The following is an 88,013-nucleotide window of genomic DNA, read 5'->3' on the forward strand; positions in this document are numbered from 1 at the left end:
CAGGAAGGTCGCCAGGAAGGTCGCCAGGAAGGTCGCCAGGAAGGTCGCCAGGAAGGTCGCCAGGAAGCTAAGTTAGAAGCTATTCCCCGATTGTTGGCATTGGGATTGAGTGTAGAACAAGTGGCGGTGGCTCTTGATTTAACGGTGGCGCAAGTAGAGCAAGCAGCCCAGAATTAGTCTATCTGATAGTGGGCAGTGCTTGCCTCTAATTTAATCCGCAAGTGTAACGCTCAATAGCCTGTTTTAAACATCGCCTCTTTTTGTTTTAGCTAAACCAGAAGCGATGTCTACGACGGGCTTACGCCTACGAACTCAAAACCTGGGTTACATCTTACCGTGTTGCAGCACTTGTTGTAGATGTTGGCGAATCTCTTGTGCGTGTTCAATATCAGATTGCCGCAATTTTTGGAACAACTCTACACAAGGTTGAGAACCTACTTGTTCTGCATCTTTGATGTAGGTATCGTAAGCTTTAACAGCTTCAGCCTTGTTGTGCAAAACGGTGACAAAATCATACTCCAAGTCGCTAATCGCTGTTTGAGATTGTCTGTTACCTCTATTTGTAGTCATAGCTTGAACCTCTTTTAGAATTTCTAATTAACGTTATATTCATCCTTAAAGAGCGATTCATCTTCCAAAAAGAGTATATTTCAATACGTCGGAAGTAACTTGCAAAAATAATTTCCTGATACAGCCTCATACAAAGGAGTGGGGAGTGGGAAAATACTTTTACCCACTCCCCGGTACAGACGTGATTAATCGCATCTCTCCCACTCCCCATTTTCATAACAAATTATCCAAGGGGTTGATTCTCATCACATTGACGTGAATACTGTAATTCCAACTCGTTTTGTCGTTCTCTACCTCCCCTATACACAACCGGACAAAACTTAGTGTTAGCGCTCATACAATCCATGTGTGGTGTCTTAGCGCACACCACGAGTAGTCCACCCAAAACAAATAACAAACCACAAATTGCAAGCGTATTAACCCAAGAAATTTCCAGCGCTCCGTGAACGACTACCTCACGCAGTAAAGATACTATTGTTACCTCAACTGCCACTCCTACAGAGATACTATGTTCTTGCAAATAGACCATTAATAGTCGAAATAACTCGACTAAAATCAACACAAATAGTATTTTTGCAGTCACATGTTTATAGTCTAGTGGCTGCATGAGGGCGATCGCTATCCCCCACAATTGGATTAGCATGACGGCGAACAAACCCAAACACAAAACAATCACAATTAAGTCTTGAAAGGCTTCCATGTTGCGAACAATTGATTGCCGATCGAGCCAGCGATCGCTAAATAAAAATCGGCTTTTCTGGCGCTTTTGCATGTACATTTTTCCAATCGGGACTAGTTCAGACAACACCAGCGAGTCAACCCAATAGTTTTATCTTATGCAATATTAAGTTTTTCTGCCTCAGCGAGGTTGGTAATTGAAATTTTGTGCTTGTTGTAACAATTGCTCGGCATTTTTCGCCCACTGGGGATTTTTTTGAGCATTGTATAAATCTCTAGCAAATTGTAATACTTGTACTGCATCGCCATATTGCTGTAACTGGATAAAAACTAACCCAGCACCATAATAAGCGTTGGGATAGTTAGAGTTAGCTTCAGCTGATTTTCTAAAAGCCTCTAATGCCTCTTGTAATTTACTTTGTTGAAAAAAAATCGAGCCGAGATTGTAGTAAGCTTCTGGATACTTGGGATTAATTTTTAATGCTTGATAAAATGCACTTCTAGCTTGGTCGAGTTTACCTTGTTGGAGATAACACATCCCTATATGGTAAGGAGGTTCTGGTGCATTTTTGCTATATTCTACGGCTTTTTTAAAAGATGCGATCGCTTTCTCACAATCTCGTTGCTGTTCTCGTACTAACCCCAAGTTATAGTGGGCAAATCCGAGTTTGGGATCGAGTTTTAAGGCGTGTTGCAAGTAATCGTTAGCTAACTTGAAATTATTCCCTTCTAACAACGCTCCGCCTAAATTAGCAAAAGCTGGAGCAAATTTTGGATCGGCTTGCGTCGCTCGATAAAATGCATCCGCAGAGGGTTGTAATTGTCCCGTTTGTCGGAATGCTAACCCTAAATTATAGTGCGCTGGTGCCAATGCTGGATCTAATTTAGCTGCTTGTTTAAAGGCGGCGATCGCATCTTGTACCTTTCCCGCCTGAATTGCTTGTAAGCCTTGGTTTAACCAGTCTACAGCAGTTTTAGCATTAGATTGTGCCAGCTTTGAGGCGACAGGAGGAGATAGCGCAAGAGAGGGGAAGGAAATACTCATAATCAGCATCAAACTTACTAACCCTGCTATGCGATATTTCAAGAATGATAATCTCATTGATTTTCTGACTCACAACACTTTCAGTTAAATTTACTTCATAAAAAGTTTTTTACAAAAGTTTTTGATTTGGGATAAAAATTTGTGATATTTAACTTTTCTTAAGCTAAATCTTACGACAGGCTACAATTTTTTTAACTTTCGATTAAAGGGAGGATAATAACGAATTAAAGAAGGGGTAATTTTGACTCCAGAGAACCATTTTGTTCGAATAGAATTCAGGAGTCAGGAGCCAGAATTCAGCTGGGAATTCTGTACGACTGGCAAAGAAATAAATCGGTTTAAGACCCTCGCGGACTTGCTACTGTCAAGATTTATGAATCCTGAATTCAGAATAGCTGGATTCTTCTTTAACCCTTGATATATACAGAATCATGCGGTTATAAAAAACTTACCGCAAGGGGGGTTTTATGAACGAAAAAGTAAAATCGGGTTCGCGGAACGTTGCAATTGTTGGGCCTTATTTAAGTGGAAAAACCACTTTACTAGAAAGCTTGTTATTTGTCACAGGGGCAATTTCCCGCAAAGGCAGTGTTAAGGACAGCAATACAGTAGGAGATAGTGCAGCCGAGTCGCGCGATCGCCACATGAGTGTAGAAGTCAGCGCCGCTAGCACTGAGTATAACGGCATTCGCTTCACATTTATTGACTGTCCGGGAAGCGTAGAATTTGCTCAAGAAACGTACAATGCTTTAATCGGAGTCGATGCAGCAATCGTAGTTTGCGAACCCATCCGCGAACGAGTCCTCACCCTTGCCCCTCTATTTAAATTCCTGGACGATTGGGAAATTCCCCACCTCGTCTTTGTCAACAAAATGGATCGGGCAAATATTCACGTCCTAGAAACGTTGCACGCCCTAAAAGCAGTATCTAGCCGTCCCCTGGTAGCGCATCAATATCCGATCGTGAACGGGGAAGAACTCACCGGCTTTATTGATATGGTGAGCGAACAGGCATATCAGTATCATCCAGGCGCACCTGCCGATCCCATTCCCTTCCCCGAAAGTTTAAAAGAAGAAGAACATACAGCACGGGCAGAAATGCTCGAAGCCTTAGCAAATTTTGACGACCATTTACTCGAAGAACTTTTAGAAGATATCGAACCTCCTCAAGAAGAAATCCTCAAAGATTTAAAAATGGAATTAGGGGCAGATTTAGTAGTGCCCGTTTTCTTTGGTGTAGCAGAACAAGATTATGGTGTTAGACCTCTATTAGAAGCCTTGTTACGGGAAGCCCCCGAACCAGAAACTACAGCAGAACGTCGTTTAAAAAACATCAAAGGTGATACAGCTTTAGCGCAGGTATTAAAAACTTATTACACTCCCCAAGGTGGCAAACTTTCTCTGGTGCGTGTTTGGCGCGGCAAATTAACTGATGGCATCGTCCTCAATGGCATTCGCACTGGTGGAATTTACCGCCTGATGGGACAACAACAGCAGTCAGTTAACCAAGTTAGTGCTGGTGAAATTGTCGCATTGAGCCGTTTAGAAGGAATCAAGACAGGCGATACAATCTCTATAGAACAGCAGTCAGCAATAAAATTACCCAAAGCTGTAGAGTTGGAACCCGTGTATGCTCTGGCTATTACACCAGAAAAACGCAACGATGAAGTTAAACTCAGCAGTGCCATCACCAAGTTATTAGAAGAAGACTGCTCACTTGCTTGGGAACAACACGGCGATACCCACGAAGTTATTCTTTGGGGTCAAGGCGAGATTCATTTACAAGTCGCCCTAGATAGACTGCGCCGCAAATATAACTTGCCAATGACAACCCACTTGCCGCAAGTGCCTTACAAAGAAACCATCCGCAAAACAGTGGCTTCAGTTCATGGGCGCTACAAACACCAAAGCGGTGGTCACGGACAGTTTGGTGATGTTTTTCTTGAAATCAAGCCCTTACCACGCGGAACAGGTTTTAACTTTAATGAAACTATTGTCGGTGGCGTGGTTCCTAAACAGTACATTCCCGGCGTAGAAATGGGCGTGCGGGAATTTTTGACACACGGGCCTTTAGGCTTCCCAATAGTTGATGTGGCGGTAACTCTGACTAATGGTTCCTATCATAACGTTGATAGTTCCGAACAAGCCTTTAAGCAAGCTGCCCGATTGGCAATGCAAACGGGGATAGCCCAAGCAGAACCTACCTTGTTAGAACCGATTTTGCGGGTAGAAGTGACGACACCGAGCGAATTTACCTCCAAAGTGCTGCAACTGTTGAGTGGTAGACGGGGGCAAATTTTAGGCTATGAGGGCAGAAACGATTGGCAAGGCTGGGATAATGTCTCTGCATACTTGCCACAAGCAGAGATGCAGAATTTTATTGTAGAGCTGCGATCGCTCACTCTTGGCGTTGGTTCCTTCCACTGGGAATATGACCATCTCCAAGAAGTACCCGAAAAGCTTGCCGAACGCGTCATTCATAGCAATGGCAATGGTAGTAACGGCAACGGCAAGTAATACCAATTTGAAAAAATAATGCGACAAATAGACCATTTGTAGAGACGCGATTCATGAGCCAGCGCGTTGCGGGGGTTCCCCCCGTTGTAGCGACTGGCGTCGCGTCTTTACCCAAAGATGTGTTGCAATCATTAATTGAATTGGTAGAATTTTTGATTTTGAATTAATTGTAAAGTAGCGTATGCCCGCCATAGGCATCGCTTCAAAGCTAAGATTCCTGACTTCTGAGAAAAGTCGGGAATCTTTTTCAATTTATACAAGGATTTATAAACCTCTAACTTGTGTGAAATAATATGAATTTCATAAAAGCATTTGGGAATTATGTGATTAAGCATATTCGTCTTAACTACACACAAAAAACTCATGGGCTTTATAGTATCTCTTGTAACTAGCCTAATTGCAATTCTCGTCTATCTCAATACAGATAGGATATCTGATGAAAGGTCGCGTTTAGTAATACGCACAATTATGATATTGATTGGCAGCATTGCAGTACTAAATTCTTTTTCTAGGCTTTTGGTAATTGTCCCACCTGGTAATGTCGGTGTCGTCAATTTCTTTGGTGAGGTTTCCGAAACTACTCTTAATCCTGGTGTCCACTTGCTTAACCCCTTTAGCAAGGTGCTGAATTTTTCTACTCGCCTTAAGGATATAAAAGAAAATGTAGATGCAACATCTCAAGAAGGTTTGAGCCTAAATCTTGATGTCAGTCTTCAGTATAAGCTCGATCCGCAAAAGGCAGCTACAGTATATAAAACAATTGGAACTGATGAAACACAACTGGTGATTTCCAGATTCCGCTCTACTGTCCGCGCCATCACGGCAAACTACCCAGCCAATGCTATTTACTCTACCAAACGCCAAGAAATCGCCCAAAAAATTGATCAACAACTCACCCAAGAGATACCAGCTTTAGGTTTCATCGTTGAGGAAGCTCTTTTACGAAACATCAAAATGCCTGATACTCTACAAGCTGCAATTCAAAATAAACTGAAGACAGAGCAAGAAAATCAGCAGATGAAATTTGTTTTAGAGAAAGAGCGTCAAGAGGCAGAACGAAAGCTGATTGAAGCACGAGGTATAGCTGATTCCCAAAAAATTCTCTCAAATGGACTTAGCAACCAAGTGCTGCAATTACGAGCGATTGAAGCTACAGAAAAGCTAGCTCAATCCAATAATTCTAAGCTGGTAATTATTGGTTCTGAAAAAGGCGGATCGCCTATTCTGATCCAGCCATAAACATAAAGCTCAAAGCCCTAAAGTTTTCTTATCAGGTCAATGGTTTGGTAAATAATTTTTGCTTCACTTACATCCACTGGGAGCATCGTTAGTCATGCAAAATAGCAACTTTTATCAATAATTAGGCTATGGGTTACTTATCTTTATTATTTTAGCAACTGGTGGATTATTTTTGTATTTTATTATTCGTAAATCCATCATAATTTCAGAATACACTTCATCTCAATTAGTATTTAGAACGCAACCAAAGTTATCGCAGAGTATAGGGATAATTATGGTTGGAATTACATTAGTTTTCTTATTAGCTACTTTGATGCTTGCACCTATTACTAAACTAAACTGTAGCCGCTTATTCCAAAATGCATCGTTTTTCAATCAAGAAAAATATACATTCCAATGCGAATTACTGGAAATTGGATTGTTCGATAATCAAGTGAGAACAGAAGTCTTTTCGGAACTTAACTCAGTTAAAATTGAAGCTATTGATAATGAAAATAGCCATCGAGAAATTACTAAAACTTATCAATTATTCCTATCTACTGATTTAGGCAATATTCCTTTTAAAAATTTAAGCTCTTATACAAAAAACCATAAACTTGACAAATTGTACTCAATAGCTGAGTCTATAAAATATTTTATAGAAAATCCTTCAGAAAAGACTTTATCAGTTTTACAGAATGACAGCGATGGAGTCTATGCAGGTTTTAAAATTACAATATTCTTCGGTTTATTAGCGTTATTAATCATAGCATTGGGAAAAGTTACAGATTGTAAATTTGATAAAGAAACTAATACTATGACGATGAGCCGACATCAATGGTTCGGTAAGTTAGGAAAAGAAGTTATTCAGCATTCATTAAATGAGATTAAAGATGTAAAACTAGAACACATAGAAGGAGAAGAAGGTGGCTGGCTTTATAGAGTTACTTTTGTATTAAAATCAGACGAAATAATACCTTTAACTCAGGTTTATAGTTCGGTTTATCAAGAAAAGCAACAATTAGTTAACTGTATTAAAACTTTTCTTCAAGATAAATCAGGCAATGGTAAGTAATGGTAAAAATTCAATTGCAACAATTAAGTGTTCCGCCGGGACATAGAGTTTTTTAACAACAAATTAGCGTTGTAATACTTAATACTATTTTTATCTGCAATATAAGATTATACGATAAAAAAAGGAGCCTAAGTTAGGCTCCTTAATAAAAAAGTGGTAATAGAATTGTGACTACTTAACAGTCACCTTACCGCCAGCTTCTTCGATGCGCTTCTTAGCATCTTCAGCGGCATCCTTAGCAACACCTTCTTTAACTGCCTTGGGCGCAGCTTCCACCAAGTCTTTAGCTTCTTTCAGACCCAAACCTGTCAATTCGCGGACAATTTTCAGTACGGCAATCTTCTTATCAGCTGGGACTGATTCGAGAATGACTTCAAACTCAGTTTGCTCAACAGCTTCTTCAGCAGGAGCAGCAGCAGCACCAGGCCCTGCAAACGCTACGCCAACAGGTGCAGCAGCACTTACACCAAAAGCTTCTTCAATTTGCTTGACTAATTCAGAAGCTTCCAGCAAAGAAAGAGTTTTTAGTTGTTCTAAAATGTTATCGGTTGTAGCAGACATTGATATAACTCCTGTAATTTTGATTATTTATTTGTCATAGGTCATTAGTCTTTAACTACAGACTTTTGACTTTTGACTGATGAACCACGAAGTCTATTCAGCAGCAGTTTCAGTGCTACTATCACCTTCAGCAGTGCTTTCGGTGCCGCTATCTTGCACAGCAGCAGTTTCAGTACTACCACCACTTTGCTCTTGGTCGGCCACAGCCTGCAAAGCACGAGCCAGCGAACCAGGAACTTCGTTGATACCCACAGCAATCTTGGTAGCCAAGGAATTGATAGCCCCAGCAATTTGTGCGATGAGTTGTTCCTTAGATGGCAAGTCTCCTAGTACCTTGACATCAGGTTCTTTGAGTAGGCGACCTTCCAGTACACCACCGCGAAGTTCTGTCTTCTTGGTGACTTTTTGGAATTCTTGGTATGCCTTAATTGCCGATGAAAAATCATCTTTTACCAGCAAAAAGGCGGAAGAACCATTGAGCAATTCCGATAAAGGCTGCCATTTTTCATCGTCTTTGATAGCAATGCCCATTAAGGTGTTCTTTGTCACCTTACAAACAGTGCCACTGGGACGTAACCGCCGCCGTAAGTCTGTAATTTCCGAAACTGTTAGCCCCTGATAGTCAATTACCAGTGCCAGAGTTGACTCACTCAAAGTTTCTTTGAGGTCAGCAACTATTTCTTTTTTATCTTCTACTGTTCTACCCATTCCAATCTCACCTCCTTAAAACAATCGGGGAAGTGCCCTAGTTGTGTGTTTTTTCTCAACCTGAATCCAAACAACAAACCCCGGCTAACTTAGCCGGGGTTGAGTAGTAAGACTCGTGATGCCATAGTTATCACACCTTTATGGGTGGTAATTCTGACAATTAGAGTTTTAACCTCGGCAGGATATTTAAGCTGTTAGCACCTGCTGTCTCCGGCTTTGCTTATTTAATTTTGTCATTTGTCCTTTGTCATTTGTCCTTTGCCTTTACAAATGACTAATGACTAAAAATTAACTTGCTTGGCTCAGTTTCAAATCTCTTAGGGCACTGATATCAACTTTAATTGATGGCCCCATTGTGGCTGACACATAAAATGTGCGCCAATAACGGCCTTTAGCTCCTGAAGGACGGTTACGGTCAATTGTCTCCTGCAATGCCTTCAGGTTGACTAACAAATCTTCAGGCGAGAAGGTTGTCTTACCAAACATAACATGGACAATACCAGTTCGATCGGCCCGGAATTCTAATTTACCTGCTTTGAATTCTGCGATCGCACTTCCGATATCAAATGTTACGGTTCCACCCTTGGGCGATGGCATCAAACCACGCGGCCCAAGCAACTTACCTAGCTTTGCCACCTGTGGCATCACATCGGGCGTGGCAATCAGCTTGTCAAAATCCATTCTACCTTTCTGGATTTCGTCAATCAGTTCTTCCGATCCAACTATATCAGCACCAGCGTTGCTTGCTTCGTTGACCTTTTCTCCTCTGGCTATCACCGCCACGCGGACGATTTGTCCTGTACCTTTGGGCAGTGCTACCGTTGTCCGCAACTGTTGGTCTGTATACTTGGGGTCAATTCCCAACCGGATATGCGCTTCAGCAGCTTCGGTAAATTTAGCTGTTGCTGTGTCTTTAAGAAGGGCTAAAGCCTCTAGGGGTTGATAATCTTTTTCTTCTACTTTTGCTTGCAGACCCTGCAAACGACGCGATATTTTTGGCATTTGTTCTCCTGGGGTAATTCCGAAGCCTCGCCTCTCCCCCGATAATTTTTAGTTATTTGTCTTTTGTCATTTGTCCTTTGTCATTTGTGATTTGTTGATTTTTTCTAATGACTAATGACCAATGACCAATGACTAATCCGTAACTGTTACACCCATATTTTTAGCCGTTCCTGCCACAATCTTCATTGCCGCGTCGATGTCGTTGGCATTGAGGTCGGGGAGTTTGGTTTGGGCTATCTCTTGCAATTGTGCTTTGGTTATTGACCCAACCTTCTTTTTGTTGGGTTCATTCGAGCCTTTTTCAACTTTCGCCGCCTTCCGAATCAGTACTGATGCGGGTGGCGTTTTGAGTACGAATGTAAAACTCCGGTCTTCAAAAACCGAAATTTCTACAGGTATCACCATTCCAGCTTGGTCTGCTGTTTTGGCGTTGTACTCTTTACAAAACATCATGATGTTGACACCATGTTGACCCAAGGCGGGACCAACTGGCGGTGCTGGGTTGGCTTTTCCAGCATTCAGGGCCAGTTTAATGACCGCCACTACTTTCTTCGCCATTTGTATTTAACTCTGTTTCTCTACCTGATTAAATTCCAATTCTACTGGTGTATCCCTGCCGAAAATTGAGAGCAAGGCTTTAAGTTTACTCCGTTCTGGAGAGACTTCAATTACCTCGCCTTCAAAGTCTTTAAATGGACCAGAAAGCACCATTATCTTATCACCAGTAGCCATGTCAATTTTGACAACAGCTTCTTGTTCGCTGGTTTGTTTGAATATACGTTCAACTTCTGAAGAACTCAGTGGTATGGGGTTGACATGACCGCGACCCTTGCTGCTACCACGTTTTTGTTCTGAACCGACAAAGTTAATTACGTGAGAGGTGTTGCGTACCACCTGCCAAGTATCATCATCCATCATCATTCGTACCAGCACATAGCCAGGGAAAACTTTTTCTTCTGTATGCTGGCGACTGCCATCTTTGCGGATTTTCACCGCTGGCGTCTGCGGAATTTCTACTTGGATAATTTTGTCAGCGACATCAAAAGTTTGAATGCGTTGCTCTAAGTTAGTCTTTACACGCTTCTCACAGCCTGAAGCTACTTGTACTGCATACCAGCGTGCTTCTTTTGACGCTGCTTCTGCTGCTTCTGCTTCTGCTGTTTCTTCTGACTGCAACATTGAGTTGCGTGGTTCATCTGTTGCAAAACTCATTAGAACACCTGTTTTGCTGCCCAAGCAAACAATCCATCGACCAAGTATATCAAAGATGCGGAGAGTGCCACCATTAACAACACAGCGGCGGATTCGCTCACTATCTGTTTCCGACTGGGCCAAACTACTTTTTCAAGCTCTTCTTTGGTTCCCTGTATGAAGTTGCCAAAGCTAAACCCATTTGCGGTTTCTGGCAATTCTGCTTCACTTTTTTTGGCCACGACCGTTTATCCCCCGTTTCTTATACTAGATCCTGTTTAATTGTCATCTAGGTTTTGCAGTTTCGACTCTATTTCACTTACTGTCAGTAAAACAACTGCAAATACAATAAGTTTACCCGAAATTATTAGCGCTAACTGCTATATTAGCAGTTGCGTAATTATTTCGGGCTTTGTTTTTTTGCTCTTGAGCGCGCCCTGGAGGACTTGAACCCCCGACATCAGGTTTTGGAGACCTGCGTTCTACCAACTGAACTAAGAGCGCACAAGCTGTTTTTTATTCAGTGATTGCGCTGAACTAAATTTCAGTTTAACGCAATATGCGATTTATATCATACCTTAATTGTGTCGGGAAAACAAGTCAGCGGCAGATGCCGCTTGCAGCTTGAGATTTCTCCCATACTTTTGCAGGACGAATCACAAAGGGCGGTCAAACCGTTGCTTGATTCGGGTTGCTTTACCTACGCGATCGCGGAGATAATACAGTTTAGCACGGCGGACTTTACCGCGACGTAACACCTTAATGCTGTCAATCCGGGGAGAATGCAACAGAAATACCCGCTCAACGCCCACGCCTTGAAAAACCTTACGAACTGTAATAGTTTCGTTGATGCCGCCGTTGCGCTTGGCAATCACAACTCCCTCATAGGGTTGCACGCGGTATTTTTCGCCTTCCTTGATTTTTACTCCCACTTTTACAGTGTCGCCCACATAAATGTCGGGCACATTCGATTTTATCTGTTCCGCTTCAATGGAGCGGATAATCTCTTGAGCGTTCATAGTCTTTCTGTCTGCTTAAAAAAACTCACGATCATCAATGATAAATCGATAATCCTATTTCAGTCTACTTGTTAGGATTGATAATTGTACTGATACAACAGCTTAAAGATCGAAGCTATATTGCAGAATGCCGTACTACAAAGGAAAAATTTATGAAATTTAGCATCGTCATCAGTACCTATAATCGCTTGAATTTGCTGAAAAGAGCAATTGATTCGGCTCGTAACCAAACAATTGAGTGCGAGGTAGTTGTTGCTGACGATTGTTCTGATGATGACACCCAAACCTATCTCAAAAGCTTAGGGGATAAGGTTGTTTACCATCGTAACGAAGTAAACCTTGGTCATGCAGCAACGGTAAATGCTGGAGTTGCCAAAGCTAGCGGCGACTGGATTAAGTTTTTAGATGATGATGACTATTTAGCGCCCAACTGCATAGAAGAGATGGCAAAGGCGATCGCACTTCGTCCCGATGCTGTAATCTGCTCTTGTGTGGCGGCTCAGGTGGATGGCAATGAAGTTGAACTCTCTCGCACCCCCCAAGTTGGCCCCGGTTTAGCTTTTTATATCCCCCAAGCCGATATTCACTATGGGATGCTTTTAGAGCTTGTACCCTTTGGCACACCTGTACAAGTAGCTTGTCGACGTGATGCTTTCCTACAAAGTGGTGGTTGGGACTCCACACTCGATGCTAACTGTGATGACATCGATTCCTGGATTCGGATTGCTCAGTTTGGCGATGCTATTTTCTTCAATCAGTGTCTTGCTTACCGCACTATTTGGCCGGGTGCGTATAATCAGAAGTTTTCTTTGTCTCGGCGGTTGGCGACAAATATTTTGATGAAGGAGAAAATTTACGCTTTGGTAAATGAGCAACATCGCTCAAAGATTCCTGTCTTTCAGGATATAAAAAATTACCTAAGACTCCATTGGATTTTAGTTGCACTGAAGCAAAAAAATCTCAAGAGTTTTCTTTCCATGATAGATCCATCTATACTTTCTCCTCGGTCTTGGAAGTTTTTGCTAACTGCTATTTCATCACGCCGCTCTCAGGGAAACAATTCTCAGGTTCGTAAACTTGTATTGATTGAGTTGTACTATGATGTCTGGCAAAATGCCCAGAATAAAAGCGCCAGTCTTCAAAATTTAGAATTAGATTCTGTGCCACTGGTGGACTTGCCCATGAGCGCCCAGTCGAACTCTCAGTACTAGATGAGGACGTTACTACCAATTACCAGATCGGTAGCTGTGAAATTCTTCAAAGTTGCCAATGTGGTAGTGTAATCACTCTTACCGTAATTATAATTAACTTGTGTAGAAATACCCGATTGGGCAAATAGTAGGTAGCCATCACTTACGGGATTGCTGCCAGTTTTTTATTCTCTGTTTTGACTGCTGTGTGAAATGGAATTTATATAATCTACTGTGGTGTACTAGAGTTCGATACCAGAGTATTAAGAAATAGAAAATAAGGTTATAGCAACTTTAAATAGCAGATTCAGCCTTCAGAATTTTGGAGTTTTACCCCGATTTATTGAGCCGTTACTGAATAAGTCTTTAAGCTAAGTAACTGGTTAGAAGCGCTCTTAATCAGTAGAAAGTGGTCAATTTTACGCACTACTGACTACTTTTTAGTTGTCGCTGAAGACCTCAATAATTATGTTGATTTATATTCAGTTACTTATCTTTATTTTTTATACACGTCTCAAAGATTATGCGAATCATACATATTTTGAACCACATTCAAGAAATAGGTAACGGTATTGTGAATGTGGCTGTGGATCTGGCTTGTCTACAGGCAAAATCTGGTTATGAAGTCGCGGTTGTTTCTGCTGGTGGAGAATACGAGGCTTTACTAGATATTTGTGGTGTCAAACATTACCACTTAGACCAAAACAGGAAACCGCTAAATACGATTAAAGCAGCTATACGTTACCGAGCGATCGCAGCTGAATTTCAGCCGGATATTGTTCATGCTCACATGATGACGGGGGTAATATTAGCACGCATTTTTAAGGGACGCAAATATGCTTTAGTTTCTACAGTCCACAATGAATTTCAGCGTGCTAGCTTGCTGATGGGTTTAGCTGACAGAGTAATTGCTGTCAGTCAGGCTGTGTGTGATTCTATGATTAGGCGTGGTATTCCAGAAAACAAGTTGCGAGTGGTATGTAATGGCACTTTAGGCAGTCCTCGCACCCGACAAATACAAGATTATCAACCTTTACCATTACAGCATCCAGCGATCGCCACTGTCGCCGGGATGTATCAACGCAAAGGAATTGCTGAGTTAATTGCTGCCTTTGAACAAATTGCCTCAGATTTTCCCCAAGCCCATCTTTATTTGGTAGGAAACGGCCCTGATAAACAGCTATTTGAGGCACAGGCACAAGCAACTTCTGTAAAAGAACGCATTCATTTTGAAGGCTTCCAACCAGAACCTCAACGCTATTTGATATCTTGTGACATATTTGTGCTGGCTTCTCACCGCGACCCGTGCCCTTTAGTGCTTTCGGAAGCTAGAGAAACTGGAACTGCGATCGTTGGCACTCAGGTAGACGGGATTCCTGAAGCTTTAGACAACGGGCGAGCAGGTCTTTTAGTGCCAGCAAAAGATAGTCATGCTTTAGCTGGGGTTTTAGTGCAATTACTGAGTAATGCCGAGATGCTGCAAGAGTGGAAACAGCGGGCAAAGAAAAACTTAGACAGGCTGAGTGTTGCCCGCGTCCATCAGGAAACAATGACAGTGTATCGTGAGTTAATTACAGAATGAGGGCAGGGGCATTGGGCATTGGGCATTGGGCATTGGGCATTGGGCATTGGGCATTGGGTAATAATCAATAATTCTTCTGCCCCTGCTTCCCCTGCTTCCTCTGCTCCCCTGCCCCTCTGCTTCCCCTGCTCCCCTGCTCCCTGCTCCCCCCAGTCCTCTTAACAGAGCGATCGCTTTAATTTGAAAGCTACACCTAAAGCGCCAAAAACCAGTACACCCAAAACGTTAGTTGATTCAGGAACAGCGGTGTAATAAGAAGCCACTCTGATCGGCCCATCTTTATCCTCTTGATCTGCTGGAATTGGTGGAATGATTCCAGCACCTGGCGCTAGATTAGGTAGGCTAGCGAATGGATTGTAAAATAGGCTTCCATTAGGGATTACGCCACCACTAAAAGTGACAGTACTACCCTTGATAGTAATGTCTTTAAAAACATCCTTAAGATCGGGGTTAACAGAGGAACCAATCTTCCCATCTCCATTAACATCTCCCCACTCGACTGGTTCATTATCAAATGGTGGAGTAGAATTCGGATTACTATAGGACAGCGTTTTTAAATCAAAGACCAAGCTATTTATATCGTAACCAGTGGCATTTACAAAGTTATTAGCTACATCTGGAACACCATATTCTATTACTTCCCCTGGTAGAAACCCTGTAAGGGTTCTTGGTTTTTTGATATCGAGTATGGCTTGATTTTTAGTCGTCACAATGGGTTCTACAAAAATGACGGCTCTTGCTGGTGTCGAAGACAAAAAACTAATTCCTGCTGTTCCTAGAACAGACAAGGCTATTTTTGTGGCAATTCTAGTCATATTTGTGTCCTTTTGATATTGATTCGCAGAATGCTACACGGCATGGTTTAAATCAAACAGCAAAAACTCATTTTTCAACCGCTACCTATCAGCTAGATAAATAGTGGTTAATGTATGCTTGCTTCCTGAGTTGATATTTACTCATAGGTTGATTTATAAAGCAATTCTTGTAATGCTTTATCATGATAACTAGTAATTTCACGCAATCTTTATAAAAAATCCAAATTAGAACTTATGCATTGACAGATTAGACAAGATGTGAAGCATAAGTAATTATCCTGACTTTTGATGAACTGTGGTTCATTGCTGTCTTAACGGGACGCTACAACATAGCAGGTTTGAGATGAAATGGTTATAAGATTTAGAGACTATGGCAAACGGCTTTCTGATTTTGAGCAAGAAATTTTAGTATGTTGTCCCCAATGCAATCGCATTGCCAAGGTATTGACTGTAAACTCTGAGCAATCAAGTCTCAGTTCCATGAAAAGAATTACCTGTCAGCACTGTAGCTATACAAAACAACAGTCAAATGCTGCTAAACGAAAATCTGCACTGCTATTGTTGCAGAACAATTACAGGCATAAAAGAAATTCTCGCTATGGAATATTAGACCATTTTTTTGGCTTGCCCTTGTGGCTACAAATCTCTTGTTGCGGTCAGTTGCTATGGGCATATAATGAAGCTCATTTGAACTTCCTGGAAAGCTATGTTCAATCAAGGTTGCGAGAACACTTGCCAGATGAGTCATTAGGCTGGCACAATGGCAGTCTTGCCAGTCGCCTACCCCGATGGATCAAGCTAACGCAGCATCGGGAAAAAGTTTTACAGAAAATTCAACAGTTAAAGCACAGGTTGTAATCAATGCTTTTACGAATTACGAATTACGAATTACTTTAATCTTGCTGATGAGCAAATTTATAACCACCCCAGAAAGAAAGAGCGATCGCAACCACCAACAATATCGGTATGCTGTACCAAGGAAACTGAGACAAGGGTAAATGGGCAGCTGCACGCAGTCCGATGCTGGCGTAGGTTAACGGTAACAGGTAAACTACGACTTTAAGGGCTGCCGGTAATGTACCAGGGTCAAAGAAGGTTGCCCCTAAGAATGACATGGGGATAATGATAAAGTTATTGTAGAGTCCAACTGATTCGAGCGATCGCACACTCAACCCTACAATCACTCCTAATCCAGCAAATACCGCACAATTGAGCACCACTAACAGTAAAAACAGTGGGTTGACAAAATTCCAGTTTCCACTTAAGAGCAACGCTACCAAAATCACGGAACCGGAAGTCATCAAACCCCGCACGACTCCCGCCAGCATTTTACCGATGTACAGCGCTAAGGGATTTATGGGAGTTAACAACAATTCCTCAAAGGTTTTGGTAAATAATCTGTCTCCACAAATTGAAAATGTTGTTCCAGCAAAGCTAACTGTCATCGACGACAGCGCCACCATTCCCGGTAATATAAATTCCAAATAGTTGTCATAGTTACCACTAATTCCCGAACCGGGTTTGATGGAACTACCTAAACCCAAGCCAAAAGCTAAAATATATATCAGTGGCGATATTAAACCTGATGCAGCAACTGGTAAAATTCTTACGCGTAAATCTAGCCAATCTCCCCAAAAAATAGTCAGACTATCAGCCAGGAAGATTTGAAGTTGCGAATTGAACCTCTTGCCCGAAGGTAGTGCTCTTTGAGATGTCACTTGCTTTCAATTAGTTATGAAAATTTCATTAAATCTTAATTTACATTGTTTTACACATCAATTACTAGTAGTCTGCGAACCCAAAAATGCGCTTGTGAGGACTGGGGAAAGGGGAAAGGGAAAACGGGTAAGGGATTTAAACCCTTTCGCACTTCCCCTTTAACTTTTACCCCGCCAAGTTCCCTTGGCGTACTATTAGGGTAAACAAAAATATCTCATCCGAAAAATTGAATAATTAACAACAAAAGTTAGATAGTTTAAGCATTCTGACTAGATCAATTGTGAAAGTAAATAGCTATATCTGATAACAATTAAAAGTATTAAAATTTTGTTCCAATATCTAGATAAACTAGTATTTTTCTCATTTAACAAGAATATCGCAGAGAAAATCACAGGCAATTACAGTCAAGAATAGGCATACTGAAAGAGGGAGAAAAAACTTTAGACTACTCCCTCCCAAATCGGCGTGAAGGTGATTAAGCAACAATGAAACGTAAATCTACTGGTAGATCGGCTACTACTTCTAAACCCTCTATTTTCCAATCCCCTCTATTTAACTTCACCACCATCGCAATTATGGGAGGGGTGTTGATTTTGGGCATTGGGATTGGCATTGCTTTTAGTTCTACAACCACATTGGCTCCATCAAACGTAGCTTCTCGTGAATTTATAGACACCAAAGCACCGAATCCTGAAATTTGCGTGCAGTATGGAGCCAGCGCGATGGTGATGGACGCTAGACTGTTTGTTACTCTCAACCCCTTTAATGTCTATGTTTCCCAGCCTAGTATGCGTCCCGGATGCGTGCTGAGACAAAATAACTGGGCGCTTTTAGAGCAACGTAAGTTAGTGACATCCGATCAGGTGAGAGATTGTAAAAATCGCCTGAACACTTTTGGTTTCACAGGTAATTTGGACAGTGACAAACCTGATATTAGATGTATATATCAGAATGAAGCGGCTCAAAACTTCTTCACCGCTCAACCGGGAGCAGTTGGGACACCTCAGGAAACGGATAGATTTTAGATTTGGGCATTGGGCATTGGGCATTGGGCAAAACAGTTCTGAGTGCTGAGTTAGGAGTTAGAAGTGAGGAATTATTTTCCTTGTCTTCCTTGTCTCCCCAATCCCCAGTTCCCTGCGATCGCATCTGCCTTCATCAGCTCACTCGTACTCGTCACGTATAATTGTTAAACCTAAAGCTTTGTAGGCACTCAGCATATTATTCGATACTGTTGGTGCAGTTACTAGGTAAGTCAAGGCATGAATGGACTCCACAAGATAAGGAGCAGCCGTGTCTAGTTTTTCTGCTGTGACTAATCCGACTACCTCAGCCGATCCAGCAATCATCGCTCGTTTGACATGGGCTTCGTCTAAGTTAGGTACACTAATCCCAACTTCTGGATGCAAACTGCAAACTCCCAACATGCACAAATCTGCACGAATCATCCGTAATGTCTCAATGGTGACAGTACCCACGTTTACCAAGGCTTTTTTGTAGAGTTGTCCGCCTAACATCACAACCTCTATATGGGGATGTTCTGCTAAAGCAACTGCTATTGGCGGACTATTTGTGATCACTGTTGCGTGCAAATCTAGGGGCAAATGACGGGTTACTTGGAGAGTTGTTGTACCTCCATCTAAAATCACCACCTGTCCTGTACTAACTAATTTTGCTGCTGTCCGAGCGATCGCTTCCTTTTCTTTTGGCGCTTGCTTTTGGCGATCGGCATAACTAGCGGTGGCTGGAGATTTCAGGAGCGCTCCCCCATGAACGCGTTGCAATAGTCCGGTTTGTGCCAGTTCTCGCAAATCCCGGCGAATCGTATCCTCAGAAACCTTGAGAACAGCACTAAGTTCTGTCGAAAGTACCTTTTTATCACGACGCAGAATTTCTAAGATGAATTGTCGTCGTTCAGCAGTTAGCATAATTAATTTTCCTGAAAATGCGTTTTTGGACTTGAAATTGCACGTTTGTGAGTTTATACTTATTGATATGCAAGTTCTTGTACGGTAATCCGTAACTTCAATTGAATTCAAGCACATTCATGCACAATTGCATGTATTGATTTTGGCATTTGATGAAATCACACGGTTCCACAAAGGTTCTGAGTGGTTAGCTTGAGCTTGGATAATTGTTGCCCATCGGGGTTTTAACAATTTTTTTGTAATGCGATCGCGCATTTCCTCTGTTCACATTGTTTTTTATTCAATCAATAAACCATGACTACTATTAATACCCAATTTCCAATCGATCTCGGTGCTTACAAACCTTTAGCGCTCAATCCGGCAAATTCGAGCCTGACAGATGAACAGCGAGAGACTCTCAAAGCGAATATTCAACTTTGCCGAGATGCGATCGTCTTTTTTACGGCAACTGGCGCTGCTAGCGGAGTCGGCGGTCATACTGGCGGGCCATACGATACAGTGCCAGAGGTGATAATCCTCGATGCCTTTTTCCGAGGAGCATCGGAGCAATTTGTGCCGATTTTCTTTGACGAAGCAGGACATCGAGTCGCCACCCAATATCTGATGGCAACATTGCATGGTGACTTACCTGCCGAGCAACTTTTACGTTATCGGCAAGCACATTCCAATTTACCGGGACACCCCGAACTAAAACTAACTCCTGGTGTGAAATTTAGTTCTGGGCGCTTGGGCCATATTTGGCCTTACATCAATGGTGTGGCAATGGCGAATCCAGGCAAGGCTGTTTTCTGTCTCGGTTCTGATGGATCGCAGCAAGAAGGCAACGATGCCGAAGCTGCTCGCTTGGCTGTTGCTCAACATCTCAACGTCAAGCTGCTCATTGATGACAATGATGTAACGATCGCCGGACATCCTTCTAAATATTTACCTGGTTTTAATGTCGCCAAAACCTTAGAAGGGCACGGTTTGAAAGTACTTCAGGGAGACGGCGAAGACTTAGACGATTTATACCGTCGGATTTGCGAAGCTGTGAATACTCCTGGAGCGATGGCTATTATCAATAAACGCCCGATGTGTCCTGGTATTGAAGGTTTAGAAGGTTCCATTCATGGTCATGATGTCATTTCTGTAGATTTAGCAGTTAAATATCTAGAATCTCGCGGACAAACTGCGGCTGTCGAATACCTTAAAAGTATTGAGAAACCCAAACAAACATATACGTTTCTGGGTTCTGGTGACAAATGGGGCGCTAACCGTAGTGTGTTTGGTGAAGCCGTGGTGGGTGTCCTCAGTCGCATGAGTGAAGCGGAGCGTAAAGAAAAAGTCAAGGTCATCGATAGCGATCTAGAAGGCTCCTGCGGTTTGAAGAAAATTCATGAAACATACCCAGAAATATTTATTTCCTCCGGCATCATGGAACGGAGCAACTTCTCTGCTGCGGCTGGATTCGGGATGGACGAGGGCAAGCAAGGTATTTTTGCGACCTTCAGCGCCTTCCTAGAAATGTGTATCTCAGAAATCACGATGGCACGGCTAAACTATTCCAATGTTCTGTGTCATTTTTCCCATGCGGGTATAGATGACATGGCAGATAACAGCTGCCACTTTGGTATAAATAATATGTTTGCCGACAATGGCTTGGATGATGGCTACCCAACACAGTTGTACTTCCCAGCAGATAATAATCAAATGACAGCTTGTGTAGAAGCTGTATTCCATGAGCCTGGACTGCGGTTTATTTTCTCCACCCGTTCCAAAGTGCCCAATATTCAGGACAGCAACGGCAATGACTTCTTTGGAAGTGGCTACAAATTTGTTCCTGGTAAAGATGAAGTTATACGAGAAGGAACGCAAGGCTACATTATCAGTTTTGGCGATGCTCTCTACCGTGCCGTTGATGCTGTAGAACGTCTGAAACAAGAAGGACTAGACGTTGGTTTAATTAACAAAACAACTTTAAACGTCATTGATGAAGAAATAATTACCAAAGTTGGTAACGCTCCTTTTGTGCTTGTAGTAGAACCCTTCAACCGTCGCACTGGCTTAGGCAGCCGTTTCGGTTCTTGGCTACTAGAGCGGGGGTTGACTCCCAAATATGCCCATCTTGGAACTTATAAAGAAGGTTGCGGCGGTTTGTGGGAACAGTACCCATATCAAGGTATCGATCCAGTCGGCATCATCAACAAGGTGAAGGAGTTAGTTGGAAAAAAATAATTCATTTATTAGGGCATAGGGCATAGCAGGGAAGCAGGGGAGTAATGAGTAATGAGTAACGAGTAATGAGTTGGAGCAGGGGGACAAGGAGGAATTATTGAACAAATCTCTCCCAAGTCTTCCCCCTCTTCCTTGTCTACCTTTGTCTCTTCTGCATACCCAATGCCCAATGCCCCATACCCAATTCCCAATTTTTATTTAGTTTTAGGTAAAGGTTGACCAAACTCGATTACCTGGGGTTCGGGATCGTTGGGGATTGTTGGAATTGGAAATTCCGACACCCCTAAAGGAGGAATGTTATTTAAATTACTGGGTTGATTTGGGAAAGAAGCAGGGGGAAGACTCGAAGCAGGTTGTTGAGAGGGAGAGGATGTATTTTGATTTAAAGCAGGTACAGTGACAAAAGGCTGCCCTGAGTTAATAGTAGTTGTTGAGGGCAGTTGATTGGATGGAGGCGGAACTGTGAGTAAGGGGGATTGTTGATTAGTAGCGGTTACAGGTTGTTTACTAGGCGGCTTTTGGAGTGTTTGAGGTTGTTTCTTGGCTGAAGGAGGGGAATTTCCTGATTTTACGGCAGCAGTTTTACCAGAAATAACCGGACGTAATACCCAGCGAGTGGAGTTTTTTCGGGAAACTGGTTGCAGTTGTACCTTTTTGGGATTAAAAACAGTCCCTGCTGCTAAATCTAGGACAATACGTGTATCGTTTGCGTTTAGCTGAGAAATGCGAATGCTTTTAATTGCTCCAGAATAATTTTGTTGTGTGGTAACTTTGCCCAACTTAGTATTCGGTAAATCTACAACCAGACGAGAGGGTTGGGCTAAGTAGAAATAACGAGGGGTTGTGCCTGCTGAAAGAGTGATTTCGAGTTGCTGTGTCTTGGGAGAAAAACGCCAATTATTTAGCTTTGCCCCTGGTGTACCAGCATTAGTAAAAGTTTCGAGAGCGATCGCTGTATAAAAACTTAATATACTGATGCTAAATAACTGCTTGCCCCATTGGTAAGATTGCTTAGTTTTTAGTTCCCGATTCATTCTGTTTATTTGCTCCATAAAACCCATACAATGCACTTACATTGCTGTTTACTTCGCGCTTTCAATCCTGTAGACGCGATGAATCGCGTCTCTACCCACCCCCAATTCAATTAGCTTTTTGAGGCACAGCAGTAAATTTCAGAGTTTGTGGAATACCATTTACGGTTAATTGACCTGTCATATTACCTTTATCCACAAGTTGCATTTGAATTGTGACTGAGTTTAGAGGATCGTTTTGGGGGCGAGGAATATTACAAAGGATTGATTTACTAACTTTTCCAGATAAATTTAATTGTTGATTTTTGAAGATACCTGCCAGAGAGTGCTTTTCGTCAGTGTCGGCGTTAGCGCTTGCCGGTAATACAGAGGCATTTAAGTAAATACCTGACTGCTCAATGTTTAACGTCAGAGTATCCGATTTTTCACAGTTAGGCAAATTCTCCGCTAGGGTTAGACGATAGCGACCGTTAACTGACGGAGGAGCCTTGAGTTTGTTTTCTCCGTAAACAGTGACAGTTTTAAACAACAGTAGCACTGAAATTATTGCTACTCCGTAGAAACTTAAAGATTTGAAGTTGAAATGATTCATGTTCTCAGTTCCTCAATGTTGGCTCTTGACTGCTAACATCAGGAAGCATGGAAGCCAGATGAGCGGTGACTTGACTGTAACGGCGGGTAATCAGCAGGGAGGAGCAACATTGAATGGCTAGTTGATCTGTATATCTTCCCAAGGTTTGACGCTCTATACCCCAAGCGCGACTGGTGCCAGCAATTGTTAGGTCTACATTTTTTGAGGCTTCGACTACAGCTTGGATTGGATCTGGAGCTTGGACAATTTTGATTTCAATGCGATCGCGTACGTTGGCGGGCAATTGTTCCATCATCGTATTTAGTTCGTAATTCAATTCTTCCTTGGCGTGATTTGCTACTATCTGTAATATCTGCAACACACAAGTCTCACGATTGATTAGCAGTCTCAAAGCTAGTATTAGTGCTAAATCATCATGGATATTGGCTGAATAAGGTACTAATAAACTTTCTAATTGCTCTTTGCCTTTATCTACAAACACTGCTACATCTACTGGGGCAGTAGTAAGCATTTGTCCGACTCGTCCACCTAAACGATTACTACTAAAAGCTGGTCGATGCCAGCCAACGAGAATTAAATCAGCTTGTTCTAATGTGGCAATCTGTGCTGTTTCGCGGGCAACGTTGCTAGATATGCGAACGATCGGATGCACACAGGAACGGGTTTCTGGCGGTTCGAGAGTATTAATCAATTCTTCTAACTGCTGGCGACGCTGGGCGATTAATCGGTCTGCTTCAACTGGGGTGCTTTCAAAGGCATAATCTTCTTGAAATTCAATTAGGCTAAGAGGGTTAACAATTGCAGGATAGGGGTAATTGAGAGCGATACCTACGGCGGGCTGCGCCAACGCTACTGCCAACTGTACTAAACCTTTTTGGGTATTTGGATTAGCCACTGGCACCAAAATTCGGAAAGGATGAGGGGAAGTTTCGCTCTCAGCAGAGGTGTCTATACCTGTTTTTGCTTCCAACTCCGGTTCCACCACATCTAACCTGATCAGCTTTTTCGGATATGTCCATTCCAGCAGTGGCGAGGTCATGAATGTAGTTACCAATGCCATAATTACCAGCATGGTAAATATTAAGGGGGAAATTACCTTTAACTCTAAACCAATGTTTAGCACGATCAACTCAGTCAAGCCGCGAGTATTCATTAACCAACCGAGTGCTGAGGCTTCCCGTTTACTAATGCCACTGACACGCGCTGCTACATAAGTACCAACATATTTGCCTGCGATCGCCACAGCTAAAACCAACGCACACAAAAGCCACAATTCGGGACGGTTGAGCAAGCCAATCTGCGTTTTTAAACCACTGTAGGCAAAAAATATTGGCAGCAAGAAAATTAGGACAAAATCTTCTGTTTTTATTGCCAATTCTCGGACTAAATCTTCATTTTTGGGCATGGCTGCTCCCAGCAAAAATGCTCCAAAAATTAAGTGAATCCCAATTAGTTCAGTGATTAGCGCCGATGCAACCACTGCCATATAAATCCCAGCTAGCAGTAATTGGCTGAGTCTTCCCGCACGGAGGTAGTGTTTGGCAAGGCGTTGTAGGAACCAACGACCTGCTGTCAACATCAAGCCGATGTAAACTATGCTGGCGATAATTGTGGGTACAGCACCAGCAAAGTCACCAGTTCGCGCAACTGCGATCGCAACTGCCAAGAGACACCAAGCTGTCACATCATCCACTGCTGCACAAGTTAACGCCAATGTTCCTAAACGCGTTCCTTGTAAATTGTTTTCAGTAATGATTCGCGCCAACACTGGAAAGGCAGTAATCGACATCGCCGCCCCCAAAAATAAAGCAAAGGCGGTGAACGATACACTTGCATTGGAAACTAGGGGATAAAGTACTACCGCTAGCAATGTTCCTAGAGAAAACGGCACCAAAATGCTGACATGAGAAGTTAAAACTGCTACTTCTAATTGACCGCCGAGGTATTTGGGATTTAGTTCTAGCCCAATTAGAAACATGAAAAATATTAGTCCCACCTGAGACAAAACATTCAGAAAAGGAAAAGTTTCTGGTGGAAACAAGCTAACTGCTAGATGGGGAGCAACTAACCCAAATAAAGATGGGCCGAGCATAATTCCGGCGACAATTTCACCAATTACTAGCGGTTGCTTAATAGAACGAAATGCTAGCCCTACTAGCCGTGAAAGCCCAATAACAATCAGCACCTCAACCAGAACGAGAATAACGATGTGCATGGTTTCCTCAAAATTAACTATCTGGTTTCCCTAAGATAATTCTTTAAAATACTAGAAAATGTCAAGCTTGTTAGATACACCCAAGAGTAATTTGTGCTTCGTTGTTATATTAATTATTGTTACGATGCCGTTGTAGCCGTTATGGGTAATCAAGTTTGTAGTAAGGACTTCAGTCCTTAATTTTCTCAGCACTAAAGCGCTTACTAAAAACCCTCAAAACTAGCTTAGATATTGTACTAAATACTTAATTAATCTAATATTTAATTTTGCTTAATTCAAAGATTTCTCATAGCTTGTACCGTGCAATAAAAAGGCAATCAGTGGTGATGCCATAAGAGTTGTAATAACTGCCATAATCACCATTATAGTGAATAAAGTTGGGGTAATTATACCTTGTTCTAGACCAATATTGAGGATGATTAACTCCATCAAACCACGAGCATTCATCAGAGCGCCGATTGTTGCAGATTCGCGCCAATTTTCCCCGGCTAATTTTGCAGCCAACATACAAGCAACACCTTTACCGAGAATTGCGATCACAATAATTAACAACGTCACTCCCCACAAAGTAGGTGTGTTTACCAATCCAATTTGAGTATTTAATCCAGAGAAAACAAAAAAAATCGGTAACAAAAAAGAAGTAGTTAAAAACTCCGTATATTGGCGAATTTGTTGGGCGAATTCTCCGCGTGGTGTCACTGCTCCCAACACAAAAGCACCGAATATTGCATAGATACCTGTAACATCGGTAAACCATGCACAAAACATCAAAACTATCAACATTAAAGTCAGGGTTTGTCTGTTCACACCTTCGCGTTTTGTCATGCGTGTGAACGCTTTCAGTAGAGGTTGTCCGAGAAAAATCGCAAATAGCACATAGCAAATTCCACCACCAATTGCTAATATGGCAATGCTTAAAGAATTTTTCACGCTAGCAAGCACAATCGCCAGCAAACACCAAGCAACTGCATCATCTACCGATGCTGCACCTAAAGCCAAAGTACCGAAGCGGGTTTGTGTAAGACCGCGTTCGTAAAGAATACGAGCTAACATTGGAAAAGCCGTAATTGTCATCGATGCACCCAAATACAAAGCAGCTGACCAAGGCATAACTTTTGGTTGAAAGAAATCGCCATTGTGATAAAACCAAAAAGATGCGATCGCTCCTAAAATAAAAGGAGTGATAATTCCAGCCGCAGATAGCAAACTTGCACTTTTGATATGATGTTTTAAGAGTTTGGTATTAAAGTCTAAACCAATCAAAAACATATAAATTACCAATCCAATCTGGCTAATAGCATATAAAATCGACATTGATGGATTGGGTATCTTGAGTCCGACAGCAGTGATGATGGGAAGCTTAGGAAATAGCCATTGCTGAAAATCTGGTGCAATCAATCCTAAAAGTGATGGCCCTAGCATTACACCTGCGATCATTTCGCAAACAACATCAGTTTGACCAAGATAGCGGCGTCCTAAAATCGTGACAATGCGACAAGTGGTTAAAATAACTGTAAGTTGTAGAAATAGCCGAATAACCAGATCAAAATTTGACATTGTACTTCCTTGATTGATGTCTCTGCATTCAAGAATCTCCCTAGAGTTTAAAGTTTTCTTGTTTTACTCATATATGACTACCACATCAGCACAAATGCCAATTTTGTAAACATAAGATAGCTGTTTGTAATTTGATGAGATACAACAATAAATGTGTTCCTTTGGTTTCTAAAGTCATCTTGTTCTTAATAACGCACATAACTGTACGTCAATACAACATATTGCATCCAAACTAAAATCGCCATATATGATTTTTTATGATTTGTTAATTTGCGATTTATAGCCCAATACGCTTGGCTTTGTAAAAAATTGTAGGTTGGGTGAAGCAAAGCGCAACCCAACAAAGCTATGAAAATGTTGGGTTACTCTTCTCCTGTCGGAGAGGCTACGCGAACGAGAAGCCGCTTCGGGTCTACGTTCCTCAAATGCCACTTGCTTCTCCCAAAGAGATACGCTGCGCGTAGCTTGCTTCCCCGAAGGGGTACAAGTCGGGAAACTGCAAGGGCGCAGTGGTTCCCCAGCCTACACAACTTAAGGTTTTTGGCGCTAACCCAAGCGTATTGATTTATAGCCTTTTTTATCTATTTGAGGCACAATCAACTGTAGGGACGTACAAATGTACGTCCCTACCCTACGGTTAAATTACCTGAAAATTGCTAGAATTTTTGATTAAATTAGTTTCGATAATTTGAAATTTTACAACCACTCCCCACCCCGAAAACGCCAACGAAGGAAGATAATTCGCATCAGGCTTTGGGAACTAATAAAAACCACTAGCCACACCATACTATAGTGCAATAAAAAAGCTCCTGGTGAAAGTTCTTCTTTCGGTAAAGGTATTGGTAAAAAGCCAAATAATTTGACTCCACAAAATATAAATATCAATTCCCATATCCCAGCTAAGAGTTGATAAACTGCTGGCCAATCTCTATCCCAACGGAATTTTTGGAGATAGTCATAAAGTACATCCCAACCTAAGCCAAAAATAGCGACATAAGCAAGTATCCAAAAATAAACCGAGTTAGCACCAGGGCCAATCCAACCCATTGCAAATGGCAAAGATACGAGTACGCCGACAGTTATCAGTAATAATAATCGAGTTTGCCAGCGACCAAATAAAGTTGGTGTCATAGGAGTGCTGAATGCTGAGTGCTGAGTTAGGAGTTAAAAGTTAGGAGTAATGAATAATATAGAAAAATTAGAGTTTTTATAAATAGATTTTGGTGCTTTTTGCGAGGATGGCAAATACGAGAATATCAGCTAGCCCCAAAGCACCAACACATCTATAATTATTAGGATGGTTTAAGGTGATAATCAAATTTAGAATGGTAAGCTGCATTGGCAAAGCTCATTGAAGGTATGGCATCCCAATTGATTACATCTTCTAACAAAGCTTGATAACCTAGTGTATTAGGATGAAGTCCATCTTCACTCAAGCGTTTGAGTCGCCAACTTTCACCGCGTTCCATCCATTGCTCAAAAATATCCAAATAGGGAATCTGCCGTTTGCTGCAAGCAATTCGAGTTGCTTCTTTGTAGCGGTATTGGTCGGCATGATTGTAGTAAAAACAATCTAAAAATGGCATCTTAGCTTCATCCACTGGCACCATGCCCACAAATAACACAGGGCAAAGTTGCTGTGCTAAATCTAGCAGAGATGCAATTTCCTTTTCAAACAATGTAAAATCTGTGTAACTTCTACCATCGGGACGTGCCAACCGTGCTGAGTCATTCACTCCTACTGATAAAATAATCAAATCAGGAACACGATTTCGCAGTTCACCCCGGTGGCGAAATTCAACTTCCAATCTTTGGGCTACTTGTTGGGTGCGATCGCCTCTTACTCCTAAATTATAAAGAATATGACCGGCACTATCCGGCAACATCCACCATCGCCTTAGTTGCTCAATCCAGCCTCCTTTTTCCGGGTCGCCGAATCCATAAATTAAGCTGTCCCCCAGTGCGACAATCTTCATAGGCTGAAAGTGATTTGGTGGTAGAGACAGCTGCATTGAGGAAGAAGCGAGAAATGTGTGCATTTAACGACTATATTTTATATCTTTACAAGATTCTATACATTTCTATACCATAGATGGCTATGTTTATTGTTCAAGCATCTATGGAGTTTTTGCTTGTTGATATAGTTGTAAGGTTAATATTGCCGCAGTTGAGCCTCTGTACGAGGGCTACCGTACTTTAACAATCAGCATGAGAATCGAACCGCAGAGGCGCTGAGGACGCTGAAGAAGAGAAAAGAGGGAGATTGCCCTGAAAATTTTCTTTTTGCCCTTTTGTCATAAATCCAAATGGGCAAAAATTTCATTTTTGAGATGTCGGGAATTCTGCTGGGAAATTCCACGGACATAATAAATATTCAACAGAATTCAGAGCGGAGCCAGAGACGCTCCGCCAAGGCGTCAGAATGGGCTACACTGCGCTAACAGAAGTAAAACAAGCTTTGTGCGTTCAGGCTAGCTTGTGTACTTCATCAACGTGAGTTCGACAAGCCTTTTTTGACCTCTCCCCCAACCCCTCTTGGACACCCAGAGGCGAGCCAAAACCCTAATTTCTCGTTGCTCCTCCCTTTCTCCGTGGGAGAGGGCTGGGGTGAGGGTTCATCGAACTCACGTTCATCAACTTGAAATCTGCTGTAAGTCCTCATCTACAGAGGGATAAGTAGTGCAGGTACAGCAGTTGCCAGGTAGATTAGGACATAATGACAAGCGTAAATCTCAGGAATAGCAAGGTTTTTACCTCCTGCCTCGTTGTTGAGCGACTTGCCCTCTTGGTAGTCGTTGGCGCAGCCTCTCGTAGAGAAGGGAGTTGAAACACTGCCTCCTGCCCCCTGCTATACATCAATCGCTAAAAATAAACAGTCACTTACCAAATTGGTTTGTCAAAAAAGTTGATACAAGTAGTTGTTTTGTAATGCAGTGTACTACAATAGTAATGAGTTAAATTAAAAAGACTTCTTCGCCAGTACAGTGGAAATAAAATTACCATTTGCACGCAATTATTTGATATTACGAGAAAAAATTTTCAAAACTTTCTACTTAACACAAAATAACTTAATTAACGCTGCATAACCGATAAATATGGATTTTGACTATTTTAGAAGCAATGAAGGCAGTCCTACAAATAATACTCGGCAAAGTTTACTTGCTTGCGGTTGGCGACCGTTTAATCGAGAATTAGACTGGGGATTTTTATGGCAACTCTTGTACAGTGACTCCCGCGAATTAAGTCAAAAAAGTTTGAATTTGGCGAGTAATATTGCTGATGTTTTAGGACGAAATAATTATGCTTGGTGGGCTAATTTATTGAGTGTTGTATCTGATAATACCCGCTACGAAGTTGAAAAGTTTTGGAATTACATCACGCCAGATCCGCAATCACCAGATCATCGCTACAAAGATGTTTTGAGTACGGAAACGCCTATTGTCCAATTTGTCAGTCGTAGTAGTATTCCTATTGATTATGTTCTGAATCGACTGCAAGAAATTACTGTACTGCGAGTTTTAGGTGTATTGGGTAATCCTGATATTATTACTCAGTATCACTCAGAAAGAGATTTTTACTTTCCGATAGATAAATTTGTTAGCTGGGAACGCTTAGACGTTATTAATACTGTTTACGCTTACTGGTCTAAGTATGACATTTGGTTGCAAATCGATCCTTACGATCGCGGCCGACGACAATATACTTTAATGGCGAAAAATCTCGCGCCACTAATTAACAAAGCAACTTACGACTTAGCAGTGATGCTGAGTGGATATCAAAGTCGTGTAGGCAAAGTTCATAGTCAATTTAACATTCGGACATTTCCCGCAGATATCCAAAACTTTACTGATTCTGTACAGCAAGCGATTTTAAATCAAAACCAGTTAGCGGTTGTTGTACATGGACAACCAGGTACTGGTAAAACAGTCTGGACACAGGCAGTAGCAAAAGAAATTCTTGTACCTTTAGGGTATGTAATTTTTATTTTAGATCATGATGCGATCGCTAATTTTGTCCCACCAACTTACATAGAACGTATTTGTATCGTTATTAACGAAGCTGATAATCTAGCGCAAAATCGTGCTTCGGAGGTAGCGCAATACAATAACAAAACCGAACACATTCTAAGTTTGCTAGATGGCACTTTATATCAGAGTGTAATTGATGATTCTGGTATTCAGATGCAGCAACGGTTAGTTGTCTTGATGACTTGTAATACTACTGAAAGATTAGATCCAGCCATGTTACGTAAAGGTAGGGTGGATTTAATATATGAATTTACACAACTATTTGTATAAAATCTACTTTCACCACAGTTTCACCTGTTTTTGCGATACAAGCTGATGCTCTTTGCGCCAAGCTTGGGGAGGTAAACCGTGATGTTGGCGAAACTGACGGGAGAAATGAGACACATCCTGATAGCCTAATGCTTTCGCTATCTTCTCGACTGTGTGATTATTATTTTGGAGTAAAAAACAAGCTTCCGCCATCCGGCGTTTGACAATCCAGCAGTTTACAGTCTCTCCACTTGTCTCCTTTACTCGGTTAGTTAAGTAAGCCGATGAGTAACCAACAGCAACAGCCACATCACACAAAGTAATTCCTTCATGATAATGGGCCTCGATAAAGTCGAAAACTTCTTTTAATTGCGGAATGTTGGGAAAGATTGACTTAGGACGAATGTTGACTTCTTTCTCAGAGGCGATGGCAACACCGACAGCGATCGCTGTAGTATCATCTGTAAGTGCTGATGATTTTGGAGCTTTCTCTAATTTCCTAGAACACCAGTATTGAAGATTAGCTTGTTTTTCCAAGCGAGTAGCGATCGCTCTGAGCAATTCGTCTAGTGTCGAGGGTTTGCTAAGATAGTCATCTGCTCCCAATTCCATAGCTTTGCGAACATCTGCTCTAGTACTACTGCCAGTCAGAAAAATGAAAGGAATAATTGCTGTCTGAGGATCTTGGCGTAGTGTAGTTAAAACGTTATAACCATCCATATCGGGCATCGTGATATCGCAAATCACTAAGTCGGGTATACGCTTTTGTGCTTGGTGGATGCCAGCAAGACCGTTGTCAGCACCTATTGTATCAAAACCTTTACCCTCAAGACCCTTTAAATAAAGATTGCGAGTAACGTTATCATCTTCAATAACGAGAATTTTCTTTGACGATTCGGACATAATTTTCTTTTTGCAGAAGCTAATTACTAGACTATTTGCTGAATATCTAAATAGACTCGTTCCGAGAGTTATGATTGTTAAATTTTTAGTTAATAACTATCTTCATTTCAACACTCATAACTCGAAACAGGTCAACTCTGATTTGATTAATGGCAGCATTACTGTAAACGTAGAGCCGACATCAATTTCACTTTCTACAGAAACTTGACCATGATGTAAATCTACAAGAGTTTTAAGAATCGATAGTCCTAGTCCAGTGCCAGGTATATGATCGATATTACTACCACGGTAAAATGGCTCAAATATTCGTTGTTGGTCTACTACTGAAATACCGATCCCCCTATCTTTCACTTGAAAAATTATTTTTTCATTTTGGCAAGATAGTTCTAAATTAATTGCCAGATTCGAGAGAGAATACTTAATTGCGTTATCAAGCAAATTCTTCAAAATCGGCTCTAGCAATTTTTTATCTATATATGCTGTTAGAGTTTTATCTTGACTGACAAAATTGATTGTTTTTTGGCTAACAATCATCTGCATTTGTGCAACTAAATCCTCACAAAACTGAACTAATTCAAGCGGTTTGGGTTCAAAGTTTAATTTTGCTGATTCTGCTTTCGAGAAGAACAAAATATCATCCAACATCAGGCTCAGTTGTTCGGTGGCTTTTTGAATGTGATCGAGTAATGGTTGGATTTTCTTCTGTGTACGTTTGTCTACTTCTTCTTTAAGTAAACTATTAGAAAATGAAACAATATTCAGTGGAGTTCGGAATTGATGGCAAACCATAGCAAGAAAACGCGCTCTAAGTTCGCTAAGTTGTTTGGCTTGTTCTAAAGCTTGGTTAAGCCCTAATTCTGCATATTTGTAATCGGTAATATCGATACCTGCAATTAATTCGACTGGGTTTCCCCCAAAATCCAGCACTCCGTCAAGCTTGGCAACTGCACAAGCTAGCCAGCGCTCCGTACCGTTTTTTGTTAAAATATTCATCTCCTGGTATTCAAAATCAGCGGCTTCATCCTGCTTACGTACTTGCCTGCGTTTTTTGCTCTTAATCAGTCGGCGAAGATCGAAACCTGTTAGTAGTTCCTCTTTTGTGTAGCCAGTGAGTTGCTCTACTGCCGGATTTATGTAGCAAAGCCGCGTACCTTGAATCAGAAAAGTACCGGCATCTGTAGTTTCTGCTAAAGTCCGAAATCTAGTTGCGTTCAGTCGTAATGCTTCTTCAGTCTGTTTCGATTCAGTAATGTCCCAAATACTCCACACTCTCCCAATAATTTTACCCTCAAGCAATTGAGGTTTAGAATAATGCGCGAAAACTCTCCCATCTTTCAACTCTAGAATGTCGTAACTCTCGAAATCAGATTGGCTAGACACTTCCCAAATCAGCCGACTAAAGGCTTGTGGATCTTTTAGTTGGCTCTCAAAAAAGGATTTGCATCGAGGACATTTCTTAGATAGTATTAGGGACTCTGGGATCTGCCACATATCCACAAATTTCTGATTCAAGCTCAGAATATCTCCCTCAAAGTTAACTGCAACAATACCAATAGCAGTAGACTCAAGAGTAGAGCGAAGTAAAGAAAGAGATGTTTCTAGTTCTACTTCTTTGTCCTTGAGTTGAGAAAATTCTTGTTGCAAATTGTCTTTGGCATCTTTTAATTCATCGGTCCACTTTTGGACGCTCAATTCTACTATTTCATCCGTTTTCTCACGAGCAAAGGCACAGCCAAATTCCATATCTTGGTGTTTTACATAGTTCATCGATATTTCTACCAGAAATATCCGACCTCCTTTTGCCCGATAGCGAGATTTAAAGGTAAGGGAACCCTGTGAGCTAATATCTGACCAATTATGCTGCGAAAAATCTACATCTATATCATGCAGCCTCATAGAAAGTAATTCCTCACGGGAATACTCAGTCATCAGGCAAGTGGCATCGTTGACGTAAAGAAACTGCCCGTTTGCTCCTAAACAAAAGGCAGCATCTACAGCGTGATTTATTAGGAAGTGAGCAAACTTCATCTCTATTTCTGGTTGTAGTGCCCATTGATTGTTCGATCTAGCTAGTGTATATTCGCCAGAATTCATGTTCATACTTCCTCCTGGTAATCAATCAGTACCATTCCCATTAAAGAGTTAATAGTCATAAATTACTAAAATCTTTGGTGTACTGTTTGGCTGTTAAAAAATAAAAATAGTCAAAATAGTTAGTATATTAAAAAATATTACTAATTATTCTTAATAAAACTTATCATACCAGGAAAAGGTGAATTATTAAACCAAATTTTTTTAAAAAACTAAAGTAAATATTTTTTTAATTATTGACTTAAACAAGTTTTTATATACAAAATTTAGAGCGGTCAATCAGCTCTGTTAGATAAAAGTTCAACGCTCTTAATCTATAAGTAAAAAAAATATTTTAAATTTAACCTAGCCCTGTATGACAACTAACTAATAGACATCTTTAGAAATTAACTACGCATTAGCAATAACCCTTGTAAAGATGTAGCAGTGCTACCTCTTTATAAGAGTTCACCAATCTAAAATTCCTGGGATTTCCACTGGGGAAAGGTTAAAGAATAAAAATTTTTCTCCTTTAGCCTTTTCCTTAGCAAGAATTTTGGCAAACTAGTTGTGTAGAGTCCTTTGATTTTCAACATAAATGAATTTGCGGTAGTGGGTCTGGCTTAAATGAATAAACTTCAACTTATCAACTTATTTTCTTAATTTATCTTAACCTACCTTCTCAGGAATTTAACTATAGAAGAATATGCTTAGTCATCTGTCGTAAGAAGTACATTTGTATTACTGATATACGTAAAAATTATGTGTTTTATTGTATGTTTTCTTTCAGAAACGAAGCCCGTATTCGTATATTAGGTATATACTGTTGATTTATGCATTATCAAAAACACTTTTTTAAAGATATTCATGCCCTGAATGTTTTGTCATCTCTCAAAGGAACTATAGAAAGTTAAAAAATGATGTATTTATCGTTACAAATAATTGACTCAAAGAGTTTTTGGTGGCAATATAAAGACCGCTAAATCGCCTCATGCTTAAATTCGGATAAAAAATTGTGTAAGTTCTAAAGCAAAAGAATTGACACCCAGATCAAAAGATTTCCTATTGCAAATTTGGTAATGTGTCGGTTCTGCGATTGCAGAATATCAATCTTTCAGGTGGCTAAGTTGCAAATGTGACAATCACGAAAAAAGCAAAAAAATTGACACATACATCAAAAGATTTTTCATTGTAAATTAGGTTTTTATTGTAGCGGTCAAGAAACTTACCAAGCGTTTCTTAATTAGATCGGTGCTATTAAAGCTAACTATATTAAGTTTTGTAAACATTCTGAGACACGCTTAACTTCGGTTAATTACCAGTTTCTACACCTTTACACAATCTTAGTTTTTTCCCACCGAACTACCGCCGATCTACTTAAATACTGTAGTCATCACATAGAAGCGAAAAATTTGACATCCTTATCAAAAGATTTTTGATTGTACAACAGTCTTCATCTCCTTTATTCTGGTGGCAAGAAGCACAGCCTCAACTGTTGTATGCTTTTGGTAAAAATTTTTTGGTACTGCGCTCACAAGCATCAATCAGCAGCGATTCGCCATTTCTACTCTTGACCAAGCTAGGTCATCGCTGCAAGAAACAACAGAGTTGTTTGTAATAAATATTTCTAGCGCTGTGATTGTAAACTAAAAAGCCTTTGTATAACTTTCTGAAATTACGTGAAACCAATGAGTCAAAACTATACTGGTTCAAATCCTCTCATCACCACTGAGCCATACAAGGAACTTCCCGCAAACAGATATGTAGAATCTGTGTCTGACTCCCGTCAGCTTGATGAATCGGAGAATAATGGGGGAATTCAGGCTTTTTTAAACGATGAAACAGCCCCAACGCTCTCAGTTGCCGATGCGATCGCTCAAATGTTGGAAAATTTGGGAGTAAGCTACGCTTTTGGTGTCGCAGGTGGTGCGATGGCCAGCCTTTGGGGTGCGCTATCCAATAGCAGCATAGAGGTGTTGAACTTCCGCCATGAAGCCGGAGCAGCATTTGCAGCCACCGAGGCTTACTTTGCGAATAATTGCCCGACTGTAGTTTTTACCACAGCAGGGCCGGGGATCACCAACGCCCTTACCGGATTATTTGCAGCTCGTGGTGAAGGTGCAAAGGTAATTTTACTATCAGCTTGTACCTCCGCACCGCAGCGTGGACGTTGGGCTATTCAAGAAACCAGCACTTACACATTGCCCAGTGGAGGAATTTTTACCCCAGGAGCGTTATTCAACTATGCAGTCACGATTGAATCTGCGGCTCAACTACCGCAGATTTTCCGTAAACTTGCATTAGCGATGGCGCAACCAGGTGGATTTGTTGCCCATTTGAGCATTCCCACTGCTGTGCAAACAAGTTTAGTTGAGAATATAGCTTTACCCCAGCTAGATATTTCTCCGTTTCCAATGACTGCTTCCAAAGAAGCGATCGCTAAATCTGTAGAGTTATTATCATCTGGCCCCTTTGCTATCTGGGTTGGTTTCGGTGCGCGTGATGCAGCAGAGGAAATTCTGGAACTGGCGGAAAAAACCGGAGCAGCCGTTATGTGTTCGCCCCGTGCTAAAGGTATTTTCCCTGAAGATCATCCCCAATTTGTGGGTGTTACAGGTTTAGGCGGTCATGCTTCCGTCTTAACTTATATGGAACAGCAACCTCCACTACGCACACTCGTATTAGGAACCCGTCTTGGCGAACCGACTTCTTTCTGGAGTTCGGCGCTAGTTCCAAAAGGAGGTTTTGTCCATGTAGATATTGACCCGGAAGTTCCAGGTGTAGCCTATCCCCACGTTGAAACTTTCCCAGTTCGGTCTGATATCAAAGCTTTTGTGAAAGAGTTGTTGCAGCAATTGCCGGATGCTCCTGATTCTACAATGTCGCTACCTCGTCCAGAACACAAAGCAATTGAACCTGCTACAGAGGTAGATTATCCAGTGCGGCCAGAAGTCTTGATGGCAGCAATTCAAAAGATAATTGTTGAAGATAGCGATGCCGTAGTCATGGCGGAGTGTGGTAACTCGTTTACTTGGTCAACGCATCTACTCCAATTTTCCGAAGCCAATCGTTACCGAGTCAGTACCGGAGTCGGAGCAATGGGCCACGCCGTCACCGGAGTATTGGGTGCAGCACTGGCAAGCAAAAGCAAGGCTGTAGGGATTGTTGGCGATGGAGCAATGCTGATGAATAACGAAATCAGCACAGCCGTGAAATACAAAATTCCGGCAATCTGGATTGTACTCAACGATGCGCGTTACAACATGTGCCATCAAGGAATGAAAATCTTGGGATTAAAGGGCGCAGATGCAACAATGCCACCAACAAACTTTGCGATGATTGCTCGTGGGATGGGAGCAGAAGCGATCGTTGTCGTCAGAGAGTCGGATATTGAAGCTGCATTACAACAAGCGATCGCATCAAATGTCCCTTTTCTCATTGATGTAGTGATTGATGCCGACCGCCCAGCACCTTCTGGCGGACGTAATAAGAGTTTGGCAGCACAAGGAATTAAATCAAATGCCGCTAAAAATCCAGCCAAGCAGGTTTCATTTCCAATGGTTTGATTTTAAAAGTTTGCAATCTCATTCAATTGTTATAGACACTAAAACACTGCAATCAAGCTGAATTTACAACACAGTTTTGATTAGTTAATTCAGTAAAAGAGAAAGGATGAGTTTAGAAGCGACAAAAGTTTTCTTTTAGTCAGAAACTCCACTCAAAAAGCTGGAATCTAAAACTTCTTTTTTAAACCCTAAGTCTTTTCTTAACTTCATCTAATCTTAATATTCAAGAGTGTTTTTATGTCTATATCTTTATATTTTGTAATGTTCATTACTTTCTCTAAACAATTCCAACCAATATCGAGAGGACAAGATGCTGCTATTTGAAACTGTTAGAGAAATGGGTCACGAACAAGTTCTGTTTTGTCATGGTAAAAATCCCGAAATTAAGGCAATTATTGCCATCCATGACACAACCTTGGGCCCAGCGATGGGAGCTACAAGAATCTTGCCTTATGTCAACGAAGAAGCTGCTTTAAAAGACGCACTTCGTCTGAGTCGTGGAATGACATATAAAGCTGCCTGTGCCAACATCCCGGCTGGTGGGGGAAAAGCAGTTATTATAGCTAATCCTGAAAATAAAACAGATGATTTGTTAAGAGCTTATGGACGTTTTGTTGATAGCCTGAATGGACGTTTTATTACCGGACAAGATGTCAATATTACCCCTGACGATGTGCGGACAATTAGTCAAGAAACGAAATATGTTGTTGGGGTATCAGAAAAATCTGGCGGCCCTGCTCCCATAACTTCACTAGGAGTTTTTCTCGGAATTAAAGCTGCTGTAGAATCTCGTTGGCAGAGCAAAAGACTTGATGGGATGAAAGTTGCAGTTCAAGGCTTAGGAAATGTCGGTAAAAATCTCTGTCGTCACTTACATGAGCATGATGTCCAGCTTTTTGTTAGCGATGTAGATCCAGTCAAAGCAGAAGAAGTGAAACGGCTTTTTGGCGCAACTATTGTAGAACCATCTGAAATTTACTCACTTGATGTAGATATCTTTTCTCCTTGTGCTTTAGGAGGAATTCTTAATAGTCATACAATTCCTTTTCTGCAAGCTTCGATTATTGCTGGTGCAGCTAATAATCAATTGGATAATGAGCAATTACATAGTCAAATGCTTGCCAAAAAAGGGATACTTTACAGTCCCGATTATGTAATTAATGCTGGAGGATTAATTAATGTTTATAACGAAATGATTGGTTATGACGAAGAAAAAGCTTTCAAGCAAGTGCATAACATTTATGACACGCTATTAGCAATTTTTGAGATTGCTAAAGAGCAAGGAGTTACTACCAACGATGCTGCCAGACGATTAGCAGAAGACCGGATCGACAAGATTAAGCGAAGTAAAACTACAGTGATCGCAGCTTAATTATTATTATCTTCAGGAGTGAAAAATGGAAAAAAATACCTTTGCTACATCAGCATATATTGCTACTTCACCAGAAAGCGCTTTTGAGTATCTTTGTAGTTTAAAAAACTTGGATGAATGGACGCTTTATAGCCGGATGAAAGAGCAAATTGACGAAGATACCTGGCTGGGAACTGCGTCTGGTTATCACAAAAATCTCTATTATCATGTTAAAAAATTAGAAAATCCACTTTTCTACGGCATTGAGTGGCACTGTGGATTAGAGTATCAGAAATATTTTCAGGTTTACCCTGTTTTGCTGTTTCCCACTGATTACATCGAGCCGGGAACAGATGAAAAAGGTGTGTACTTTCACTGGTTGAGCTTTGTCGATCCCAAACGACAGACTCAGATGATTATGCAGGGAATTCATACAGTACACACTTCTGAATGTCGCTCTCTCAAAGGGAATTTGGAACGTAAAGCTGGTCTGACCTCAGCAGCTAAAGGAAGCCACTTTATTGATACAGACACCATTTATGTTGATGCTCCAGTTGAAATTGGTATTGAATACTTAAAGGATTTACAAAACATAGATGAGTGGGCACATCTACTGCGACCGAATGGCGATATTACTTCTGATTCAGGTGAATTCAAAGATGAATATGACCAGAAGGTAAAAGTTTCTGTGCGCGTTCATAGTCTGAGTAAATACTACTTGCTTGAGCAAGAATATTATTATCCAGATTACGAATATTATCAGCGTTCTGTAGCGTTACTCATTCCAACCGCTTACGCTTTCGCCGATCCAGAAGCCTCTGGTTTTATCCTGCATCGAATCACATTCTGGAAAACAGATGGAACTGTAACCCACGGCAAACTTCAAATTGAAGACTATGGCGCTGAGAGCATGAACATCAAACGTTTACTCGAAGCCAAAGCTGGCAACCTCAAATCATTTGATCGAGGAATGAGCTATCTACCAAAAGCTCCAGAGCCACTAGTTAATAGTCATTAGTCATTGGTCATTGGTCATTGGTCAACTAACAAAAAAAAAGGACAAAGGACAAAGAACAAAGGACAAATGACAAATGACAAATGACGAAATATGAAACAGAAACAACTTACTATTACCTTCCTAACTTTTTGTGTTACCGCTTTTTCGGGAATGAAAGCTGCCTCAGCTGCATCCTTTTCAGTAATCGCCGACGGTCTATATAATGCCGGAGGACTAAGCTTTGGCCCTGATGGCGATCTCTATGTTACAGAGGCGGGCATCGGGGGAAGTGGCGGTTGTGTGCCACCAGCAAGCGGTCAAGGCGATTCTCTATGCTATGGCACAAGTGGGGCAGTTACCAAAATTGAGAATGGAAAAACCGAGCGCATACTTACAGGACTTCCTTCTATAGCATTACCAGATGGTACTGGAGCCGGTGGCCCTCGTAACATCCAATTTGATGCTACAGGTAAACCTTATGTTCTGATTGGGTATGGGGCGAATCCAACCTTTCGCGATCGCAATTTAGGTAACACTGACCTCGGTAAAATCATTGCTCCCGACTTTAAGACCAATTCCTGGACGAGTGTTGCTGATTTAGCTAACTATGAACTCGCCAATAATCCCGATGGTGGTGATGTCGGTAGCAATCCCTTGGGCTTTGTAATAGATGGCAATAAGTTAGTTGTAGCTGATGCAGGTGCAAACGACTTACTCAGTGTTAATACTAGCGGTAGTAACTTGCAAGCTCTTACTACCTTTCCCCAAGACATATTAACTAATCCCGTCTTTCCACCTTCTGATACCCCATCCAATGAACCGGCACAGGTTCCATCTCAAGGGGAAGCGGTGCGAGGCCCATCGCAGTTTGCCACTCAACCAGTACCTTCGGGTGTGGCAAAAGGGCCTGATGGTGCTTATTACATCAGCCAATTTACTGGTTTCCCTTTCCCAGAAGGCGGCGCAAAAATCTATCGAGTCGGTGCTGATGGGAAATCATCAGTCTTCGCTGATGGTTTTACCCAACTTACAGACTTGCAATTCGATCCTGCGGGCAATTTGTATGCTTTGCAGTACGCCAATCAGTCAGCTTGGAAGGGTGATTTTGATGGTTCTGTCATCAAAATAGCTCCTGATGGCACACGTACAACTCTTCTGAGTGGCAATGGATTAGAGTCGCCTAGTGCCCTGACTATTGGTGCTGATGGTGCAGTATACGTTACCAACCGAGGCGATCGCCCAGGATTTGGACAAGTTCTCAAAATTGAAAATACCAAGTCTATTCCTGAACCTGATTCTGCTTTAGGTGTGTTAGCGATCGCTGCCTTGGGCGTTGGTTGGTTGCACAAGAAGAAAGAGCTACCAAACCTCCCATAAATAGAGTCGTGGCGCTCGAATAAAGAGTTTCAAACCAATCTTGCGTTCCTCAAAGACTGCAATTCGTTGTCTTTAAAACCATAAAAGTTTCCCCAAACAAATTATTTAACTCTCAATCTCCAAAGGTATGAAACTCAAGTCATTTGCTCTTACATCTGTTACATTTTGTTTTACTGCTATTTGTGGAACACTATCTGCACAAGCTGCAACGCTAACGACAGTTGTCGATGGAGTTAGTAATGCACGGGGTGTTAGCTTTGGCCCTGACGGTAGTCTCTACGTAGCAGAGCCAGGTATCGGCGGTAACGGAAATTGCCAACCATCTCCGAGTACTCTATTTCAGCCTATCTGTGCTGGTAATACTAGTTCACTAGTCAAAGTTTCACCAAACGGCACAAAACAGCGTCTACTTAATAACTTTCAGTCTTTAGCAGAGCAACCCACCGGCAACCAAGGCGCTGGTATTGAAGACATACAATTCGATTCTAAAGGGAATGCTTATCTGCTGACAGGGTTTGCCGGTTATCCAGGAAACCGCGATCTAGCAACACTTAACCTTGGTTCTAAATCCCCACTCCCACCACAGCAACTTGCTACTTTCCCGCCATCAACGCCCGATAAAGTTTTGAATACGCCGCTTCTAGCACAACTGTACCAAGTTGACTTGAACACCGGATCTCTCAATAGTATTTTTGACTTTGCTAAAAATGAAATCACCCAAAATCCAGACAAGGGGGATGTAGTTACCAATCCCTACGATCTGGCTATTAGTGGCGATAATGCTTATGTCGTTGATGGGGGCGGGAACACTGCTTACAAAATCAAGCTTGACGGAAGTAAGTCACAAGCGATCGCAATTCCTAAAAATATTATTAGTAAGTCAGATTTGCCACCAGGATTACAATTACCTCCTGGGCTATTAGAGGAACTTCCAGGAGGAAAAATAGCAATTCAATCAGTACCCACAGGTGGCGCAATTGGCCCCGATGGAGCTTTATATGTTGGTGAATATACGGGTTTTCCTTATCCAGATGGTAAATCGCGGATCTTCCGCATTGGCGAAGATCAAAAACCAGAAGTTTTTCTCGATGGCTTTACGCACATCACCGACCTAACCTTTGATGAGAAAGGTGATTTGCTGGTTTTACAGTTCAGCGACAAGTCCCAGTTGGGGGGTGACATCACAAATCTACCTGGATCTCTCATCCAAGTTGCTCCTGATGGCACTCGTACAACGCTTGTTGCAGCAGGTCAAGGGCTAGATTCGGCTGATGGAATTGATATTGGCCCTGATGGCAAGATTTATATTACCAATCGCGGTGTCGGCCCAGAACGCGGGGAAGTTGTTCGGGTGGATGGTGTCGTTGTTGAAAAAGTCCCCGAACCTGGTTCAGTAGTCGGCTTACTAGCACTTGCTAGTGTAGGCGCAACTGCTGCTTACGCCAAGCGCAAACGCCAACACAAGTTGGGTGAAGAATTGCTAACCGAAGCAGAGACTGTCTAAATCCCTCTTTACCTGACACCAGGTAAAGCTTACAGAATAGGCTGCTGCCCAAAAGAGAAAGTTGCATTTCCAACAAGAGGCAGCAGCCCAAATTTCAGAGTTCCCAAACTAGGACGGGGAACAAAATTAGTCTAGGAAAGAGTATACCTTATACAACCAGGACTTAAAACTCATGGGATTAGTCAAAAATTTGTCAATTGGCATTCTCGGTACTGGATTGATGGTGTTGGCAACAGCAGCCCAAGCCAAAGCTGTAACATTAACTTACGACAGAAGTATCGGCAGTCCTGGCTTCGGGCCAGGGCAGCTTTTTGTTCCCCAAGGGATAACGGTAGATGATTCGGGGAATACCCTCATAGCTAACGGACGCGGTGTTAACCCAGATGGTACTCCTAACTACAACCTCGGTAACAAAATTGAAAAATTTAGTCCCACCGGTCAGTATATTGGAGCAATTGGTTCCGGCGGCACAGGGCCCGGACAGTTTGACGAGCCAACAACTGTAGACTTTAATCCCGTAACAGGGGATTTGTATGCAGGTGATGTTTACAACAACCGCATCAATCAATTCGATCCTCAGGGTAACTTTATTAGATCCTTTGCAAACGGAGATTTTACCCCTCGTGTAAACGATCGGATTTTCTTTGGGCCATCTGGTGTGACTTTTGACAAGACTGGCAACGTTTACGTAGGTGATTTTAACGGCGAAAGAATCCTAAAATTCACACCTGACGGAAAGCAAATTGGTGTCTTTGGTGGCACTTTAGGCACTGCACTAGGAGAAACTCAAGGTGTAGCAGGTATAAGAATTTCCCCAGTCAGTGGAAATATCTTTCTAGCTGACCAGTATAACAACCGCGTTCAAGTACTCGATCCAAATGGCAAACCTCTGTACGCATTTGGTTCAGCAGGTAGCGGCCCTGGACAACTTCTTCAGCCAATTGGCATCGAAGTGGATGACCAAGAGAATGTTTATGTAGCTGATTCTATCAACAGCCGCGTTCAGGTATTTGATAAAAACGGTAAGTTCTTGACTTCCTACGGTGAAAATGCCCGCGATGCATCAGGTAATCCTGTACCGCCTCCAGCATTAACTGGCCCTCCTTTTGGTAATCCCCTCGACCTCACACCAGGCAGATTTAACTGGACTGGTGGCACAACCCTCAAAGATGGCAAGCTGTATGTGGGCGATTTCTTCCAAGGTCGCGTCCAAGTGCTAAACGTAGAGGGCAGAAGGCAAGTACCAGAACCTAGTTCAGCATTGGGTTTAGCATTGCTTGGACTTGGCGCTGCTACCGTCACATTGCGGAAACGCGGGCAACAAAAGCCAGTCTTCAGTTTAGAGAAGACGTTGCAAAAACAGTGCTGAGTTCTCATGATTGAGTAGCAGTAAAGTGACCGAATTCGAGTTCAGAGGTCGAAGTTCCAAGTTCAGAGGCTGAAGTTCTGAGTTCAGAGGTCGAAGTTCCGAGTTCAAAGGCTGAAGTTCTGAGTTCAAAGGCTGAAATTCTGAGTTCAGAGGTCGAAGTTCCGAGTTCAGAGGTCGAAGTTCTGAGTTCAGAGGCTGAAGTTCTGAGTTCAGAAGCTGAAGTTCCGAGTTCAAAGGCTGAAGTGGATTAAACAAAATCTAAAACTTCTGTTTCGTGGGGTGCGTTATGCCCTTGGTAACACACCTTACGAAAATTTCAGGTCATTAAATCTGGAATCAGGGAGATAAAAACTGGAAATACTAAATAAAGCCAAGATTATCAAGGTGCTTTTAGCACATTAACGGTTAATGCACATTCTGATTTATTCATACAACTATCATCCAGAACCAATTGGTATTGCACCTTTGATGACTGAACTAGCAGAAGGGCTGGTGAAGCGAGGGCATCAAGTGCGGGTAATCACAGGTATGCCTAACTATCCTCAGCGTCAGATTTACGATCGCTATCGGGGTAAGTTATACGTTACTGAAGAGAAAAATGGTGTCAAAATTCAGCGTAGTTACTTGCGGATTAAGTCTAAACCTAACCTTATAGATCGGCTACTGCTAGAGTTGAGCTTTGTCTTTACAAGTTTGCCACAAGCTCTCAAAGGTGAGCGACCTGATTTAATTCTCTTAACAGTGCCACCGTTACTCGTTTGCTTACCTGCAACTTTAATAAGTTGGCTATACAACTGTCCAGTAGTGCTGAATGTGCAAGATATCCTCCCGGAAGCTGCTGTGCGTGTTGGGCTAATTAAGAATAAGTTGATGATTCAAGCTCTGGAAGCTTTAGAAAAATTTGCCTACCGAACTGCACATACCATTAGCGTGATTGCCGATGGTTTCGTAGATAATTTAATCCATAAAGGTGTACCTGCTAATAAAATTGCCTGCATTCCAAATTGGGTAAATCTAAATTTTATCCGTCCTTTACCAAAGGAGAATAACTCCTGGAGAGCTTCCCATCAACTTGATGATAAATTTGTAGTACTTTATTCAGGTAATATTGCTCTGACGCAAGGTTTAGAGACAGTAATAGAAGCAGCATCTCGGTTGCGTCATATTAATGATATTGTCTTTGCGATCGCAGGTGAATCTCAAGCTCTCGAAAGGTTACAAAAACATTGTCTTGCTTGTGGGGCAGATAACGTTTTGCTGCTACCATTGCAACCGCGAGAAAAACTACCGCAAATGTTAGCAGCTGCTGATGTTGGGTTGATTGTGCAAAAGAGCAATGTGATTTCCTTCAATATGCCTTCTAAAATACCACTGCTGTTAGCCAGTGGTCGCCCAATTGTCGGTTCAGTTCCCGCCACTGGTACTGCTGCCAAAGCTATCAAAGAAAGCGGCGGCGGCGTTATCGTTGAGCCTGAGTCAGCAGATGCTTTGGCCGCTGCGGTATTAGATTTATATAATCAGCCAGAACTAGCAGCAAAATTAGGGCGTGAAGGAAGAAAGTTTGCGGTAGAAAACTACTCCTTTGAGCAAGCGCTAGATCGGTATGAAGAGTTATTTTATGATGCGATCGCCAAAAGAGCAACAACTTTGGATATCTTGCCCAAATTGAGTTCTAAAGAATCACTTGTTGATATTTGAAAATTGGGGACAGTAAAAATGCCTTTGAAATCCTCTGCTTCAGATCGGTTGAAAAAAACTGACCAAAGGTTGATCGCCTTATTGAGCGATCGCATATCATTATTAGCAGCATCAGAACAACCTTCTCTAGATGAACAACTGGCTGATGTCGCTCCCCTGCTCGCCCAAGCTGGTATTCCTGAGTCTGTTTGGGCAAGTTTGCTAAATAGTTGTCATGCCAGTTTGATTCCTAAATATGCAACAAATCATGTCACTCCCCGACAAATTACCATCATCGGTGGACGCGGCAGGATGGGAAAATTATTTAAAGAGCAACTTTCGCTAGTAGGTAATAATGTTAGCGTCCTCGAATCCGAGGATTGGGAATACGCAGAGCAACTATTAAGTCAGACAGAATTAGTTTTAGTCAGCGTTCCTATTGAACATACAGTTGATGTTATCAAGCGTGCAGCTAAATACCTCGCCCCAACTACCGCTTTGTGTGACATTACGAGTATTAAAACACAGCCAACTCAAGCAATGCTCGAACACCATTCCGGGCCAGTCATGGGTTTACACCCAATGTTTGGGCCAAATATCAAATCGTTTTTTGGACAAAAAGTAGTAGTGTGTCCAGGTAGAAACGATGATTCATTTCAATGGTTTTTAGACTTTATTAAAAGCCAAGGTGGAGAGTTAATTGTTTGTACGCCTGAAGAACACGATCGCATGATGACGATTGTCCAAGCAACGCAACATTTCTGTAGATTTAGTCTTGGCATTTTCTTAGCACAAGTAAAAGTGGACATAGAGCAGAGTTTAACAATGTCAACTCCTAACTACCGTCAAGAAATTGACATTGTTAAACGTTTGTTTTCCCAAAACCCTCACTTATGTGTGGATATTATGCTCGCTACAGAAGAAAGGTGTGATACAATTAGCTTTTTAGCTGATACTTACAGCCGTTTGGCGAAACTAGTAGCAAAGAAAGACAAAGACGCATTAATTCAAGAATTTGAAAAGGCTCAAAGTTTTTTTGAAGATAAAATCAACACTTTTATCCAGCCTTTAAATACAATGGCTATCCAAAGAGATTTTCAACCAAAAATTCACACAAATATTAGCATTTAAATCCACAAAAATATGCTGATAGACATATTTCACGATACTGTTTGTCCTTGGTGCAGAATTGGGAAAAAACATCTGTTTGATGCACTAGCACAACAGCAAGAACAAAAAGTACATATTCGCTGGCATCCTTTTCTTTTAGATAATACTGTTCCTGCCGAGGGATACGAATTTCGCAGCTTTATGCAAAATAGAAAAGGTATGAAAGCGGCAGAAATACAACAGATATTTGATAGTACGCAACGCGCAGGTGAGGCGGCTGGAGTTAAGCTAAATTTTGATAAAATCCGTTTGGCTGTCAATACTAAGCTTTCTCATCAACTGATTGCACTTGCACCCGCAAACGTAAAAAACAATGTCGTCGAAGCTATTTATCAAGCTTACTTTGAAGACGGTTTGAACATTGGAGATATTGACGTTATTGTTGCCATCGGTACAGCGTATCAGATGAATGCTAGCGAATTAAAGTTGCAATTAAACAATCGCGCGGTGAGTGATGCAGTTATTGCTGAATCAACATTTGCTCGGTTAAATGGCATCAACAGCGTGCCGTTCTTCGTAATCAATGACAAAGTTAAGGTAAATGGTTCTCACTCCGTAGAGGTATTCCTGGAAACTTTGAATCGTGCTGCACTTTTAGATATACCTGCAAAAATATGATAGTTGACATCAAGCAAAAAAGTAGATTAATTCATCAAAGTGTTTCGGTTACTTTTAATTACGAAGTTTACTTTACCCACAATTTATTTGAGTTAAAAAATCCTACCTTAGCCCAAGTGATTGGTGCGGATGAGGAGACAAAGCCAAAGAAATTAGTTGCAGTAATAGACGCAGGAATATTAAAGTATCAACCTGAATTGGTGAAGCAATTAGTCGCGTATACCAAGTTTTATGCAGAGGTACTAGCGATCGCAGCCGAACCGATGATAATTTCGGGAGGAGAAGCAGCCAAAAACGATCCCACTTTATTAGAGCAAATCCAGCAACAGATTGAAGCCGCCGGATTATGTCGCCACTCTTATGTGTTAGCGATCGGCGGCGGGGCGGTGTTGGATTTGGTAGGATATGCAGCCGCAACTGCTCACCGGGGAATTCGGCTAATTCGGGTGCCGACAACGGTGTTAGCGCAAAATGATTCTGGGGTTGGTGTCAAAAACGGCATCAATGCTTTTGGAAAAAAGAATTTTCTTGGCACATTTGCGCCACCTTATGCAGTTATCAATGATTCTGCCTTTTTGACAACCCTAGACGATCGCGATTGGCGTTCTGGGATTGCAGAAGCAGTCAAAGTGGCACTGATTAAGGATGCTAGCTTTTTTGATTTTATCCACTCTCACACGGCAGCTTTGAGGCGGCGAGATATGGATACTATGCAACAGGTTATCTATCGTTGCGCTCAATTGCATTTAGAACATATTGCCAATGGCGGCGATCCTTTTGAAATGGGTTCGTCTCGTCCCCTGGATTTTGGACATTGGGCGGCTCATAAACTGGAGCATTTGACAAATTATCGCTTGCGTCATGGCGAAGCTGTTGCGATCGGTATTGCTCTGGATAGCACTTATTCTTATTTGGCAGGATTGCTGGATTGTTCGGAGTGGGAACGGATATTAAATAGTTTATCGGCGTTGGGTTTCACGTTGTATGTGCCAGAACTAGCTGAGAAGTTATCACAATTGGAAGATCCTGATTGTTTGTTTCGGGGTTTGACTGAATTCCGCGAACATTTGGGGGGAGAGTTGACTTTGACGCTGTTGAAAGGGATTGGAAAAAGAATTGAGGTTCATGAGGTGAATTTGTTGTTGTATCGGCAAGCAATATCTCTGTTGGGGGAAGTGAGGGGGGAATTTTAAACGCAGAGGGACGCTGAGGGAAGCGCAGAGGAACGCAGAGGTTTTATGAGGCGATTTACTACTTTTGGGGGAAGCGGATTTTTTTAATAGGGTTGTTGGTAAATGTACTAGAAAAGCAGTATAAAAAGCGAATAAATTGACACCCAATCGAAAAATTATTCAATGTCTTATCTGCTTGATATCTAGTATTGTTAAATAAGAAGCAAAAAGTTTTTGATTACATCTTTTAAAAAGAATATGTTGGCTTGGATGGATAAAAGATTATCTAAGTCTGTTCTAGGTTTGAAAATAACTACTAATAATGATTAATGGTTGCTGCTTAATGATTGACTAACAAATATTCTAGAGAAATTACTCATGGTTTTTGATTCACGTTCCTACAATACTCTCGGCGGTGTAAGTGTTTCTCGCTCCATCACTGAAGTTAAGATGGACACTGCCCTTGATGATATTCTGTTCCATTTAAATTCTCAGCGTGGAGGATTGCTAAGGAGTAGCTACGAATATCCAGGCAGATACAAAAGATGGGCGATCGGATTTGTCAATCCACCGTTAGAGTTGACTACCCAAGGAAACTCTTTCACTTTGATAGCGTTGAATGAACGCGGTCAAGTACTTTTACCATTTCTTGTAGAGAAACTATCCCAGTCAGAACAACTTGAGAACATCACCCAAGAAAATAACAATATTGTCGGCTTTATTAAAGCTACAAAAAAATTATTTACTGAAGAGGAACGTAGTAAACAGCCTTCATCATTTACCGTTGTCCGCGAAATTCTATATACTTTCTCTAGTCAAGAAGACGAGCATTTAGGCTTGTATGGTGCGTTTGGTTATGACTTAGTTTTTCAGTTTGAACCAATTACTCAACATCTAGAACGTCCTACAGATCAGCGCGATTTGGTGCTTTATTTGCCAGATGAATTGATTGTTGTTGACTATTATCAGCAACGTGCATTTCGTTTCCAATATGATTTTAAAACAGCGCATGGCAATACCAAGAATCTTCCGAGAACTGGTGAGTCTGTAGATTATCGCGGCAAACATCTTTTACCAAATCAAACTGCTGACCATCAAGTAGGCGAATATGCGAAAAAAGTTGAGGTTGCACTTGATTATTTCCGCAGAGGCGATTTATTTGAAGTTGTTCCTAGTCAAAACTTTTTTGAAGGCTATGAAGACGAACCCAGCAAGCTATTTAATACCTTAAAGGAAATAAATCCCAGTCCTTATGGATTTATTTTTAATTTAGGTGGCGAATATTTGATTGGTGCATCTCCAGAAATGTTTGTGCGGGTTGAAGGTAGGCGGGTAGAAACTTGTCCAATTAGTGGCACTATTAGCCGGGGACAAGATGCTCTTGACGATGCGGTGCAAATTCGCCAGTTACTCAACTCTCATAAAGATGAAGCTGAGTTGACCATGTGTACTGATGTCGATCGCAATGACAAATCTCGAATCTGCGAACCTGGTTCAGTACAAGTTATCGGTCGTCGCCAGATTGAATTATACAGCCACCTGATACATACAGTAGATCATGTTGAGGGTACTTTGCGATCGCAATTCGATGCTTTAGATGCCTTTCTTTCGCATACATGGGCAGTTACAGTCACCGGCGCACCCAAAAGGGCAGCAATAGATTTTATTGAACGGCACGAAAAGAGCGCCCGACGTTGGTATGGTGGAGCAGTCGGCTATTTAAATTTCAACGGGAATTTAAATACTGGCTTAATTCTACGGACAATTCGATTAAAAGATTGCATCGCTGAAGTGCGAGTCGGTGCTACTGTCCTTTATGACTCCATACCTCAAGCAGAAGAACAAGAAACAATTACCAAAGCTGCTGCTTTATTTGAAACGATTCGCCGTGTAAAGCAAACGAGTCAGAAAATTGATAAGTCTGGTTCTCTAAAATTAAGTAAACAGATTCCAGGTGTAAAATCTAGCAAACGCATCTTATTAATAGACTACGAAGACTCATTTGTTCATACCCTAGCCAATTACATTCGCCAAACTGGTGCAAGCGTCACCACACTGCGTCATGGTTTCTCGGAATCGTTATTCGATACAGAACGCCCTGACTTAGTTGTATTATCTCCTGGCCCTGGTAGACCAAGTGATTTTGGAGTTTCCGAGACTGTCGGTGCGCTTCTGCATCGCCAAATTCCGATTTTCGGAGTTTGTCTGGGACTGCAAGGCATCGTTGAAGCTTTTGATGGCGAATTGGGAGTTCTTAACTATCCTCAACATGGGAAATCCTCACGAATTTTCGTCACCGATTCCAATTCTGTCACCTTCAACAACTTACCGGAATCCTTTGCAGTGGGTAGATATCACTCATTATTTGCCCTACCGCAACGTTTGCCAAAAGAACTCAAAGTAACAGCGATTTCTGATGACGATGTAATTATGGGCATTGAACATCAAACACTTCCCATCGCCGCCGTTCAGTTTCATCCAGAATCAATCATGACTCTAGGTGGAGAAGTCGGTCTGAAAATAATTAAAAATGTGGTGCGTGCATATACGCAATCATTAGTTAGGAGTTAGGAGTTAGGAGTTAGGAGTTGAGAGTTGAGAATATGGAATTTGGAATTTGGAAACTGAAATTCTTAACTCAAAAACTCATAGATAACTCATAATTAACAACTAATAACTCTTAACTCCTAACTCCTAACCTCCCCACTCCCCCAAGCAGTTTATGACTAACCAAGTTGCTCCTTCCCGCCATATTCTTGAAGAAATTGTGTCGCATAAAAGGCAAGAAGTTGCACAAATGCAGCAAGAACTGCCTTTAACCTCTTTGCGACAACAGTTAAATACAGCCCCGACTGTGCGAAATTTCTTGACTGCTTTGCAAGATAATCCCAATCAACCTAGTTTAATTGCTGAAGTAAAAAAGGCATCACCTAGCCGTGGGGTTATCCGCGCGGATTTTGACCCTGTTGCTGTTGCTCAAGCTTATGAACGAGGTGGTGCAGCTTGTTTATCAGTCCTAACTGACGAAAAGTTCTTTCAGGGTGGTTTTGATAATCTGCGAAAGGTGCGTCAACAAGTTGCATTACCTTTACTGTGCAAGGAGTTCATCATTAACTCCTATCAAATTTATTTAGCACGGACAGTAGGTGCAGATGCAGTATTGTTAATTGCAGCTATTTTATCAGATCGAGAACTCCAAGACTTTTTGCGAGTAATTCACGATTTGGGCATGACTGCGCTAGTAGAAGTCCATACCTTAGCTGAACTAGATCGAGTACTAAAGCTTGATAACCTAAGTTTAGTAGGAATCAACAATCGCAATTTAGAAGACTTTACCCTTGATTTAGGAACCACACAGCAACTTTTAGCAGAGCGTCAACAACAATTACAAAGCTTAGATATCACCGTCGTCAGCGAGTCTGGACTGTATACACCTGCTGATTTATCTCTTGTCGCTGAGGCTGGCGCGCGTGCAGTTTTGATTGGCGAGTCTTTAGTTAAACAAAGCGATGTAGAACAAGCTGTGCGTGAGATTTTACTAATTCGTAATTCGTAATACTTCGGCTACGCTCAGTACAAGTTCGTAATTCGTAATTGGTAAATCTAAAAAAATGAAGCTCTGATATTCATTCACGAGTATAAAAGACTCGTTAACGGAGATAAAAGCCTCATTCACGAGTATAAAAGACTCGTTAACGGAGATAAAAGACTCGTTAACGAGTATCAAAGCCTCATTCACGAGTATCAAAGCCTCGTTAACGGAGATAAAAGCCTCATTCACGAGTATCAAAGACTCGTTAACGGAGCAAAAAGCCTCATTCACGAGTATCAAAGCCTCGTTAACGGAGCAAAAAGCCTCATTCACGAGTATCAAAGACTCGTTAACAAAAAATTTAGCATGGGCATCGCTAATTGCTAAGTGTAAATTATTCTAAAACTATTAAACAATCATTAACTATTTTTCAGCATGACCTCTATCTCCGATTCCTTTCAAGCTTTACGCGATCGCCAACAGTGTGCTTTAATTCCTTTTATCACAGCAGGCGATCCTAACTTAGAAACTACTGCCGAAGCCTTACGCATCTTAGATCGCAACGGTGCTGACTTTATCGAGTTGGGCGTTCCCTACTCCGATCCTCTCGCAGATGGGCCTGTGATTCAAGCAGCAGCAACCCGCGCTTTACAAAAAGCCACGAAATTAGAGCAAGTGCTAGAGATGTTGCACATAGTCATTCCTAGCCTGAAAGCGCCGATAATTCTATTTATGTACTACAATCCCATTTTGCATCGGGGTATTAAGTTGTTTTTGGCGCAAATTGCTGTTGCTGGGGTGCAGGGATTGGTAGTACCAGACTTACCCTTAGAAGAAGCAGAAGAATTAATTCAAACTGCTGCCTCTTTTGGAATTGAGGTAATTTTACTCGTCGCTCCTACCAGTTCTCAAGATAGGATTGTTGCGATCGCTCGTCAATCTCAGGGTTTTATCTATCTAGTTAGTGTTACAGGCGTTACAGGTATCCGCGCTCAAATCCAAAACCGCGTAGAGCATTTAATTACCGAGTTGCAAAGCGTCACCAATAAACCCATCGGCGTTGGTTTTGGCATCTCCGCACCAGAACAAGCACATCAAGTCATGGAATGGGGTGCAGATGCAGTGATTGTTGGCAGCGCCTTTGTCAAACGTTTAGCTGAAGGTAGCCCAACAGAAGGATTGCAAGCCGTGGAAGAATTTTGTCGAGAACTTAAAGCAGCCATCACAAAAAGTCAGCGCAAAAATCCATCTCTTCAAGAGGTGGGATAAATTCATCCGCAGACCTGGGGAGTATACACAAGTCAAATTACCCCCCTTAATCCCCCCTTGTAAAGGGGGGAAACAGGAATCTAGTTCCCTCCCCTTTACAAGGGGAGGGTTAGGGTGGGGTAAAACCAGGTGAGTAAAGTATTTCAGACTTGTGTATACAACGTAGCACCCCTCTGCTCCTCTTATTCCATTAAGACAATGAAACTACTGCTGAAATCGGTCAAAATATTAATTTATAGCTTACTTATAGTTAGCAGCTGTGCCCTTACAGTCTTCGCCCACGATCGCCTTGACAAGGGACAATACAAATACCATTGGAATCATAATCTTCCAGGGCAATACGCTCACCTAGCTGTAAGAAAGAACGTAACTGACCTAACATCAGCAGAGAAAACAGCCTTCGTTAAGGCTCTCAAAACCTTAAAAACTGTCATACCCCCAGGTAGTAAGGTCAGTATTTACGACCAATTCGTTGCCATACATATAGGGGCAACACGCTTGATTCACAATCATAAAGGACATTCCGATGGTTCCGTCCAAGAACTTGCTCATGAAAATGCCGCATTTTTCCCTTGGCATCGAGAATATATCCGCAGATTTGAACAAGCGCTGCAAGCAGTAGACCCAACTGTTACTCTCCCATACTGGGATTGGACAGACGCCAAAGCACTTGATGTAATTTTTAATGATGACTTTCTTGGTTCTAACGGTCAAGGAGTAACCATCAAAATTCCCAATCAAGGAAACTTTACAGGCGGCGCTGTACCTGGGGCTTTTTCGGCAGCAAATGGCTGGGTTATGAATCCAGCATTAAATATTGACCCAGAAACCCAAACATCATTAGGTACATCACTTGTCCGCTTTCTCAGACTACCTCCTGCCAGTGATTATCCTGTGCCCAAAAAAGATGTTGAGCGTGCCCTCCGCCTGAATAACTATTCTCTATTTCGCCCTGCTTTGGAAGGATTCATCTCTGTAGATGAGCAGGGTAAAGTCACCCCCGGAGGATTTATACACAATTACATTCATGGCTTAGTCGGTGGGGTACAAATAGACGCAAGCACAACACCCATAAAGTTTAAGGGTCTAGGTACTATGGGCAATATCCCAAGTTCGCCTTATGACCCAGTATTTTGGTTGCATCATGCCAACGTAGACCGCCTCTGGGCTGAATGGCAAGACAACGGTCATCAAGGTAGCGATTTTTATCCTGCCAATGGTCAACCTTACGGGCATAACCTTAAAGACCTAATGTGGCCTTGGGACGGCGGTATGTCTACCCCCAAAGCTACAGCGTTAGGAGATTTACTCTCGCTATTACCAAATTTTAACTCTGACGATTTGGTGCGCCCTATAGACGTTTTGAATCACCAAAAACTGGGCTATACCTACCAAACCTGGGAATGGAAAACCCAAAGATGATTCAAAGTTAGAACCAGAGTAAAAAATACTTGAACATGAAAGGATTTTAACCAATGGTAAACATACTAAACATCAATACTGCAACTGTACAACCAGATTCTTTGGGCAGGTTTGGAAAATTCGGCGGTAAATATGTCCCGGAAACTTTAATGCCTGCATTAAGTGAATTGGAAGCGGCGTATCACCAATATTGCAATGAGCCGAGTTTTCAAGCAGAATTGCAAAACTTAATGCGTGATTATGTAGGACGACCCAGCCCATTATATTTTGCTGAACGCCTGACAGCTCATTACGCTAGACCAGATGGCACGGGAGTGCAAATTTATTTAAAGCGCGAAGATTTAAATCATACAGGCGCTCACAAAATTAATAATGCTTTGGCTCAGGTGTTACTCGCTAAACGCATGGGTAAGCAACGGGTGATTGCAGAGACAGGTGCAGGACAACATGGCGTAGCAACTGCAACTGTGTGTGCGCGATTTGGTTTGAAATGTGTGATTTACATGGGCGTCCAGGATATGGAACGCCAAGCCCTGAATGTGTTTCGCATGAAATTAATGGGTGCAGAAGTTCGTCCAGTGGAAGCAGGTACAGGAACTCTCAAGGATGCAACTTCGGAAGCAATTCGAGATTGGGTGACGAATGTAGAAACAACCCATTACATCCTCGGTTCCGTTGCTGGGCCTCATCCCTACCCGATGATTGTGCGTGACTTCCACGCGGTAATTGGTGTAGAAACTCGCGCTCAATGCCAAGAAAAATGGGGAGGATTACCAGATATTTTACTGGCTTGCGTGGGTGGAGGTTCCAACGCGATCGGCTTATTTAATGAGTTTATGCATGAACCTTCGGTGCGCCTAATTGGAGTCGAAGCTGCGGGTGAAGGTGTAAATACAGAAAAACACGCTGCAACCTTGACAAAAGGTAAAATAGGTGTATTGCACGGTGCCATGAGCTATTTACTGCAAGATGATGATGGTCAAGTCATCGAAGCTCATTCAATTAGTGCCGGATTAGATTATCCAGGTGTTGGGCCAGAGCATAGTTATTTAAAGGATCTTGGCCGCGCCGAATATTACAGCGTTACCGATAAACAGGCGTTAGATGCATTCCAAAGACTTTCCCAACTAGAAGGGATTATCCCAGCTTTGGAAACAGCTCATGCGATCGCTTATCTAGAAACCCTTTGTCCACAGTTAACAGGCAATCTCCGCATCGTCATCAATTGTTCCGGCAGAGGTGACAAAGATGTGCAAACTGTCGCCAAAGTCCTAATTCCTTAATTTTTTCTTGTCGTCATTTGTCATTTGTTATTTGTCATTTGTCATTTGTCCTTTGTCCTTCGTAAATGAACAATGACCAATACAACTCTTAGAGAGGCTGCGCCAACAGCTTCTCTACCAGGCGCTGTTTGCGTTCTCTCAGTACAAATGACCAATGACCAATGCTCAATGCCCAATGCCCAATGCCCAATGCCCAATGCCCCATGCCCCATGCCCAATGACAAATGACAAATGACAAATGACAAATGACCAATATGATCGCCATAACTCAAACTCAACCTGAAAACATCTCCATCCCTTCTGAGTTCTACAACTGGCCAGCTTTATTGCAACAGTTGCTAAATCGGCAATCCTTGACGGTTTCCCAAGCTGCGGATTTGATGCAAGGTTGGCTCACAGATGCCATTCCCGATGTTCTATCAGGAGCGATTTTAGCCGCAATTCAAGCTAAAGGCGTCTCTGCCGAAGAATTAGTTGGCATGGCCACCGTCTTACAATCCCAAAGGCTAGGGACTGGGCAAGAGTTTTCCCAATCCCCAATACCCAGTACCCAATCCCCAGTCCCCTTAATTGACACCTGTGGAACTGGTGGAGATGGTGCTTCAACCTTTAATATTTCCACTGCTGTTGCCTTTGTGGCCGCTGCTGCTGGGGTAAAGGTTGCCAAACATGGCAATCGTTCGGCATCCAGCAAGACTGGTTCGGCGGATGTGCTGGAAGCTTTGGGTATAAATCTTAACGCCACTCCTGAAAAAGTACAAGCGGCAGTTGGCGAAGTTGGAATCACCTTTTTGTTTGCTCCAGGTTGGCATCCTGCACTAAAGGCGATCGCTACTTTGCGAAAAACTTTGAAGGTGCGGACTGTTTTTAATTTACTCGGCCCGCTAGTAAATCCCATGCGGCCGACAGGGCAAATTATTGGTGTCAACGACCCGCTTTTACTAGAAGAGATTGCTCAAGCCTTATCCCAACTGGGATGTCAGCAAGCGATCGCCCTCCACGGACGGGAACGTTTAGATGAAGCTGGTTTGGCAGATGTCACTGACTTGGCTGTACTCCAAGATAAAAAAGTCTGCTCTCTAACGCTCAATCCTCAAGAACTGGGTTTGGGTTTTGCACCGACTGCGGCGTTGTGCGGTGGAGATGTCCAAGAAAATGCCCAAATATTGAAGGCAGTTTTGCAAGGTAAAGGTACGCAAGCGCAACAAGATGTAGTCGCTTTAAATACAGCCTTAGCCCTGCAAGTTGGTGAAGCTATTGATGGGGAAACTGATGTTTTAGCAGGTTGTGTTAAAGGTATTGCCCTTGCCAAGGAAATTCTCCAAAGCGGTGCAGCTTGGACAAAACTAGAACAACTTGCAGAATTTTTACACGATTCACCAAGGTAGGGGCACAGCATTGCTCATGCGTGTCAACTTAAGCCAAAAATAGCGTACTGATTAGGCGTTGTTCACCCGCCAGGGAATATAATTCCCTGACTAATTGCTCAAGTCTACTGAAGTAGACTGAAAATTTTCGCGCTCTTTAGTCCTCTTCAGAGGAGTTTAACTATGAGACAGGGATTTACAATCCCTGGCGGACGTGAGGTTTCGCGTGAAGTTGACACCAATGAGCATTGCTATGCCCCTACGAACGCATTGTATTACACCCAAAAACTATACAGAAGGAAAAACAGATGATTATCATACTTAAGAACGGTACACCTGTTGAGGAAATTACTCGCATTAGCCAAGAACTGAGAGACACTTGGGGAGTGACGGTAGAAAAAAGTGTTGGCACTCATAAAGTTGTGCTGGGGCTAATTGGTGATACCACTAGCATTGATAAATTACAGGTTCAGGAATTTAGCCCTTGGATTGAGCAAGTATTACGAGTGCAACAACCTTTCAAGCGGGTAAGTCGAGAATTCCGTCATGGAGAAGCTAGCGAGGTTGTTGTTCCTACACCTAACGGTCGTGTCTATTTCGGCGAACATCATCCGATTGTAGTGGTAGCCGGGCCTTGTTCTGTTGAAAATGAAGCGATGATTGTCGAAACGGCAAAGCGGGTGAAGGCAGCTGGAGCGCACTTTCTACGTGGCGGAGCTTACAAACCCCGTACTTCACCCTATGCTTTTCAAGGTTATGGTGAAAGCGCTTTAGATTTGTTAGCAGCAGCGCGGGAAGCTACTGGTTTGGGTATCGTCACAGAACTGATGGATGCTGCCGATTTATCAGCAGTGGCGAAAACAGCTGACATCATCCAAATTGGGGCGCGAAATATGCACAACTTCTCGCTGCTGAAAAAGGTAGGCGCTCAAGATAAACCAGTGCTGCTGAAGCGGGGAATGTCTGCCACAATTGACGAGTGGCTGATGGCGGCAGAATATATTTTGGCATCTGGAAATCCCAATGTAATTCTTTGTGAGCGGGGAATTAGAACCTTTGATGGTAAATATGCCCGCAATACTTTAGATTTATCAGTGCTTCCGGTGTTGCGATCGCTTACCCATTTACCAATTATGATCGATCCGAGTCATGGTACTGGTAGGTCTGAATATGTACCATCGATGGCAATGGCTGCGATCGCCGCTGGTACAGATGCTTTAATGATAGAAGTTCACCCCAATCCCGCAAAAGCTTTATCTGACGGGCCTCAATCTCTCACCCCTGAGAAATTTGACCGCTTGGTTCAAGAAATGTCAGTCTTGGGCAAACTAGTCGATCGCTGGCCTACACCTGCATTCGATCGCATTGGTGGGCGTTAAATTCAGAATTCAGGAGCGGAGCAAAGATGCTTTGCCTTTGGTCAGAATCAGGAGTCAGAATGAATTCTGACTCCTGAATTCTGTTTAGATAAAACTTATATTCATAAATTTGGCTGATTTGGGAAATATTTTATATAAGTTTATTTTTTATTAACTAACCTAAATTAAATAAAGCATTACCCAAACTTAATCACAATCAAATATTTTTTCTTCAGCATTATCTGAAGTAACCAAATCATCCCCATGACGCTTTCAAGACGTAAATTTTTTGCAGTAGCAGGTACTACTGCCGTCGGCACTTTGATGGTGTCTCCTTTGGAAGGTCTTCTTGCCAGAAAAGCTTTTGGTAAAAAACTTGGTAAAGGATATGGCCCACTTTTACCAGATCCCAATAGTTTGTTAGATTTACCAAGCGGATTTGAGTATCAAGTCATCTCTCGCACTGGAACCCTGATGAGCGATGGCAATCTAGAGCCTAGCAATCATGATGGTATGGCAGCCTTCCCTGGGCCCAAAAACACAACCATTCTGGTTCGCAATCACGAACTTAGCATCAATTCCGATACGCGAGTACAAGTACCAAATCCCTACGATCCCATTTGCAGAGGTGGCACTACGACTCTGGTTGTTGGACGCGATCGCCACCTGATCGAACAGTTCAGCTCTCTCGGCGGAACCATTCGTAACTGTGCTGGTGGTTTAACTCCTTGGGGTTCATGGATTAGCTGTGAAGAAGATACAACTATACCAAGTGCAACTAATGGAGTCACAAAGTTACACGGTTACAACTTTGAGGTTCCAGCTAGCGCCACCTCTCCTGTAGCTCCAGTGCCTCTAGTTGCGATGGGACGGTTTAATCATGAGGCTATAGCTGTAGATCCCAAAACTGGATATGTCTATCAAACTGAAGATAGAGGAGATAGCCTCTTCTACCGTTTTATCCCAAAAGTTCCTGGTCGGTTAAAACAAGGAGGTATTCTTCAAGCTCTGAGGATTATAGGTAGACCAGGAGTCAACACCAAGACCGGTTTCGTAGTAGGGCAGAAGTTAGCTGTAGATTGGGTGAATATTCCTGACCCCAACCCAACAACTACAGATAATGTCAGAGTGCAAGGTCGCAACTTAGGTGCAGCCCAGTTTAGCCGTGGGGAAGGCATCTATTATGAAAACAACAAGGATAAGAAAGGCAAAAATGGCAAAAGAGAATTTTACTTCACTGCTACAGATGGTGGCCCTGTAGGCGGTGGCCAGGTCTGGCGCTATATTCCGGGTGAAGAGACAATTGAATTGTTTGTCGAGTCTCAATCTAAAGATGAACTCGATATGCCCGATAACATAGTCGTAGCACCTTGTGGCGATCTTATCCTTTGTGAGGACGGAGACGGTGACAATTTCTTGATTGGTATTACTCCCAGTGGTGAAATCTACAAATTTGCACGTAATGCCCTCCAAACAGGTGAGTTTGCTGGAGCCTGCTTTTCACCTGATGGTCGTACTTTGTTTGTTAACATTCAAAGCCCTGGTATTACTTTAGCTATCTGGGGGCCTTGGAATAGTAATAGAGGCTAATATAAATGGTACTAAGAAAAGCCCAAAGGTTTGTGTAGCCTTATTGCCTTGTTCCCAGCCTCCAGGCTGGGAATGTATTTAAAGTGGGCTTCTGCCTCTTGTCAAGCTACTGGAGGCAGAAGCCCACTCAGAATGGGTTAAAAGCCTTTAGGCTCTTAACCAGCCAGAGCAAAATTATTTACTCTAAAAAATCCATTGTTCGGGTCTTATTGAAAAGAATCTAAAATCTAGAACTACCTCTTTTTTTGAAGTTCGTGCATACTTCTAACAACCTTTGTGACTAAATTTCTGGGTGTAAATCTGACGCTTTCAGTTAATATTTTATTTCTCATCCCAGGAACAACAACAGTTTTGTTTTTCATTAAGCCCCGATAACCAATCCTAGCGACAGTTTCCGTATCCATCATTCTGTTAACACTAGCAATCTTTGAATCTTCCATTGCAGCATTTTGTTGGAATTCTGATGCTGTTGGCCCTGGACAAAGAACAGTCACGCTGACACCTGTACCCTCTAATTCATTAGCGATCGCTTCTGAAAATGATAATACATAAGCTTTAGTAGCAAAATAAACTGCCATTAAAGGCCCCGGTTGAAAAGCCGCGGCTGAGGCCACATTTAATATTTTTCCATAGTTTTGCTCGACCATATCTTTGAGGAACAACTTCGTTAAATGAGTCAGGCTGACCATATTTACCTGAAGCATTTTCAATTCAGTGCTGAGGTCTGTTTCGCTAAATGCTCCATAAGTACCAAAACCAGCATTATTAACTAGCACATCAATCTTGATGGATGCTTGCTGTAATTCTGTAAAAATTTCTTCTGGGGATGTGGGGATAGATAAATCCTTAACAAAAATTTTGACGGCAATACCACATTTTTGCGGCAATTCATCTATAACTTCAGTAAGTTTTTGTTCATTTTTATCTACTAACACAAGATTATAATTATGACGAGCAAAAATCTGGGTTAATTGATAGCCTATGCCACAAGCCGCTCCTGTAATTAGAGCAGTTCTTTTTTGCCGACTTTCAGATTTTTTATTCATGTGACAAAAATGATTAACTGGAATTAATTAACTTTTATAAATTTAGCTACAGCAATATATAATGTCTGCTGTAGCTATTTTTATGCAGACAATAAATGATGCTATCCACCTGAAATGAGTATGCTTCAACCCAGGATATTAGATGCAAATATAAAAATCTGTATCTATATAAACAAGAGCAAGAATGTTTAATATTGTTATCAATGTCACAGCATAATTCCGTTACTATAACTGACGTGCAAGCAGCACAAAAGCGAATTTTGGGGATTGCCCACCGCACGCCTGTACTAACATCTAGAATCGTTAACGATCGCACCAATAGCCAAGTATTCTTTAAGTGCGAAAACTTTCAACGCACAGGGGCATTTAAATTTAGAGGGGCGTACAATGCCCTAGCCCAACTATCGGTAGTACAAAAACAAACAGGCGTTATCACCTATTCATCAGGAAATCATGCCCAAGCGATCGCTTTAGCTGGACAATTACTAAATATTCCCACCACTATTGTCATGCCTGATGATGCACCTGTTGTCAAACAAACTGCTACTCGTGGCTATGGTGCAGAGATAATTTTGTACAATCGCCAAGAAACAAACCGGGAAGAATTAGCTCAAAATTTAGCAGATGAGCGCTCTTTGACACTCATTCCCCCTTACGATCATCCCCATGTCGTTGCTGGACAAGGGACAACCGCTTTAGAACTAATCCAGGAAGTTGGTGAATTGGACTTACTATTAGTTTGTTGTGGCGGTGGTGGATTACTTTCAGGATGTGCGATCGCAGCCAAATCACTTTTACCCAATTGTAAAGTAATCGGCGTAGAACCAGCCCTTGCCGATGATGCTACCCGCTCCTTTCACACCAAAACTCTGCAAACAGTCAAAAATCCTAATACCATCGCCGATGGTGCGCGGACTCCTAGCCTTGGGAAAATTACTTTCCCCTTAGTGCTGCATTACGTCGATGATATGGTGACGGTATCTGAAGAGGCGATTCTTCGTACCATGTTTTTCTTGTGGGAACGTCTGAAAATTGTCGTTGAACCTACTGGAGTATTAGCTGCTGCTGCTTTACTCGAAGGTGTGGTGACAGCACCAGAGGCGAGAGTTGGTGTCATCATTAGCGGTGGAAATGTAGATTTAGCGCAAGTTGGTAAATTGTTTTCTGTGGGATTGAATTGAAAAGTTAAATTCCCAGCAAAGTTTCTACACAAATTGGGCATTTATTCAGTTAAACTTTTACTTTGCCATTGCTATTCACACCAACAATCATTGACGGTGGCTCATTACTAACAATTGGCGATTCACCTCGCAATCGCTTCCGGCGTTGGTTTTTAGGAACTCCTCCCGCCATACCATACTCTACACTGCTTTTGCCATATTTAGCCCCGATGCCCATGAGTATGTGTTCTGTCATGTCTGCCAACTGCTGCTCTGTTTCTAACATTTCACGGTATATCTTATCTAGGTTAGAAAGCGCAGTGTTGTAAATATTTTCTTTATTTCGCATTGTCTCAATTAGGCTTGAGTACGCAAATAAAGTGAGTCCATTACTCACGTCTAAGTTTGGATCGATTGAACTGATACTAGCTGCACGACGTGCTGCTTTTTCTAGCACTTGGGAAGTTCTTTTTAGTCTAGCCATAAAATCTACCTTTTAATGCAGTTATTTATTTGGTTATCAGTTCTCGAATTCACTGATTTAAGCTTCTTTACTTTAAAAAACTTCCGTATCGATCAGCCTGAGAAAATTCCTGCAAATCTCTATTAACTTTTATTACACTGTAAATTGCTAATAAATCAGTAAATTACGCAAAAAAGTACTCAAACCCCAGTTTGAGAACTCAATATTAGCTTTTGAGTACTAAATATACTTAATTGAGTACTCAAACCCCAGTTTAAGAACTAAATATTAGCTTTTGAGTACTAAATATACTCAATTGAGTACTCAAACCCCAGTTTGAGAACTAAATATTAACTTTTGCGTACTAAATATACTCAATTGAGTACTCAAACCCCAGTTTGAGAACGCAAATCGCCTTATGAGAAGTTTTTAATTTATTACCCCTCGCGGGGAGTGATGTCTGGCGACAAGAAGCGTAGCTCTCTACGCAAGCCAAATAAATAGCTTAGTGGCGTGAGGATGAACAGTAAACCTAAGAATACTGACCTGCCCAAATCAACCTGTCCCGTTCTTCTAACCGCTCTGATTGATTAAATTGGAGAATTGCAACAGTTACGCGCCCAACTGCTGTCAATGGTGCAATCTCTGCTCCATTCAGCTGAAAATGATCGCTCCATTTTTGAGTCCTTGGATTGAAAAAGGGTGTTAGTTTCCCCGTTTCAGGATCGATTGACCCCAAATCAGTACCCTTTGCACGATTACAATATGGACAGGCAAGAGCTAGATTTTCTGCTTCAGTAGTGCCACGATGTTTTTCGGCAATAATATGTTCCATCTCAAAGCTAAATAGTGCCCCACTCTGAGGAAATAAGCAGTACTCACACCTTTGGTTCGCTCTTTCAATTACGAGTTTCCGTAATTGGGCTGATACATAAGTCATGGGTTTTGGCGCAATTGCTCGAAGGTATGAGCTTTTGCCATACGGACAAGATGTTCAATGGTCAGATAGCGTTCTAGTTCAGCTTCACCTTTAGCTGAAAGTGTTCCTGCTTTACTTTGTGCTAGCAAATCACTGACACGGGCTTGGAATTCTGGTGAGGGTCGGATTGCTAGAATTTGTTCTGGTGTAGGCTGACTGGCTAACAAGCCAATAATCTGTTTCTCATCGAGAAAATTGCCAGACTGTTCGCTCAATAACTCTTTTAGACCGCGTTCTACTATCTCTTGTAAGCGGTCTTGGAACGGCTGTAATTGCTGTCCTAGCTCCTCAGATACCTCGACAGTGATTTGCATCATCTAGCTCTGTTATTTTTTAAATCTATCTATTAGCTATAAGTCTAGCTATAAATTTATCTATTAGTTTGATTTTACAAGTATCTGGTATAACTAGTTACTGCGATCGCAGTTTTGATAATGGGATTGATGTGGGCGATCGCATTCTTACCAACTGTTTCAAATAAGCGATGTCTACGACGGGCTACACCTACGCATTCTTAGCAAATGTGTCAAATTGGAAAAAGATTCAACTAAATGGATTCAACGTGGATATACCACAATCCTCAAAATCCTTAATATTTCTAGTAATAAGTGTCAAAGAATGTATTTTAGCTGTTGCCGCAATAAATATATCAGCTTGCGAGCGCGGTTTACCTTGAGTTCTTAAAAAACCTCTCAATTCACCCGAACACTTGGCAATTTCTAAGGTGATGGGGAGAATTTGACAGTGAGTGAAGAGAAAGTTTTCAAACCAGTTTTGGATTCTAGCATTAGGCTTGGCTGTTAAACCATGAACCTATCCCACTAATAATATTTTATTAATCCAGATGTGGATTGTAGCAAGGTTAATGAATGCGTCAAAGTAAACTTTTTGACGTTCCCATCTAACGACAAGACGGCGGTATTTGCGCTGATACCAAGCAAAACAACGCTCCTGCTGAAATCTTGGCACAGAAATTTTGATAGGTCTCCCTTTGTTTTTCTTTGTTTTCCAGACTCGTTTTGGTATTTGGGGTCGAATACCGCGTTTACGGAGGGAAGCACGCTGTTGTTTTGAGTCGTAACCTTTATCAGCAGCTAGAACTTTGAGGCGTTTGCGTGGTCTGCCTCGTTTCAATGTTTTGAGCTTGACTTTATCAAGTAGAGGTAACACTTGTTCTCTCTCGTTACCGTTGGCTGGGGTCGTAGAGTTAGCAAGAGGCATTCCATTCCCCTCTGTAAGCGTGTGTATTAAAATACCTTTTCCTTTGCCACCATAGGCAACTTCTTCACCCCCGCCCTTCCCAGGGGGAAAAAGACCCGTCAACCGCGCCAAAATCCCAATTTATCAGTCCTTTCTCATTAGCGATCGCAAGAATGCGCCCTTGTAAATATTCAAATGTTCCATCTGAGCGCCATCGCTTTAACCATCGGTGAGATGAGCTTTTCGATGCCCACATATCTCCTCTTGGTAGGTCACACCATCGACATCCAGTTATCAGAATGTACAACATACTATTTAATACATGACGATACGGCGCATGAGGCATTCCTTTGCCACGTTTTTTTGGTTCCTCGGGAAATATATCTTCAAACAACTTCCATTCCAGGTCACTCAATCCTTCAAAACGCCCAGCCATACACAGATACACTCTTGTTATACAAAAAGTAGATTACCATATCTCGGTATTAGTGGGATAGGTTCGATGGGATTGATGTAGGCGATCGCTCTTGTTTGTTTGTGAAATACTTAAGTTGAAAATAACTTGCTAAAGTTGCCTTCGGTTTAATTGCAAACATTCCATCAGCTTTGCTAGTTTGCTATCAAAGCTTTCGGGTATTACCATCTCCTTTTGCAACGCCGACAGCAGAGATTGCAGGATTTTCTTAGAGAGAAAACTTACTTGGTGGGTTGGATTTATGAGGTTTTAATGTTAGCAATAATATTTTTCAAAGGTCTTATTAAACAAGTTTTCGTTTATTTAAAATACATCTGTATACAGGGAAAATGTTTTTTCCTGCGTGGTCTATTTCATTAATAAAGTGCTACAAATGACATTTACAATCCAAAAATTGTGTTGATAATGAAATGGCGATCGCTTATTTTCCAAAAAAATTTGCTTGAAAAACCAGGAACATCAGGGCTTTTACGAATAAAGTTAACATATGTTAATATTATTTGGTTTAAGTACGGATATTGAGTATGGTTTCCATAAAGACCGTTCTAAAAAATTCAGAGCAAGTCACTCGGTTGTTTTCTCATCTCGAATTTGATGGAAAAAAACTCAATCATCAACCGGGTAGTGTGTTGGGAAGTACTGCATTGATTGCAGGAACCACAGTTGGGGCTGGGATTCTGGCTCTACCAGCCGTTACGCTGCCATCGGGTATTGTACCATCCACATCTGGACTGATTGCTGTTTGGCTCTACGCTTTAGTTTCGGGGTTATTGGTTGCAGAAGTTACCTTAAACACGATGCGAACAGAAGGGCTTTCAAGTATAGGTTTTTTAGGAATTGTTGAGAAAATCCTTGGTAAGGTGGGAGCGCGAATTGCTGGCGGTGCATATTTATTCATGCACTATGCTCTGTTGGTGGCATACATCACCGAAGGCGGAGAGATTTTAGGAACGGCGGCGACAAAAGTCTGGGGTGTGCAGATATTGCCTACGTGGGTGGGTACAACGACTTTCACGCTCTTATTTGGCGGCATTATGTATCTTGGGCGAGAAAAGTTTATTGAGAAATTAAACAGCGCCTTTGTCGGAATTGTCATCGTATCCTTCTTAGGACTATTATTTCTGGGAGGAAGGCATATTCAGAGTGCGCAACTATTATTTCAGAACTGGAGTGCCCTGGGCAGTGCGATTTCAGTGATGTCTGTGGCGCTGTTTTTTCAAAACGTTGTGCCATTGGTTGTGACGCAACTCGAAGGAGATGCCTGCAAAATTCGTCAATCCATCTTTATTGGTTCTGTAATTCCTCTAATTATGTTCTTGGCGTGGAATGCCGTAATTTTAGGAAGCGTCAGTCCCGATATGCTACATAGTACCTCTGGCGGTACAAGTGTTTTCGATCCACTACAAATTCTTCGAGCAGGTGGCGCGGGGGAATGGTTAGGAGTGCTAGTATCCATTTTTTCAGAGTTTGCGATCGTCACATCATTCATTGGATTTGTGTACGGGTTGCTGGATTTGTTCAAAGATATTTTCCTACCTGCACAGTGGCAACTTTCTAGCCGCTTACCCCTCTATTCCCTGGTTCTTTTCCCTCCCATGACTCTCGGAACGCTTAACCCCAGCATCTTTTTTACTGCCCTAGATTACACTGGAACATTTAGTATTTCAGTTCTAGGTGGAATTATTCCAGCGTTAATGAGTTGGAAGCAACGTGAAAACTCAGATAGCACAAATCAACCACTCGTTCCTGGCGGGAAGGTGACACTTATTGCGATCGTTGGAGTGGCATTAGCCATGATCGGAAGACAAATTCTGTCAATTTACACCAAATAAAACCATCAATAAAAATTATGTACTACAAAAAACTATAATTGTAGTATAAATATATTAACCATAATCAAACTGCAACATGAGAGTCAAATGACCAATGACCAATAACCAATGACTACTTAATCAAATGAGTGATTCTCAACTTGTCAAAATCAGCAAATATCTCAGCAAATATCTGCGACATACACCGGATGTCATTGGCATTAAACTTGCTCCTGGTGGTTGGGTTGCTGTTGATGACTTACTTACTGCTTGTGCTAAAAATAAGTTTCCGATTACCCGCCAGGAATTACAGGTGGTAGTTGAATCCAACGAGAAACAACGCTTTTCTTTTGATTCTACAGGTAATCTTATTCGTGCTAATCAAGGACATAGTGTAAAAGTCGATTTACAATTAGAAGCTGTTGTTCCTCCAGATCGGCTTTATCACGGCACGGGACACAAATCTGTAGAGTTAATTCTGCAAACAGGACTTTGCAAAATGTCGCGACATCATGTCCATTTATCAAAGGATATAGAAACAGCACAAACTGTTGGTGCAAGACATGGAAAACCAGTAGTTTTTGCTGTAAATACTGCGGCAATGCATCAGGCAGGTTACATCTTCTATTGTTCTGCTAATGGTGTTTGGTTAGTCGATCGCGTGCCACCTGAGTATCTACAAAAAATTTGAATTTTAACGTGAGTCTCCAACGAAAGCGCACCTACGGGAAGGGCGAAAGAAAACTGCGTTTTCTTAGGAGTTCAACGAGTGCTATTTTGACCTCTCCCTCAGCCCCTACCAGGAGCTACGGTGTACACACAAGTGTTGGTGCAGTGTATCTATCCCGCCTCGGAATAAATTCCGAGTCTCATAACCAAAGTCCTCTTTTAGAGGACTAAACAAGAAATTTAGTTTAGTCCTCTTTTAGAGGATCTTTAGCTTATCAGCCCGGAACTTTAGTTCTGGGTGGGATATTTGCTCAGTGACTAAAGCCAGCAAAAAATAGCTCGACAGTAGATGAAATTGATTCTATGTCGAACACTCAAGGGGTCAGATGATGATTGCAATACAACTTTTTTATAACTTTGTCGTCATTGAAAAGGATAAGAGAATTTGGTGACAAGGGGATAGATTTTCAACAAATCATCTCTTCTGTTGCCTTGTCTGATTGCGATCAATACTTAAAATAGCTCGTTCAATTTATGAACTCAGATCGATGTACCCATAGCGCTTGTACTCCCAATACTGTATTCTCTGATAGATTAGCTTTTGCAAAAACAGGGATTAGCAGTAATTCCATTCCGGTTGACACCTAAAAAAGTAACTTTGTAGATTTGTCTATAAAATTACAAACTCTCAATAGTAAAAATACTATCAATCTTTTAGCCTACTCACCCAATGTAGGTTAAAAATCTCACAACATAAGCATTTTAGACCTATCCAAACTCCAAGATGTCTTCTAAGCAAATTTTGTTTATCAGTAACGGCCACGGAGAGGACAACCACACCTCTCATGTTATTCAGACTCTACGCCAATTAAATCCTTCTCTTAAGATGGCGGCAATGCCGATTGTGGGGGAAGGAAAAGCTTACCGCAGCTTGGACATTCCTATTATTGGGCCCACACAAACAATGCCCTCTGGCGGATTCTTTTACATGAAGCGCCTCTATTTGCTCAAAGATTTTCAATCGGGATTGATTGGGTTAACGTGGCGACAATTACAAGCGGTGTTGCAGTATGCTCCCAACTGCGATTTAATTATGTCTACCGGGGATTTTATCTCCCAGACATTTGCTTACTTAACAAAGCGTCCTTTCGTTTCGTTTATCTCTTGTCTTTCTGCCCTCTATGAAGGGCGATTGCGTATCAATCCACTGCTGTGGCACGACCTTAATTCTTCTCGATGTCTGACAGTTTTTACCAGAGATTCCTATACGGCTTTCGATCTCCAACGGCAAGGTATAGCTAAGGCTCAGTTTGGTGGGATTCCGGCTTTAGATCGCCTCGTCCCCACTGGCAAAGACTTGTACTTGAAACCAGACGTTCCGGCGATCGCACTTTTACCAGGATCGCGGATGCCGGAAGCCGCGCGAAATTTCAGTTTGCAGTTGCAACTGGTGATAGAAATCGCCAAGGTAATGCCTTCAGGATTCCAGTTTCGCGCCGCCTTAGTACCAAATTTGATGGCGCAATTAGACGACATTGCTAAAAGTCAAGGCTGGCAACTCAATCAAGGTATACTCACCTATTCTCCTCCAGGAAGTTCGGCTGAGGAATCACCGCTTGTAGAAGTGAGATGTTATTCAGATGCCTTCAGTGATATCGTATATTACTCTGACCTCGTTATTGGGATGGCAGGGTTGGCAGTGGATTTAGCTGTAGCGATCGGCAAACCGATTATCCAGATTCCCGGAGAAGGCCCTCAATTTACCTATCAATTTGCAGAAGCGCAAACGCGGCTGTTGGGTATTTCTGCCCAAACCATCGGCACTAAACCAGCAACCCCTGAAATTCTCAAGCAAGCAGCGAAACGAGTCGTTGAAACTTTAGAAGATTCAGACTACCTCGCTAAGTGCAAAGAAAATGGCCCTGAGCGATTTGGCCCACCCGGCGCATCTGAGAGAATTGCCCGCTTTATACTAAACTCTCTAGGAGAAACTGAGTAGAAATTGCGTCAGAATTCAGGAGTCAGCACGGTTCGGTAACATGATGTGGTAGGCTAACGCCGTAATGCACCTCAATTCTGACTCGTGAAGAAGGCAGGAGGCAGGAGGCAGAAGGCAGAAGGTCGCAATACAGTGTAGGTCTGTTCGCGGAGCATCTCTGAAAGAGAAGCCTACACTGTATTGCAGGACACCAAATCAGAGATTTTGGAGTGGGGCTTAAACCCTTACTCCCTTTGGTCGCGGTAGAAGGTTGAGGGCAGTATTCTTTCTGCCTCCTGCCCTCAGCATAGTAACCTTTATTGCTAACTCCTGACTCCTAACTCCTAACTCCTAACTCCTAACTCCTAACTCCTAACTCCTAACTCCTGAATTCTTACTTACTTATGAAAGTCCGCTCTAGTTACTGGCAACTGTTGCCTTATCTTTGGCCCCAATGGCCGCTGTTAATCCGGGGATTGGCTTGTATCTTAGGATTTGTGTTATTCACCTTAGCAGTGCCCTATTTAGCAGGTCAGGTCGCTTTTTATCTCGGCCAGGGAAATGTTAACCAGATTGCCTACTGGCTCGGACTAGCCACTTTAGTATTTTTGATTCGAGGGCTTTGTCAATACGGGCAGAATGTCTTTATGATCGCTGCTGCCCTGAACATGGTTTTAAATTTGCGTAAGCGGGTTTATGCCCACCTGCACAAACTTGGATTAGATTACTTTGAAACCACACAGACGGGAGACTTAACTTATCGCCTGACTGAAGATATAGATCGCGTCGGCGAGATTGTAGACAAGTTATCTCATCAGTTTCTTTCCAATTTGTTGCAGTTAATTGCAATTCCCATTTACATGCTCTACCTGAATTGGCCCCTCACTCTTGCGGGTTTGATTTTGGCTCCTTTAATGGCTTGGTTGATCGGGCAATTTGGTCAGCGATTACTCGTGCTATCTCGCCAGAGCCAAAATCAAGTTTCCAATTTGTCGGCGATGCTAACTGAGGTATTTAGCGGGATTCGCGTCGTTCAAGCTTTTGCAGCCCAAGAATATGAAGTGAAGCGATTCAATAAAGAAGCAGAAATCAATCGTCAAGCTAAGTATCGCGCTCTACAACTCAAATCTATTCAGTTTCCCGTTGTCGGTTTTTTGGAAGCAGTTAGTATTATGCTGCTGTTTTTATTGGGAGGATGGCAGATTTCTCAGAATCAGCTGACTGCTCAAGGGTTTATCAGTTTCTTAGCTGCTGTGGCTTTACTGATTCAGCCAATCGACTTGTTGATTAGCAATTACAACGAATACAAACAGACCGAAGCTTCTGTGGAACGCATCTTTGAACTGATGGCGAAGGAACCTAGTATCAGCGAAAAACCGAATGCTCAGGAAATGCCACGAGTTATCGGCAAGGTTGAGTATCGTCATGTTGATTTCGCCTACAATCCCGACCAGCCAGTTCTTAAGGATCTTTGCTTAGGCGCTTCTCCTGGTGATGTCATTGCCTTAGTTGGTTCTTCTGGAGCAGGCAAATCGACATTAATTAACCTTTTACTTCGCTTTTATGACCCTCAAAGGGGTCAAATTCTGGTTGATGATATTGATATCCGTGATGTCACACTCACCAGTTTGCGCCATCAAATTGGCATTGTTCCCCAAGATATTACCCTTTTTTCCGGGACGATCGCAGAAAATATCGGTTACGGTCAGGAAAAATTAGATTTAGCAGCGATTCAAGAAGCGGCAGAGATTGCCAACGCCCACTCCTTTATCACCCAGTTTTCTCAGGGTTATCATACCTGGTTAGGCGAACGTGGAGTTAACCTATCGGGAGGACAACGCCAAAGATTAGCGATCGCTAGAGCAGTTGCCAACGATCCCCGAATTCTCATCCTGGATGAGGCTACCTCTGCTTTAGATTCTGAATCAGAAGCGCTAGTTCAAGAAGCACTGGAGCGAGTGATGCAAAATCGTACCGTGTTTATTATCGCCCATCGCCTGAGCAGCGTTCGTCGGGCTGACTGCATTCTCGTAATCGAACAAGGACAGGTGGTTGAAGCTGGTACCCACGCCTCCCTCCTGTCTCAGGAAGGACGGTATGCCCGTTTTTACGCCCAACAGTTATACTCTACAGATGAGTAGTATGTCAATAAATGAGTTATGAGTTATGAGTAATACCCATTACTTATTACTCATTACTTCAAAATTAAAGACAGTTGGAGTCGGGGATTTAAACCCCAACTCAATTGATACTACGTGTAATGGTCGGGGTCTTGAACCCTTGAATTTACGATAAATAATTGATGGATAAATTAAGAGTAGAGACGGCGATTTATCGCGTCTCTCTAACTTTTTCAAATCAACACCCCAGCAATACAAGCGGTGATAAAACCCGCTAACAATCCGCCAATCATTGACCTTACACCCATACGAGCTAAGTCATGCTGCCGATTAGGTGCTATCCCCGCAATGCCGCCAATGGTAATGCCAATTGAACCGATATTTGCAAAGTTACATAATGCATAAGTTGTAATAATTACTGCCCGTTGAGAGATTTTTCCACTCTCAATTAATGCTTTTAAATCCAAAAAAGCAATAAACTCATTGAGGATTGTTTTTGTACCCAATAAAGCCCCAACTTGCCGACAATCAGCCCAAGGTATGCCCATTAGCCACGCCACGGGAGCCATGAGAAAAGATAAAATCCACTGTAATGAGAGTTGCTGTAAGCCCACAAATGCCCCTAACCATCCTAAAAGTGCATTCAGGGCAGCTAATAATCCCAAAAAGGCGATAATCATCACCCCAACGTTAACTGCTAGCTTCACGCCGTCAATTGCTCCGGTGGTAGCAGCATCAATTACATTTACATAATTGGTTTCTATATATGCTTTTGCTTTGCCAGTCGTCTCTGATACTTCTGTTTCTGGGTAAAGTAATTTTGATACCACCAACGATGTGGGAGCAGTCATAAAGAAAGCAGCAATCAGGTGTTCTGCTGGGATGCCAAAGGAAAGATACGCTCCTAGTACTCCCGCCGCAATTGTGGCAAAACCACCCGTCATCACGGCATGGAGTTCTGATTGCGTCATATTCGCTATATAAGGTTTAACCATCAGCGCCGCCTCTGTTGGCCCCAAAAAGATGTTACCCGCACAGGATAAAGATTCAGAACCCGATGTTTTCATTGTTTTCATCATTACCCACGCCACCACATTTACGACTCGCTGTAAAATGCCGTAGTAATACAAGACGCTGATGAAAGCAGAGAAAAAGATAATTGTCGGTAGCACTTGGAAAGCAAAAAAATGATCTTTAAAATTTTCTCCAAAGACAAATTTTGCACCAACATCAGAAAATGCTAAAAATTGACCGACAATATCTCCCAGAGATTTAAACACATTTAAACCCCAAGGAGTTTTAAGAATCACAAGTGCAAATGCAAACTCCAATCCCAAACCCCATGCCACTATGCGCCAACGCACCGCACGACGATTAACAGAGAAGGCGTAGGATATACTGAGAAAAACTAAAATTCCCAACGCAGAGATGGCGCGTTCCATGTTTACTCCCGGAAGGTATTGTTAAGGCACTTAGTCACAGAGCATACACAAAATCTGCCTTTTTTTGGGGTTTTGTAGTCAACTACCAGAGTTTTGCTGCTGTAAATAAGAATTTAGCGATGTCTACGACGGGCTACGCCTACGCACATTCATATCTTGTTACAAAACGGTCTTCCCAAACCTTAAGCACATTTGTATTAATAGGAACAACCAATATAAACAAGAAAAAATTAATCTTGGAGGGAAAAGAGAATTATGGTGGCACTGACCGGTTATCAAATAAATGAACTAATTTATTCGGGATCTAAAACCCTAGTGCATCGCGGCATTAGAGAATCAGATAAAAAACCAGTAGTAATTAAATTGTTGCGACGTGAGTATCCGACATTTTATGAACTCGTGCGGTTCCGCAATCAGTACACCATTGCCAAAAATCTAGACATTGACGGCATTATCAAAACTTATAGCCTGGAGAACTATCAAAACAGCTATGCCTTAGTTATGGAAGATTTGGGAGGGATTTCTCTCCAAGAAGAGATGGCGAGGTGGGGAGATGGGGGGATGGGGAGAACTACTGATGGGTTGCAGACATTTTTTCACATTGCTTTGCAAATTGTCTCCATTCTTGATGGACTGTATCACAATCGGGTGATTCACAAAGACATCAAACCCGCTAACATTTTGATCAACCCTGCCACAAAAGATATAAGACTGATCGATTTTAGTATCGCCTCCTTACTTTCTAGAGAAACGCAAACTCTGACTAATCCAAATATTTTAGAAGGGACGTTAGCATACCTTTCTCCCGAACAAACTGGACGAATGAACCGGGGAATTGACTATCGCAGCGACTTTTATTCCTTGGGTGTCACCTTTTTTGAACTCCTCACCGGAGAGTTACCTTTCAAATCTGATGAACCGATGGAGTTGGTGTATTGTCATTTGGCAAAGCTTCCTCCACAGGTACATAGTCTCAATCCTGAAATTCCGCCAATTCTGTCTGAAATCATTGGCAAACTGATGGCAAAAAACGCCGAAGATAGGTATCAAAGTACATTGGGGTTGAAGTATGACTTAGAAATTTGTTGGCGTCAGTGGCGAGAAACTGGCAGGATTGATGTCTTTGAGTTAGGAGTGCGGGATATTTGCGATCGCTTCATCATCCCAGAAAAACTCTATGGTCGGCAAGCAGAAGTAGAAAGCTTACTCGCAGCATTTGATAGAGTCGCTAACCCCCCTGAATCCCTCCTTGCTAAGGGGGGACTAAGGGGGGTAGAAATGATTTTAGTAGCAGGTTTCTCTGGTATTGGAAAAACTGCCGTTGTTAACGAAGTTCATAAACCCATTGTGCGACAACGGGGTTATTTTATCAAAGGAAAATACGATCAATTTCAACGCAATATTCCTTTAAAAGCTTTTGTCCAAGCATTTCGAGATTTGATGGGGCAATTACTGAGTGAAACCGATGCCCAACTCGAACAATGGAAAGCCAAAATTATGACAGCTTTGGGTGAAAATGCTCAAGTAATTATTGAAGTTATTCCCGAACTAGAAAAAATTATTGGACAACAACCGCCAGTACCCGAACTTTCAGGGATTGCTGGACAAAATCGCTTCAATTTACTGTTTCAAAAATTTCTTCAGATTTTCACAACCAAAAAACATCCATTAGTAATATTTTTGGATGATTTACAATGGGCAGATTCAGCATCTCTAAAGTTTATGCAATTACTAATTAGTGAAAGCGAAATTCACTATATGTTAGTTATTGGTGCTTATCGAGACAATGAAGTATATCCAGCACATCCTTTGATGTTAACCTTAGCAAAAATTCGTAAAAATGGGGCAAATTTTAATACTATTACTTTAGCTTCTCTCAATCATACAGATTTAAATCATATAATTACTGATACTCTAAAATCTAACTTAGAGGTTGCTCTACCTCTCACAGACTTAGTATATCAAAAAACTCAAGGCAATCCCTTATTTACTAATCAGTTTCTTAAGTTTCTGCACGAAGAGAAGTTAATTAACTATAACTTTGATATCGGTCATTGGCAGTGCGATCTTGCTCAGGTTAGAGCATTAGCATTTACTGAGGATGTGGTAGAGTTTATGGTGCTTCAGTTACAGAAGTTACCAGAAGCAACTCAAAAAGTTTTGCAGCTTGCAGCTTCTATTGATAATCAGTTTGACCTAGCAACTCTCGCAATTGTCTATGAAAAATCTCTATCAGATACAGCAATAGACTTATGGAAAGCTTTGCAAGAAGGTTTAATCATACCCACCACTGAAGTTTACAAGTTTTATCAACAGGAATTAGAAGAATCTATAATTACTTCTGATTCCTCAATGCTCAATTCTACTTCCTGCTCCTACAAGTTTTTGCACGATCGCGTTCAACAAGCTGCTTATTCTCTAATTCCTGAAAATCAAAAGCAGACAGTACACCTCAAAATTGGGCAATTAATGTTGAGGAATATCTCGCTTGAAGAACGCGAAGGACATTTGTTTAAATTAGTCAATCAGTTAAACTTAGGAGTTGAATTAATTACTCAACCAGAGGAACGAGAAGAACTGGCAAAATTAAATCTAACTGCAAGTCATAAAGCCAAAATTTCCACTGCTTATGAAGCCGCTGTAGAATACACAAATTTTGGAATTAAGTTACTCACAGAAGATTGTTGGCAACATCAGTATGACTTGGCTTTAAAACTGTACTCAACCTCTGCCGAAGTCGCCCATCTTAACGGTGATTTTGAACAGACGGAACAATGTATACAAGTAATATTACAACATGGCAAAACACTGATAGATCAAGTCAAAGCCTACGAAGTCAGAATCTTATCTCAGGTAGCACAAAACAGAATGTGGGAAGCTATAAAAACGGGACTCCATGTTCTCAAAATATTGGGAATAGAACTGCCCGAACAGCCAACACCAGAAGATATTAACCGCGGACTACAGGAGACACAATTAGCTTTAGATGGTAAATCTATTGAAGGGTTACTAGAGTTACAAGTAATGACTGAGCCAGATAAGTTAGCAGCCATGAATATTTTGACAAATATTGCTGCTGCCGCTTATCTAGTTATCCCAGAACTCTATCCCTTAATATTATTTAAACAAGTTAATTTATCCCTCAATTATGGAAATACCGCTAATTCGCTTTATGGATATTCATCTTATGGGCTGATTCTTGGCGGGATTGTCGGAGATATTGATTCAGGTTATCAATTCGGTCAACTAAGTCTAAAACTATTAGATAAATTAAATGCTAAAGAATTCATAGCTAAAACATATATGATTGTTTATGGCTGTTTGAATCATTGGAAGAAGCATCTTAATGAACTTTTACTTCCTATACAGTCAGCTTATTATAGCGGGGTAGAAACAGGAGATTTAGAATTTGCAGGTTACTGTGCATGTAATTACTCTTTGAGTTCATATTTTGCTGGTAAAGAATTATCTTCTCTAGCACAGGAAATAGGAAATTATAGTCAAGGACTGGCACAAATTCGTCAAGAACCATCCTTACATAAAAATGAACTCTATCGGCAAGTAGTGCTTAACTTACTCTCGAAAAATCAAAATCCTTGCCGCTTAATTGGTGATGCTTACAATGAAGAAATCATGTTGCCGCTTCATATCCAAGGCAACGATCAAACTATGATTTGTTCGTTGTATTTTAATAAATTGGTTCTTTGTTATTTATTTGCTGAGTATACTCATGCTATTAAAAATGCTGACTTAGTACAGAATTATTTAGAAAGTCTTCTTGGAAGTATTATTTTTGCTCTATTTCATTTTTATGATTCTCTGAGCCAATTAGCCGTATATTATGATGCTTCTGAAGATAAGCAAGTATTCATTCTCAAAAAGGTTACAGCAAATCAGGAAAAAATGCAGAACTGGGCGCATCATGCGCCGATGAATCATTTACATAAGTTTCATTTAGTGGAGGCTGAACGCTATCGTATTCTCGGCGAATATATTCAAGCAATGGAAATGTATAATCGCGCCATTCAGGGAGCTAAAGAAAATGAATATATTCAAGAAGAAGCTCTGGCTAACGAACTCGCTGCCAAATTTTATTTGGGATGGGGTAAAGAGCAAATTGCCCAAACCTATCTGATAAACGCTTACTACTGCTATGTTCGTTGGGGCGCTAAAGCCAAAGTCTATGATTTAGAAAAACGTTATCCTCAATTACTTGCCCAGATTCTCCAATGGGAAACAATTCGCCTTAATCCTACAGAAATAGCATCTACTCTCCATAACATGTCCCTATCTACTTTTACTGCTGATACGACAATTTCATCCAGCAGCGCCAGCATTTCAGATGCTTTAGATTTAGCAAGTGTTTTCAAAGCCTCTCAAGCACTGTCTAGCGAAATTCATTTAGAGAAGTTGCTCTCTACATTAATGCAAGTGGTAATGGAGAATACTGGAGCGAAAAAATCTGCTTTAATTTTACTTAAAGATAATATTTGGGTGATTGAAGCAATCGCAACATCTCAGCAAGTGCCAACTATTCTGCAATCTATTCCCATTGAGTTCAGCCAAGATATTCCTCTGACTCCAATTAACTATGTCAAACGCACCTTAGAAACATTGGTAATAGATGATGCAACTGTGAACAATTCCTTCACCTCCGACTCATACATTATCCGACAACAACCGAAGAGTTTGCTGTGTACTCCAATTCTCCATCAAGGGAAGTTAATCGGCATCCTTTACTTAGAAAATAATCTAATTGCTGGAGTGTTTACTCATGATAGATTGCAAGTAATCAACCTATTGTGTTCACAAGCTGCAATCTCTTTAGAAAACGCTTCTCTCTATCAGCGATCGCAAGAGAATGCCCAACAATTAGAACACTCGCTTACAGATTTAAAACAAATGCAACTACAACTGGTACAAAGTGAGAAAATGTCAGCATTAGGTAATTTGGTTGCAGGTGTAGCCCACGAAATCAATAACCCTGTAGGCTTTATTGCAGGTAATATTCAACCTGCTGTTGATTTAGTCGAAGATTTATTTAACCTCATCGAGCTTTATCAAGAAAAGTTTCCAAATCCAGGTGTAGAAATTGAAGAAAAAATTGCCGAAGTTGACCTAGAATATATCCGAGAAGATTTGCCAAAAATGATTTCTTCGATGAAATTAGGTATCGATCGAATTCGGAGTATTAGCAATAGTTTGCGAACCTTTTCCAGAGCAGATACAGAAAACAAAGTTGCTTTTAATATTCACGATGGTATCGACAGTGCAATTTTGATTCTGAAGCATCGTTTAAAAGCATCGGAACTACATCCAGATATTAAAGTAGTGAAAAAATACGGGGATATATCTTTAGTCAAATGTTTTCCTGGACAACTTAATCAAGTATTTATGAATTTATTGGCAAATGCGATTGATGCTTTGGAGGAGTCCAATATTCGACATAATTTTCACGAGATTAATAATAAAATTGAGATTAAAACTTGTTTGAGTGAAGACAAAGAGCGAGTTTTAATTTACATTCAAGATAATGGGATGGGAATGTCTGAGGAAGTCAAACAAAAGATTTTTGACCATTTATTTACAACTAAATCTGTTGGGAAAGGTACAGGATTAGGATTAGCGATCGCTCGGCAAATTATTGTAGAAAAACATGGCGGTACTCTAGATGTTAATTCCGTACAGGGAGAGGGTACAGAATTTGTGATTCAAATTCCAATTTAAAATTACCCCTCTTGGCGCGGGTAGCCAAAGCTAAGATGGCTGCCAATGAGTGTGTAGAAGTCATTTGGCGCGTGTGCGGCACCCCCTGCACAACCTGGAACCTTGCATTTATCGCTAACAGTTTGGGCGACTTTTGAAAGCTTGGTAGTGTGTGGTGTCATGTCCCATCCTTCACCACCATAGCTGCTTGTGGTTTTTTCAATATTATGCAAAACGATCGCTTCCAGCTGCCAACCATTGATTTTACACTCGCCCAAACGATAAATTTTAGACAATGCTGGATCTGATAAAGCTAAACGTAACTCTTTTTCTATTTGCGTAAAGTCAGGCTTTTCCGGCTGCATCTGCAAGTAAGCAAGCAATTCTGCGGCTGATGTGCCAGTTCTAAAAAACACCAATGCGTAACCGTCTCCCCCAGAAACGACTCTCCAATCAACTAAGGTGAGTTCTGGTGACTGCGCCAGCGCTACAATCAATGAAGTGTCAGTTTGGTTATTTGTGCCAGTTATTCCGCCATAACCAGACTCGATGCCAAAATTGCGATCGCAAACACCAATAATTTGCCAGACATAGTGTGCAACAGTAACTATAGGTTCATCTCTTTGTATACCCGATACTACTTCAGCATAGTTGCTCTGGTCAACATACAAATCGTAAGAACCTGGAGTATTGGAGTTTCCACATGGCGCATTGATTAATTTGCCAACAAAGTGGCAATGTTTAAAGCCAGACAGTGGATGCTGGCGCACCAAAGCCGCAAGGCGTTCAGCATCAGACAAAGCAAAAGTGGCACTGAAGTAGTAGTGAGGGCCTTGTCTGCACTCTTGGATTTCCCAGAACCAATCCTGAAATTTACTCACTATATAAAGATAAATACAACGACATAACGACCAAGATAACTGGTGATAGATAAGATCGAACACCCAGGATATAGCGGTTTTCGCTTAGGTGCAGTACATTTTTGACCTCACTTCCATTCCTCTCTCCTTTTAGGAGAGAGGCTTTGAATCTTACTCCCCAACGCTAGTAGGGAAGGGGTTGGGGGTTAGGTCTGTACTGCACTCAACTGAGAACTGCTATATAATCTCTAAGCGATCGCTGTGACGTGTCGGGTTGCTGACAGACTCACCCAAAAAAACGCTCATAATTGTCATGGCTACCGATCCAAAACCATGTCACTGTGTCTTGTTCCAAAACTCCAAGTGCTCGACAGCCTCGCGTTACCCTCACTGACCAAATCCCTTCCTGATTGTTGATGCACTTGAAATGTAAAGACGGGTGAAATGGATTTTCTGCCCACAGCTTATATGCTTTCCTGGCACTTTGCCTAATTTCGCTGCTCAACTGTCGATACTCAGACCAAAAGGAAGGAAGTACTGCTGACTTCATAGCTGGTCGTAGTTCATTGCAGTAGCTTGTCCCTCTGCAATTTCTTGTTTGGCTTGTTTAGCAGCAGTAATAAGTTTTGATTGTGTTCTCTGAAACGATTCATTCCATCTGATTTCATCTTGCAGATCATGAATGTACTCTCGCAGATGCTCTGCAATCCGATCTTGCACCTCAATGGGTAAAGATTCCATCATTTTGATTACGGTGGTAATTGCTGCTGACGACATGGTGAATTGCTCTCGTACAACACTTTGCTCTTAAAGCTAACACCGATCGCCTCTCTCTATTCATCAAGCTCTCATGCCTAACGACATCATTGACTCTAATCCAAACGCAATGAGCAAGTGTGGTGCGTAGCCGTAGCCCGTCGTAGACATCGCTCAAATACCCAATTATTTTAAAATGTTCAACAAATGCAATGTTAGCTTGTGCCACTACTTAATAATAGTCACGATACCTGACTAGAATAAATACTTGCTGTACTTAATGTAGTGGAAAAGACTTCTTATTGATGAGATAGTTGTCAGTATTTTGCCAATAGCTGCGGTTGAACTTAGTTCCCATCGCTCCATAGATTTGGCTTCCATGCTATGGCCTGCCATATTACGAATAGATCCGATTGCTTGTGAGATATCACGTTGTTTAGTGTTAATGAAACTATAAGCAGTTCCCAAATCATCCCTGTAAGCATACAAAACACCGTTGGGTAATTCTGAAATGCCAGACTTTGCTCCAATTTTTTTTACGTCAATAGTTCCAATTTCAATAGAAAGCCTTCTCAAAATATCCTCGTAAGCTCTTCCCGAACATTCGATAGCACTTCTTGGGTTATCTTGATAAGTAAGAAGACTAGCTACCAATTCCTCAAGTTCACTGTGGGTAAGCCATTGGAAAACCTCATCACCAAGGACTCTGTTTAAGTAAAGTCTTACTCCTACATCATCTAGCAAATCTCTAGAAAAATCTTCTGTTAGCTCTTTTACCTCTAATTCATACTCTTTGATGATTAAAGATCCTTTAGCATCAATTAAATTGCAGGTCTTAGCCCACAGACTTAGCAACTCGAAAATTGCTTTAATATCCTTATTAAAAGAGTAAAAATAACTTAGCCTCCTAGCTGATACTTCGAGGCTATCTCCCATCGCTAAGTGACGAAGAAAAAGAATAAAAGGCTCCCATGCTTGAAGCCACTTTCTAAATACAGCAATCTTCAACTTTTCAGAAGGTTTAGCAGTAAGCAACTCAGAGCATTGCTTGACCGTGGCAAAATAACCATTATCTTGGTTGTCTATCATTCTAAGTAAGCAAGCCGCATCAACTGCACTTTTGACATAGGGCTTGCTTTTTCCTGTATATTTTTCCAAAGAGTCTAGGTTGGCTTTACTATAGGAACTACGAATTACCATATCCATCACTAGACTCACTGATACTTTGTGAGCAGGTAGTTGATAAGTCAGATTCTCGATCATCGTCAAAAATTCCGTGAGTAGCTTTGAAGAAGGTAATGATTTTGCTGGTATCCCATTCACTCATGTCAACATTAATTGAAATAGTAGTCGGCATAACACTCAGTGTTGTACCCCGCAAGGACGGTAGCTCGATATGAGATTTAGATTCAGCAGCAGGTGTCTGGCTGACCGATGAATGATCCTTGAAAACTGGCGTAGAATCAATCACATCTATCTGCTCAGAATCAAGACCTGAAGACTCTTCTTCTAACGTTGAATCAGACTTATCAGAATTACATGCTGCATCAATTAAAGATTTCGCATTTTGACTCCATTCGATACGCGATGGCTGTCCTCTCCTGCCATTTATAAATTTACCAAGTCCCGTCAACTTTGTGATCCTTCTTCTCTACGACTGAATTTCTTAGTCAGGATAAAATCGCTGTGCTTTCGCGCAATTGTTACCAAGTTTATATCAGTGATACTTTCTTCAAGGATGCCTAAACGAGATGACAGACTATCTTTAATAATGTTGTTTGTCCAAAGTGTACATTCTTGAAATGTTGCACATAAATCACTAAGTGATAATTTCATGCTCACTCCGCATGATGTCTTAAGCTTAACAACTTGTTATTATTTTATAGTGTTTCTTGTGTCTACTTGTATTTTACAACCCCATAAGCGTGCGATAATGTGCTTAAATTTGCGCGACGGTTTCAGACTTGCGCTTGGTCTCCCATTGACTACGGTTAAATAATTATTGCCGCAATTGATCAATTTTAACCTTGATTAAGTAATTGTATTCTCAACTGAATTTCAAGTTACAAAATAGAAAATGGTGTTGGGTATTGCAATTTTATGAATTTACCATTAAGGACATTGGGAGTTGCACCAAATGCGTGGACAGTGAATGATGCGATCGCAGATATCACTCGTCTTCAAAAGACCCCACAACCGATTATTTTATCAACAGAAACTAAAACCCTGCGCCTAGACTTGGCAAAGACTGCTATCCTCGTCATTGATATGCAAAACGACTTCTGTCACCCTGATGGCTGGTTAGCGCATATCGGTGTGGACGTAACTCCAGCGCGTCAGCCTATTGAACCTTTGAATAACTTACTTCCAGAACTGCGTGAGGTTGGCGTTCCAGTGATTTGGATAAATTGGGGTAATCGTCCCGACTTGCTCAATATTAGTGCTAGTTCGCGCCACGTCTATAATCCCACAGGGGAAGGTGTGGGATTGGGCGATCCACTACCAAGCAATGGTGCTAGAGTACTTATGGCAGGTAGTTGGGCTGCGGCAGTAGTAGACGAGCTAGAACAGATACCCGAAGATATTCGTGTGGATAAATACCGCATGAGTGGGTTTTGGGATACACCTTTAGATAGTATCTTGCGGAATTTGGGAAGGACAACATTATTTTTTGCTGGTATTAATGCCGATCAATGTGTGCTGACTACCTTATGTGATGCCAACTTCTTAGGATATGACTGCGTGTTGGTTAAAGATTGCACCGCTACCACTTCTCCTGAATATTGCTGGCTGGCGACATTGTACAATGTCAAACAATGCTTCGGTTTTGTTACTGACTCGCAAGAAATTTTAACAGCGCTGCAAAATGGTGAGGAGTGAACCAATTTTGGATTTTGGACTTCGACTTCGCTCAGTCGAACGATTTTAGATTTTAGATTGATCCCATGCATTAATGCTCTTTATTCGCTCAATAATTTTAGATTTTTTCTCGCGTTTAAATTCGCTTACTCTCAGAAAATTTTGAATTTTGAATTATTCAATCCAAAATCCAAAATTTAAAATCTAAAATTCTGTGATTCAGGACTTGGATTTTAGGAATTTTCATACCCATCGATAACTTCAGAGGGGATAAATAAATGTACGCTACTCGTTGTGTAATTCCGGTTATCAAATCTAGCAAAGATTACCAAGTATATCGCATCAGTCCCGACGCCTCTAATCGATTAGCAATTATCTTCGATTCGACAAATGCTAATACTTCTTTGACTTGCTGCATAGAAATTTTTGATGTTGGTGGGCAAACACCCCCAAATCGCCATCAGTGGGCGGTGGAAATGTTTTTTGTTCTCAAAGGGGAAGCGATCGCTATATGTGACGGCAAGAGTGCCACGATCAAAGCTGGAGATAGTTTATTAGTCCCTCCCACTGGTACTCATTTGATTAAAAATACTGGTTCTACTCGCTTGTACACGTTGACTGTGATGATTCCCAATGAAGACTTTTCGGAATTGATTCGCAGTGGAATTCCGGCGGAGTTAGATGAAGAAGATATGGCAGTAATAGGGAGATTTGATGCTTTGATGCCTTGTTAAAGATATTTGAAACCTCTGTTTTATTTCTCTCTCCTACAAAGCTACGGTGTACACACAAGTTTTGCCGTAGCTATATCTTTATTAATAAATGAAATCTCACATTGCGCTTCTATCTTGCCTCGCCTCTGCCTTTCCTGCTCAAGAATAGCCTGCCTTAACGTGAGTCTCCAACGGAGGCGCATCTGCGGGAAGGGCGAAAGAAACAAGTCAAATCCTCTTTCCTTCTGCCTCCTGCCTCCTGCCTCCTGCCTCCTGCCTTATTTCTTAGGAGTTCGATGAACCTCTCCCGGACAACCTCCCTCTCGCACGGGGAAAGGGAGGAGCAACGAGAAATTAGGGTTTTCTCCCCTCTGGGTGTCGGCTACGGTGTACACACATCTCTAAAAATCCTACCCACCCAATATTTCTGTTCAAGTGAAAGTCCCACACTGAGCAAATATCCCGCCCTGAACTAAAGTTCCGGGCTGATAAGCGAAAGTCCTCTAAAAGAGGACTAAACAAGAAATTTAGTTTAGTCCTCTTTTAGAGGACTTTCGTTATGAGACTTGGAATTTATTCCGAGGCGGGATAGATACACTGCACCAACACTTGTGTGTACACCGTAGCTCCGTGTCCAAGAGGGGTTGGGGGAGAGGTCAAAAAAGGGTTTGTCGAACTCACGTTGCCTTAACAGATAAATTTCCACAAAGCCAAGCGTATTGCACTATCTAGTCCGCAATAACTGCACGAAAGTATTACTCACCGTATTGTCTTTGGTGTCGGCGGCGTATTGAATCAATTCTTCTCGCAGTTTTTTGGCTGCATCTATCTCAAGTAAGGTTGCTAGCAAGAAATAAACGCCACGAAATCGGGGGTCGCCCATTCTATCAACTAATAGTCCTTCGGCGGCATCAGTTTCGCCGAGAAAGTTTTGCACTAAGAAGAAATCCATGATTTTATCGTGGCGGAAATACCATTCTTTCTTGGCTTCGCCTTTTTCATCTTGCCACTGACGGCTGACTACCATTTTGTATTTCTCGTCTGATAAAGACATGGCGACTTGGTGAAATTCATCGGCGGGTAAGGCTTGTTTGTCTTGGAGTCGCATTTCGTAGACGGCGGCTGAGAATTTCTTCAACGGAAATTCTTGATTCCATTCTTTCAGGTATTCTGCCGCCATTAAATTGTATTGCTGTTGTTGCAGGCGAAATAAGTTTGGGTGTTTGCCTTGTGATAACATCAGCGCTACCACAGTTAGATCCATTGGATTGGAAAGAATTCGGCGAATAGCATCTAACTCTTCTTTGGCTTGTTTCTCTTGGAAGACTTCTGTTAAATAATCGGTGCAGGCTTTGGCGTAATCAGCACCTTGAATTTTGGCATCTTGGGGTAGTCGCGGCTGACGGGATATCAAAAACTCTTGAATTTGTTGTTGCTCAAGGGGCTGCAATTTATATATCTTGGCTGTTGAGGGTGGTGTCCACTCAAGGGGCTGGGTAGTCATTATAATGTTGCCCCGGAAATAGCTTTCGACAAACTGGCAGATTTTGGCGCGGGTTTCGGCGGTGACTTCGTTGAGTCCGTCGATGCAGATATCTATCGCGCCACTGTAAATTAGGTTTTTTAGGAAGCTGGCATCTTGGGCTTGGCCGTGTAGCTTGTCTTGGATGGCTTCAATTACGCCTTTATGACATTTCTGGGCGGGGAGATAAACGACTATGCGCTCTTGATTTTTCAACAGATGGCGGAGAAACATCGATTTGCCTAAGCCGGAATCTCCTTCTAAGATAATTTGTCCTTGAATACTGGGTAAGGCTGCGGTAATTGGCAGGATGTCTCCTGAGATGGGAACTTTGACTTTAGATTCTGGAAAGTATGATTGGTCAGAAAAATTATCTAAGCCAGCATCGGCTAATAGAGAAGGTTTGAATGGTTCAAATAATTTGCGCCGGAAGGGGGGAAACCAGGTGAGGAGAAAGCCGACATAGCCGACGCCTAAGATTCGGCGTACCCAAGGGTTCCAGAAGAAGATGGCTTGGACTTGGGGAAATTTCGGGTAAGCGAAGATGAGGGCTAGCCAAAAGGCAGCATGAATCAGGATGGTGATTCTGGCTTTGAAAAACCACCGCCAATATTCCAGATGATTAATTACTGACTGCACCGCATTCGCATCAGTGGGGTAGACTTTTTTAAGGTTGTTGTAATGGCTTTGCAGTAAATTAATATCTTGCCATTTCCAAGGAACGTTTTTGTTAGCGGCAACTTCGGAAATTTGCTTGGCTAAGTCGTTGCGTAAGCGTTCTAGTCCTTGGCTGTTATTCCAAGTTTGCAGAAATACATTGAGGGTTTTGACACCTTCATTATGTGAGAGTTTGTCAGGAGTTGCTTGAGGAGAGCCGAGCCATTTCAATAAAGTTTTCACTTCCTCAGTGCCACCGCCCAGGAAATAGGTTAGAAAACGCCAATTTAAGTATTCTGAATTACCAGGCTCATAAATATTATTCAGAATTACAACAACCTCCTTTAACTCCAGTTTTTTAATATTCGCTAATGCCACTGCCGCCCTGCCACGAACAATTGAGTCAACCTTTTCATCCTTGAGGATATTGAGGATTTCAGGGATGTATTGAGCCGCCGCCTGCCCGAAGTTGCTCAATGCCACTGCCGCACTGCCACGAACAATTGAGTCAACCTTTTCATCCTTGAGGAAATTGAGGATTTCAGGGATGTATTGAGCCGCCGCTTGCCCGAAGTTGCTCAATGCCTCTGCCGCACTGCCACGAACAATTGAGTCAACCTTTTCATCCTTGAGGATATTGAGGATTTCAGGGATGTATTGAGCCGCCGCTTGCCCGAAGTTGCTCAATACCTCTGCCGCACTGCCACGAACAATTGAGTCAACCTTTTCATCCTTGAGGATATTGAGGATTTCAGGGATGTATTGAGCCGCCGCCTGCCCGAAGTTGCTCAATGCCACTGCCGCACTGCCACGAACAATTGAGTCAACCTTTTCATCCTTGAGGATATTGAGGATTTCAGGGATGTATTGAGCCGCCGCTTGCCCGAAGTTGCTCAATACCTCTGCCGCACTGCCACGAACAATTGAGTCAACCTTTTCATCCTTGAGGATATTGAGGATTTCAGGGATGTATTGAGCCGCCGCCTGCCCGAAGTTGCTCAATGCCACTGCCGCACTGCCACGAACAATTGAGTCAACCTTTTCATCCTTGAGGAAATTGAGGATTTCAGGGATGTATTGAGCCGCCGCTTGCCCGAACTTGCTCAATGCCTCTGCCGCACTGCCACGAACAGATGAGTCAACCTTTTCATCCTTGAGGATATTGAGGATTTCAGGGATGTATCTCGCTGCCGCCTGCCCGAAGTTGCCCAATGCCTCTGCCGCACTGCTACGAACAACTGAGTCAACCTTTTCATCCTTGAGGATGTTGAGGATGTCAGGGATGTATCTCGCTGCCGC

72 protein-coding genes, 1 tRNA gene, 1 pseudogene and 1 other annotated feature are annotated in these 88,013 nt (G+C 41.9%); of the genes and pseudogenes, 38 read left to right on the forward strand and 36 right to left on the reverse strand.

Features of this window, described 5'->3' with window-relative positions; translation table 11 throughout:
- Positions 1-177 (forward strand): Rpn family recombination-promoting nuclease/putative transposase (locus RMX89_RS14125; RefSeq protein ID WP_322689414.1); only part of this gene is annotated, 177 nt, incomplete at its 5' end.
- 147 nt (positions 178-324) lie between these two features.
- Here the strand turns inward: RMX89_RS14125 and RMX89_RS14130 are convergent.
- The 3 genes from RMX89_RS14130 to RMX89_RS14140 form a co-directional block, all read right to left on the reverse strand.
- On the reverse strand, positions 325-570 hold the full coding sequence (locus tag RMX89_RS14130) for a hypothetical protein (protein ID WP_322689364.1): 246 nt from the start codon (positions 568-570) through the stop codon (positions 325-327).
- A gap of 223 nt (positions 571-793) precedes the next feature.
- A complete protein-coding gene (locus tag RMX89_RS14135) occupies positions 794-1,348 on the reverse strand; it encodes a phosphate-starvation-inducible PsiE family protein (RefSeq protein ID WP_322686257.1) in 555 nt (184 codons plus the stop codon).
- Between the two features lie 81 nt (positions 1,349-1,429).
- Complete coding sequence (locus RMX89_RS14140; protein WP_322689365.1) at positions 1,430-2,350, reverse strand: tetratricopeptide repeat protein; 921 nt, start codon at positions 2,348-2,350, stop codon at positions 1,430-1,432.
- A gap of 410 nt (positions 2,351-2,760) precedes the next feature.
- Between RMX89_RS14140 and RMX89_RS14145 the strand changes: the two genes are divergently transcribed.
- From RMX89_RS14145 to RMX89_RS14155, 3 genes are all read left to right on the forward strand, one after another.
- Entirely contained in the window at positions 2,761-4,809 is a 2,049-nt protein-coding gene (locus RMX89_RS14145; RefSeq protein ID WP_322689366.1) for an elongation factor G, read from the forward strand.
- Between the two features lie 363 nt (positions 4,810-5,172).
- Positions 5,173-6,048, forward strand: a complete 876-nt coding sequence (locus tag RMX89_RS14150; RefSeq protein ID WP_322689367.1) for a prohibitin family protein — start codon at positions 5,173-5,175, stop codon at positions 6,046-6,048.
- Positions 6,049-6,322: 274 nt separating this feature from the next.
- Positions 6,323-7,102 carry a hypothetical protein gene (locus tag RMX89_RS14155; protein WP_322689368.1) on the forward strand — a complete coding sequence of 260 codons (780 nt, stop codon included), beginning with the start codon at positions 6,323-6,325 and terminating at the stop codon, positions 7,100-7,102.
- A gap of 171 nt (positions 7,103-7,273) precedes the next feature.
- On the opposite strand, the gene rplL is transcribed toward RMX89_RS14155, so the two are convergent.
- The 8 genes from rplL to rplS form a co-directional block, all read right to left on the reverse strand.
- Positions 7,274-7,663: a 50S ribosomal protein L7/L12 gene (gene rplL / locus RMX89_RS14160; protein WP_322665357.1), complete on the reverse strand. Its 390-nt coding sequence runs from the start codon at positions 7,661-7,663 to the stop codon at positions 7,274-7,276.
- A gap of 93 nt (positions 7,664-7,756) precedes the next feature.
- The gene (gene rplJ / locus RMX89_RS14165) at positions 7,757-8,371 is read right to left on the reverse strand and encodes a 50S ribosomal protein L10 (RefSeq protein WP_322686263.1); all 615 of its coding nucleotides are present in this window, start codon (positions 8,369-8,371) and stop codon (positions 7,757-7,759) included.
- Positions 8,372-8,434: 63 nt separating this feature from the next.
- Positions 8,435-8,603: a sequence feature (ribosomal protein L10 leader region), on the reverse strand.
- A gap of 56 nt (positions 8,604-8,659) precedes the next feature.
- Positions 8,660-9,373 carry a 50S ribosomal protein L1 gene (gene rplA / locus RMX89_RS14170; RefSeq protein ID WP_322671075.1) on the reverse strand — a complete coding sequence of 238 codons (714 nt, stop codon included), beginning with the start codon at positions 9,371-9,373 and terminating at the stop codon, positions 8,660-8,662.
- A 132-nt stretch (positions 9,374-9,505) separates the two neighbouring features.
- Positions 9,506-9,931, reverse strand: a complete 426-nt coding sequence (gene rplK, locus RMX89_RS14175; RefSeq protein WP_094348918.1) for a 50S ribosomal protein L11 — start codon at positions 9,929-9,931, stop codon at positions 9,506-9,508.
- A gap of 6 nt (positions 9,932-9,937) precedes the next feature.
- Positions 9,938-10,585: a transcription termination/antitermination protein NusG gene (nusG, locus tag RMX89_RS14180; protein WP_322671076.1), complete on the reverse strand. Its 648-nt coding sequence runs from the start codon at positions 10,583-10,585 to the stop codon at positions 9,938-9,940.
- On the reverse strand, positions 10,585-10,806 hold the full coding sequence (gene secE / locus RMX89_RS14185) for a preprotein translocase subunit SecE (RefSeq protein ID WP_322671077.1): 222 nt from the start codon (positions 10,804-10,806) through the stop codon (positions 10,585-10,587). Before secE ends, nusG begins: the two co-directional genes overlap by 1 nt.
- A 189-nt stretch (positions 10,807-10,995) precedes the next feature.
- Positions 10,996-11,068, reverse strand: a tRNA-Trp gene (locus tag RMX89_RS14190).
- A 152-nt stretch (positions 11,069-11,220) separates the two neighbouring features.
- Positions 11,221-11,583: a 50S ribosomal protein L19 gene (gene rplS / locus RMX89_RS14195; RefSeq protein ID WP_322671078.1), complete on the reverse strand. Its 363-nt coding sequence runs from the start codon at positions 11,581-11,583 to the stop codon at positions 11,221-11,223.
- A 152-nt stretch (positions 11,584-11,735) separates the two neighbouring features.
- On the opposite strand from rplS, the gene RMX89_RS14200 reads away from it, so the two are divergent.
- Together RMX89_RS14200 and RMX89_RS14205 are read left to right on the forward strand one after the other, a co-directional pair.
- Positions 11,736-12,794, forward strand: coding sequence for a glycosyltransferase family 2 protein (locus RMX89_RS14200; protein WP_322689369.1), 1,059 nt, complete (start codon positions 11,736-11,738; stop codon positions 12,792-12,794).
- A 502-nt stretch (positions 12,795-13,296) separates the two neighbouring features.
- Positions 13,297-14,355 (forward strand): glycosyltransferase family 4 protein, encoded by a 1,059-nt coding sequence (locus tag RMX89_RS14205; RefSeq protein ID WP_322689370.1) that lies wholly within the window; start codon positions 13,297-13,299, stop codon positions 14,353-14,355.
- A 158-nt stretch (positions 14,356-14,513) separates the two neighbouring features.
- Here the strand turns inward: RMX89_RS14205 and RMX89_RS14210 are convergent, their stop codons facing one another.
- On the reverse strand, positions 14,514-15,170 hold the full coding sequence (locus RMX89_RS14210) for a hypothetical protein (protein ID WP_322689371.1): 657 nt from the start codon (positions 15,168-15,170) through the stop codon (positions 14,514-14,516).
- Between the two features lie 348 nt (positions 15,171-15,518).
- Between RMX89_RS14210 and RMX89_RS14215 the strand changes: the two genes are divergently transcribed.
- Positions 15,519-16,028 carry a hypothetical protein gene (locus tag RMX89_RS14215; RefSeq protein ID WP_322689372.1) on the forward strand — a complete coding sequence of 170 codons (510 nt, stop codon included), beginning with the start codon at positions 15,519-15,521 and terminating at the stop codon, positions 16,026-16,028.
- Positions 16,029-16,063: 35 nt separating this feature from the next.
- Here RMX89_RS14215 and RMX89_RS14220 read toward each other — a convergent pair whose 3' ends face one another.
- The gene (locus RMX89_RS14220; protein ID WP_322689373.1) at positions 16,064-16,888 is read right to left on the reverse strand and encodes an ABC transporter permease; all 825 of its coding nucleotides are present in this window, start codon (positions 16,886-16,888) and stop codon (positions 16,064-16,066) included.
- 486 nt (positions 16,889-17,374) lie between these two features.
- Here RMX89_RS14220 and RMX89_RS14225 point away from each other — a divergent pair, with 486 nt between their 5' ends.
- The gene (locus tag RMX89_RS14225) at positions 17,375-17,914 is read left to right on the forward strand and encodes a DUF3172 domain-containing protein (protein ID WP_322689374.1); all 540 of its coding nucleotides are present in this window, start codon (positions 17,375-17,377) and stop codon (positions 17,912-17,914) included.
- Between the two features lie 138 nt (positions 17,915-18,052).
- On the opposite strand, the gene RMX89_RS14230 is transcribed toward RMX89_RS14225, so the two are convergent.
- Positions 18,053-18,817, reverse strand: a complete 765-nt coding sequence (locus RMX89_RS14230) for a DeoR/GlpR family DNA-binding transcription regulator (protein ID WP_322686269.1) — start codon at positions 18,815-18,817, stop codon at positions 18,053-18,055.
- A gap of 294 nt (positions 18,818-19,111) precedes the next feature.
- Between RMX89_RS14230 and RMX89_RS14235 the strand changes: the two genes are divergently transcribed.
- Positions 19,112-21,031: a transketolase C-terminal domain-containing protein gene (locus RMX89_RS14235; protein WP_322689375.1), complete on the forward strand. Its 1,920-nt coding sequence runs from the start codon at positions 19,112-19,114 to the stop codon at positions 21,029-21,031.
- Positions 21,032-21,225: 194 nt separating this feature from the next.
- Here RMX89_RS14235 and RMX89_RS14240 read toward each other — a convergent pair whose 3' ends face one another.
- The 6 genes from RMX89_RS14240 to RMX89_RS14265 form a co-directional block, all read right to left on the reverse strand.
- Entirely contained in the window at positions 21,226-22,065 is an 840-nt protein-coding gene (locus RMX89_RS14240; protein ID WP_322689376.1) for an AMIN domain-containing protein, read from the reverse strand.
- 106 nt (positions 22,066-22,171) lie between these two features.
- On the reverse strand, positions 22,172-22,654 hold the full coding sequence (locus RMX89_RS14245) for a hypothetical protein (RefSeq protein WP_322686272.1): 483 nt from the start codon (positions 22,652-22,654) through the stop codon (positions 22,172-22,174).
- Between the two features lie 4 nt (positions 22,655-22,658).
- A complete protein-coding gene (locus tag RMX89_RS14250) occupies positions 22,659-24,869 on the reverse strand; it encodes a cation:proton antiporter (protein ID WP_322689377.1) in 2,211 nt (736 codons plus the stop codon).
- 270 nt (positions 24,870-25,139) lie between these two features.
- On the reverse strand, positions 25,140-26,426 hold the full coding sequence (locus RMX89_RS14255) for a cation:proton antiporter (protein ID WP_322689378.1): 1,287 nt from the start codon (positions 26,424-26,426) through the stop codon (positions 25,140-25,142).
- A 696-nt stretch (positions 26,427-27,122) separates the two neighbouring features.
- Positions 27,123-27,557, reverse strand: coding sequence for a hypothetical protein (locus tag RMX89_RS14260; RefSeq protein WP_322689379.1), 435 nt, complete (start codon positions 27,555-27,557; stop codon positions 27,123-27,125).
- 161 nt (positions 27,558-27,718) lie between these two features.
- Positions 27,719-28,465 carry a GDSL-type esterase/lipase family protein gene (locus RMX89_RS14265; protein ID WP_322671092.1) on the reverse strand — a complete coding sequence of 249 codons (747 nt, stop codon included), beginning with the start codon at positions 28,463-28,465 and terminating at the stop codon, positions 27,719-27,721.
- A 1,056-nt stretch (positions 28,466-29,521) separates the two neighbouring features.
- Between RMX89_RS14265 and RMX89_RS14270 the strand changes: the two genes are divergently transcribed.
- On the forward strand, positions 29,522-30,724 hold the full coding sequence (locus tag RMX89_RS14270) for an AAA family ATPase (protein ID WP_322671097.1): 1,203 nt from the start codon (positions 29,522-29,524) through the stop codon (positions 30,722-30,724).
- A 9-nt stretch (positions 30,725-30,733) separates the two neighbouring features.
- On the opposite strand, the gene RMX89_RS14275 is transcribed toward RMX89_RS14270, so the two are convergent.
- Together RMX89_RS14275 and RMX89_RS14280 are read right to left on the reverse strand one after the other, a co-directional pair.
- Entirely contained in the window at positions 30,734-31,606 is an 873-nt protein-coding gene (locus RMX89_RS14275) for a response regulator transcription factor (RefSeq protein ID WP_322689380.1), read from the reverse strand.
- Positions 31,607-31,720: 114 nt separating this feature from the next.
- Positions 31,721-33,700 (reverse strand): scytonemin biosynthesis sensor histidine kinase, encoded by a 1,980-nt coding sequence (locus tag RMX89_RS14280; protein ID WP_322689415.1) that lies wholly within the window; start codon positions 33,698-33,700, stop codon positions 31,721-31,723.
- A 1,411-nt stretch (positions 33,701-35,111) separates the two neighbouring features.
- Between RMX89_RS14280 and RMX89_RS14285 the strand changes: the two genes are divergently transcribed.
- From RMX89_RS14285 to scyF, 7 genes are all read left to right on the forward strand, one after another.
- Positions 35,112-35,294 carry a hypothetical protein gene (locus RMX89_RS14285; protein ID WP_322689381.1) on the forward strand — a complete coding sequence of 61 codons (183 nt, stop codon included), beginning with the start codon at positions 35,112-35,114 and terminating at the stop codon, positions 35,292-35,294.
- Between the two features lie 70 nt (positions 35,295-35,364).
- Entirely contained in the window at positions 35,365-37,242 is a 1,878-nt protein-coding gene (scyA, locus tag RMX89_RS14290) for a scytonemin biosynthesis protein ScyA (RefSeq protein ID WP_322689382.1), read from the forward strand.
- A gap of 310 nt (positions 37,243-37,552) precedes the next feature.
- Complete coding sequence (scyB, locus tag RMX89_RS14295) at positions 37,553-38,614, forward strand: tryptophan dehydrogenase ScyB (protein WP_322689383.1); 1,062 nt, start codon at positions 37,553-37,555, stop codon at positions 38,612-38,614.
- A gap of 25 nt (positions 38,615-38,639) precedes the next feature.
- Positions 38,640-39,611 carry a scytonemin biosynthesis cyclase/decarboxylase ScyC gene (gene scyC / locus RMX89_RS14300; protein ID WP_322671101.1) on the forward strand — a complete coding sequence of 324 codons (972 nt, stop codon included), beginning with the start codon at positions 38,640-38,642 and terminating at the stop codon, positions 39,609-39,611.
- Between the two features lie 90 nt (positions 39,612-39,701).
- Positions 39,702-40,967, forward strand: a complete 1,266-nt coding sequence (locus RMX89_RS14305) for a ScyD/ScyE family protein (RefSeq protein ID WP_322689384.1) — start codon at positions 39,702-39,704, stop codon at positions 40,965-40,967.
- A gap of 127 nt (positions 40,968-41,094) precedes the next feature.
- Complete coding sequence (locus tag RMX89_RS14310) at positions 41,095-42,471, forward strand: ScyD/ScyE family protein (RefSeq protein ID WP_322671103.1); 1,377 nt, start codon at positions 41,095-41,097, stop codon at positions 42,469-42,471.
- Between the two features lie 172 nt (positions 42,472-42,643).
- Positions 42,644-43,840, forward strand: a complete 1,197-nt coding sequence (gene scyF / locus RMX89_RS14315) for a scytonemin biosynthesis PEP-CTERM protein ScyF (RefSeq protein WP_322689385.1) — start codon at positions 42,644-42,646, stop codon at positions 43,838-43,840.
- Here scyF and RMX89_RS14320 read toward each other — a convergent pair.
- Entirely contained in the window at positions 43,811-44,095 is a 285-nt protein-coding gene (locus RMX89_RS14320; RefSeq protein ID WP_322689386.1) for a hypothetical protein, read from the reverse strand. The genes scyF and RMX89_RS14320 overlap by 30 nt on opposite strands.
- A 153-nt stretch (positions 44,096-44,248) precedes the next feature.
- Here RMX89_RS14320 and RMX89_RS14325 point away from each other — a divergent pair, with 153 nt between their 5' ends.
- The 13 genes from RMX89_RS14325 to RMX89_RS14385 all read left to right on the forward strand — a co-directional run bounded on the left by RMX89_RS14325 (position 44,249) and on the right by RMX89_RS14385 (position 60,298).
- A complete protein-coding gene (locus RMX89_RS14325) occupies positions 44,249-45,538 on the forward strand; it encodes a glycosyltransferase family 4 protein (RefSeq protein WP_322689387.1) in 1,290 nt (429 codons plus the stop codon).
- A gap of 18 nt (positions 45,539-45,556) precedes the next feature.
- Positions 45,557-46,648 carry a bifunctional chorismate mutase/prephenate dehydrogenase gene (gene tyrA, locus RMX89_RS14330; protein ID WP_322689388.1) on the forward strand — a complete coding sequence of 364 codons (1,092 nt, stop codon included), beginning with the start codon at positions 45,557-45,559 and terminating at the stop codon, positions 46,646-46,648.
- 12 nt (positions 46,649-46,660) lie between these two features.
- Complete coding sequence (locus RMX89_RS14335; protein WP_322689389.1) at positions 46,661-47,305, forward strand: DsbA family oxidoreductase; 645 nt, start codon at positions 46,661-46,663, stop codon at positions 47,303-47,305.
- Positions 47,302-48,498, forward strand: a complete 1,197-nt coding sequence (locus tag RMX89_RS14340; protein ID WP_322689390.1) for a 3-dehydroquinate synthase — start codon at positions 47,302-47,304, stop codon at positions 48,496-48,498. The genes RMX89_RS14335 and RMX89_RS14340 overlap by 4 nt, the downstream gene beginning before the upstream one ends.
- A 357-nt stretch (positions 48,499-48,855) precedes the next feature.
- Positions 48,856-51,048: an anthranilate synthase gene (locus tag RMX89_RS14345; RefSeq protein ID WP_322689391.1), complete on the forward strand. Its 2,193-nt coding sequence runs from the start codon at positions 48,856-48,858 to the stop codon at positions 51,046-51,048.
- Between the two features lie 151 nt (positions 51,049-51,199).
- A complete protein-coding gene (gene trpC / locus RMX89_RS14350) occupies positions 51,200-52,033 on the forward strand; it encodes an indole-3-glycerol phosphate synthase TrpC (protein WP_322689392.1) in 834 nt (277 codons plus the stop codon).
- Between the two features lie 411 nt (positions 52,034-52,444).
- Positions 52,445-53,278 (forward strand): tryptophan synthase subunit alpha, encoded by an 834-nt coding sequence (gene trpA / locus RMX89_RS14355; RefSeq protein WP_322671113.1) that lies wholly within the window; start codon positions 52,445-52,447, stop codon positions 53,276-53,278.
- Positions 53,279-53,476: 198 nt separating this feature from the next.
- Positions 53,477-54,700, forward strand: coding sequence for a tyrosinase family protein (locus tag RMX89_RS14360; protein ID WP_322671114.1), 1,224 nt, complete (start codon positions 53,477-53,479; stop codon positions 54,698-54,700).
- 53 nt (positions 54,701-54,753) lie between these two features.
- The gene (trpB, locus tag RMX89_RS14365; protein ID WP_322671115.1) at positions 54,754-55,983 is read left to right on the forward strand and encodes a tryptophan synthase subunit beta; all 1,230 of its coding nucleotides are present in this window, start codon (positions 54,754-54,756) and stop codon (positions 55,981-55,983) included.
- A 72-nt stretch (positions 55,984-56,055) separates the two neighbouring features.
- The gene (locus RMX89_RS14370) at positions 56,056-56,211 is read left to right on the forward strand and encodes a hypothetical protein (protein ID WP_322689393.1); all 156 of its coding nucleotides are present in this window, start codon (positions 56,056-56,058) and stop codon (positions 56,209-56,211) included.
- 26 nt (positions 56,212-56,237) lie between these two features.
- Positions 56,238-57,371 carry an anthranilate phosphoribosyltransferase gene (gene trpD, locus RMX89_RS14375; RefSeq protein WP_322689416.1) on the forward strand — a complete coding sequence of 378 codons (1,134 nt, stop codon included), beginning with the start codon at positions 56,238-56,240 and terminating at the stop codon, positions 57,369-57,371.
- Positions 57,372-57,658: 287 nt separating this feature from the next.
- Positions 57,659-58,729, forward strand: a complete 1,071-nt coding sequence (gene aroF / locus RMX89_RS14380; protein ID WP_322689394.1) for a 3-deoxy-7-phosphoheptulonate synthase — start codon at positions 57,659-57,661, stop codon at positions 58,727-58,729.
- Between the two features lie 243 nt (positions 58,730-58,972).
- A complete protein-coding gene (locus RMX89_RS14385; RefSeq protein ID WP_322689395.1) occupies positions 58,973-60,298 on the forward strand; it encodes an alkaline phosphatase PhoX in 1,326 nt (441 codons plus the stop codon).
- 233 nt (positions 60,299-60,531) lie between these two features.
- Here RMX89_RS14385 and RMX89_RS14390 read toward each other — a convergent pair whose 3' ends face one another.
- A complete protein-coding gene (locus tag RMX89_RS14390; protein ID WP_322689396.1) occupies positions 60,532-61,344 on the reverse strand; it encodes an SDR family oxidoreductase in 813 nt (270 codons plus the stop codon).
- 203 nt (positions 61,345-61,547) lie between these two features.
- On the opposite strand from RMX89_RS14390, the gene RMX89_RS14395 reads away from it, so the two are divergent.
- Positions 61,548-62,525 (forward strand): threo-3-hydroxy-L-aspartate ammonia-lyase, encoded by a 978-nt coding sequence (locus RMX89_RS14395; RefSeq protein WP_322689397.1) that lies wholly within the window; start codon positions 61,548-61,550, stop codon positions 62,523-62,525.
- A 49-nt stretch (positions 62,526-62,574) separates the two neighbouring features.
- Here the strand turns inward: RMX89_RS14395 and RMX89_RS14400 are convergent, their stop codons facing one another.
- The 6 genes and pseudogenes from RMX89_RS14400 to RMX89_RS14420 all read right to left on the reverse strand — a co-directional run bounded on the left by RMX89_RS14400 (position 62,575) and on the right by RMX89_RS14420 (position 65,582).
- Complete coding sequence (locus RMX89_RS14400; protein ID WP_322689398.1) at positions 62,575-62,988, reverse strand: hypothetical protein; 414 nt, start codon at positions 62,986-62,988, stop codon at positions 62,575-62,577.
- A 511-nt stretch (positions 62,989-63,499) separates the two neighbouring features.
- Positions 63,500-63,907: an HNH endonuclease signature motif containing protein gene (locus RMX89_RS14405; RefSeq protein ID WP_322689399.1), complete on the reverse strand. Its 408-nt coding sequence runs from the start codon at positions 63,905-63,907 to the stop codon at positions 63,500-63,502.
- Positions 63,904-64,263 carry a hypothetical protein gene (locus RMX89_RS14410; RefSeq protein ID WP_322689400.1) on the reverse strand — a complete coding sequence of 120 codons (360 nt, stop codon included), beginning with the start codon at positions 64,261-64,263 and terminating at the stop codon, positions 63,904-63,906. Before RMX89_RS14410 ends, RMX89_RS14405 begins: the two co-directional genes overlap by 4 nt.
- Before the next feature lie 226 nt (positions 64,264-64,489).
- Positions 64,490-64,741 (reverse strand): annotated as a pseudogene (locus tag RMX89_RS34510) (type II toxin-antitoxin system VapC family toxin); the annotation flags it as partial.
- Positions 64,742-64,759: 18 nt separating this feature from the next.
- Positions 64,760-65,278, reverse strand: a complete 519-nt coding sequence (locus tag RMX89_RS14415; RefSeq protein WP_322689401.1) for a transposase — start codon at positions 65,276-65,278, stop codon at positions 64,760-64,762.
- Complete coding sequence (locus RMX89_RS14420) at positions 65,232-65,582, reverse strand: transposase (RefSeq protein WP_322689402.1); 351 nt, start codon at positions 65,580-65,582, stop codon at positions 65,232-65,234. The genes RMX89_RS14415 and RMX89_RS14420 overlap by 47 nt, the downstream gene beginning before the upstream one ends.
- Positions 65,583-66,145: 563 nt before the next feature.
- Between RMX89_RS14420 and RMX89_RS14425 the strand changes: the two genes are divergently transcribed.
- The 4 genes from RMX89_RS14425 (at position 66,146) to RMX89_RS14440 (ending at position 72,220) form a co-directional block, all read left to right on the forward strand.
- Positions 66,146-67,453, forward strand: a complete 1,308-nt coding sequence (locus tag RMX89_RS14425) for an amino acid permease (protein WP_322689403.1) — start codon at positions 66,146-66,148, stop codon at positions 67,451-67,453.
- Between the two features lie 124 nt (positions 67,454-67,577).
- Complete coding sequence (locus tag RMX89_RS14430; RefSeq protein ID WP_322689404.1) at positions 67,578-68,123, forward strand: RNA 2'-phosphotransferase; 546 nt, start codon at positions 67,578-67,580, stop codon at positions 68,121-68,123.
- Between the two features lie 762 nt (positions 68,124-68,885).
- Positions 68,886-70,100, forward strand: a complete 1,215-nt coding sequence (locus RMX89_RS14435) for a lipid-A-disaccharide synthase-related protein (RefSeq protein ID WP_322689405.1) — start codon at positions 68,886-68,888, stop codon at positions 70,098-70,100.
- Between the two features lie 383 nt (positions 70,101-70,483).
- Positions 70,484-72,220 carry an ABC transporter ATP-binding protein gene (locus tag RMX89_RS14440; protein WP_322689406.1) on the forward strand — a complete coding sequence of 579 codons (1,737 nt, stop codon included), beginning with the start codon at positions 70,484-70,486 and terminating at the stop codon, positions 72,218-72,220.
- Between the two features lie 212 nt (positions 72,221-72,432).
- On the opposite strand, the gene RMX89_RS14445 is transcribed toward RMX89_RS14440, so the two are convergent.
- Complete coding sequence (locus tag RMX89_RS14445; RefSeq protein ID WP_322689407.1) at positions 72,433-73,641, reverse strand: NupC/NupG family nucleoside CNT transporter; 1,209 nt, start codon at positions 73,639-73,641, stop codon at positions 72,433-72,435.
- Between the two features lie 255 nt (positions 73,642-73,896).
- Between RMX89_RS14445 and RMX89_RS14450 the strand changes: the two genes are divergently transcribed.
- Entirely contained in the window at positions 73,897-79,368 is a 5,472-nt protein-coding gene (locus RMX89_RS14450) for an AAA family ATPase (protein ID WP_322689408.1), read from the forward strand.
- A 2-nt stretch (positions 79,369-79,370) separates the two neighbouring features.
- On the opposite strand, the gene RMX89_RS14455 is transcribed toward RMX89_RS14450, so the two are convergent.
- From RMX89_RS14455 to RMX89_RS14470, 4 genes are all read right to left on the reverse strand, one after another.
- Positions 79,371-80,228, reverse strand: coding sequence for a hypothetical protein (locus RMX89_RS14455; protein WP_322689409.1), 858 nt, complete (start codon positions 80,226-80,228; stop codon positions 79,371-79,373).
- 525 nt (positions 80,229-80,753) lie between these two features.
- The gene (locus RMX89_RS14460) at positions 80,754-80,984 is read right to left on the reverse strand and encodes a hypothetical protein (RefSeq protein ID WP_322675137.1); all 231 of its coding nucleotides are present in this window, start codon (positions 80,982-80,984) and stop codon (positions 80,754-80,756) included.
- Between the two features lie 234 nt (positions 80,985-81,218).
- Positions 81,219-82,169: a hypothetical protein gene (locus RMX89_RS14465; protein WP_322689410.1), complete on the reverse strand. Its 951-nt coding sequence runs from the start codon at positions 82,167-82,169 to the stop codon at positions 81,219-81,221.
- On the reverse strand, positions 82,150-82,596 hold the full coding sequence (locus RMX89_RS14470) for a hypothetical protein (RefSeq protein ID WP_322689411.1): 447 nt from the start codon (positions 82,594-82,596) through the stop codon (positions 82,150-82,152). Before RMX89_RS14470 ends, RMX89_RS14465 begins: the two co-directional genes overlap by 20 nt.
- 467 nt (positions 82,597-83,063) lie before the next feature.
- Between RMX89_RS14470 and RMX89_RS14475 the strand changes: the two genes are divergently transcribed.
- Complete coding sequence (locus RMX89_RS14475) at positions 83,064-83,843, forward strand: cysteine hydrolase family protein (protein WP_322689412.1); 780 nt, start codon at positions 83,064-83,066, stop codon at positions 83,841-83,843.
- Positions 83,844-84,100: 257 nt separating this feature from the next.
- Positions 84,101-84,556, forward strand: a complete 456-nt coding sequence (locus tag RMX89_RS14480) for a cupin domain-containing protein (protein ID WP_194042486.1) — start codon at positions 84,101-84,103, stop codon at positions 84,554-84,556.
- Between the two features lie 703 nt (positions 84,557-85,259).
- On the opposite strand, the gene RMX89_RS14485 is transcribed toward RMX89_RS14480, so the two are convergent.
- Positions 85,260-88,013 (reverse strand): HEAT repeat domain-containing protein (locus tag RMX89_RS14485; RefSeq protein WP_322689413.1); only part of this gene is annotated, 2,754 nt, incomplete at its 5' end.

Origin of the sequence: Nostoc sp. DedSLP04 (genome assembly GCF_034530775.1) — a bacterium.
Lineage (GTDB): Bacteria > Cyanobacteriota > Cyanobacteriia > Cyanobacteriales > Nostocaceae > Nostoc.

What these genes read in the sequence shown, in the direction of transcription:
- RMX89_RS14130 (WP_322689364.1), bottom strand. Translation starts at nt 570, where the DNA reads ATGACTACAAATAGAGGTAACAGACAATCTCAAACAGCGATTAGCGAC.
- RMX89_RS14135 (WP_322686257.1), bottom strand. Translation starts at nt 1,348, where the DNA reads ATGTACATGCAAAAGCGCCAGAAAAGCCGATTTTTATTTAGCGATCGC.
- RMX89_RS14140 (WP_322689365.1), bottom strand. Translation starts at nt 2,350, where the DNA reads ATGAGATTATCATTCTTGAAATATCGCATAGCAGGGTTAGTAAGTTTG.
- RMX89_RS14145 (WP_322689366.1), top strand. Translation starts at nt 2,761, where the DNA reads ATGAACGAAAAAGTAAAATCGGGTTCGCGGAACGTTGCAATTGTTGGG.
- RMX89_RS14150 (WP_322689367.1), top strand. Translation starts at nt 5,173, where the DNA reads ATGGGCTTTATAGTATCTCTTGTAACTAGCCTAATTGCAATTCTCGTC.
- RMX89_RS14155 (WP_322689368.1), top strand. Translation starts at nt 6,323, where the DNA reads ATGGTTGGAATTACATTAGTTTTCTTATTAGCTACTTTGATGCTTGCA.
- rplL (WP_322665357.1), bottom strand. Translation starts at nt 7,663, where the DNA reads ATGTCTGCTACAACCGATAACATTTTAGAACAACTAAAAACTCTTTCT.
- rplJ (WP_322686263.1), bottom strand. Translation starts at nt 8,371, where the DNA reads ATGGGTAGAACAGTAGAAGATAAAAAAGAAATAGTTGCTGACCTCAAA.
- rplA (WP_322671075.1), bottom strand. Translation starts at nt 9,373, where the DNA reads ATGCCAAAAATATCGCGTCGTTTGCAGGGTCTGCAAGCAAAAGTAGAA.
- rplK (WP_094348918.1), bottom strand. Translation starts at nt 9,931, where the DNA reads ATGGCGAAGAAAGTAGTGGCGGTCATTAAACTGGCCCTGAATGCTGGA.
- nusG (WP_322671076.1), bottom strand. Translation starts at nt 10,585, where the DNA reads ATGAGTTTTGCAACAGATGAACCACGCAACTCAATGTTGCAGTCAGAA.
- rplS (WP_322671078.1), bottom strand. Translation starts at nt 11,583, where the DNA reads ATGAACGCTCAAGAGATTATCCGCTCCATTGAAGCGGAACAGATAAAA.
- RMX89_RS14200 (WP_322689369.1), top strand. Translation starts at nt 11,736, where the DNA reads ATGAAATTTAGCATCGTCATCAGTACCTATAATCGCTTGAATTTGCTG.
- RMX89_RS14205 (WP_322689370.1), top strand. Translation starts at nt 13,297, where the DNA reads ATGCGAATCATACATATTTTGAACCACATTCAAGAAATAGGTAACGGT.
- RMX89_RS14210 (WP_322689371.1), bottom strand. Translation starts at nt 15,170, where the DNA reads ATGACTAGAATTGCCACAAAAATAGCCTTGTCTGTTCTAGGAACAGCA.
- RMX89_RS14215 (WP_322689372.1), top strand. Translation starts at nt 15,519, where the DNA reads ATGGTTATAAGATTTAGAGACTATGGCAAACGGCTTTCTGATTTTGAG.
- RMX89_RS14225 (WP_322689374.1), top strand. Translation starts at nt 17,375, where the DNA reads ATGAAACGTAAATCTACTGGTAGATCGGCTACTACTTCTAAACCCTCT.
- RMX89_RS14230 (WP_322686269.1), bottom strand. Translation starts at nt 18,817, where the DNA reads ATGCTAACTGCTGAACGACGACAATTCATCTTAGAAATTCTGCGTCGT.
- RMX89_RS14235 (WP_322689375.1), top strand. Translation starts at nt 19,112, where the DNA reads ATGACTACTATTAATACCCAATTTCCAATCGATCTCGGTGCTTACAAA.
- RMX89_RS14240 (WP_322689376.1), bottom strand. Translation starts at nt 22,065, where the DNA reads ATGAATCGGGAACTAAAAACTAAGCAATCTTACCAATGGGGCAAGCAG.
- RMX89_RS14245 (WP_322686272.1), bottom strand. Translation starts at nt 22,654, where the DNA reads ATGAATCATTTCAACTTCAAATCTTTAAGTTTCTACGGAGTAGCAATA.
- RMX89_RS14250 (WP_322689377.1), bottom strand. Translation starts at nt 24,869, where the DNA reads ATGCACATCGTTATTCTCGTTCTGGTTGAGGTGCTGATTGTTATTGGG.
- RMX89_RS14255 (WP_322689378.1), bottom strand. Translation starts at nt 26,426, where the DNA reads ATGTCAAATTTTGATCTGGTTATTCGGCTATTTCTACAACTTACAGTT.
- RMX89_RS14260 (WP_322689379.1), bottom strand. Translation starts at nt 27,557, where the DNA reads ATGACACCAACTTTATTTGGTCGCTGGCAAACTCGATTATTATTACTG.
- RMX89_RS14265 (WP_322671092.1), bottom strand. Translation starts at nt 28,465, where the DNA reads ATGCACACATTTCTCGCTTCTTCCTCAATGCAGCTGTCTCTACCACCA.
- RMX89_RS14270 (WP_322671097.1), top strand. Translation starts at nt 29,522, where the DNA reads ATGGATTTTGACTATTTTAGAAGCAATGAAGGCAGTCCTACAAATAAT.
- RMX89_RS14275 (WP_322689380.1), bottom strand. Translation starts at nt 31,606, where the DNA reads ATGTCCGAATCGTCAAAGAAAATTCTCGTTATTGAAGATGATAACGTT.
- RMX89_RS14280 (WP_322689415.1), bottom strand. Translation starts at nt 33,700, where the DNA reads ATGAATTCTGGCGAATATACACTAGCTAGATCGAACAATCAATGGGCA.
- scyA (WP_322689382.1), top strand. Translation starts at nt 35,365, where the DNA reads ATGAGTCAAAACTATACTGGTTCAAATCCTCTCATCACCACTGAGCCA.
- scyB (WP_322689383.1), top strand. Translation starts at nt 37,553, where the DNA reads ATGCTGCTATTTGAAACTGTTAGAGAAATGGGTCACGAACAAGTTCTG.
- scyC (WP_322671101.1), top strand. Translation starts at nt 38,640, where the DNA reads ATGGAAAAAAATACCTTTGCTACATCAGCATATATTGCTACTTCACCA.
- RMX89_RS14305 (WP_322689384.1), top strand. Translation starts at nt 39,702, where the DNA reads ATGAAACAGAAACAACTTACTATTACCTTCCTAACTTTTTGTGTTACC.
- RMX89_RS14310 (WP_322671103.1), top strand. Translation starts at nt 41,095, where the DNA reads ATGAAACTCAAGTCATTTGCTCTTACATCTGTTACATTTTGTTTTACT.
- scyF (WP_322689385.1), top strand. Translation starts at nt 42,644, where the DNA reads ATGGGATTAGTCAAAAATTTGTCAATTGGCATTCTCGGTACTGGATTG.
- RMX89_RS14325 (WP_322689387.1), top strand. Translation starts at nt 44,249, where the DNA reads ATGCACATTCTGATTTATTCATACAACTATCATCCAGAACCAATTGGT.
- tyrA (WP_322689388.1), top strand. Translation starts at nt 45,557, where the DNA reads ATGCCTTTGAAATCCTCTGCTTCAGATCGGTTGAAAAAAACTGACCAA.
- RMX89_RS14335 (WP_322689389.1), top strand. Translation starts at nt 46,661, where the DNA reads ATGCTGATAGACATATTTCACGATACTGTTTGTCCTTGGTGCAGAATT.
- RMX89_RS14340 (WP_322689390.1), top strand. Translation starts at nt 47,302, where the DNA reads ATGATAGTTGACATCAAGCAAAAAAGTAGATTAATTCATCAAAGTGTT.
- RMX89_RS14345 (WP_322689391.1), top strand. Translation starts at nt 48,856, where the DNA reads ATGGTTTTTGATTCACGTTCCTACAATACTCTCGGCGGTGTAAGTGTT.
- trpC (WP_322689392.1), top strand. Translation starts at nt 51,200, where the DNA reads ATGACTAACCAAGTTGCTCCTTCCCGCCATATTCTTGAAGAAATTGTG.
- trpA (WP_322671113.1), top strand. Translation starts at nt 52,445, where the DNA reads ATGACCTCTATCTCCGATTCCTTTCAAGCTTTACGCGATCGCCAACAG.
- RMX89_RS14360 (WP_322671114.1), top strand. Translation starts at nt 53,477, where the DNA reads ATGAAACTACTGCTGAAATCGGTCAAAATATTAATTTATAGCTTACTT.
- trpB (WP_322671115.1), top strand. Translation starts at nt 54,754, where the DNA reads ATGGTAAACATACTAAACATCAATACTGCAACTGTACAACCAGATTCT.
- RMX89_RS14370 (WP_322689393.1), top strand. Translation starts at nt 56,056, where the DNA reads ATGACCAATACAACTCTTAGAGAGGCTGCGCCAACAGCTTCTCTACCA.
- trpD (WP_322689416.1), top strand. Translation starts at nt 56,238, where the DNA reads ATGATCGCCATAACTCAAACTCAACCTGAAAACATCTCCATCCCTTCT.
- aroF (WP_322689394.1), top strand. Translation starts at nt 57,659, where the DNA reads ATGATTATCATACTTAAGAACGGTACACCTGTTGAGGAAATTACTCGC.
- RMX89_RS14385 (WP_322689395.1), top strand. Translation starts at nt 58,973, where the DNA reads ATGACGCTTTCAAGACGTAAATTTTTTGCAGTAGCAGGTACTACTGCC.
- RMX89_RS14390 (WP_322689396.1), bottom strand. Translation starts at nt 61,344, where the DNA reads ATGAATAAAAAATCTGAAAGTCGGCAAAAAAGAACTGCTCTAATTACA.
- RMX89_RS14395 (WP_322689397.1), top strand. Translation starts at nt 61,548, where the DNA reads ATGTCACAGCATAATTCCGTTACTATAACTGACGTGCAAGCAGCACAA.
- RMX89_RS14400 (WP_322689398.1), bottom strand. Translation starts at nt 62,988, where the DNA reads ATGGCTAGACTAAAAAGAACTTCCCAAGTGCTAGAAAAAGCAGCACGT.
- RMX89_RS14405 (WP_322689399.1), bottom strand. Translation starts at nt 63,907, where the DNA reads ATGACTTATGTATCAGCCCAATTACGGAAACTCGTAATTGAAAGAGCG.
- RMX89_RS14410 (WP_322689400.1), bottom strand. Translation starts at nt 64,263, where the DNA reads ATGATGCAAATCACTGTCGAGGTATCTGAGGAGCTAGGACAGCAATTA.
- RMX89_RS14420 (WP_322689402.1), bottom strand. Translation starts at nt 65,582, where the DNA reads ATGGCTGGGCGTTTTGAAGGATTGAGTGACCTGGAATGGAAGTTGTTT.
- RMX89_RS14425 (WP_322689403.1), top strand. Translation starts at nt 66,146, where the DNA reads ATGGTTTCCATAAAGACCGTTCTAAAAAATTCAGAGCAAGTCACTCGG.
- RMX89_RS14430 (WP_322689404.1), top strand. Translation starts at nt 67,578, where the DNA reads ATGAGTGATTCTCAACTTGTCAAAATCAGCAAATATCTCAGCAAATAT.
- RMX89_RS14435 (WP_322689405.1), top strand. Translation starts at nt 68,886, where the DNA reads ATGTCTTCTAAGCAAATTTTGTTTATCAGTAACGGCCACGGAGAGGAC.
- RMX89_RS14440 (WP_322689406.1), top strand. Translation starts at nt 70,484, where the DNA reads ATGAAAGTCCGCTCTAGTTACTGGCAACTGTTGCCTTATCTTTGGCCC.
- RMX89_RS14445 (WP_322689407.1), bottom strand. Translation starts at nt 73,641, where the DNA reads ATGGAACGCGCCATCTCTGCGTTGGGAATTTTAGTTTTTCTCAGTATA.
- RMX89_RS14450 (WP_322689408.1), top strand. Translation starts at nt 73,897, where the DNA reads ATGGTGGCACTGACCGGTTATCAAATAAATGAACTAATTTATTCGGGA.
- RMX89_RS14460 (WP_322675137.1), bottom strand. Translation starts at nt 80,984, where the DNA reads ATGTCGTCAGCAGCAATTACCACCGTAATCAAAATGATGGAATCTTTA.
- RMX89_RS14465 (WP_322689410.1), bottom strand. Translation starts at nt 82,169, where the DNA reads ATGGATATGGTAATTCGTAGTTCCTATAGTAAAGCCAACCTAGACTCT.
- RMX89_RS14475 (WP_322689412.1), top strand. Translation starts at nt 83,064, where the DNA reads ATGAATTTACCATTAAGGACATTGGGAGTTGCACCAAATGCGTGGACA.
- RMX89_RS14480 (WP_194042486.1), top strand. Translation starts at nt 84,101, where the DNA reads ATGTACGCTACTCGTTGTGTAATTCCGGTTATCAAATCTAGCAAAGAT.